Origin of the sequence: Trichocoleus sp. FACHB-262, assembly GCF_014696035.1 — a bacterium.
In the GTDB taxonomy this organism is placed as follows: Bacteria; Cyanobacteriota; Cyanobacteriia; order FACHB-46; family FACHB-46; genus Trichocoleus.
In genome coordinates, this window is the sequence record NZ_JACJPK010000108.1 from 227,107 (window position 1) to 340,412 (window position 113,306).

The 113,306-nt window shown below is 49.1% G+C and carries 84 protein-coding genes (1 of these 84 running past the window's edge); 34 read left to right on the forward strand and 50 right to left on the reverse strand.

Features of this window, described 5'->3' with window-relative positions:
* The 5 genes from H6F68_RS29205 to H6F68_RS26680 all read right to left on the reverse strand — a co-directional run.
* Positions 1-757 carry the 5' portion of a lipopolysaccharide assembly protein LapB gene (locus H6F68_RS29205; RefSeq protein ID WP_242065667.1) on the reverse strand. Its footprint begins 143 nt before the window's first position, so the window shows 757 of its 900 coding nt (coding positions 1-757); the start codon lies at positions 755-757; its stop codon lies off the left edge, out of view.
* A 27-nt stretch (positions 758-784) separates the two neighbouring features.
* Positions 785-1,690 (reverse strand): hypothetical protein, encoded by a 906-nt coding sequence (locus H6F68_RS26665; RefSeq protein ID WP_190563717.1) that lies wholly within the window; start codon positions 1,688-1,690, stop codon positions 785-787.
* Between the two features lie 262 nt (positions 1,691-1,952).
* A complete protein-coding gene (gene atpC, locus H6F68_RS26670) occupies positions 1,953-2,366 on the reverse strand; it encodes an ATP synthase F1 subunit epsilon (protein WP_190563719.1) in 414 nt (137 codons plus the stop codon).
* Between the two features lie 105 nt (positions 2,367-2,471).
* Positions 2,472-3,929 carry a F0F1 ATP synthase subunit beta gene (gene atpD, locus H6F68_RS26675; protein ID WP_190563721.1) on the reverse strand — a complete coding sequence of 486 codons (1,458 nt, stop codon included), beginning with the start codon at positions 3,927-3,929 and terminating at the stop codon, positions 2,472-2,474.
* Positions 3,930-4,266: 337 nt separating this feature from the next.
* Positions 4,267-5,229, reverse strand: coding sequence for a hypothetical protein (locus H6F68_RS26680; RefSeq protein ID WP_206755567.1), 963 nt, complete (start codon positions 5,227-5,229; stop codon positions 4,267-4,269).
* 790 nt (positions 5,230-6,019) lie between these two features.
* Here H6F68_RS26680 and groES point away from each other — a divergent pair.
* Both groES and groL read left to right on the forward strand, forming a co-directional pair.
* Positions 6,020-6,331, forward strand: coding sequence for a co-chaperone GroES (gene groES / locus H6F68_RS26685; RefSeq protein ID WP_190436980.1), 312 nt, complete (start codon positions 6,020-6,022; stop codon positions 6,329-6,331).
* Positions 6,332-6,473: 142 nt separating this feature from the next.
* Positions 6,474-8,111 (forward strand): chaperonin GroEL, encoded by a 1,638-nt coding sequence (groL, locus tag H6F68_RS26690; protein WP_190563725.1) that lies wholly within the window; start codon positions 6,474-6,476, stop codon positions 8,109-8,111.
* Between the two features lie 897 nt (positions 8,112-9,008).
* Here the strand turns inward: groL and H6F68_RS26695 are convergent.
* Both H6F68_RS26695 and H6F68_RS26700 read right to left on the reverse strand, forming a co-directional pair.
* Positions 9,009-9,395 (reverse strand): hypothetical protein, encoded by a 387-nt coding sequence (locus H6F68_RS26695; RefSeq protein WP_190563727.1) that lies wholly within the window; start codon positions 9,393-9,395, stop codon positions 9,009-9,011.
* Positions 9,396-10,144: 749 nt separating this feature from the next.
* On the reverse strand, positions 10,145-10,318 hold the full coding sequence (locus H6F68_RS26700) for a PCP reductase family protein (RefSeq protein ID WP_190563729.1): 174 nt from the start codon (positions 10,316-10,318) through the stop codon (positions 10,145-10,147).
* Between the two features lie 811 nt (positions 10,319-11,129).
* On the opposite strand from H6F68_RS26700, the gene H6F68_RS26705 reads away from it, so the two are divergent.
* Both H6F68_RS26705 and H6F68_RS26710 read left to right on the forward strand, forming a co-directional pair.
* Entirely contained in the window at positions 11,130-12,854 is a 1,725-nt protein-coding gene (locus tag H6F68_RS26705; protein ID WP_190563731.1) for a cellulase family glycosylhydrolase, read from the forward strand.
* A 142-nt stretch (positions 12,855-12,996) separates the two neighbouring features.
* Positions 12,997-13,302, forward strand: a complete 306-nt coding sequence (locus tag H6F68_RS26710; protein ID WP_190563733.1) for a hypothetical protein — start codon at positions 12,997-12,999, stop codon at positions 13,300-13,302.
* A gap of 21 nt (positions 13,303-13,323) precedes the next feature.
* Here H6F68_RS26710 and H6F68_RS26715 read toward each other — a convergent pair whose 3' ends face one another.
* Positions 13,324-13,944 carry a hypothetical protein gene (locus tag H6F68_RS26715; RefSeq protein WP_190563735.1) on the reverse strand — a complete coding sequence of 207 codons (621 nt, stop codon included), beginning with the start codon at positions 13,942-13,944 and terminating at the stop codon, positions 13,324-13,326.
* Positions 13,945-14,201: 257 nt separating this feature from the next.
* Entirely contained in the window at positions 14,202-15,884 is a 1,683-nt protein-coding gene (ilvD, locus tag H6F68_RS26720; protein ID WP_190563737.1) for a dihydroxy-acid dehydratase, read from the reverse strand.
* Positions 15,885-16,172: 288 nt separating this feature from the next.
* Here ilvD and H6F68_RS26725 point away from each other — a divergent pair, with 288 nt between their 5' ends.
* Entirely contained in the window at positions 16,173-17,015 is an 843-nt protein-coding gene (locus H6F68_RS26725) for a pentapeptide repeat-containing protein (protein WP_242065668.1), read from the forward strand.
* A gap of 31 nt (positions 17,016-17,046) precedes the next feature.
* Here H6F68_RS26725 and H6F68_RS26730 read toward each other — a convergent pair whose 3' ends face one another.
* Both H6F68_RS26730 and H6F68_RS26735 read right to left on the reverse strand, forming a co-directional pair.
* The gene (locus H6F68_RS26730; RefSeq protein WP_190563738.1) at positions 17,047-17,376 is read right to left on the reverse strand and encodes a DUF3140 domain-containing protein; all 330 of its coding nucleotides are present in this window, start codon (positions 17,374-17,376) and stop codon (positions 17,047-17,049) included.
* 2 nt (positions 17,377-17,378) lie between these two features.
* Positions 17,379-17,594, reverse strand: coding sequence for a DUF2945 domain-containing protein (locus H6F68_RS26735; protein ID WP_190563740.1), 216 nt, complete (start codon positions 17,592-17,594; stop codon positions 17,379-17,381).
* Positions 17,595-18,198: 604 nt separating this feature from the next.
* Between H6F68_RS26735 and H6F68_RS26740 the strand changes: the two genes are divergently transcribed.
* From H6F68_RS26740 to H6F68_RS26750, 3 genes are all read left to right on the forward strand, one after another.
* A complete protein-coding gene (locus H6F68_RS26740) occupies positions 18,199-19,008 on the forward strand; it encodes a pentapeptide repeat-containing protein (protein WP_190563742.1) in 810 nt (269 codons plus the stop codon).
* 190 nt (positions 19,009-19,198) lie between these two features.
* Positions 19,199-20,008 carry an SIMPL domain-containing protein gene (locus H6F68_RS26745; RefSeq protein WP_190433039.1) on the forward strand — a complete coding sequence of 270 codons (810 nt, stop codon included), beginning with the start codon at positions 19,199-19,201 and terminating at the stop codon, positions 20,006-20,008.
* A gap of 182 nt (positions 20,009-20,190) precedes the next feature.
* Positions 20,191-21,180 carry a pentapeptide repeat-containing protein gene (locus tag H6F68_RS26750; RefSeq protein ID WP_190563744.1) on the forward strand — a complete coding sequence of 330 codons (990 nt, stop codon included), beginning with the start codon at positions 20,191-20,193 and terminating at the stop codon, positions 21,178-21,180.
* 92 nt (positions 21,181-21,272) lie between these two features.
* Here H6F68_RS26750 and H6F68_RS26755 read toward each other — a convergent pair whose 3' ends face one another.
* The 8 genes from H6F68_RS26755 to H6F68_RS26790 all read right to left on the reverse strand — a co-directional run bounded on the left by H6F68_RS26755 (position 21,273) and on the right by H6F68_RS26790 (position 37,590).
* Complete coding sequence (locus tag H6F68_RS26755) at positions 21,273-21,845, reverse strand: hypothetical protein (protein WP_190563746.1); 573 nt, start codon at positions 21,843-21,845, stop codon at positions 21,273-21,275.
* Between the two features lie 195 nt (positions 21,846-22,040).
* Complete coding sequence (locus tag H6F68_RS26760) at positions 22,041-22,301, reverse strand: hypothetical protein (protein WP_242065669.1); 261 nt, start codon at positions 22,299-22,301, stop codon at positions 22,041-22,043.
* Positions 22,302-22,437: 136 nt separating this feature from the next.
* Positions 22,438-24,543, reverse strand: a complete 2,106-nt coding sequence (locus H6F68_RS26765; RefSeq protein WP_190563748.1) for a prolyl oligopeptidase family protein — start codon at positions 24,541-24,543, stop codon at positions 22,438-22,440.
* Between the two features lie 132 nt (positions 24,544-24,675).
* Positions 24,676-31,890 (reverse strand): response regulator, encoded by a 7,215-nt coding sequence (locus H6F68_RS26770; protein ID WP_190563750.1) that lies wholly within the window; start codon positions 31,888-31,890, stop codon positions 24,676-24,678.
* Positions 31,891-32,178: 288 nt separating this feature from the next.
* On the reverse strand, positions 32,179-35,136 hold the full coding sequence (locus H6F68_RS26775) for a methyl-accepting chemotaxis protein (protein WP_190563752.1): 2,958 nt from the start codon (positions 35,134-35,136) through the stop codon (positions 32,179-32,181).
* Positions 35,137-35,261: 125 nt separating this feature from the next.
* Positions 35,262-35,792, reverse strand: coding sequence for a chemotaxis protein CheW (locus H6F68_RS26780; protein ID WP_190433052.1), 531 nt, complete (start codon positions 35,790-35,792; stop codon positions 35,262-35,264).
* Positions 35,793-35,802: 10 nt separating this feature from the next.
* Positions 35,803-36,168 (reverse strand): response regulator transcription factor, encoded by a 366-nt coding sequence (locus H6F68_RS26785; RefSeq protein WP_190433054.1) that lies wholly within the window; start codon positions 36,166-36,168, stop codon positions 35,803-35,805.
* A 144-nt stretch (positions 36,169-36,312) separates the two neighbouring features.
* Complete coding sequence (locus H6F68_RS26790; RefSeq protein ID WP_190563754.1) at positions 36,313-37,590, reverse strand: response regulator; 1,278 nt, start codon at positions 37,588-37,590, stop codon at positions 36,313-36,315.
* A gap of 1,001 nt (positions 37,591-38,591) precedes the next feature.
* Between H6F68_RS26790 and hmpF the strand changes: the two genes are divergently transcribed.
* Entirely contained in the window at positions 38,592-40,346 is a 1,755-nt protein-coding gene (gene hmpF / locus H6F68_RS26795; RefSeq protein WP_190563756.1) for a pilus motility taxis protein HmpF, read from the forward strand.
* A 39-nt stretch (positions 40,347-40,385) separates the two neighbouring features.
* Here the strand turns inward: hmpF and tilS are convergent, their stop codons facing one another.
* From tilS to H6F68_RS26810, 3 genes are all read right to left on the reverse strand, one after another.
* On the reverse strand, positions 40,386-41,369 hold the full coding sequence (gene tilS, locus H6F68_RS26800) for a tRNA lysidine(34) synthetase TilS (protein WP_190563758.1): 984 nt from the start codon (positions 41,367-41,369) through the stop codon (positions 40,386-40,388).
* Between the two features lie 87 nt (positions 41,370-41,456).
* Positions 41,457-42,488: a c-type cytochrome biogenesis protein CcsB gene (gene ccsB / locus H6F68_RS26805; protein WP_190551354.1), complete on the reverse strand. Its 1,032-nt coding sequence runs from the start codon at positions 42,486-42,488 to the stop codon at positions 41,457-41,459.
* A gap of 99 nt (positions 42,489-42,587) precedes the next feature.
* Entirely contained in the window at positions 42,588-44,354 is a 1,767-nt protein-coding gene (locus H6F68_RS26810) for a DUF3352 domain-containing protein (RefSeq protein ID WP_190563760.1), read from the reverse strand.
* 425 nt (positions 44,355-44,779) lie between these two features.
* Here H6F68_RS26810 and H6F68_RS26815 point away from each other — a divergent pair, with 425 nt between their 5' ends.
* Positions 44,780-45,589, forward strand: a complete 810-nt coding sequence (locus tag H6F68_RS26815; protein ID WP_190563762.1) for a dCTP deaminase domain-containing protein — start codon at positions 44,780-44,782, stop codon at positions 45,587-45,589.
* A gap of 67 nt (positions 45,590-45,656) precedes the next feature.
* A complete protein-coding gene (gene dut / locus H6F68_RS26820; RefSeq protein WP_199300374.1) occupies positions 45,657-46,094 on the forward strand; it encodes a dUTP diphosphatase in 438 nt (145 codons plus the stop codon).
* Positions 46,095-46,155: 61 nt separating this feature from the next.
* On the opposite strand, the gene cofH is transcribed toward dut, so the two are convergent.
* Complete coding sequence (gene cofH / locus H6F68_RS26825) at positions 46,156-47,310, reverse strand: 7,8-didemethyl-8-hydroxy-5-deazariboflavin synthase subunit CofH (RefSeq protein WP_190563764.1); 1,155 nt, start codon at positions 47,308-47,310, stop codon at positions 46,156-46,158.
* 171 nt (positions 47,311-47,481) lie between these two features.
* Between cofH and H6F68_RS26830 the strand changes: the two genes are divergently transcribed.
* The gene (locus H6F68_RS26830; RefSeq protein WP_190563766.1) at positions 47,482-49,128 is read left to right on the forward strand and encodes a DUF3352 domain-containing protein; all 1,647 of its coding nucleotides are present in this window, start codon (positions 47,482-47,484) and stop codon (positions 49,126-49,128) included.
* Here H6F68_RS26830 and H6F68_RS26835 read toward each other — a convergent pair whose 3' ends face one another.
* The 3 genes from H6F68_RS26835 to H6F68_RS26845 form a co-directional block, all read right to left on the reverse strand.
* Complete coding sequence (locus H6F68_RS26835; protein WP_190563769.1) at positions 49,129-50,235, reverse strand: 1-acyl-sn-glycerol-3-phosphate acyltransferase; 1,107 nt, start codon at positions 50,233-50,235, stop codon at positions 49,129-49,131.
* Positions 50,232-50,456 (reverse strand): hypothetical protein, encoded by a 225-nt coding sequence (locus tag H6F68_RS26840; RefSeq protein WP_190433079.1) that lies wholly within the window; start codon positions 50,454-50,456, stop codon positions 50,232-50,234. Before H6F68_RS26840 ends, H6F68_RS26835 begins: the two co-directional genes overlap by 4 nt.
* A gap of 99 nt (positions 50,457-50,555) precedes the next feature.
* Complete coding sequence (locus H6F68_RS26845; protein ID WP_190563771.1) at positions 50,556-52,607, reverse strand: elongation factor G; 2,052 nt, start codon at positions 52,605-52,607, stop codon at positions 50,556-50,558.
* Positions 52,608-53,207: 600 nt separating this feature from the next.
* Between H6F68_RS26845 and H6F68_RS26850 the strand changes: the two genes are divergently transcribed.
* Positions 53,208-54,869, forward strand: coding sequence for a hypothetical protein (locus H6F68_RS26850; RefSeq protein WP_190563773.1), 1,662 nt, complete (start codon positions 53,208-53,210; stop codon positions 54,867-54,869).
* Positions 54,866-55,792 (forward strand): tetratricopeptide repeat protein, encoded by a 927-nt coding sequence (locus tag H6F68_RS26855; protein WP_190563775.1) that lies wholly within the window; start codon positions 54,866-54,868, stop codon positions 55,790-55,792. The genes H6F68_RS26850 and H6F68_RS26855 overlap by 4 nt, the downstream gene beginning before the upstream one ends.
* 25 nt (positions 55,793-55,817) lie before the next feature.
* On the opposite strand, the gene H6F68_RS26860 is transcribed toward H6F68_RS26855, so the two are convergent.
* The 3 genes from H6F68_RS26860 to H6F68_RS26870 form a co-directional block, all read right to left on the reverse strand.
* Positions 55,818-56,189 (reverse strand): hypothetical protein, encoded by a 372-nt coding sequence (locus H6F68_RS26860; RefSeq protein WP_190433085.1) that lies wholly within the window; start codon positions 56,187-56,189, stop codon positions 55,818-55,820.
* Between the two features lie 64 nt (positions 56,190-56,253).
* On the reverse strand, positions 56,254-58,032 hold the full coding sequence (locus tag H6F68_RS26865) for an ABC1 kinase family protein (protein WP_399315245.1): 1,779 nt from the start codon (positions 58,030-58,032) through the stop codon (positions 56,254-56,256).
* Between the two features lie 464 nt (positions 58,033-58,496).
* The gene (locus H6F68_RS26870) at positions 58,497-59,669 is read right to left on the reverse strand and encodes an aminotransferase class I/II-fold pyridoxal phosphate-dependent enzyme (RefSeq protein WP_190563777.1); all 1,173 of its coding nucleotides are present in this window, start codon (positions 59,667-59,669) and stop codon (positions 58,497-58,499) included.
* Positions 59,670-59,826: 157 nt separating this feature from the next.
* Here H6F68_RS26870 and H6F68_RS26875 point away from each other — a divergent pair, with 157 nt between their 5' ends.
* From H6F68_RS26875 to H6F68_RS26885, 3 genes are all read left to right on the forward strand, one after another.
* On the forward strand, positions 59,827-60,606 hold the full coding sequence (locus H6F68_RS26875; RefSeq protein WP_190563779.1) for an ABC transporter permease: 780 nt from the start codon (positions 59,827-59,829) through the stop codon (positions 60,604-60,606).
* A gap of 393 nt (positions 60,607-60,999) precedes the next feature.
* Positions 61,000-62,928 carry a DUF4209 domain-containing protein gene (locus tag H6F68_RS26880; RefSeq protein WP_190563781.1) on the forward strand — a complete coding sequence of 643 codons (1,929 nt, stop codon included), beginning with the start codon at positions 61,000-61,002 and terminating at the stop codon, positions 62,926-62,928.
* Positions 62,925-63,347 carry a type II toxin-antitoxin system VapC family toxin gene (locus H6F68_RS26885; protein ID WP_190563783.1) on the forward strand — a complete coding sequence of 141 codons (423 nt, stop codon included), beginning with the start codon at positions 62,925-62,927 and terminating at the stop codon, positions 63,345-63,347. The genes H6F68_RS26880 and H6F68_RS26885 overlap by 4 nt, the downstream gene beginning before the upstream one ends.
* Before the next feature lie 62 nt (positions 63,348-63,409).
* Here the strand turns inward: H6F68_RS26885 and H6F68_RS26890 are convergent, their stop codons facing one another.
* Positions 63,410-65,245 carry a hypothetical protein gene (locus H6F68_RS26890; RefSeq protein WP_190563785.1) on the reverse strand — a complete coding sequence of 612 codons (1,836 nt, stop codon included), beginning with the start codon at positions 65,243-65,245 and terminating at the stop codon, positions 63,410-63,412.
* Between the two features lie 171 nt (positions 65,246-65,416).
* Here H6F68_RS26890 and H6F68_RS26895 point away from each other — a divergent pair, with 171 nt between their 5' ends.
* Positions 65,417-66,163, forward strand: a complete 747-nt coding sequence (locus tag H6F68_RS26895; RefSeq protein WP_190563787.1) for a response regulator transcription factor — start codon at positions 65,417-65,419, stop codon at positions 66,161-66,163.
* 2 nt (positions 66,164-66,165) lie between these two features.
* On the opposite strand, the gene H6F68_RS26900 is transcribed toward H6F68_RS26895, so the two are convergent.
* Positions 66,166-66,882, reverse strand: a complete 717-nt coding sequence (locus tag H6F68_RS26900; protein ID WP_190563788.1) for a pirin family protein — start codon at positions 66,880-66,882, stop codon at positions 66,166-66,168.
* A gap of 328 nt (positions 66,883-67,210) precedes the next feature.
* On the opposite strand from H6F68_RS26900, the gene H6F68_RS26905 reads away from it, so the two are divergent.
* Positions 67,211-68,302 (forward strand): HAMP domain-containing sensor histidine kinase, encoded by a 1,092-nt coding sequence (locus H6F68_RS26905; RefSeq protein WP_313930258.1) that lies wholly within the window; start codon positions 67,211-67,213, stop codon positions 68,300-68,302.
* Between the two features lie 248 nt (positions 68,303-68,550).
* On the opposite strand, the gene H6F68_RS26910 is transcribed toward H6F68_RS26905, so the two are convergent.
* Positions 68,551-69,627: a glucokinase gene (locus H6F68_RS26910; RefSeq protein WP_190433096.1), complete on the reverse strand. Its 1,077-nt coding sequence runs from the start codon at positions 69,625-69,627 to the stop codon at positions 68,551-68,553.
* Positions 69,628-69,798: 171 nt separating this feature from the next.
* Between H6F68_RS26910 and pdxH the strand changes: the two genes are divergently transcribed.
* Positions 69,799-70,443: a pyridoxamine 5'-phosphate oxidase gene (gene pdxH, locus H6F68_RS26915; protein ID WP_190563790.1), complete on the forward strand. Its 645-nt coding sequence runs from the start codon at positions 69,799-69,801 to the stop codon at positions 70,441-70,443.
* 33 nt (positions 70,444-70,476) lie between these two features.
* Positions 70,477-71,517, forward strand: a complete 1,041-nt coding sequence (locus tag H6F68_RS26920; protein ID WP_190563792.1) for a hypothetical protein — start codon at positions 70,477-70,479, stop codon at positions 71,515-71,517.
* A gap of 46 nt (positions 71,518-71,563) precedes the next feature.
* On the opposite strand, the gene larE is transcribed toward H6F68_RS26920, so the two are convergent.
* A complete protein-coding gene (gene larE, locus H6F68_RS26925) occupies positions 71,564-72,382 on the reverse strand; it encodes an ATP-dependent sacrificial sulfur transferase LarE (RefSeq protein WP_190563794.1) in 819 nt (272 codons plus the stop codon).
* Between the two features lie 104 nt (positions 72,383-72,486).
* On the reverse strand, positions 72,487-74,748 hold the full coding sequence (locus tag H6F68_RS26930) for an ATP-binding protein (protein WP_206755568.1): 2,262 nt from the start codon (positions 74,746-74,748) through the stop codon (positions 72,487-72,489).
* A 623-nt stretch (positions 74,749-75,371) separates the two neighbouring features.
* Here H6F68_RS26930 and rfbC point away from each other — a divergent pair.
* From rfbC to H6F68_RS26960, 6 genes are read left to right on the forward strand one after another with little or no spacing between them, the layout of a single operon-like run.
* A complete protein-coding gene (rfbC, locus tag H6F68_RS26935; RefSeq protein WP_190563798.1) occupies positions 75,372-75,920 on the forward strand; it encodes a dTDP-4-dehydrorhamnose 3,5-epimerase in 549 nt (182 codons plus the stop codon).
* On the forward strand, positions 75,917-76,825 hold the full coding sequence (rfbD, locus tag H6F68_RS26940) for a dTDP-4-dehydrorhamnose reductase (protein WP_190563800.1): 909 nt from the start codon (positions 75,917-75,919) through the stop codon (positions 76,823-76,825). Before rfbC ends, rfbD begins: the two co-directional genes overlap by 4 nt.
* On the forward strand, positions 76,797-77,870 hold the full coding sequence (locus tag H6F68_RS26945; protein WP_190551308.1) for a glucose-1-phosphate thymidylyltransferase: 1,074 nt from the start codon (positions 76,797-76,799) through the stop codon (positions 77,868-77,870). The genes rfbD and H6F68_RS26945 overlap by 29 nt, the downstream gene beginning before the upstream one ends.
* A gap of 10 nt (positions 77,871-77,880) precedes the next feature.
* Entirely contained in the window at positions 77,881-78,882 is a 1,002-nt protein-coding gene (locus H6F68_RS26950) for a glycosyltransferase (RefSeq protein ID WP_190563802.1), read from the forward strand.
* Between the two features lie 22 nt (positions 78,883-78,904).
* On the forward strand, positions 78,905-79,846 hold the full coding sequence (locus H6F68_RS26955; RefSeq protein ID WP_190563805.1) for a glycosyltransferase family 2 protein: 942 nt from the start codon (positions 78,905-78,907) through the stop codon (positions 79,844-79,846).
* Positions 79,830-80,903, forward strand: coding sequence for a glycosyltransferase family 1 protein (locus H6F68_RS26960; protein WP_190563807.1), 1,074 nt, complete (start codon positions 79,830-79,832; stop codon positions 80,901-80,903). The genes H6F68_RS26955 and H6F68_RS26960 overlap by 17 nt, the downstream gene beginning before the upstream one ends.
* A gap of 38 nt (positions 80,904-80,941) precedes the next feature.
* Here the strand turns inward: H6F68_RS26960 and H6F68_RS26965 are convergent, their stop codons facing one another.
* The gene (locus tag H6F68_RS26965) at positions 80,942-81,310 is read right to left on the reverse strand and encodes an EamA family transporter (RefSeq protein WP_190563809.1); all 369 of its coding nucleotides are present in this window, start codon (positions 81,308-81,310) and stop codon (positions 80,942-80,944) included.
* Between the two features lie 103 nt (positions 81,311-81,413).
* On the opposite strand from H6F68_RS26965, the gene H6F68_RS26970 reads away from it, so the two are divergent.
* Positions 81,414-82,118 (forward strand): Mo-dependent nitrogenase C-terminal domain-containing protein, encoded by a 705-nt coding sequence (locus H6F68_RS26970; protein WP_190433126.1) that lies wholly within the window; start codon positions 81,414-81,416, stop codon positions 82,116-82,118.
* Positions 82,119-82,140: 22 nt separating this feature from the next.
* Here the strand turns inward: H6F68_RS26970 and H6F68_RS26975 are convergent, their stop codons facing one another.
* A complete protein-coding gene (locus H6F68_RS26975; protein ID WP_190563811.1) occupies positions 82,141-83,307 on the reverse strand; it encodes a metallophosphoesterase in 1,167 nt (388 codons plus the stop codon).
* Positions 83,308-83,439: 132 nt separating this feature from the next.
* Between H6F68_RS26975 and H6F68_RS26980 the strand changes: the two genes are divergently transcribed.
* Positions 83,440-84,597 (forward strand): hypothetical protein, encoded by a 1,158-nt coding sequence (locus tag H6F68_RS26980; protein ID WP_190563813.1) that lies wholly within the window; start codon positions 83,440-83,442, stop codon positions 84,595-84,597.
* Positions 84,598-84,626: 29 nt separating this feature from the next.
* Here the strand turns inward: H6F68_RS26980 and H6F68_RS26985 are convergent, their stop codons facing one another.
* Together H6F68_RS26985 and H6F68_RS26990 are read right to left on the reverse strand one after the other, a co-directional pair.
* Positions 84,627-85,316 (reverse strand): N-acetylmannosamine-6-phosphate 2-epimerase, encoded by a 690-nt coding sequence (locus H6F68_RS26985; protein ID WP_190563815.1) that lies wholly within the window; start codon positions 85,314-85,316, stop codon positions 84,627-84,629.
* Between the two features lie 57 nt (positions 85,317-85,373).
* Positions 85,374-87,776, reverse strand: a complete 2,403-nt coding sequence (locus H6F68_RS26990; protein ID WP_190563817.1) for a GAF domain-containing hybrid sensor histidine kinase/response regulator — start codon at positions 87,774-87,776, stop codon at positions 85,374-85,376.
* 318 nt (positions 87,777-88,094) lie between these two features.
* On the opposite strand from H6F68_RS26990, the gene cobN reads away from it, so the two are divergent.
* Positions 88,095-92,015, forward strand: a complete 3,921-nt coding sequence (gene cobN, locus H6F68_RS26995; RefSeq protein ID WP_190563819.1) for a cobaltochelatase subunit CobN — start codon at positions 88,095-88,097, stop codon at positions 92,013-92,015.
* A gap of 34 nt (positions 92,016-92,049) precedes the next feature.
* On the opposite strand, the gene H6F68_RS27000 is transcribed toward cobN, so the two are convergent.
* The 4 genes from H6F68_RS27000 to H6F68_RS27015 form a co-directional block, all read right to left on the reverse strand.
* Entirely contained in the window at positions 92,050-93,879 is a 1,830-nt protein-coding gene (locus tag H6F68_RS27000) for a sensor histidine kinase (protein ID WP_190563822.1), read from the reverse strand.
* Positions 93,876-94,844 (reverse strand): phosphate/phosphite/phosphonate ABC transporter substrate-binding protein, encoded by a 969-nt coding sequence (locus H6F68_RS27005; RefSeq protein WP_190563824.1) that lies wholly within the window; start codon positions 94,842-94,844, stop codon positions 93,876-93,878. The genes H6F68_RS27000 and H6F68_RS27005 overlap by 4 nt, the downstream gene beginning before the upstream one ends.
* Positions 94,845-94,930: 86 nt before the next feature.
* Positions 94,931-97,702, reverse strand: coding sequence for a transporter substrate-binding protein (locus tag H6F68_RS27010; protein WP_199300378.1), 2,772 nt, complete (start codon positions 97,700-97,702; stop codon positions 94,931-94,933).
* A gap of 17 nt (positions 97,703-97,719) precedes the next feature.
* Positions 97,720-98,565 carry an ABC transporter ATP-binding protein gene (locus H6F68_RS27015; RefSeq protein WP_199300380.1) on the reverse strand — a complete coding sequence of 282 codons (846 nt, stop codon included), beginning with the start codon at positions 98,563-98,565 and terminating at the stop codon, positions 97,720-97,722.
* A gap of 213 nt (positions 98,566-98,778) precedes the next feature.
* On the opposite strand from H6F68_RS27015, the gene H6F68_RS27020 reads away from it, so the two are divergent.
* Positions 98,779-99,627, forward strand: coding sequence for an ABC transporter permease (locus tag H6F68_RS27020; protein ID WP_190563826.1), 849 nt, complete (start codon positions 98,779-98,781; stop codon positions 99,625-99,627).
* A 63-nt stretch (positions 99,628-99,690) separates the two neighbouring features.
* Here the strand turns inward: H6F68_RS27020 and H6F68_RS27025 are convergent, their stop codons facing one another.
* Positions 99,691-100,641, reverse strand: a complete 951-nt coding sequence (locus H6F68_RS27025; protein ID WP_190563828.1) for an ABC transporter substrate-binding protein — start codon at positions 100,639-100,641, stop codon at positions 99,691-99,693.
* A 208-nt stretch (positions 100,642-100,849) separates the two neighbouring features.
* Here H6F68_RS27025 and H6F68_RS27030 point away from each other — a divergent pair, with 208 nt between their 5' ends.
* Both H6F68_RS27030 and H6F68_RS27035 read left to right on the forward strand, forming a co-directional pair.
* A complete protein-coding gene (locus H6F68_RS27030) occupies positions 100,850-102,007 on the forward strand; it encodes an acetamidase/formamidase family protein (protein WP_199300382.1) in 1,158 nt (385 codons plus the stop codon).
* Between the two features lie 140 nt (positions 102,008-102,147).
* A complete protein-coding gene (locus H6F68_RS27035) occupies positions 102,148-102,534 on the forward strand; it encodes a RidA family protein (protein ID WP_190563830.1) in 387 nt (128 codons plus the stop codon).
* On the opposite strand, the gene H6F68_RS27040 is transcribed toward H6F68_RS27035, so the two are convergent.
* On the reverse strand, positions 102,531-104,039 hold the full coding sequence (locus H6F68_RS27040; protein WP_190563832.1) for an ATP-binding protein: 1,509 nt from the start codon (positions 104,037-104,039) through the stop codon (positions 102,531-102,533). The genes H6F68_RS27035 and H6F68_RS27040 overlap by 4 nt on opposite strands.
* Positions 104,040-104,505: 466 nt before the next feature.
* Here H6F68_RS27040 and H6F68_RS27045 point away from each other — a divergent pair, with 466 nt between their 5' ends.
* On the forward strand, positions 104,506-104,883 hold the full coding sequence (locus H6F68_RS27045) for a helix-turn-helix transcriptional regulator (RefSeq protein WP_190433152.1): 378 nt from the start codon (positions 104,506-104,508) through the stop codon (positions 104,881-104,883).
* Between the two features lie 22 nt (positions 104,884-104,905).
* Here H6F68_RS27045 and H6F68_RS27050 read toward each other — a convergent pair whose 3' ends face one another.
* The 6 genes from H6F68_RS27050 to dnaK all read right to left on the reverse strand — a co-directional run bounded on the left by H6F68_RS27050 (position 104,906) and on the right by dnaK (position 112,981).
* Positions 104,906-105,547, reverse strand: coding sequence for a GerMN domain-containing protein (locus H6F68_RS27050; protein ID WP_190563834.1), 642 nt, complete (start codon positions 105,545-105,547; stop codon positions 104,906-104,908).
* Between the two features lie 131 nt (positions 105,548-105,678).
* A complete protein-coding gene (locus H6F68_RS27055) occupies positions 105,679-106,485 on the reverse strand; it encodes a DUF2993 domain-containing protein (RefSeq protein ID WP_190563836.1) in 807 nt (268 codons plus the stop codon).
* A 120-nt stretch (positions 106,486-106,605) separates the two neighbouring features.
* The gene (gene proS / locus H6F68_RS27060; protein ID WP_190563838.1) at positions 106,606-108,684 is read right to left on the reverse strand and encodes a proline--tRNA ligase; all 2,079 of its coding nucleotides are present in this window, start codon (positions 108,682-108,684) and stop codon (positions 106,606-106,608) included.
* 42 nt (positions 108,685-108,726) lie between these two features.
* Positions 108,727-109,653, reverse strand: coding sequence for a hypothetical protein (locus H6F68_RS27065; protein ID WP_190563840.1), 927 nt, complete (start codon positions 109,651-109,653; stop codon positions 108,727-108,729).
* Positions 109,654-109,849: 196 nt separating this feature from the next.
* Positions 109,850-110,737, reverse strand: coding sequence for a hypothetical protein (locus H6F68_RS27070; protein ID WP_190563842.1), 888 nt, complete (start codon positions 110,735-110,737; stop codon positions 109,850-109,852).
* A 321-nt stretch (positions 110,738-111,058) separates the two neighbouring features.
* Positions 111,059-112,981 carry a molecular chaperone DnaK gene (gene dnaK, locus H6F68_RS27075; protein ID WP_190433173.1) on the reverse strand — a complete coding sequence of 641 codons (1,923 nt, stop codon included), beginning with the start codon at positions 112,979-112,981 and terminating at the stop codon, positions 111,059-111,061.
* Positions 112,982-113,306: the final 325 nt, after the last annotated feature.

The window sequence follows — 113,306 nt, forward strand, 5'->3', positions numbered from 1 at the left end:
CAATTTGAGCAGTAACGTTAAGTGCCTGAGTGAATTGTTTCGACTCAGCGTATTCACGGGCAATCATCAGTAATAATCGATTGCGGTAAGTAAGGCTAGAAACCGTTTCTACATTTGTGTGGTCAGCCTCCTCTTCCATTGATTCTGCTGTCTGGACTGCCCAATCGAGAGTCAGCGTTGCTTGTTTTGCCCATTCTATCTGACCTGATTTAACTGCTACTGCAAGGATGTTATAGATTAGGTCAGCATCAAACGGGTTAATCATTTGAGCTGTTTGAAGTGCCTTGGCATATTGCTCGATCAATATGTATTGCTCGGTAATTCTGAATAGTGCGTCTTCTCGATGCCCTTGCTCAAGGCTGTTAGCAAGCTGAAGTGCTGATTCAAATTTTCCTGCTTCTGCATAGAAGGCTGCGATATGTGGCATTAGCCTTCCATAGTTAAAATTAGATCTGACAACAACATCGGTAAAATCAGGAGACGGCAAATTGATTTCGCCATCTCGTACCATTTGAGCAACTTGGAGTGCTTGATCTACCCGTTTTATCTTTAAGAAGCCACTGAAAATTTCAAAAACTACAGAATATGCTTCAGAGCGGTCATCAAGTTTCGAATTGAGACCTGCTTTTAGACTTAATAGAGCTTCGTCAAGAAGTTTGGTTGCCTCTACATCTCTCTTGAGCGAGCCGTAAATGTTTGCGATCCCAGCTAGTACCTCAGCGCGTTTAATCGGGGCTGAAATTTGTCGTGCAGGCATAGATATCTGCTCAAAAGCCCGGAAAACCTATTCGGTAATTTCTATGTTTTGTCCAGTAAGTTTTGCTTCCTCACATAGATCGAGAATTGGTTTCAACTCTTCTGAGCTGAGAGTATTTCCAAGGACCCATCCTAGATTATTAGAACGAAGTAACTCTGATTCTACAAAACAGTGATAAAGAGTACTTCGAGCTTTGTCTCCTGGAGATTGATTGTTCAAAGAATTATCTTCTTTTGTTGGCTCAATCTTTGAGGCCAAGCTTTGAAACTTAGTTGCCTGTTCAGCCTCTCCTTGCTCCTTGTAGTAATCAGCTAAAGCAAGCCATATTCTTCTAGCTTCGTCAAATTCCTTGGTTCTGAAGTAAAAATCAGCTAATTTGCGCTGAATTGCAATATTTAACTTGATCCATTCTGTGTCAGTTCTGACGAGGCCATATGGCGCATTAGTCTGAATATCATCAAGATATTGATCGCCGAAACCAGTTGCAATTTGAAAGGCTGTATCATACTGGCCTGTCTGAGCATGGTTTAGAAATGCTACTCCGATCCAAGCTGTTGGTTTACTCCAGCTAGAACTAGATGGTTCTGGCCCACAATATTCAATTGCCTTCAAAATGCTTAGAGCTTGAGTGAAAATGTCTGAGCTTTTAACCTTTTCTCCCACGAAAGCATATTGACCTGCAACACTGGCTAAAAGTCTAAGTTTGTGACAAGGTTCTACCAATGATTGATTGAGTGATAAAGGTTCTTTTAATAGCTGAATAGCCTGATTTTTCTGCCCGATATTGGCATAATCTCCAGCAAGAGAACTTAATAATTCAGCTTCAGTGAGAGCTGGCCCAACCTCTTCTTGTGCAAGTGCGATCGCAATTGGATGAATTAAGTTCAGTAATGGAGCTAGTACAAGCGAGGATAAAATAAGCCGAAGTCTCATCTCAAATGCCCCTACTGAATCTTAATTAATTTTTTTGAGCCTTTATGAATCCAAGCTTTAGGTAGAAATTCTCTAATAAAAACTTGAAAATACCTTCAGAAAAGCCTGGTTCGGCAACAGTCTAGCAGCGCAACATAGAAGGAATTTTGTGATTTTATGCGCCTTTGGTGAAGCTCTTATCAAGATTAGTAAGTTGCATATAAAAAACTCCCTCTAGCGCAAGACCAAAGGGAGTTAAGACTGAAAAGTAATTAAGGCTCGATTAAAGCTGCACCACACCACCTGCGGCTTGCAGACGGGCTCGGGCCCGCTTGAGAGATTGGGTAGCTTGAATTTGTTCTTGACGGGTACCGTTTTGTACTTGGTTGACGCGAGCTTCTGCTTCCGAGTAGGCAGCGCGAGCTTTGTCCAAGTCGATCGCTTCACCGCGTTCTGCACCATTCACCAAAATGGTGACTTCATCGGCTTCGATCTCTGCGAAACCACCCATCAGGGCGATCGCGACCCAATCCTTATCAGGACGGACGCGCATCACGCCAGTTTCCAGGGCGGTGAGTAGGGGAGCATGGCCGCTCAGGATGCCCAATTGCCCAGTGGTGCTAGGCAAAACAACTTCCTCAGCCGTAGAATCCCAAACAGTTTTGTCTGGGGCAATTACACGTACAGTTAATGTCATAGGTTTCTCCAGGGCTAGGGAATAAGAGTGGGGGACTCAAGGCCAAAGAAGCAAAATTTGGATTCGTAGCTCCTCACCTCGCGTCCCTTACCTCTCATCTCGTTGCTATTTGCCGTCTGCCTTCATTTTTTCGGCTTTGGCGATCGCTTCGTTGATGTCTCCTACCAGGTAGAAGGCTTGCTCAGGAAGCGCATCCAACTCGCCACCCAGAATCATCTGGAAGCCTTTGATCGTATTCTTGATCGAGACATACTTACCAGGAGAACCCGTAAACACTTCTGCGACGAAGAAGGGCTGAGACAAGAAACGCTCAATCTTACGAGCCCGCGCTACGATCACCCGGTCGTCTTCAGACAATTCATCCAAACCCAGAATGGCGATAATGTCTTGCAGTTCCTTGTAGCGCTGTAGCGTCGATTGGACTGCGCGAGCGGTGTTGTAGTGCTCATCTCCAACAATGCTGGGTTGAAGCATGGTGGAGGTAGAGTCGAGAGGATCTACCGCAGGGTAAATACCTTTGGAAGCGAGACCCCGTGAAAGTACGGTGGTTCCATCCAAGTGAGCGAAGGTGGTTGCAGGTGCTGGGTCGGTCAAGTCGTCCGCAGGCACGTAAACCGCTTGGATCGAAGTGATCGAACCTTCGGTGGTAGAGGTAATCCGCTCTTGCAGGTCACCTACGTCAGTACCGAGCGTGGGCTGGTATCCTACCGCAGAGGGCATCCGACCCAACAGCGCTGATACTTCAGAACCCGCTTGAACGAAACGGAAAATATTGTCGATGAACAGCAATACGTCTTGCTTGTTGACATCGCGGAAGTACTCAGCCATCGTCAGAGCAGTCAGACCAACCCGCATTCTGGCTCCGGGTGGTTCGTTCATCTGACCATACACAAGAGCAATCTTAGAATCGTTGAGGTTGTCCTTCTTGATAACCCCGGATTCCATCATTTCGTTGTAGAGGTCGTTCCCTTCACGGGTGCGCTCGCCTACACCACCAAATACGGAGACTCCCCCGTGCTGGGTAGCGATGTTGTTGATCAATTCCATCATGATGACGGTCTTACCTACACCAGCACCACCAAATAGACCAATCTTGCCACCCCGACGGTAGGGGGTCAGCAGGTCGATCACTTTGATCCCAGTTTCAAATACGGAAGGTGTTGTCTCCAGGTCGGTTAACTTGGGAGCGGCACGGTGGATGGGGAAAGTTTCTTGAGTATCAACTGGGCCTTTGTTGTCGATGGGCTCACCCAGCACGTTAAAAATTCGGCCTAGGGTAGGAGCACCGACGGGCACGCTGATGGGAGCGCCTGTGTCAACGGCTTCCATTCCACGCACCAAGCCATCGGTGGAACTCATGGCGACGGCACGAACTTGGTTGTCGCCTAGAAGCTGCTGCACTTCGCAAGTAATAGCAACGTCTTGTCCCGCTGCATTTTTACCTTCGATCTTTAAAGCGTTATAGATCCTCGGCATCTTACCGTTAGGAAATCTAACGTCTAAAACGGGACCGATGACTTGGGAAACGTAACCAACATTTGTCTTTTCTGCCGTGGTGACCATGCTCGCGCCTATGTTGTGAACAGCTATTTCGAGTACTTAAGGACAGTCTTAAAAGTCGCCATCCTCCAGCTTATCACTGAAGGGGAATCGTAAATCTTTTTGAAGTTGGACTCAGTTTCACACTTCTATAGCCGTCCTAAATGCTTCATAAGTTTATCGGATTGTGAGAGGCACACTCTTCACAAACCAAGTGGGATTGCTATATCAAAATTGAAGTTGTAAACGCGATCGCTCTGCAATGGTCAGGATCAAATTCTGATCGAGAGCGGGATGGAGTTACAGAAGCGATTGTTTGGTAACAGTGGTTAGCAACAGGGTTCAATAACGAGGATTAAGTTTAGGGTTGGCGATCGCGCTTTCGCCCTCTTAGCCAAGCTCCAATTCCCAATACCCCTAATCCCAGCAGACTGCCAACAGAACTGGATTCAGGAATTACAGTTGGGTTGGTCGTTGGAAAGAGGTTGCCGTAAATTTGCACATTGATATCTGATGACTTATTCCAGCCACCCCGCCCTGATAAACCACTAGCGCCATAAGTTCCTGGTAGACCCAGGTTATTAGAGTTCCAGGTGCCAACATAATCTGGCGTACCCTGCTTAATCCGCAGTAGCCGATAGAAATCATCTGCTCCTGCTGAGGGGGAGCCACTTAAAGCAGCATTAGATGCATGAAGGACAGGAAAGACATTCCAAGTGTCTAGGCTAGTAAAGCCATTGCCATCGACAAAGAACTGGTACAGTTGGCCTCCCTCAATCGCCCAATTGAGACCCGTAAAATCTATTTGCCAAATCTTACGGTATAGCTGAACTGGTTCTGCCCAATAGTTTCCACCATCCACATAGGTGACTTGAGAAATCTTAATCTGGGGGTCAGAACCATTGGTTGGTCCACTGTGGACTGCGCTCAATCCAGCTGCTCCTGAGTCTACCTGACCACCCCATAAGGTGAAGTTCTGCCAGAAGTTATTAGGAATCGTTGCTGCTGTATTCGCAACTCCAATCACTGCCCACACTCGCAAGGTGTCAACCAAATACTTTTGTCCTGCGATGCCAAACGAAAAGTCGTCGCCCAAGGGGTAAGAGTAGCCAGAGCCTATGCGATCGGCAAATCCCCAAGTAATATTGCTACGGTCTGGATCAAAGGCAGGATGATTGGGAGCTGTATTATTGATGTTTTCGTTGGGTAGTCCCCGGTCGAATAGTAAAGTTGCCTGAGCATCAGAACCAAAGCCCGTTGCTAGCGCTAGTGCTAAGAATAGAGATTGAAGGGCTGTACCTGTAGAGATCCCCATAAAATTCATGGTTCTCGAAAATGCATGATGGGGTTGGAAGTGGCCCAACCGAACTCTTTCCGCGACTGGGTAAAGCTGGCTAGGAAAGCTATAACTAACTGTGGCTAAACCAACTAACTGTAGATCAACTGAATCTGCTTAGGTTGCGATCGCAAGTACAAACTCTAAACCGAACTTCCAATGTTAAGTTGGCATGTCCTGATTTAAGAGCCCTAGTGTCCCTACGTAGAATTATCCAAAAAAATACATTCCAACTCTGATTGTAAAGGGTGAATGAATTTAAGCTTAGGTTGGATAAAAAGCTTTGGTAACTAAGGCTACAAGGCTGAAACCTGATTTTTGATCATTCAGACCTATACGAATATTCAGGACTGGAGTTCTAAATCAGCCAGTAAAAACACGGTATGTAGGGTTTGATACAAAATTTAATTTTGCCCGTCTTTAGTCAAGAGCAAGATAAGACGCTAAAAGCAGCACGATCGCTTTGGCTGCATCGGCCCGAAACGAGTAACACACAGCGATAGTAGCGATCGCCTATCGGTAAGACTGTAACCAGCAACAAATTTTAAGTTCGGGAACCCGTACAGCCGAATCAGTTGCAATCGTATCTGACCTTGGGTAGATTAGCACTCAGGGATGGAGAGTGCTAACGCCTCAATCCCCCGGATTCAGATCGACCTATGACTGTGGACAAAAGCTTATTGCTGCAGCATGGGTTACGACATTTCAGGTTTGGCTTGACTAGACTGGGCCTGCCGAAATTGAACTGGATCTAAACCTGTAGTGTGGAGAATTTTTTATGGCAGCTGTATCTCTGAGCGTTTCTACCGTTAAGCCTTTGGGCGATCGCGTATTTGTTAAAGTCAGCGCGGCTGAAGAAAAAACCGCAGGTGGCATCCTTCTGCCTGACAACGCTAAGGAGAAGCCTCAGGTTGGAGAAGTTGTCCAAGTAGGTCCTGGCAAGCGTAACGACGATGGTGCTCGTCAGGAACTCGAAGTACAAATTGGTGACAAAGTACTGTACTCCAAGTATGCAGGGACCGACATCAAATTGGGTACCGAAGAGTACGTATTGCTCTCTGAGAAAGATATTCTCGCGATTGTTTCATAGTTTAGAAATCATTAGCCATTAACTGCTGAAGGTTGAACAAAGCTGCACCCCAAGGCTGGCACGAGTTAATTGCTAATTGCTAAACACCAAAGCTTTCAAGATTCCATCTAATTCGTTGTCCTCATTACTGAACTTAAATCCTATGGCTAAGCGCATCATTTACAACGAAAACGCTCGTCGTGCTCTAGAAAAAGGCATGGACATCCTGGCTGAAGCAGTTGCTGTCACCTTGGGTCCCAAAGGCCGCAACGTAGTTCTAGAGAAGAAGTTTGGCGCACCCCAAATCGTCAACGATGGTGTCACGATCGCCAAAGAAATCGAACTCGAAGACCACGTTGAGAACACTGGCGTCTCCTTGATTCGTCAAGCTGCTTCCAAGACTAACGACGCGGCGGGTGACGGCACCACCACTGCAACCGTGTTGGCTCACGCCATCGTTAAAGAAGGTCTGCGTAACGTGGCTGCGGGTTCCAATGCGATTTCCCTCAAGCGCGGTATCGACAAAGGTACAGGCTTCTTGGTGGACAGAATTAGAGAGCACGCTCGCCCTGTTGAAGATTCCAAGGCGATCGCTCAAGTCGGTGCCATCTCTGCGGGTAACGACGATGAAGTTGGTCAAATGATAGCCAACGCGATGGACAAGGTGGGCAAAGAAGGTGTGATTTCCCTAGAAGAAGGGAAGTCCATGACCACCGAACTAGAAATCACCGAAGGGATGCGCTTTGACAAAGGCTATATCTCTCCCTACTTCGCCACCGACACCGAGCGGATGGAAGCAGTTCTAGATGAGCCTTTCATCTTGATCACCGACAAGAAAATTGCTTTGGTGCAAGATTTGGTGCCCGTACTAGAGCAAGTTGCTCGTGCTGGTCGCCCCTTGGTCATCATTGCAGAAGACATTGAGAAAGAAGCGCTCGCAACTTTGGTTGTGAACCGTCTACGTGGTGTTCTAAATGTTGCGGCTGTTAAAGCTCCTGGCTTTGGCGATCGCCGTAAAGCAATGCTCGAAGACATCGCTGTTCTAACTGGTGGTCAATTGATTACCGAAGATGCAGGTCTGAAACTAGATAGCACCAAGCTAGATAGCCTAGGTCGCGCTCGTCGCATCACCTTGACCAAAGACACCACCACCATCGTGGCTGAAGGCAACGAAGCTCAAGTCAAAGCTCGTGTTGAGCAAATCCGCCGTCAAATGGAAGAAACCGATTCTTCTTACGACAAAGAGAAGCTACAAGAGCGCTTGGCTAAATTGGCAGGTGGCGTTGCAGTCATCAAAGTCGGCGCAGCAACCGAAACCGAAATGAAGGATCGTAAGCTCCGCTTGGAAGACGCGATCAACGCAACCAAGGCTGCGGTTGAAGAAGGCATCGTTCCTGGTGGTGGCACCACCTTGGCTCACCTCTCTCCTCAATTGGAAGAGTGGGCAAACGGCAACCTCAAGGGTGAAGAACTCACAGGTGCTTTGATTGTGGCTCGCGCCCTAGCTGCTCCCCTAAAGCGGATTGCTGAGAACGCAGGCCAAAACGGTGCGGTCATTGCTGAGCGCGTCAAAGAGAAGGACTTCAACGTTGGCTTCAACGCAGCGACCAACGAATTCGTTGACATGTTTGAAGCTGGTATCGTTGACCCTGCGAAGGTTACCCGCTCTGCTCTGCAAAACGCAGCTTCCATCGCTGGCATGGTGCTAACCACTGAGTGCATTGTGGTTGACAAACCTGAGCCTAAGGATGGCGCTCCTGCTGGTGCTGGTGCTGGCATGGGCGGCGACTTCGACTACTAAGTCTTTCGCCAATCATTTAAGTCAATTAGTCCCAAGGGTAGGAGTTGGTCATGTACCGCTCCTACTTTTTCTTTTGCGGTTTTTTAGCAACCAAAGTGATCGCGATCGCCCATGTCGAAATTAGGCTGCTAGTTACCCATATAAGGCTCACCGGACAAGAGGAAGACTAGGAACATACTTATCCAGGCTAGAGCCACCAAATAGATTAGAAGCGCTAAAGAATTTAGTAACAGCTTCAATACGCTCTGCCACATCTCTCGCTTTTGCCTCACCGCTGTGATGACCTTCAGCACTCCTGTAATGATTAGTGGAAGAGTCGCGATCGCCGCTAAAAGCAAGCCACAGAGAAGAGCGAGGGTTGAGAAGAAGGGTATTTTATAGAACGCAGCAGACGCCAACATCATTAAACTAGCCACAACCAGCAAACTGGCACAAGCAAGTTCCCCGATCAGGCATTTTTTATTCAATTTTGCTTGCCTCTGACCCCTAAGAGCGCCTTTGGCAATTAATACCCCATGCAATCCTGGCGATCCTATTAGTATTCCTACAAGGAAGATATTGCTTTTAGCTGCGATCGCAGCTAAAAGCAAACCACAGAGAAAACCGAGGGCTGGGAGGAACGGTCTTAGCTTGGACACAAAAGACCTCAGCATCATTAAACTAGCCAAAACAAGCAAACTAACACAGCCAAGCGCTACATTCAGGCTTTGTCTACCCGTTTTGGTTTGTCTGTGAGACCTAGATCTAATCCACCCCATCTAACTGCTACGTCAACCCTACTCAGAATTCCTCAAATTACTATTCATATTTGAAACAGAGAGTGATTGTTTGTACTAATCAAAGGGATGATTGTTACTAGACCATCCCTTCAAACGCCACAGCAATACCTACTACTTATTAGTAAGACGATGGGATGTTCTGAGTCATATCTTTTTCAGGTAGGTGTCCTTCTCGCTTATCTATATCTGTTATCAGCTTTATTTTGCTTTTTTCGACTTCTAGGTTAATCATTAATCGACCACTAGTCATTTGCATCGCTGTAATACAGAAAAGTGTAGAAACCCACAGTATGCAGATAGCAGTTATGGACTGCCAATCAAATAGTCCAAGCTTAGAACTTTGACCAATCTCTTTCTTTTGGGCCAGTTGTAGTTCTCTATCAGTTGACAATGCTTGCTTTGAAAGTAAATGTTTGGGCTCTAAAGTGGGGGCGATCGCCTCAGGATTCTTCTCGGGCTTTTTCGATGCAAGACTATTAGCTGCTACCTCTAGAATCTGAGCCATAAACTTGTTCATTTTCAACTCCACAATTGAACAAGTTCTTCGCAGCCTGTATAACGGCTAACCTGTCAACATTTTTCTGTGAAATATAAACGAAAGATCAGCATTCAGGTTATTCATTATCGAAAACATTTGAAATTGAACACCTTTTGATATGCACATATAAAGGTCAAAATTCAAAGTCTCGCTATACTTGAGTGTATAGATACCTAAATCCAGGCATACAACCAAATACTGCGATCGCTTCAGGGCAATGGACTTTGAAGAAAACTTTCTCATGGTGTTTAGTGCACACAGCCAGAGACCTTATCTTCGATAAGGTCTCTGGCTGTGTAGATTGATAGAGATTGAAGACTTAAATTCTTAGTAATATCTAATAGCGATCGCCTCAGGATTCTTCTCGGGCTTTTTCGATGCAAGACTATTAGCGGCCACCTCTAGAATCTGAGCCATAAACTTGTTCATTTTCAACTCCACAATTGAGCAAGCTCACTCTGCCTGTATAACGGCTAACCTGTCAACATTTTTCCGTGACATACAAACAAAAGATTGCATTCAGCTCAAAAGAAGCTTTAGATTACGGGCCAAGAAATATACAAAGCTGACACTATTTCCCTCACTAATAAGCTTTGTAGACAGTGCGGCAGTTAATGCGTTTTATTAGCTTTTATCAGCTCTTCATATAAAGCCGATGAATTTATTGACAGCATTTATCCAGAAATTGATCGCCCCACAGGTAGCAGGGCAGTTACTTAATTGGAACCAAATTTTTGTTTGGCTTGCTCGTAGACTTCGACCGTGATTTGGTTGATGCCTGCCTCTTGAGCAAACTTCTCGATTTTTTTGCGGGCAGCTGGACGAACAAAGAAAGGAATCTCTTTGAGACGGGCTTCTGCGTCGGCGGTCCACTGAATTGCATCACTCATCGTCTGTATCTCCCATCGGCTCATTGATTTGGGCTTTGCGCCATTTTTAGAGCGTAGACTTGCCTGGAACAGATGGCAAGAAAAAATCCAGACTTAAATTATTTTTATACCGTGAAGTTACCGAGCTCAGCCGACAGAGTGAAAAGGCCGCTAGCTTTAGGCTTGAAGCACCCTAGTATAAAAAATTACAACTCATTATTCTTGGTTTGCGGTTCTATTTTTAATTGGCTAAGTAATTTTAGGGATGACATAGCTTCATCAAAAATTTAGATTTGTGTCGTTAGTGTGAAGTTGACTCCAAAAAGTGTGAAATCAGTCAGAATAGTGCTGAATTACCAGGGTGCTGAAGCTATATCCGTTATCTTGAAAGCCGTTGCGCTAGAACAACGGCCTTCCTTCCCTCAGTTGTGTGCGCTCTGAAGTAATGATCACCTCTGATCACACGAATTCTGTTACCAATAACGTCTACTCGTTCGCGCCGAACGATTGCAGATAATCCGAGTCCAGTCGTAAGGTTAAGCGCTAATTGATGATGTTCGATTGTTGATGGAATTTTTGGTTTAAGTTTTTCTCATTCAAATTAAGGCGATCGCCCCAACTCAACTTAGCTGTACCAGCTATACCAGTCTTCCTTTCTGCATTTTGTGGAAACACTGTTTCCGCTGGCTTTAGTCTTGGCATTGTTCTCTATCCAGTTAAATAAATATCCCTCTGAGCCCTGCTCAGACAGTCACTTGGGCTGACAACATTCACACTGCTTTGGAATTCAACTTTGCCTAACTCCACGCGACATCGTAGAGGAGGCAATCAGATGGCACGTCAAACGACACTGCAACAGCAATCTGCTCAAAGCCAGTTTGTGGCTCAGCGTTCTCGCACCGCTCGCTTTTGGCGGTCCTTTTATCGAGGAGCCTTTGTACTTTCGGTCCTTGGTTTCACCTTACAACCGGGTGCAATGCAAGTTGCCGATGCAGCCACCAATGCTCAACTGCCGCTATCTACGAAAGGATCTCGGATTGTGGATGCTAGCGGTCAGCCAGTCCTGTTACGAGGAATCAACTGGTTTGGCATCGAAACTGAAACCCATGCACCACACGGTTTGTGGGTGCGAGATTACAAAGAAATGCTGGCTCAAATCAAAAGCCAGGGTTATAACCTAATTCGCCTACCTTACTCGGTGCAATCGTTGCGATCGAGCACTGTGCAAGGGGTTGATTTCAGCATCGGCAGCAATCGCGAGCTGCAAGGCAAAACTCCCCTGCAAATTATGGATTTGGTGATTCAAGAAGCCAATCGTCAAGGACTGCTAGTGCTACTCGACAGTCATCGACTCAACGATCAGCAAATCCCTGAACTTTGGTATGGGGATGGCTTTACCGAAGCGGACTGGATCGACACTTGGAAAATGCTGGCCACCCGCTACAAGAACCAGTCGAACGTGATTGGTGCTGACCTGAAAAACGAACCGCATGGTCGGGCCAGCTGGGGCACAAATGACCCTGCAACTGATTGGCGACTAGCGGCAGAACGAGCGGGTAAAGCGATTCAGGCGATCGCACCCCATTGGTTAATTGTGGTAGAGGGTGTCGAGAAAAACGTGGCAGGACAACAACTTGCCAACCATTGGTGGGGCGCTAACTTAGAAGGCGTGAAGAACAACCCAGTACGTTTACCTGTAGCCAACAAGCTAGTTTATTCTCCGCACGAGTATGGTCCTGGTGTTTTCAACCAAGCCTGGTTCTCTGATCCAACTTTCCCCAACAACCTGCCAACCCGTTGGGAAACTGGATTCCACTACATTGCCACTCAAGGGATTGCGCCCATCTTGGTTGGGGAGTTTGGCGGGCGACAAGTCGATAGCACCTCTAAAGAGGGGATTTGGCAACGCAAATTTGTTGAGTTTATTAACCAGAAAAATCTCAGCTTTACCTACTGGAGCTGGAACCCCAACAGTGGTGATACGGGTGGCATTCTGCAAGATGATTGGCGCACCGTTAACAGCGCTAAACAACAACTTTTAGGTTCGTTGCTCTCACTAGCCACTGGTGTGGTTGGTTCTACCACCAATCAGATTGGCAGTACGACTCCCAGTCCTACGCCCAGTCCCAGTCCTACCCCTAGTCCGACTCCTGTACCCAGCCCCAGTCCGAGTCCAACCCCCAGCCCTAGCCCAACTCCTGCTCCCAGTCCAAGTCCATCTCCTACGCCAACGCCTACTCCCACACCTACAACTTCCACTGCACTAAAAGCAGAAGCGATTATGCAATCCGATTGGGCTTCTGGCTTTTGTACCAATCTGCGTGTGACCAACTCTGGCACAACGAATAGTAGCTCTAACTGGCAAGTCACCTTCCAGATGAATCAAGCCGCGATCGCTAATAGCTGGAATGGCAATTTGGTGAAGCAAAGCACAGGTTATGTTGCCACCGCTCCAGATTGGGCCAGAGTCATTGCGCCAAACCAAACCCTAGAGATGGGTTTCTGCGCCAACAAACTCGGCACCGACTATAAACCCACTCAAGTGACGGTGAAATAACCAGCGATCGCAATTTGTGCTTCCACTTTCTCTAGCCAGTAATTGAGTTGCTACGTGCAACATTGTGAGGGCGAATTCCCATTCGCCCCTACCTGCACCTTCATTTGGATTCATTATGCAGAAATTATTTGTTCGGTTGGCTATGGCTGCAATTGCTTTACTAGTCACTGCTCCAGCGATCGCTCAAGTAGACACGCCTCGTCCAGCAACCACGACCAATCCCAGCTCGGATACTCCCGTTTGCTACATGGAAACCGACAGCAACCAACTAATCAACTTAGAAAACTTGTGTGGGCAGCGATCGCCCCAACCTACGGTGACTGCTTTTAACTGCAACAGCACCGCCCGTGGCAACTACATCAACAGTAACTCCGGAGGTGGCTCAGTCTACGTCCCAGCAGATGTTCGCAAAGGGGAGGCTTACGAACGGCAGAGCCAATGTGGCTAGTTGAAGCGATCGCTAAAAGCCTTAACTGTTGGGCGTGGCAGAGTCCGACGTCACGATTGCTTTGACTTCTTGCAACAGCGCATCCTGCTCCTGCTTGAGAGCTTCTAGCCGATGCACAATTTCCGTCAGTCTTTGCTGCTTCGATTCAGCTTCTTGCTTTGGACCCGGAGCCAGAGCTGCCTGAAATGACTTGGTGCTAAAACCAAACAACCATTGGCTGAGTTGCCAGGGCGATCGCAGTAAAGCTAATCCTGCCCGTTGAATTAACTGGGCGATCGCACTGAACAATCCTTGTAACAGTACTAACAACACCAGCAGCAACCCAACCGAGATCAAAGGATGCTGAATCAGCCAAGCCCAAAACTGATGTCCCGCCATCCACTGTTGTATTGCCCCACCCAAGGCATTTTGCATCGCGTCAGTCATACCACTACTCAAGCTCCCAGTTTGCTGCACTGTGCCTTCTAGTGAGCTTTTGGCTTGTTCAACTGCATAAGTGATAGACATTTGTGCTTGTTGAGCTGTAGCACTCACAGCATCTGCCGCTCTAACTCTAGCCTGCTCAGCATGCGTCAGAACCTGGTTCGTTGTAGCCCGCAAAGTATTGGAAATAGGATTGAGACCATCAACTTTGATCGTCATCACTCTATTTAGATACGACTGAATAAGACGCCTTACCCTGCCAAGCTACCAACCCAGACCATAACCTGGGGACCTATGAACCAAATTCTTAGAAAACCGACACAGATAGATACAGTTTGTTCATTGGGCCGATATCAACTCTCGAACTCAAAGCCCATCAAAAACTTTTGGAGGGAGCCTGAGGGACGCAACCGTCCCTCAGCGGGGGTTTGGGGGCAAGCGCCCCCAAGCATTTACTGTTGTTATGCAGCAACAGACTACAAACTCAGGTCAGTCACCGCACCCACACTACTCGAAGCCACCAACTTCGCATACTTCGCCAAAACCCCCTTCGTATATCGAGGCGGACGAGGTTGCCAATTTGCCCGACGCTGCGCCAACTCCTCATCCGACACATTTAGTTGCAACAGCCGCCCATCTGCATCAATGGTAATGGTGTCACCTTCTTGAACCAGCGCGATCGCACCTCCTACAGCTGCCTCAGGTGCAACGTGACCCACAACCATCCCGTAAGTGCCACCGGAGAAGCGACCATCTGTGATCAGACCCACGGAATCTCCTAAGCCTGCACCAATAATCGCTGAGGTAGGAGCTAACATTTCTCGCATCCCAGGACCACCCTTTGGACCCTCGTAGCGGATGACAATCACATCTCCTGCTTGGATTTGCTTCGCCAGAATCGCCTTCAAACAATCTTCTTCCGACTCAAACACCCGTGCAGGGCCAGTGATGCGACGGTTCTTCACCCCAGTTAGCTTCGCGACAGAACCTTCCGTTGCCAAGTTGCCTTTGAGGATACCCAAGTGCCCTTGAGGATACATGGGATTGTCCCAGGGACGAATCACATCTTGGTCAACGCGAGGTTCAGCCGGGATTTCAGCCAGGACTTCAGCCAAAGTTTGCCCAGTCACAGTCAGCGCATCCCCATGTAGCAGGCCATGTTCCAGCAGCATCTTCATCACTTGAGGGATACCGCCCGCCTGGTGCAAATCGGTGGCGACATAGCGACCAGATGGCTTAAGGTCACACAAGACAGGTACACGGCCCCGGATAGTTTCAAAGTCGTCAATCGTAAGTTCAACGCCGATGGCATGGGCGATCGCGAGTAAGTGCAGCACCGCGTTAGTAGAGCCACCCACAGCCATGATTACCGAGATCGCATTCTCAAAGGCTTTGCGAGTCAGGATTTGCTGAGGCAGAATTTGCTTGCGAACGGCATCGACCAAAACAAAAGCTGACTTTTCAGCACTTTCCGCTTTTTCCGCATCTTCAGCCGCCATCGTAGAAGAGTAGATCAAGCTCATGCCCATCGCTTCGATCGCAGAAGACATGGTGTTAGCGGTATACATACCGCCGCAGGAACCCGCACCAGGGCAAGCTTTACGTTCTACTTCCAATAGCTCGTCTTGGCTGATCTTGCCAGCACTATATTCGCCTACTGCTTCAAAGGCGCTAACCACGGTTAAGTCTTTACCATTGTGATGCCCTGGCTTAATCGTGCCGCCATACACAAAAACAGCCGGAATATTCATCCGGGCGATCGCAATCATGGCTCCGGGCATGTTTTTGTCGCAGCCACCCACGGCCAACACGCCATCCATGCTTTGGCCCATGCAGGCCGTCTCAATCGAGTCAGCGATCACTTCGCGGGAAACCAGGGAGTACTTCATCCCTTCGGTTCCCATCGAAATGCCGTCACTAATAGTAATGGTGCCAAACATTTGAGGCATTGCCCCAGCCATTTTCACCCCGGTTTCTGCCCGCTTTGCCAAATCGTTTAGGCCCATATTGCACGGGGTAATCGTGCTATAACCGTTAGCGACCCCTACAATGGGTTTGGTAAAGTCATCATCGCCAAATCCAACTGCCCGAAGCATGGCACGATTAGGCGATCGCTGGACACCTTGAGTTACGACTTGGCTTCTAACGTTGTCAGGCATTCTTCTTTCCTGTAAAAGCTGTGAGGATTAGGTTCATTGCTTTCTCTGATTTTGTCAGAATGCAAGACTATTGGTGATGTTGTTTATCCTCACAGTAATGACTAAATCGCTGGCCTGATTTTTCTCTGACCCTTTTCAGAAAAGATTAATTGCCATCGTCATCAGTGGCGAAATAAGTAGCGATCGCCTCGTCCGCTCAGAAAATTAAACTCTTAAGAATTAAAAGGAATGATGCACCTTGTATCCATTAAGGCACTCTAAAGCTAGTGACAGCAAAAGCGGACTAAGATGACCTGGGTGCCTATGGATTTACTCAAGCGGTATGCAGCAGGCGAGCGAGATTTTCGCAGTGCCAATTTAGCAGGTGCAGATTTAGTCAAAGCCGATCTAAGTGAGGCGAATCTGCGAGGGGCTAATTTGAGCGGTGCCAAGCTGCTGGGTGCTTCCTTAATTGGCACAAATCTGAGAGAAGCCAATCTTCGCAATGCGAATTTACAAGCAAACTTGCAAGAAGCAAATCTCACAGGCGCTGACCTCACGGGTGTGGATTTACGAGAAGCTAAGTTGCAGACTGCCAATCTGCGGGGGGCCAACCTCACTAACGCGATTTGTGTGGCGGCTGATTTCAGTGAGGCGAGTTTGAGTGAAGCGAACTTACGCGGCGCTGATCTAAGTCGAGCCAAATTGGCAGAGGCAGCTTTGAATCGGGCCAACTTAACTGATGCGATTCTCAACGGAGCGATGTTAGAAGCGGCCAATCTCACCAACGCCATTTTGCAAGGGGCCGCCTTAGAGCTAGCTAACCTCACCAACGCCATTATGAATGGAGCCATTTTAGAATTGGCTAACCTGCAAGGAGCACACCTCAGCCGTGCCCGCTTAAGCGGAGCCACCTTGATCAAGGCAAACTTGTCAGGAGCAAATCTGAGAGGCGCGAATTTGAGTTGGACTACCTTACGAGGGGCCAACTTGAGTCGCGCCAATCTTTACCGAGCCAACCTGAGTTGGGCCAACCTCAGCGAAGGTAATTTGCAAGAAGCGATTTTGATCGATGCCAAACTCAATCAGGTGAATTTCCGTAACACTAGCTTAGTCGGAGCCATCATGCCTAACGGTAGAACCTATGAGTAGGGTTTGGCCAACTCGACCTAAGCGATCGCCCCTACTTAAGTGGATCGTGGCCCCAGTTCATTAGGGAGTAACGCCAGCGAGTCTGCTCAATATCCCCAGATGGGTGTTGAGCTAAGTGGCGGTGGACATAGCTGATCACTCGCTTCATTTGGGACAAATCACCTTCGTCGTAGTCTGCTTGGGATTTGCTGAGCAGCTCAACGATGTGTTTACCAGATTGATGACCGATGGATTCATGTCCTGATTCTTTCTGACCTACCCCTTTAGACTCTTCGGTTTGAAGCCAAGTGTTGAGTTCGCGAGCCGTCATATTGACACTTTGCTTAAACTCCTCAACCACTGATTTAGCATCTGTAGTCATTCTTAGTCCTCCACTTTTTTGAGGGCTTCGGGTTTGTGAGCCGCTTGTTTGCCAGTTTTGTCACTTTCAACTAAATACTCAGGATGCTCTTGAGAAGCTGCAACATGATGCCCTTTGATTTCAGTTGGAGCAGTAAGCTTTTGCTTGACCTCACCTTGGGTTGTCCCCTGAGAGGTCTTCCACTCCACTGAATCGCCCTGCTTAAATTGTTCTGTCATTGCAGTTACCTCGTTTAATCAGTTGCTGAGTTAAGTGATTTTTTAGCTGTAGTTTGGTTTCTTCCGAGAAACTAACTAGCTTTTTAACTATTTGTTAAGCTATGTAAATATAGCCATAAATAACTCTGTCGAAATATGGATCAAGCACCAGTCTGTCAGTTGCGTCTTAAGTAGGACGTCACTTCAGCGATCGCCTAACCAAGCTCCAAGGAACCTTCAGATCCGGTACCTAGCTTGATTAAGAGATCTCAGTAGCAAGGATTATGCCAACTTCATGAATTTAGAGTAGACTCATCTCATTTCAAGCCAAATATTGTTAGTAAAAGTGTGATCCCTGCCTAGTTGGAAAATAGTGTGTAACCACGAACTCAGAAGGTAGGATCAATTAATTTCATCACTATTAAGACGCATAAAAGTTTGTCAGGCTCTACTGATTAGAAGGGCAGCCTAGTGTAAATAGCTGCTATATCAGCAAGCAGCGATCGCTAGCTAAACCGGGACCTGGCTGGAGTTAGGCACTGACCTAAGGCTGGTTTGAGCAAAAACTCATGGATGAGTGTACCTAGCTGACTTGCTTACTTACAGAATTGCGAGAGGAAATCCTATGGATGCCGCTGAACTGCTGAAACGTTATGCAGCAGGGGAAAGAAATTTTCAAGATGTCAACTTGATGCGTGCATCTTTGAGCGAGGTTAACCTTTGCGGGATAGATTTGACAGGAGCGAACTTATTCGAAGCTAACTTGAGTGGTGCCAACTTGGGAGGGGCGAATTTGAGTCAAGCCAACTTAACGAATGCGACTCTGATTGGTGCCAACCTGATTCGGGTCAACTTTCGCGAAGCCAGCTTGAAGGGAGCGCAGTCGGGTGAAGCCAACTTTCGAGGTGCCATTCTGCAAAATACCAATTTGAGTGAAGCCAATATGGGCGGCGCTAGCTTAATTGAGGCAGATTTGCATGAAGCGAATCTTAGCCGCACCAAGCTAGTAGAAGCAGCACTCAACGGCTCCAACCTGAGTAATACCAACATGACTCATGTCAACCTCAGTCGTGCCTGCTTAGACCGTGCCAATCTCGCTCATAGTATTTTGACCGGTGCTATTTTAGATGCGGCAAAACTTAGTGAAGTGAATTTGAGCAAAGCAGATCTGACTGGAGCGAATCTGCGAGTGGCCCAGCTGAAGCAGGCAAACCTCAGAAATGCCAACTTGAGCTGGGCTACTCTCCGGGGTGCCAATTTGACTAACGTGAACTTGTATCGCGCCAACCTCAGCTGGACAAACTTAACTGAAGCGACCTTAACAGATGCCATGTTGATGGATGCCAACCTGAGACGGGCAACGTTAATTGACACAGACCTAAAAAACGCTAATTTGAGTGGAGCCGTGATGCCTGATGGCACGATTCACAACTAGATAAAGCTTTGTGCTAATAGGCGTTAATTCAGTGTAGCTAAGTCAATTTACCTAACTGAACAGTAGTATTTTGGGTGTTTCTTAGAGCGGAAAGGTTATAACAGTGGAGGTCGCTTGCTGGCAGCGTAGAAGTCATCGTGAGCTAGCAAACGGTTAGAAGTGAAACGCTTGAAGCAGGAGTCTTGCCCCCATGAAAGGGATCGCGATCGCAGCACTTTTTTCGTCAGCGTTCCTCTTACCTCCGCCCCAGGTGAAGGCCATTGAGCTGAAAGCTTTACCGCAACTTGCAGTTTCTACCTCCATTGCTCAGGTTGCCTATCCTGCCACTCCTTTGGTGAATGCTCCACGCAACATTACAGTGTTGGGGCAAGGACAGGTAACGGCTCCAGCAGATATAGCTCGGCTGGAGATTCAAGTAATCACTCGTAATCCGTTTGGTGCAGATGCAGGAGCGCCAAATCAGTTGGCAGTGGGTAATCGACCGCTACAACCTGCGGTTCTACAACCCGTAGTCACAGCGCTACAAGCCATTGGTGTTCCAGCCGAGGCCGTCACAGTGCAAGTAACTTCTAGCGAAAGCGCTGACGTAATTGTTTTGCTCGAAAAGCCAACTCGTCCCCGGGTCCAAGAAGTGGTTTTAACCGCGAACAATGCAGCCCAGAAAACCAATCGTCTTGCCGTTCAAAGCATTGGGGCGGAGTATGCGGTCAAAAACTGTAAGCCTTTAGAAAATGCTTCCCGGCGAGCCGCTTTAAGCGATGCCCAAGAGCGTCTGCGAGCTTTAGCAACAGCGGTGCGAGTTCGGCTCGGAGCCGTTTTGCAAATTACAGAATTGCCTGTCCTAGGATCGCCCTCTGCTTTTTCTAAATGCGGTTCTAAGGTGGGGGGGCCTGCCAATCCTCTCAGTCCTCCCAGTACAGGTGCGCCTCCCTACGATCCTGCGGCCTCTACAGAGGTAAGAGTTTTAAGCCAGATCAGCATCACTTACACAATTGAGTGATTTTAGGCACTAGCCTTGGTAGATAGCTTTGCTCAAAATTTGTTCAAACTCAGGTGAGCTGGGACTCAATGATGTTGAAGCTGTATAACGGTTTGTGTCAATAGATACATTCGTTTTGAACTTGTTTTTGGTTTGGGCAGTTTAAACTTATTACCCGCCTAGAGCGATCGCGAGGCCATAGTATGAATGCGGATGAATTACTGAAACGTTATGCAGCAGGGGAAAGAGACTTTAGTGGCCTCAATCTGATTGGAGTAAACCTGGAAAGAGCAAATCTGGCAGGTGCTAACTTTACAGGTGCCTCGTTTGCGTCTGCCAACTTGAGTCGGGCTTCCTTGACGGGTGCAAACTTAGATGGGGCATTTTTCTATTCAGCAGATTTGAGTTTCGCCAAACTGGGGTACACCCGATTAACGAATGCAGACTTAACCAAAGCCAATCTCAAGGGGGCGTTTCTGGTTAAAGCAGACTTAACAGGCGCTAAAGTGAGCGGAGCAATCCTGGCAGCAGTTAACTTACGAGCCGCTAACTTACAAGAAGTAAACCTCTGTGGAGCCGATTTGCGAAATATCAATCTTCGCTCCACTAATCTCAGCAAGGCGAATCTTAGCTGGGCTAACTTGACCGGGGCACGGCTGAGTGGCGCTTCTCTCAATGGTGCGTTACTAAATGGCGTCAAACTCAGTGCTGCCTTTTTGAATGGTGTGGATTTGAATGGGATTGACTTAGATGGCGTGAATTTAAGTGCTGCCAAGCTAGGCGGAGCCAATCTGAATGGAGCCACCCTCACAGCTGCAAACTTGAGTGCAACCCAATTACGAGTTGCGAGTTTGATTCGAGTGAACTTACATGCCGCTAATTTGAGCGAAGCCGATTTACGCCGAGCCAACTTAAGCGAAGCAACTCTGAGTAAAGCAGACCTCAGTGCTGCGGATTTGACTGAAGCAGACTTAACGGGCGCAAACCTGAATGCAGCGAATCTCTGCGAAGCCAACTTAACCGCAGCTAGTTTTTACCGCGCTTACCTCTGGGGGGCTAAGCTGATGCAAGCAAACCTGTGGCAAACTAACCTGGCAGAAGCGAGCCTCCGAGGAGCAGATATCGCTGATACCAACGAAGATGAGGCAATTCTAGTGGGAGCCACCATGCCCGATGGCAGCTTGTACCGCTAATTCTTTGACTAAACTTTTCTGAATGGAACGATCGCTTCCTGATCTTCTTGAGCCTTCTGCGTTTACTTGAGAGGCGATCGCTGCTAGAAACTTTAGCGGCCTTGAGCCGTGAGACTAGCTTGGCTACAAATAGTAGACCAGCGGGTGACATTCGCTTCCGCCCCGATCAACCCTTGTAATCGACTGCGATAAGCTAGCAGTTCAGCTCGCTTTAATGAATTGGCTGGCAACAAAGGGGTTAAATTATCGATCACCGCCACTGCACATTGCCAATCTTGCCCTGCGGTTGCTTGTTGTAACGTCTGACCCAAGGCATCTGCGCGCTTTTGCCGCGCCACGTTAGCAGCCCTAATTAACTCGTTGCGTCGTACAAACCCTCTAACGTTACGTAGAGCTTTCGTGGCATAAGGATCGCCAGGACGGATTCTGAGCGCAGCTTGAAAACTCGATTGGGCGGTTTGGTAATCTCGCTGTTTATTCGCAGCGTACCCTAGTCGCATGTAACGACGATAACTGGCAGCCTTAGCCCTTTGTTCTTTAGCTCTTTGTTGCTGTTGCGCCTGTTGAGCCGCGGCTGTGGGGGCAGCAATAGCAGGCGTAAGTTCAAAAACTGAACTCGTCAGAGTGAGAGGAATGCAGGCAAGGGCAGCTAGAAATCGTTTCATAAATTGTCTCGCGCTTGGGTGAGCGATCGCATCCAACTATAGCAGGCACAACCGTTCTGGAGCGCAAATTTGGAGCGTAACGGTTGATCACAAGCTACTTGAGTCGCGATCCGCTATGACGTTACCAAACGATGACGTAATTAAACTCAAAAAGTTCCGGAAACTCAAATTTTTTGCTGTAAGATTTTGCCTAAATTAAGGCATAACTGCCCAAGCGTAAGTGAGCACACTCAGCAAACTCACCCCCATAATCATCTCTCTTTGCTGATGCCACAAATGGCGCATATTTGCGATTGTGAAGTCGATCGCGGCCCGTCGCTCTTGCCCCAACTCACTCATCAGCTCGGCCACCCTAGCATCTACTTCGGGCAGTGACACTTCTCCCCGTTGGTAAGCCGCTTGTAGCTCGTTTAACTTGCGCCAATAGTCTTGAGTGGCTGCTAGTAAATTAGGCATGATAAAGGCACTCTCATTAAAATATTTAACTTTTGTAAACATGTTAACGAGGGTGCCTATGGGGTGAGTTCTGTAAATAGGAAGAACCGCGATCGCACGTTAGAGAGAGCTTGTCACTCTTCCTCAAGATGAAACTTCAACCTTCAGCGGCGATCGAAATGTTAAGGATCTGCACTAAGAAAGCCCAGCGATCGCTCACTTCCTCAATTACTTTGGCCGTGGGTTTGCCTGCACCATGCCCTGCTTTAGTCTCAATCCGAATCAAGACGGGAGCGGCCCCTTGGTGGGCGGCTTGAAGCGCTGCGGCAAACTTAAAGCTATGGGCAGGCACCACGCGGTCGTCATGGTCCGCCGTGGTAATCAGAGTGGCAGGATAAGCAGTCCCTGGCTTCAGGTTGTGCAGCGGTGAGTAGCCGTAAAGCGCCTTAAACTCCTCTGACTCTTCCGGAGAACCATAGTCCGAAGTCCAAGCCCAGCCAATGGTGAACTTGTGGAACCGCAACATATCCATCACGCCAACTGCGGGTAGCGCTGCGGCGAATAAATCTGGGCGTTGAGTCATGCAAGCGCCCACCAACAAGCCACCATTACTGCCACCCCCGATCGCTAACTTGCTAGGAGCGGTGTATTGGTTAGCAATCAGCCACTCGGCTGCGGCAATAAAGTCATCAAACACATTTTGCTTGTTGAGCTTTGTCCCTGCCTGATGCCACTCCTCCCCATACTCACCGCCACCGCGCAGATTCGGCATGGCATACACACCGCCGAGTTCCATCCACACCAAGTTGCTAACTGAGAAGCTAGGTGTCAGCGACACGTTAAAGCCACCATAGCCATAGAGGTATGTGGGATTGTTGCCGTCTAGCTGCAAGCCTTTTTTATAAGTAATAAACATGGGCACTTGAGTCCCATCTTTACTGGCGTAAAAAACCTGTTTGGTTTCGTAATCGTCAGGGTTAAAAGCGACAGTTGGCTGCCGAAAAACGCTGCTTTCCCCACTCACCATGTCGTAGCGATAGATGGTCGGCGGAGTAGTAAAACTTGTGAAGCTGTAAAACGTTTCTGTATCCTCTCGTCGTCCGCCAAAGCCCCCGGCTGAGCCAATTCCGGGGAGTACTACTTCTCGAACAAAGGCACCCTCTAAGTCAAAAATTTTGATTTGGCTGCGGGCGTCTTTGAGGTAGGAAGCTACAAACTGATGATTGAGTAGGCCCACACCTTCTAGGGTTTCAGCGGCTTGGGGAATCAGTTCCCGCCAATTTTCTGGGTCTGGAGCCTGAATATCGATCGCGATTACGCGACCCCGTGGTGCCTCTAAATCAGTCTGAAACCAAAAGGTTGAACCTTCATTATCAATAAAGCTATAGCTAGCTTCAAACTCAGAAATCAGTTCGACCACAGCGGCATTAGGGTCCGACAAATCCTTATAGAACACCAGATTCTTCGGATCGGTGCCGCGCCAAACCGAGATGATTAAATAACGGCCATCTTCGGTGACACCGCCATTAAAACCCCATTCTGGTTGATCAGATCGTTGATAAACCAGCACGTCCTCCGCTTGGGGGGTACCTAAACGATGGTAGTAAAGTTTCTGGAAATAGTTGATGGCTTCTAGCTTGGTTGCTTCGTTGGGTTCGTCGTAGCGACTGTAGAAAAAACCTTGGTTGTCATGGGTCCAGGCAGCTCCAGAGAATTTAATCCACTCCAGGCGATCGCTCAAGTCTTGTCCCGTTTCAATATCTCGAACTTGCCATGCCTGCCAATCTGACCCAGATGTGGAGAGACCATAAGCCATGAGCCTAGCGTCTTCACTAATCACCAGCCCAGAAAGAGCCACTGTGCCGTCTTCGGATAGCTTGTTGGGGTCCAGCAAAACTTTAGGTTCAGCATCAAGCGAGGTCAGCGTATAGAGGACGCTCTGGTTTTGCAGACCATCATTCTTAAAGTAGAAATAGCGCTCCGGGACGCCATACTTTTGGGCATCACCACCCCGAAAGGGAATGCCATATTTTTCATAGTCCCAGAGCTGGGTTAAGCGTTGCTGTAGACGATCGCGAACCGCAATTTGATTGAGAAACTGAAAAGTGACTTGGTTTTGGGCTTCTACCCATGCCTGAGTTTCCTCGGAATCCGGGTCTTCTAACCAGCGGTAAGGGTCAGGGACTTCAACGCCGTGATAGACATCAACTTGAGACCCTTGGGGGGTGGGAGGATAAACGAAGGGTTCGTTGGAGTGGGGCATGGTGGCAAGTCAGAGAAGAATAGGGGCAAAAAATATTTTCCGTGAGACTGAAAAGGAGGGAACCCGTCAAAAGCGTGATTCCCTCCTTGAAATGGCGCGATCGCTCCTAGGTCTGAGTAAGTGAGCTAGAGCTTACGCATGGCTCCCACTACCTGCAATCAAGACTTCACCTTTTAGCATTCGCTGAGCCGCATCTAGTAAAGCTTCTTCTAGGTAAGGTTTGGTGAAGTAGCCCTTGGCACCGAGCTGGACAGCCATCTGTCTGTGGCGATCGGCACCCCGCGAGGTCAGCATCGCGATCGGGATGTGGTTGAGGGTGGAGTCTTTCTGAATGCGAGATAGCAGCTCTAGGCCGTCCATTCTAGGCATTTCAATGTCGCAGAACACCATATCGCAGGGCAGACCAGAGCGCAGTTTTTCCCAAGCTTCTTGACCGTCACGCGCTTGTTCAACTCGGTAGCCCACTTTGTTGAACGTCATGGACAACAGCTCACGCACTGTAATCGAGTCATCCACAATCAGAACCGTCGGGTCAGTTTTGGCAACGGCTTCCGCTACAGGAGGTTCAGCGTTTTGATCCCACAGCGTCGTGCTAGCTTCTCGGCGAATCCGACCCATAGACAGGTCGATCAGCTCTAAAACATCCGCGATCGGCATAATCCGACCATCCCCTAGAACTGTTGCACCAGCAACCCCGATTGGTTTAGGGACAGGGCCTTCAAGTTGCTTAATTACAATTTCTTGCTCGCCCAAGACCTGATCGACCTGCAAAGCAATGAAGTTGCCAGCACTACGAAGCACCACAATGGAGACGATGTCATCTTCTTGGTTACCGCCGTAGACGCTACCACGACCGAGATAACGGTTGTACTTGAGAATGTCAGATAACGGTCGGAAGGGTAGCAGCAAATCGCGCCACAGAATACAAGGCTGCCCATCAGGATTAGCTTGAATCCGCTCCTTAGGCACATCTAGCATGTCTTCTACCCCATCCATCGGGAAGGCAATGCGAGCCCGATTACTGATGCAGCAGAGAGCTTTGGAAATGCTCAGGGTAAGGGGAAGGCGAATAGTAAACGTCGTTCCCTTCGCGACGGCAGAGTCAGTAGTGATGGCACCACGAATCTCACCTAAGCTAGTGCGGACAACGTCCATGCCGACTCCACGGCCTGCATAGTCAGTGACTTGATCCTTGGTCGTGAAACCGGGATGGAAGAGCAAGTCATAAACGTCCAAGCGAGAGAGAGTCCTGGCTTCTGCGGGCGTAACCAGACGTTTCTCGATCGCCTTTGTTTTCACTCGATCTGGGTCAACTCCTGCCCCATCATCCGAAACGGAAATCACTGTTTGGTTCCCCTGGTGGAAGGCCCGGATCGTAATACGACCAATAGAGGGCTTGCCTGCCGCTTGCCGTACATCTGGCGTTTCAATTCCGTGGGCGATCGCGTTATTGACCAAGTGAGTCATGGGGTCATAAAGCTGCTCCAAAATCATCTTGTCGATTAAGGTTTCTCGACCTTCGACATGCAGCTCAGCCTGCTTGCCACACTTGAGGGCAATATCTCGCACTGCTCGCGGCAAGCGATCGGCAATTTGGGCGAAGGGGACCATTCGGGAGCGAGTCAGACCTTCTTGCAGTTGAGTCGTCACCTGCCGGAACATCCGGGTGACCTGATCGGTTTCATCCACGATGAATTCGATGTCAGAAGCAGACTCTCGAACTCGGACAATCAACTCAATCATCTCTTGAGACAAGGTATGGAACCCAGTAAAGCGGTCCATCTCTAGGGCATCGAAGCTAGCTCCCGTGGAGTGGCTGTTCTGGGCATCACCATTGCTACCATGTACTGGAGCATGATGACTTTGGCGGCTGGCTAAGAGTGAGCTTTCCAGCAGCGATCGCTCGTACAGGTCACGCATCCGCTGCCCAACATCGCTGAGTTGCTGCACTTGATAAAGCAAATTATCTAGGAACTGCCGCAACCGTTCTTGGTCTTGCTCCAAGCTATTCCGATTGACCACTAGTTCCCCAACCAAGTTGCTGAGGTTATCTAAGTGCTTAACCGGAACCCGCATCGTTTGCTCCGCAAAACCTGCTCCGCCTCGACGCCCTGGCCGACGGTTAGCCTGAGGAGCAGCACCGCGGCTAGTTTTGACGGTTGGAGGACCACCCAAGGTTTTGTCAGCATCCTCTAGAAGCTTCTCTAAATCATCGAATTCACCGTCAAAAGCTCCAGCACCACTGGCAGTAGCACTAAACGCAGACGCTCCTAGCCCATTAACAGAACCAAAAGATTCCTCGTCCAGCAACGCTTCCAATCCTGAAAAGTCCGCGTCGTCTTTGTCTACCTCTGAGATGGAGGGTGGCGCAGCAAAATCATCCTCGCTCAGTAAAGCTTCGAGGTCATCAAAGTTATCGAGAGAATCAGCGGGCGCTGTATCATGCTCAAAGTTACCGTCAAAGCTATCTTCCTCACTAGCGATCGCTAGGAAGTCATCTAAATCAGACCCACCAACATCGGCAGTATCGGCGCTAGCTTGAGCTTGACCCAAATCTAACCCATGGGAAAAATTATCCGTTGAATCTAGAGCAAATAAATCAAAGTCATTGAGATCTGCTGCTTCGGAATCTTCTAGGCCAAAGCTGGTATCCGTTACGTCCGCAGCTTCTGGAACTGCATCTGTTCCTAAATCAAACAGATCGAGATCAACCTCATCAAAGTCAAAGCTTGATTCTGTGGTCAGGTTTGGTGCTGATTCAGTGCTAGTAGTGACGTCGTCTTCCAAGCCGAGTTCTGCATCAACCTCTGTAAAGGCATCTCCAAACTCAGTCGTTTCGGCAACAGGTAAGCCAGAGAGGTCTAGCGCATCAAAGCCGAATTCATCAGTTGATTCAGTGGTGGGGGAGTCAGCAAAAAGATCGACCGCTTCCTCCTCTGCTGTATCGACGCTTTCCGTTTGGAAGAAGGCCCCAAACTCATCGCTGTTATCAGAGGCTAGGTCAGGAGCTACCTCAGAAGTGATAGCTGCATCAGCCTCATCTGCATCAAAGCCTTCAAGCCAACTTTCGGAATCTATGCTCTCAGAAATGCTGGCTTCGCTGAGGCTATCTGATGTTTGTTCGTCAAACAGATCCACTTCATTGAGGCTATCTGACTCTTCTTCGTCAAACAAACTTGCTTCACTGAGGTTATCGGAGGTTTCTTCGCCATCAAATAAGCCTCCTAACGCTAATTCGTCGCCAAAATCTAGTTCGCTCTCAGCACCTAGAGATGGTTCTACAGGCGCTAGAGACTCGGTTAGATCAAGCTCAGAATCATCCAGTAAGCTATCGAATCCTAACTCGCTTTCGTCCAGGCTAGTTTCAGGAGTGTCTAAGTCAAAGGCGAAATCAGCCTCTGAAGATTCATCAAGCTCAACATTGGATAAAGCGTCAAGTTGAGTGTGATTGCTTTCAGAATCTAGGTTAAGAGCTAGTTCGTCGTCAAAATTCAACTCATCAGAAGTGTCTGCCACTGACTCAAAACTAAAGTCTTCAGTCGGTTCTGGGGCTTCAGCAGGCAAGCTATCTAACGAGAAATCATCAAAGCTACCCAAGTCGAGAGCGATCGCCTCTGCCTCTGCCTCAGGCTCTGAAGGCTCATCAAACAAGTCTCCTAGATCTGCTGCTGGAGTGAGTTCGTCGCCAAAGTCCAACTCATCCGAAGTGTCAACCGCTGACTCAAAACTAAAGTCTTCAAAGGCAGATGTTTCCTCAGTAGGCAAGCTATCTAGTAGCAATTCATTTGATGGATCATTCAGCCCCCCAAAGTCTGAGTTGGCATCTCTCGCCTCTAGAGACTCACTCATGAAGTCTTCTAAATCACCTAAATCAGCATTGGATTCTACTGTTTCCGGTGACAAGTCCTCATCAAAAAGCGAGGGTTCTGCCACTGTGGTTTCAGAAACTTCATTCAAGCTTGCGGCAGGCTCTGGCATCCAAGATTCATCAGCCTCATCAGCTCCCATGAGGTCAAAGTCGAGCTCATCTGAGCTGGCGTTTAATTCGTCTGCATCAGTGGTGAGATCAGCAAAATTAGCTTCTACCGAAAAGTCAGCTAGTGGATCGTCAGCGGAGCCACTTAAGTCAGCCGTTTCTTCTAGGTTTAGCGCTGCCAAATCGTTTTCGCTTGGTACGGCTTCAGGCCACAGGTCTGTAGCTTCAGAGCTGGCTAACTCAAAATCAAATTCTTCAGGAGTGACACCGAATTCGCTGGATTCGGTGAGGAGATCGGCTAGCTCGGCATTATCTGCAAAAGATTCCACCAACCCAAGATCATCAACGCTTTCGGTAGCTGCAATTGGTGTAGCGAGTGATAGCTCCTCTAGATCAACCCCAGATGACAAATTGTCTCCCCAGAGGTCGTTAGTTTCATCACTGCTCAGGTCAAAGCCCAGATCGTCACTGCGATCGCTCAGCTCAGACTCAGCCAATAAGTCTGCAAACTCGGCATCATCAGTAGGTTCTTCTAGGAGTAACGATTCGTCAAGCTCAGTGTTGAGACCAGTGTCTGCTACCACCTCATTGAGGTCTGTCTGATCGAAAGCTTCTGAGCTCCACAGGTCTAGGGATTCATCTGCACCAAGAGCTAGGTTTAGCTCGTCGCTTGTCTCGCGATCGCTAACCTCAGTCAACGACCAGTCAGATGAGGCGGCACTGTCAGTCAGTTCTTCTAGCAGAAGCTCTTCATCAGCATCTGGAGCGAGAGTGAATGTCGCTTCAGAATTCTCAGTTTCTAAATCAAAATCAAGACTTTCTAACTGCTCAGCGATCGCAAAGGGATCTTCTCCGTCAGCTCTCGTTGCTTCAGGAGTCGTTATTAGAGCCTCATCTAAATCTAAAGCGTCTAAGTTCCAACTCGCTTCAGGCTCAGAATCGCCACCTGTCAGCCCTTGTTCCTCCCAAGGATCGGCGATCGCAGCCACAGGCTCCTCGGAAGCCAGGTCTAGTACTGGTGCGTCCGCATCAACATCAGGTTCATCTCCCTCGTTAGAGGAAGTGGCGAACAAATCATCTAAATCGGCTTCTGCTGACGTTTCCAAGGAAAAATCTAGGCTCTCTGGCTCAGCCGCTAAGTCTGCCTCTGCCAGTGATAGATCGAGTGGAGTGTCATCTACCTCGTTCATGGGAGCGTCTAACCAAGAAGTCCCAGGCTCGGCTGAGTCGGTTGTCTCCTCTGACCAGAGGTCGTCTGACACATTGTCTGTATCATCGCTGGCTACGAACAGGTCAGCTGCATCTAGAGAGGAAGGTTCCTCGGCGACACCAAATAAATCAGTCAGATCTGCCTCATCTTCAGCTAGAATCCCTGGTTCTAAATCGCTAGGAGATTCCTCACCAAATAGTCCAATAGATTCTGAACCCTCTAAAGCGGCCTCTAGCTCTGCATCAGGCTCAAAGGTTGGCTCAGCGCTGAAGAAATCAGGTTCGCTATCACCCAGTCCCTCAAGAGAGGTTTCTGGGGCAGGCTCATTGAAGAAATCAGTGAAATCATCTGAAACAGCTGCGTTAGTCAGCTCCTCAGAAGAAGTTTTTAGAGAGAGTAGCTCGCTTTCATCAGACTCAGCAAATAAGTCAGGGAACTCTCCCAAATCGTCTGAAGGAACCTCAACGACAATCTCATCAGCAACAACTTCAAATTCGGATAACTCAAAGCTTGACTCAGATATTTCAAAGGCTAAGTTGTCTGCTGAGGTATCTATAGAGTCCTCTACTGCTTCTACACCGAGACTATTGAAAGCAGCATCGTCTGATTCAAGATCTCCGAAAAAGTCTAGATCAGGTTGCTCTTCAGCTTGGTCTTCAAAGGTGATCGCTGCCGCAGAATCCAGTGAGGCATCAGTGAAATCTTCTAAGCCTTGGAAATCTAAAGATTCATCATTGAGCAAGTCATCACTGCCAAACAAGCTAGCGAGGTCATCTCCTCCCCTGGCCTTAGAACTGGAATTCCCAGAGCTCTCTGCATCAAAGAGTAAATCTGAGAAATCATCTGAGTTGACATCACTTTCTAGAGAACCATCTGCTGACTCAGCAGTCTCTCTGATAATTTCTTCTTCCTGCCAAGTCACGCCTAAATCAAGAACTTCCCCTTCAAACAGATCGGCCAAGCTGTTTAGCTCCGCCATTCCTACCTCAGGGCCATTGCGATCGCCTGTAGCCTGCTCAGCCGTAACCAAGTCTGCGTTGAGGTCGGAGGATAAATCTAAACCGAGGTCTGCGTCGTTGGTGACTGCATCTGGTTCTAGGGCAGGGCTACTAAACCAATCCTCAAGCCCATCTGACGGACTACCTTCAGTGAGGTCCACAGCAAAAATGTCATCGGAAGTAGGCTCTTCTGCCGTTTCAAATAAATCGAAGGCTTCAGTCAGAGACTCTTCCGGCTGATTAGTGAGTTCAAAGAGATCTCCATCCAGAAGGTCATCAAATGTAGGTTCTGTTGCAGCTTCGGCGGCGGAAATAGGCACTAGAACGGTCAGAGCGTCCCCAGCTAAAATTGTCGCTGCTTGGTTAGCTAGAACCAACTCCTGTGCTTTTTTGATTTCTTTAATGACAATGGGAGCTAGAGTGCGGTAGGCATTATCAGGGCAGGCGATTGCTTGACGAGACACCTCAAGCAAGTTGCACCAATTTGGCAAATCGAATGGTTCACCTAGTTGTCCTAAGCTACGGCAAAGATCTTGCAGTTGTTTTCGATTCTCTGAGCTTTCCGACTGCTTGAACAACTGCAACATTTCGCGTAAGCGGGTTGGCACATCGCTTTGAAAAAGCAATAGCAACGCACTTTCTTCTTGATGCAGAGGAGCTGCTGCAACTGGGATTGGGGTGGCCTCAACCACAACAGGGATAAAGCTAGACCCTTCTTCGGCTGGAATTACACCACCCGCTTGAGTGATCAGTCCTTCCAAGTGATTGGTGAGCTCGGTAAAAATCGGCTCAATGCCTGACATGATACCGTTTGCAATATCTTCGGTCAGACCAAAAGGTCCTTGAAGTTGCTCTAGGAGTTCGTGCAGAGTATCGAACACCCTAAGAAATAAAGATTCTAATTTTTGATCAACTTTGATGGGGCACTCTTTTAAGAGTTTGAAGCAATCCTCGAGACGGTGCGAAACCTGCTGAATGCTATTGATTCCTAGCATGGCTGCCCCGCCTTTGACAGAGTGAGCCGCTCGGAAGACTTCATTCACCATTTCCGAGTCTTCGATTGTGCTTTGCAGATTCAGCAAACCTTGCTCAATGGTGTTGAGGTGGTCTTTGGCCTCCTCAATGAAGTAACCCATGATCCGCTGCTGTTGTTCTGACTGCATAGCAGTGCCCCGTTCCTTTGGAAAACGTTATTTCTTCTAAATGCTTGCTATCGAAGCGTAGCCTGAGGCCAAAGAGCACCCAAAACTATAGCGTTTGGGTTGTGTTTGACAGAATTTGAAGGCAGGGAGCCGCTCTAGGGCTATGCCATCAGCATCAATTAGCTTGTTTCCTGCGCTCAGATGGGCTTCTACCTAAGATTGTTTTAATGTACCCGATCCTTTTAAAATCGACATCAAAACAAATTAACTTCGAGTTATTCCGCGACATCCAAGCGTTAAAAGTTGCCTTTACTGCCGCTCCCCAGCCTCTACACGGAACCGTTCTACAGAAGTCAAGAGGTCGCGCGCAACTCCTACTAAGTTTTGTAGAGAACCCGAAACTCTTTGAGCTTCCTGAGAGGTTTCTTGTGCCGTTAATTCAACCGACTGCATTACCTGAGCGACCGCTCTCGAAGTTTCAGTCTGCTCTACCGTATCGGCAGTAATGGAACGGACAAGGGCATCAATGCGGTTAGACACTTGAATGATGTCTTCGAGCGATCGCTTCGCTTGTTCTGCTAAGCGAGTTCCCTCAATTACCTGTTGAGTTCCTTCTTCCATTGCTGTCATTACGGAGCCTGTCTCGCTCTGAATTTGTAGCACGATCTGCTCAATTTCCTTCGAAGCTTTCGCGGCCCTGTCTGCGAGCTGTCGGACTTCATCAGCCACAATGGCAAAACCACGTCCAGCTTCACCCGCCCTCGCTGCCTCAATACTAGCGTTAAGTGCCAGGAGGTTGGTACGAGAAGCAATTTGGGAAATCAACGCCACAATTTTTGAAATTTCTTGTGACGACTCGGCCAGCCGCTTCACCTTTCGGGTGGTTTCTGCCACTGTTTCGCGGATCTTGAGAATACCGGAAACCGTGCTTTCTACTGCCTCACCTCCTTTGAGCGCTGTCGCAGAGGCTGAACGAGCCACCTCTTCTGCTTGGCGGGCACTTTCAGCTACCCGTTGAATGGAATCAGTCATGACCTGGACAGAATTGAGGGTGACCGCTAGCTCTTCTGCTTGCCGCAAAGCGTCAGACGATAAGCTGCGAGCGAACATTTCACTGTCGGAAGCGCCTTTGTTTACCTGTCGGGCTGCCAACTTCACCTGCTGTACAATCTCGCGCAGGTTTTGAATCGTTAAGTTAAACGAATCGGCAACTGCTCCCAGTACGTCAGCGGTGACTTCTGCCTGAACTGTCAAGTCACCCCGCGCCGCCCCTTCCACGTCATCTAGGAGGCGAATTACTTGGCGTTGTAGATCTTCTTTGGCTTGCTCTTGCTCTTCCGCCTTCCGTTGCGCCTCACTTGTAGTCGTGAGGATCACCCGTGCCATTTGGTTAAAGCCAGCGGCTAATTGACCAAACTCATCTTCTGAATAGACCGAAGCCCGAGCATCTAAATTCCCTTGAGAGACCGCTTGAAATTGAGCTTGCAAGTTATCAGTTGCTCGCTGAATTTGATTGGCGGTTTTGCGACCCATAAAGTAAGCGACACCACCGCTAGTGACACCAGCCACAACAGCCATGATTAGACCCGTTTGCCTCAAGCTAGCGATGACTTCAGGTCGCTTTTGCTCTACGGCACCCCGCGCTGCGACCCAACTAACCGTTGCCACTGCTAAAGCCGAAATTACTCCCACTGCACCCGCTGTGATTAAGTGCTTGGTTTTAAGCGAGGCATTGTCTAAGAACGACAACATTCCCTGCTCGGAGGTGACGGTAGGCTCTACGTTGAGGCTGTCACTTTGGGTGAAGATGGGGACTTGCTCAGAGTTGCCAGCAATCCCAAATACTTCATCGTCTCGAATAATGGAGCGATCGCCGCTATCGCTGAAATCAACTTCTCCCATATTGGAAAAGCTCAGTCCTGCGCCTGCCTCTGGGGCAGCGCTCTCGTGGCCGCGACGGCTATTTAAGCCGGAAACTGTACCACCCATGCCTCCAAAAGCAGCTGAGCCGACCGAAGGACTAGTGAAACCCGCAGAGCTTTCAGAGATATCAAAGTCAGGTAGGTTGCCTAGATCATCAAATTCATCGAACTCATCTAGAAAGTCGATGCTGCTCTGGCGTCCACCTGCTTCACTAGAGGAGCCTCCGGTCACAGGAGATTCTGGATCTGAGAAGGCGTCGTCAAAGGTGCTAACGTTGTTGTCTTGGGCGTCAAAGCCGTTCCAGTTGGAAGATGAGACGAAAGTTTGCTCATCTTGCTCGTAGTTGCTGGAGTTATAACCGGTTGAATCTAAGTCTGCGTAGCCAAAATTATCAGCATTAAAGTCATCTAGCTCCTCATCAGCCATGAAGAGAGTTTCGTCTTCTCTTAAGGGAAGATTAGAGCTGTATGAACTATTGGCAGAAATGTTGCCGCCAGGGAAAGAGTCTAAAGCCGATGGGCGATCGCTAGGGAGGCTTTCCTCCTCAGCCGCATACAACTGAGCGTCTGGACTCAGATCATCTTCTGGAAAATCTAGGGGTTGAAAGACATCGTCAAACTGATCGAGCGATGCATCAAACTCACTCTGCCCCAAACTAGAGTCGTGGCCAAAGGGCGAAAACTCCTGGGAAGTTCCAGATTGAGACTGTGGATGAGTTCCTGGATCTTGAGCATCTAGATATTCGTCGAAGGCAAATGGATCGGCAGTATTGTCTAAAGGCTCAGAACTTGCATAAGAACTGTTAGCAAATGGATCGGAGAAAGGTGTTGCTGTCGCAGGCGTGTCAACAGGCTCATCAAAAGCCATGGGCATTTCTGTCAAACCCAAGCCAGAGTCAAAATCGTCGAAACTTTCTAACTCAGCATTGTTAAAGTCAAAGGCGGGTTCTTCCTGGGCATGCCAGCTTTCTGCGGCTCCATAGTCAGAGCCACCTGAAAAATTATCTAGCTCTTGAACATTAGGAGAGCCATCATCCAAATTAGCTGCTGAAGCGGCTCCTGCATCCGCATCAGATTCGTTAGTGTAAGCCAATCCACTATTCGCGTAGTCAATAAATTCAGGATCAGAGGTCAAGCCCAGCACCCGTTGATATTGCTCGCGCGCCACATCATACTGCTGGAGTCCGTAGCAGTAAATATGACCCTTTAGAAGATGGACACTGGGGTCATCAGGAAAGTCTTGAGCCAGGCGATCGACAATCGCCGCTGCCTCTTCATAACTGCCCTGATAATATGCCTTCTGGGCTTGTTGATAGTCTTGCGCGTACTCAGTGCTGGATGCCATTTGCCTCCTCCTGCCATTGCACGTATCCCATTTGCTCGAAGCTCACCCTACTTGTGTGGATTGGTTTGCAGCGGGTGATTGAACCACCTTGCTCAACCCTAAATCTAACTAATTCATGAGCTGACTCATGCTGCCCACCGCGCTGATCGAAGAATTGCAATTTGATCGAGTAGTCGGAGCAACTTGTCGTCTTTATTGTCCGTCATCCATTCGCCCCGCAAAAACGGAGCCATACTATCCGGAACATTCGCTGGCATCTGTACCTCATCAATGTCTAGCCAATCCATGCCCACAATTCGATCAACTGCTAACCCTAACATGGTGTCTTGATCTTCGACTGCAATGACAGGAATCTCTGGTCTATCTGTATTGAGAGGATTAGCATCGCCTAGAAATTGGCCTAAATCAGCCACCCAAATAACGCGCCCACGTACATTCAGCGTACCCAAAAGCAAAGGGGAAACGTTCGGGATGGGAGTGATCCGATCCGGCGAAGGTGAAATAACTTCCCGAATTCCTGTAGCAGGTAGAGCAAACTCGTTGCCTGAAGATACATAGAATCTTAGGTGCAACTCACCTTCAGGACTTTCTAATTCCTGAAATTCTGGAGCTTGGTCTTGGCCTCTACCTGTTAAAAAATCTGGGTTCCCAACCATTCACGCCTACCTATCCTCGTAGCAGCTGTTTGACTGTTCCAACTAACTCTGTGGGTTGAAAGGGCTTAGCAATATAAGCATCTGCACCTTGTTTCATGCCCCAGTAGCGATCGAACTCCTCACCTTTGGAAGAGCACATCACTACAGGCACATTTTGGGTTTTGGGATCTGCTTTCAAACGACGACAAACCTCATACCCGTTCATGCGAGGCATCACAATATCCAAGACCACTAAGTCAGGGCAATGTGCTTGGATGCGCTCTAACGCCTCTACCCCATCGCTAGCTACAGTAACAGTTAGGCCACTTCCTTTGAGAAGGTCTGTGATCATCTCCCGTTGCGTGACACTATCTTCCACAACTAGAACTGTACTCATAACCACCCTACCTGCTAACTGCAAAGGTTAACGGGAAAGATCGACCGCGTACACTCTTAAACTTAATCTTTAGATTTGTGTTATTCACCTTAATCCTTGATTTTTAGAATAATCACTAATTAATCACTAAAATACCCTCAATGCTTAACTAAAAGGCGCTGAGGAAGCAGAAGCTGGATCGCCAAGGTCAATTTCTAACTCATCTTCTAGCGCATCAGCAAGCAGCCTGTCTGGCTTGGGGCGATCGGGGTCGCCTGAGCCAGCATACTTTTCCACTAGCATGAGTAACTCGTTTTCACCGAATGGTTTGGTCAGGTAGTCAGTCGCCCCGACCATACGAGCCTTGACCCGATCAATAAATCCGTCTTTCCCAGTCAACATCACAATAGGAGTTTGCCGGAAAGCCGTTGATTTGCGTAGCATGGCACAAATTTCGTAACCATCCAACTCCGGCATAGCAATATCACAAAGAATTAGATCTGGCTTGAGTTGAAATACTAAGCTCAGTGCTTTAAGAGGATTCCCAATGGATGTAACTTCATAACCATGTTGGCTTAACATGTACTCCACAGTTTTACGAATGCTTGCCCCATCGTCGATACAAACCACTCTGGGAGTTCGAACCATCTGTAGGGAAAACGGCTGCTTGCTAGCAATTGTTTCTTTGGAGGTGGGATATAGCAGTTGTACTAGCCCCTGCTGCACGTAGGGGTAAATAGCTCTGGCAACAGTGAGAATATCCCGGTTGAGATAACGGGCCATCTGTCGGACTGAGGTTTTGCCATCTGCCCAGCGGTGCAGGCTGTTGAAGGCGTTTTCCGGTAGAGCCTCTTGTAGCTGCTTGGCGTCAGCAATGATCGGACATTGATCAGGTGATTGAATGTGAGGGTGAAACTGTTTCCACTCTTGGACTTGCTTCATGATCTTGGCCACCAACGGATTAATCTCCAGAGTGGTGAGTTGAGGAGACAAAGCGGAGCCAATTTCGAAAATAAATGAACCTTGATGGAGACTCAGTAAGTCGAAAAGTGTTTCATGCACCATGCTCTGAATGATGCTACGTCCCTGAGCAGGTGTTAAAACATGATTTTCTAGCAGTGCCCACAAGTAGCCATATTCAGGGGCGTTGATCGCAGCGACCGAGGGGACGGTGACGTTATCGAGTGCGGCTTCTACTTTGTAGCGGCGGAGATAGTCACGCAGGCGAACTAAACTGTCATCCCCTTCTGCGGCATAGACAATTTGGCCATTGAGAAAAAAGACAAACCAAGACTGGGTAGATAGCGATCGCCCGAGACGATCACTGCTGATCAGGCTTGGCAGAGAACCATAGGCTTCAACACAAAGCTCACCTGTTCTTTGACCTAGCTCAATCAGTTGTAGAATGCTGCGGATGTCTATCTCGTTTAACTTGCCTTGCATGATGCAGCTATGATGCTCTCCAAAGAACAGCTTCGACGCTTGTCAAGTGGAACCCTGACTCAAATCGCTTCAAACTTCTTGCTTACCGCAGGTGTTCCTACACAAAATAATAACGATCAGTAAGAAATTAAACTTGTGTTAAAACTTTTACAAACCTCCTACGAGTTTTCTTTTATGGCAGGCCGTTACTGGTAGAACTGAACGTCGAGCGATTTTCCTCGTTCGTAACATTAAAGATTTGCTTATCAATAAATCAAAAGAAGTTTTTTGATGGTACTTAGAAATGCCTTGGAAGTTACTGCTTCGACATCACTACTAAAAATGATGCTAAATTGTGGTGATGGGATGAGTCCACTGAAGTATATATTTCAGTTTAGTTTAAGACTTCAGCAGGTCTACTGGCATCTTCAATTCTTGGCCTGAAGCCAGAATCGGAACTGTGGATTCTAAATTTGTTGCTTTTACGACAAAAATTTGATTATTCAGATCCAATAGTTTTTTCTCACCGTAACGTGGGTTGTAGGGGTTAGTATGATGGCGCTAGGCTTTTACTTCGAGTGAATAGCTCTACTGCTTCATCTCTAATGGAGCTTTATATAGCGCTACTCACTGTAAGAGTCCTTAGTAAAGTCAATGTACATTGACTTCAGGTGGCAGCAAGTTGAGAGGCAAAACAGTCTAAGGCTACGATGACGCTAAGACCGCTGCGTTTTCGGGTTGCAAAAGTGGTTAAGGATATGCCCCTCCCCAGAGACTGCTTGCAGCGAGCAACAGGTAAAAACCAATAAACTAGAGATGGTAGGAGCAGTAGACTCATCATGAACCTCTCATATTTATGTAGGTGGATTCAGTAGCGTTCCCAGCAAGAACCCCAGTGTTAAAGAATATTGCTCAACCAATGTTCTCTTCTTAAACTGGGTTTAGCAGGGCGAATGAAACTGCTGGCAGAAGGCTTATCTGACACAAGGAACTGGGCATCGACACGGAAGAGGACGATTGGCGTGCTGTATCTAGCAGAAGTACAAAAAAAGACCGGATTCATTGGTAGTGGTAAGGCAGAGCTAAAGTTGCTGGCTTGTCAGCGCTCTGAGCAGAGTTGGGCTGCTGTCCCTGGGGAAGAAGTTATTCCTTCAGATGAGGCGAATAGCTTTAACGCAGGAGCCTTGGTACTAGCTGACTTGACTGCGAATAAGCAGGTGCAGCGGCTACAGGAAGCCTCCCGCCAGCTAGTGACTATTCTGCAAAATTTCTCTCGACTGCAAGAAAAGTTTAAGACCCAGGAAGAAGAAATTGAGCAGTGGAAGCAGTCTCTGACTTATCAAAGCCAAGAGCTTAATCGCCGTGAAATGGAAATGGAAGCACGGCGGGAGCAGCTTCAGCAAATAGAAGAAGATTTTGAGCAGCTAGAGCAGCAGCGCCAAGAAATTGAGCGATCGCGAGAAGAAGCCAACCGACTCCGGGAAGAATTAGAGCGCCGCAACCAGGAACTGGAAGGAGCTTGGGCTCACCTACATGGTGAAATGCGACGCTTAGAGGAACGCCAATCCGAGATTCAGCAATCGGCGGTTCTAGATGATGAACAAGCCGGTAAAATTCAGGAGCTATTGAACCGCTTGTCTGGTTCAGTGGCTCCGACTGAATCGGCTCGCGAGCAACTGAATTTGGCCGTTGAAATCATCAATGGCCAGCAAAACATTCTGACCGAGCATTGGCAGCGACTAGAGCAACAACGGGCCAGCGCTCAACAGCTACAACAAGAAGTCGATCGCCAAGCCCAAGATCTACAAACTCGCTGGAGCGAGTGGCAACAAGCCCAGACTTCTTTGGAGCAGGCCAAAGCTGAGTTGAAAGCACAGCAAAACGCTCTAAACCTCAAGCAAGACTATGCCCAGACGCTAGGTCTGCGGCTGCAAAACCAGGAAGAGCTCCATCAGCAACTGTATCGGCTATCGGAAACTTCTGACAAAGTTAAGATTAGCCCTAAAGTTGACGTTGAAGCGCTAGAAACGATGCCGCTGGGCGAGCTTCAAGGAGTCCTTCAAGATCTTCAGCGCGACTGGGAAAAAATCCTCCGTTTCGTTAATGACCAGGAAGAAGAGTTAGGTTTTCAGCAGCAGACGATTGAAGAGGTGCAAGCTCAAATTCAGCAGGCCAGCGAGTATGACCGTCTCCGGCTAGAGACCGAGCTAGCGGATGAGCAAGACCGTTATCAAATGCTGAACGAAACCTTGGTGGGACAACGACGCAACCTCAAGGAACGGGAAGAAATTCTGGCGCAACACCAAGCTGTTTTACTGCGACGAGAAGGCAAATCAGAAGCGGTGAAACAGGAGAGTGAAATTGACCTAGCACCTGCCTTAATTCAGATTGAAAACATTAAGCAGCAGCAAGCGGAAGAACTGCAAAAGCTGGAAAACCAGATTGAACAAATGCGGGGTGCGATTCAACAAGCCCAAAGCATGGTCGATCATCAATCTAATGAGCAGACCCAGAAACAAAATGAGCTGAAGCAGCTAGAGCAAAACCTGCAAACTCAGCGAGCTAACTTGGCAGAACTGTCGGGTAAGGTCAGCCTCTATCAAGAGATGATGCAACCTGTGCAAGATCATGTAGATGGAGTACGGCAAAAGCTGGAAGCGATCGCGGGTGTACTGAATCAAGTCCAAGAAGCCAGCGACTATCAACTGCAAGCGATCGCCGAAATGCGACAAGTGCTAGTCGGCTTGATGAATACGCCAGAGTTGGCAGCTCCTTAGTCAGCCCAGTTTAGATGAGTGGGGGTGAATGAAGTAGGGCTAGAGCTGTTTTAGCCAAATCCATTCACCCTCCACTACCGCGATCGCCCCTCCCGGAAATGGGTCCGTTTGCGATCGGTTGGGGGCTGTAATCAGGTTGGTCACCTTTTCAATTTGTTCAAAATTAAGCGCCTTGGTCAGGGCTGCTTGGAGAAACTGCCGAACTACTCGTCTTTGCAGCGCGAGAGGAGCAGACCCTAGCACCAATCGATTCAAACCTCTTTGAGAGGGGTGTTGGGCTTGCTGGCGTAGCGCGATCGCAGCTTGCTCCAAATATTGCACATCTGCCTGGAGCAACTCGGTCGCTTGTGCCAAAGCTTTTTCTGCTTGCGGATTAAAGTGCTGCTGTAAGTAAGGCAGTAATTCTTGCCGAATCCGATTGCGGGCATACTTCAAGTCTTGATTGGTCGAGTCTTCCCAAACGGGTAAGTTAAACACTTGGCAGAATTGAGCAGTTTCTGGCCTCGTCAAATTTAGTAGAGGCCGCACCAGGTTAATTTTTGGGCTTAAGGCTCGCTGCCAAGTTAGAGCTTGCAACCCGTCGGCTCCACTGCCCCGCATCAAGTTGTAGAGCAACGTTTCAGCGCGATCGCTGGCGGTGTGACCTGTCACCAAGCATGAGTAATCATAGGCTTGAGCCATCTCGGTGAGTGCTTGGTAGCGCCAGGTTCTTGCGGCTGCTTCGCTAGGTAAGGCTTGAGTGGTTGTGCGTTGATAAAATTCGACTTGCCAAGTCTGGGCTAACTGTTGCACATGCGCTGTATTCGCCGCTGAGTCAGCTCGCCAACGGTGGTCGCAATGGGCGATCGCGACCTGCCAATTCCACTTGGGCTGCAAGTCTAAAAGTAATTTTGCTAGGCAGAGCGAATCTTGCCCGCCAGAGACGGCAATTAATAACCGCCGTTGTCGGGGTAGTAACTGCCGCGATCGCAGAGTTTGATGAACTTTGGCATGTATAGGTGTCCAAGTAGAAGGAGCACTCATAGACCCTAGTACGGCTAAATCATGTCAAAAAATAAGCAGCCAGCTCTTCAACTGAGAACTGACTGCAACTGCAAAATAACTTGCGGTTTAGAAGAACCAGCCGTAGCTGTGAAGTCCTTTACCCAGCAGGTTAACTCCTAGATAGCAGATCCAGACGACCACAAAACCGCTAGCTGCCAAAATTGCTGGACGCCGACCTTGCCAACCTTTAGTGATCCGAGCATGGAGATAAGCTGCGAAAACCAACCAGGTAATCAAGGCCCAGGTTTCTTTCGGGTCCCAGCTCCAGTAGGAACCCCAAGCTTCATTGGCCCAAACTGCACCCGCGATAATGCCGATGGTGAGCAGAGGGAAGCCCAAACCAATAATCCGATAGCTGATGTTGTCTAAGGTTGAGGCCAAACTGAGGCGTTGAGGCGAAAGGAGTTCGCTAGTAGCTGTTTCAGCACCAACCGCATTCAGGACTGCGGTGCCGCCACTACCGTTGCTGTCAGCAGCATAAGCTAACGCGGGTTCAGTGCTCACCTCTGAGTTCACAGCTTCTCCCGCCCGACGTAAGCGATAGGCTCCTTCGCGGAAGCCACCTGTGCCAACCGAACTGCCGTGTAACTCAATTTTTTGGCCTCTTGTGGCAATCAAAAAGGCGATCGCCAGCAGCGCCCCCACCATCAAAGTGGCGTAGCTGAGCATCATGACACTGACATGCATCATCAGCCAGTTAGACTTGAGGGCAGGTACCAATGGCGCGGAAGCCTGCATTTCGTCTGGTAGGGTTAAGGCAGCAAAAGCAGTAATCCCCATCGTCACAGGAGCGGTGATAGTCCCCACCCAGCGGCTACGGCTCATGTTCTCCGCGATCAGGTGGATGGTGGTCAGACCCCAAACTAGGAAAAACAAAGATTCATAGAGATTACTGATGGGAAAATAACCCGCTTCTAGCCACCGAGCCGCTAGAAGGGCTGCTGTGCAGAGGTTAGCGATCGCCATCCCAGTAGTGCCTAATGCTGGCAAGAGCGGAATCTTGGGAAACGCTGCCCCGATCCAGTAGATCAGCATGGTGACAAATAAAACGGCAAACGAGACATTGTCTAACTTGCCTTGAAGTTCAACCAAATCCATCGACGCTCTCCCAACAGTTTTGCAGACTGGATGCTAATAAGGCTGATCCTATCCTATCGACTCCTGGGTCTTGTCGGTAGCCTACCTATCAAGCGGCTCCTAAGGAGATGGCGTGGGAGAAACGTCTGGAGAAGGCGTAGGCGATGTGGTGGGACTAGGAGTTTCGTTAGTACTGGTCGAAGGGCTGGGTAATGGGCCTGGCTTGTTACCTTGACGCAAACGCACAAACACGTCGTAGCGAGTGGTGCGCTCGTCACTAATTGCCCCTGTGACTCCGATCGCCTGAATCGCTTTTGCCCAAACCTGACTGCTAGGAGCCAGCCGAATCAAAGCTAGGTTGCTGCTAAGCGTGCGATCGACATCAATAAAGAAGTGCCCATTATTTGGTTTTAGCTCTGCGGGTACGGTGGACTGGAATAATTCACTGGTGGCTAAAGGAGTTGCGGGCTTGGGGATAATGCTGGTAGCAACAGGCGCACCCACCGTCAAAAAGGCAACATTACTATCTAACCAACCATGACTGGCGATCGCGCCTCCAAGTGCGGGTGACCACGTAATCGTGGATTGATTGCCAACTTTGACTTCATTGACTTTGAAGTTGTACCGCTTCGCCATCACCTCATCGAGTTGCTTAAAAGCTTTGTCGGCGGCTCGGCGATCGCTCGCTTGCACCATAAACATCAAGCCAGCGGGTAAATCTGTCGGCGCTTTCTGCGGATTAGAAATTAAAGCCAGGGAAAACTCCCCATCCATCCACTTCAGCAAATCTTTGTCTAGGTCCAAACCTGTCTGAGTTTGCAGCCCCTCTCGTAGAACTTGGGGATTGGTCAGGTTAGGAGAAGTCGCGGTGTTGGCTCCCTGAATGTACTGCTCCCAAAGCTGCTTGAGATTGCCACCCGAAGCCATGACCAAAGTTTCCGCAGGCAAGCGGTTAGTCATATTCTTGGCCGCATTGGCAACCGTGTACTTTTTCTTGCTGTCTGGCTTCAACCAAGCAACACTCTGAACCTGAATGCCCTGCGGCTGCAAACTAAAGGCAGCAGTCAAGCCTTGAATTTGCTGGCTGAGGCTTTCTGGTGCAACCGGAACGGCTGAACTGGCGGAGGCTACTGCTGCTGCTGCTGGCACATTGACATATAGGTTGGCAAAGGCTTGATTGGTGCCAATCTTGTTGAAGGCGGCGGTATATCCAGGAGCGTTGAGGAGAGAAGCACCACCTTTATAAGTGTCGATCGCTTGATCGGTGATCTTGGGATCGGTCGTAACCACCAAGAAGCGTCCGTCCAGAACAGTAGCGGAGTAATTTTGGGTTGGCGCTCCCTGGGTTTCTCGGATCTGAAATCCCTTGTACTCCCGCTGCGTCCACTGAGTCCCTGCTCCAGTTTTGGGCTGAGAGAGTGCTTGCTGCGCTTGACCCGGATTGGTGATGGGTAGAACCAATACTACCGATTGCTGGCCTCCCGGAGTGGGAGCCGGCAGGGTAGGGGAGGGGCTAGCGGGTGTAGCTGTTTGAGAAGGTAGGAAGGCGAAAGTTGCTTGTCTGCCAACCCAGGGTTGGATATCTTTTTGGTAGTTGTAGCCGTTGGCAGTCAGCAGGCGATCGCGCCACTGAGCTAAGTTTTGGTCTACTAAGGCTTGGGTTTCTGGGGTGCCAAATTGTCTGAGGGTTTGCCATTGCCCTGGATCAGTCGAGACCGAAACTGCCATGAGAGCGGTTTGCGGAATGATGTTGGCTCCCACGGGTAGCTCGCCTGAGCCAGTGTTTCTCTGAGTAATAAACCAGTAGGTCGCCGCTCCCCCTGCAATCAGTAAGCCTGCTGCTCCTAGCGTTAGTGGTAGAGCAACCTTATTTTTCTTCTCGATCATGACCCCAAGCTCTCTTAGCCAGACAGAATACGCAACGCCGTTGACACTCTAGCAAAGTATTATCGGCCTGTGGCTTGCTATATCCGGATAGCTTTCCATCAGAAGTCGATCGGTTATTGCCTAGCCTTGCAAAGTTCTCTAGTGAAAGTGGGAAGATTCCAGCTATCTATTCAATTTGAGGTGTTATGCAGAAAGTTTCTATCTAATCACTCTTACAAGCATGCAATACAGAAATCTTCAGTCTATTAATAGTTATGCTGCTCAGCCCTCAGTTAAGACAATAGCCTGAAGCGTACCTCTTGGCTGTTTCAAAATAGGAATACGTGAAGTTGCTGACGGGACGTTGCCTATGAGTAGAGAGGGTACCGATCTAAACTAGTGAATGCTATTTTGATGGATAGTGTCACGTAGCACTTGAATAGCATATGTCAACACTGAGCAATGTAGATATTGAGAAAGAGATTGGAAACAATATTTATATATATCCATTTTCAAAGAATAAACTTAGAGGAGCTAGCTACAATCTTACCGCTAGTAAATTGGCATGGAGCTTGCAAACCAAAAAAAGTGTATATGACGCTCAAACTAATAAGTTGATAATCCCTAAACGATCAACAGTTCTTATAGAAACCAATGAGGCTATTTGGGTATCATTTAAAATAGCTGGAACCTACCATTCTAAAGTTGCTTTGGTTTCAAAAGGGCTATCTCATATCGGTACAACACTAGACCCAGAATACGTTGGCTCTTCTTTGATTGCTGTTCATAATCATAGCGATCAAGATGTGCCGCTCACTCCTGAAGAGGATACTTTTGTAACTCTGGTATTCCAATATGTGAGGACTGAAGCGTCTGTTAAGCCCGGAAATGATCCAGGTCGCCCAGATGTATTACGAGGTTACGATTTAAGTCCAGAGGAGGAAGCATGGTTAGATCAGGATTTTAGGAAAATTCCTGACAGATTAAAAAACAAATTGAAAGGGAGTCAAGATTTTCAAGAGGTTTTAGAGAAGCGCACTGCCTTTAGAGTAAGGCTAAGGTCTGGAGCAGTTTATATAGTTTTAGTTTCACTATTTGTTTTAAATCTCATCGCTTATGGATATTTGTCCTCGCGGAAAGAAAAAATTGCCAACCAGATTTGGTACGATCCTGCAATGAATGCTCTTTTCGGTTCCATGTTTGCTTTGCCTACTGCGCTTTTAACTAAATTACTTGCTGATATCGGAAAAAACTAACGGCAGAATCTCTTTTTATAGGTAGGAAAACAAAGAACTCCAACAGACGAGAAAGGTATAGGATCAAATGCAAAAAATAAAAGTCAAGGTCTTAAGACTAGTTGATTCTGCTAAGTTACCTAAATATGAGCATAATGATGATTCGGGCTTAGATTTGTTTGCAATTGAAGAGCGAGAAATTTCCTCTGGAGAAACTGTCCTTATAAGAACAGGTATTTCCATAGAACTACCACAGGGAACAGAAGCACAAATTCGACCTAGAAGTGGTTTTGCGCTTAAACATTCCATTACAGTACTCAATACTCCAGGAACTATTGATGCTGGTTATAGAGGAGAGATTGGAGTGATCCTTATTAATCACAGCAAGCTACCATTCAAAGTACTTGAAGGTATGAAAATTGCTCAGATGGTTATTGCACCAGTAATACGAGCTGAGATTGAGGAAGTCAAAAATTTATCAGAGACTCGTAGAGGAGAAGGCGGGTTTGGCTCGACTGGAGTTTAGTAAAAGTCTGAGTCCTGTTTTAGTGATGACAGCATAACCACCCTGTTGGAGAGCGAACGGTTTAAGAAGTCACTAGAGTTGGAGTGGCGATCGCGTTGTACAGCGTATCTCGCTGCTGATAGGGTCGGCCTAGAGAGCTAATCGCAGCTTGTAACGTATCAACTTCCATACAAGTGCCACCTTGCGCCCCCGCCATTGAGGTGATGTGCTCTTCCATCAAGGTGCCACCAATGTCGTTGCAGCCCCAAGTTAAAGCTTCTGTTGCCCCTGCTAAGCCGAGCTTGACCCAACTGGGTTGATGGTTAGGAATCCAGCGACCTAAGTAGATGCGAGCCACTGCCATCAGCAACAGAGCATCGGCTAGAATCGGTTGATCGCGGCCAACACGACGACGTAATGGTTTCGGGGCTTCCTGCCCCACAAATGGCAACAGAATAAACTCAGTAATGCCGCGATCGCCTCGGTCTTGAGCAGATTGCTGGAGCGATCGCAGCAGCTCCAGATGCTTGATCTGTTGCTCTGGCGTTTCGATGTGCCCGGAGAGCATGGTGCTCGTGGTAGGCATGCCTAAGCGGTGAGCAGTCGCCACGATTTCCAGCCAGGTGGCACTGTCAGTCTTCTCTGGGCAGAGAATGCGACGTACTTCATCGTCTAGCACTTCTGCGGCGGTTCCTGGCATGGAGTCAACGCCTGCTGCTTGTAGGGCAGCAATCACTTCGGAATAGCTTAAATTATCTTCCCGCGCGATGAACTGCACCTCCTGAGGTGAGAAAGCATGGAGATGCAGGTGGGGAAATTGGTGAGTAATCGTTTCTACAACTTGGCAATAGTAGGCTAGGGAACTGCCATTAAGTTTGGCTTCTAGATTCAGCCCGCCTTGCATACAAATTTCGGTGGCACCCCGTTGCACTGCATCTGTAGCTTTTTCGAGAACTTTGGCGTTATCCAGCCAATAAGCACCCTCATCTCCTGCATCCCGACGAAAGGCGCAAAAGCTACAGTGCTGCTCGCAGATATTCGTGAAGTTGATATTGCGGTTGATGACGTAAGTAACGGTATTGCCTGCTTGCTGCTGGCGCAATTGGTCTGCCGCTTCTCGAATGGCAGCGATCGCGGCGGGTTCGGTTTGTTGCAGCAGCGTCACCCCTGCCTCTGGAGAAATGTCGTCACCCGCTAAGGCGCGGTGCAAAATCGCGTCAACTCTGTTGTTAGCCACAAGAAATTCTTAAAGAAGGATTCAATCTTTGATCCATTGTGGCAGGGAACACTGGAATCAAGCCGAAGAATTGTGTTTCCTCTATCAAGCCCAGCGCTCATCCCGTCTTAGGTTTAGCCCCGTTTCACATTAGAGCTTAAAATTCCACGCTACTAGGAGAACTTGGTTCCCATGTCTGCTTTCAAAAAAGTATTATTGCCTGTTGCTGCGATCGCGGTTGTCGTTGGGGGTGCTGCTTACTGGTTCATGAAAGGCGGCCCCATTGATTCATCCAGTCCCGCTGCGAGTGCGGAAGTGGTGCCTGATGAAGCGCTGATGGCTACTTTCATTGCGAGTGATGCCAAAGGTTGGGACCAACTGCAACAGTTTGGCACCCCAGAGGCTCAGAAGTTTGTCGGTCAAGGAGTGCAAAGCTTCCAGGCTTCATTGCTCAAAGGCAGCCAACTCAACTATGACAAAGACCTGAAGCCTTGGGTCGGCAATGTCATGGTGGCCGTGCTACCGAGTGCGTCTGAAGGCACCCAGCAGTCGGACACTCTGCTGGTCGTGGGTATTAAAGACAAAGTTCGAGCTTTAGCCTTTGCCAATCAAGCCAAGTCCCAGCCCGGAGTTCAAACCCAAGAGAGTGATTACAAAGGCATCAAGATCTCAGCCACCACGCAAAAGGATCAGCCCAACAGCACGATTTACAGCGCCGTGCTCAGCGATCGCCTGGTGCTTGCTCACAAAAAAGCCACGGTAGAACAAGCAGTCGATACGTTCAAAGGTGCGCCTTCCTTTGCCGATAAATCCGGGGCGGCTCGACTGATGGCAACGGGCGTAGATGTAGAAAATCCGATCGCGCAGATTTATCTACCCAACTACGGCACTTCGGTCAAACAACTGATCGCCAACAGCCCGCAAGCGTCCCAAATCCCGCCACAAAGCATGCAGCAGCTAGACCAGGTGGAATCCTTGGTCGTGGGTGTGGGCGTAGATGATTCTGGGCTGCGGGTGAAAGCCAAGGCGAAAGCGAAACCCCAAGCCACCGCCATGCAGTACAAACCCGTTCCGGGCAAAGTAGTCGCTGCCTTTCCGACAGACACGATCGCCTTAGTGACTGGGCAAGGGCTGAAAGCCGCCTGGACGACGATGGTAGAGCAGTCGCAAAACGTGCCCCAGAGCCAGATAGTGGTTGACACTGTGAGGCAACAGCTACAGGCTGTCAATCTGGATGCTGATAAAGAGGTGTTTGGCTGGATGGATGGGGAATTTGGCCTAGGGGCGATCGCGCTCAATCAAGGGGTTTTGTCCTCGGTTGGGTTTGGCGGCGTGTTAGTCCTAGAAACCAGCGATCGCGCGACTGCTGAGGCTACTTTGACCAAACTAGATGCGATCGCCCAAAAGAATTTTATGCGCGTGGCACAACGCAATGTGGATGGCAAAACTATTACTGAATGGAAATTGCCACAACAGGAAAGCGTTTTGGGGCACGGTTGGCTAAATCAAAATTCTCTCTTTATCGCAGTGGGTAGCCCCCTCATCGATGGCATGACCGCCCCAGCCAAGCAGCCTCTAGATCAAAGCGCTGCCTTCAAAATGGTGACAAGTTCTTTGGCTAAGCCGAATGCAGGCTACTTTTATCTCGATATGGACAAAATCATGGCCGTGATGAATACCAGCCTGTTAAAAACTCAAACCAGCAGCATCACACCCGAAACAACTGCCATGCTGAACTCTATTCGTGGCCTTGGCATCACTGTAACGCAACCAGACAAAACCACCGCTCAGGTCGAGATGCTGTTAGCTCTCAAACCCAAAGCGGTGAGCCTGAAGTAGTTATTTGCTTTCCGCGTTACTACGTAACTGGTTGAGTTGGTCTTGAAGTTGCGATCGCAAAGCTTGGGCTTGTTGGTAAGCGTGCGATCGCTTGGGCTGATCTGGTGCTGTAACTCCTGCTTCCTGCCAAGGTTGGTAGAGCGGTTGCACCGTGTACTTGAGCCGCGATCGCATCGCCCACACGCCCATTGAGGGAAAGAGCACAAACGCTACCATCAGCAACGAAATGGGAAACAGCGGTAGTTTGATCCAACGAGCTAAGGTTTTGAAGTTCCAGGCCCAGGGGTGCAACGATTCATTGCCGATGCAAGTCACGGGCAGAATGGGGACTTGATGGCGATCGCTGACTTGAATAAAACTAGGGTCAAACGTAGTCAACTGATAGCGCTGCCGCCACCCCTTAATCAAGCCGCGCCAGCCTTCTGGGGCATAAAGTACTACCGTTTTTGTCTCTGCATTAGCTACGGCTACTTCAAAACTTTGACGCTCCGCCCTTACCCCACCTAAGACTTGAGGCCAACTCGGAGGGAGCCACCAATTCAACCAAGGATGATCAAAGAAAATAGTATGAGCTAGTGGCTGGATCACCCAGTTTCGTTCCTGCTTGAGTAACCAACCTAAACTGATAAAATCCCAGGGAAAAGCCATACCTGCGTGATTCATCACCACGACCACTGGGCCTGTGGCAGGCAAATGCTCTAACTGGTGCAACTCTGCCCGGAAATAGTGTTGCACAATTGGACGCAGGATTTCATCTTGAAATGCTTGTTGATAAGCAGGGTTAACCTCGCCTCCTTCAGATCGGGGTGCCCGACCACCGAGTCGCAACCAGCGGATCAAAGAGGCTAGGTAAAAGCCTCCCGGAATCAGAAACAGCATGTAATCCAGCCAATTCCAGCCTTCAGGATCGTCATGGTAATGCTGCCAGTGGCGATTAAACAAAATCAGCCAGCCCGGTGGATACCAGAGGCAAAACCAGTCAAACCAACTAAAACGATAAGCAGAAGGCGACTTAAGCGCAGGTGAACAATGCTGCTCCGTAGAATTGGGGCACGAATCGTAGGGAGAGTCGCTGGCATCGTTGTAGGCCGTATGATCCCAGTTCATGTTGTGTACAGAGAGCAATTCGGGAATCTGCCTACTTGGTTCGCTTCAACGATCGCATTGCGGCATTCCATCAAACTGGCTCCAGTGCGTCGGGACAGTTCTTGTAGGTTAATGCCGGGATGACTCGCTTGGGGTGCTTCTAAATACAGTTCATAGGCCACCTCTAGCACTTTAGAATTCAGTTGTAGTGGCCGAATAGTGGTTTCTAATAAGCTAAACATAGTGACATACCAGATAGCCGTATTGTCTGATATGCCACTCTCTGCTTAGCTTTAGCGTCTACCAGAAGGCCAATCTATAGCGCTTGGTAGGGCAGAAACTTAATGCCGATTGTTACCGTTGCCGTTGCTGCTGTTGGAAGCTAATACCTTCTCAGCTAGCTTTTCTGGAACTTCTTGCAGGTGATGCGCTTCCCAATGGAAGTAACCCACACCCATCGTTAGCGATCGCAACTCCACAATTAGGTCGTGCATTTCCGCCTGGGGCAAGTGAGCAGCAACCTCATCCCAGCCATGCCAACCGTCTTTGGCGGCATAACCCAAGATCTGGCCCCGTCGCCCGCTCACCAACTTCAGCACTTTGGAGGTGAAGTCAGTGGGTATAGAAATCGCGATCGCCAGAATCGGCTCTAGCAACGTGGGTTCACACTGATTCATACCTTCCTGCATGGCAATCCGCGCTGCTTGCTTAAAGGCTTGCTCCGAGCTATCAACGTTGTGGTAGGAACCATTGGTAAGAGTCACCGCGACGTCCACCACCGGGAAACCCAGCGGTCCATGTACCAAGAACTCCCGCACGCCTGTTTCCACACCCGGAATGTATTGCCGTGGCACCACACCACCCACGATCGTTTCCTTAAAGTTGAAACCTTCTCCCCGTGGCAGCGGTTTGATGTCTAGGTGAACATCTCCAAATTGCCCATGCCCTCCGGTTTGGTGCTTGTAGCGCCCATGAGAAGAGGTGGGTTTGCGAATCGTTTCCTTGTAGGGTACTTGGGGCAGATGCGTGCTCATGGGCAAGTTATACTTCCGCCGCAGGCGATCGAGCGCCACCTGCAAGTGAATGTCGCCTTGCCCCCACAGAATAACTTCGTGGGTATCTCCGTGTTGCTCCCAAGCCAGAGAGGGGTCTTCTTCTAATAGCTTGGTTAGGGCACCGCTGAGCTTCACTTCATCGTTACGTTTCTCAGGTGTGATGGCGAGCGCAAACACAGGAGCCATGTGTTCGGCTTTCGGCAGTTCAGCCGTAGGTTGGGAATCAACCGTGGTCAGCGTATCCCCGGTCTTCACACCTTCCAAGCGGCTAATGGCAATAATTTCGCCTGCCTGAACCGTGGTCATGCTGTGGGTTTGTTGCCCCATTAGGCGATACAAACCGCCTACTCGCACGCCGTTTAGCGTCATGCCATCGCTAATTGTGCCTTGCCAAACCCGCACGAGAGAGAGCTTGCCGCCTTGGGGAGTGTAGTAGGTTTTCAGCACTTGAGCCAAGGGAGCCGTAGCGCTGAGAACCGTGCCTCGATGCTCTGCCGTGGTCTCGGCATCGGGGGCCTCTCGCAGCAGCGCTTCTAATAGTGGCCTGACGCCATAATCTTGCTCAGCCACGCCAACGAAGACAGGCACAATCAAATCGGCACCCAGATCCATTTTCAGATCTTGCAGAATTTCTTCTTCGGAGGGATTAATTTCTTCCAGCAGTTCTTCCAACAAATGATCATCAAAGTCTGCCAGCACTTCTAGCATTTCCGCTCGGGCAGCCTGCTCTTCGCTCCGAAGTGCTTCTGGGAGTGGCACGGGGTCAGCAGGTGCACCCGGATGGTAGTGATAAGCTTGCTCGCTCACCAGATCGATAAAGCCCACAATCTCTTCGCCTTGGGCGATCGGGTATTGGTGTGGCACCAGAGGCCGACTAGAAACCGACTTCAGAGCCTGGAGCACGTCCATGTAGTGAGAGGTGGCGCGGTCCATTTTGTTGATAAAGACGAGATGGGGAATTTCCCAGTCATCCAAAAACTTAAATAAGGGAGCGAGGGTGAGGACGCGATCGCTCACTGCTTCACAAACCACGATCGCAGCATCGACACCAATCAAAGCGTTGTAGGTTTCTTGAGCAAATTCAACTGAACCAGGACAATCTACAAACGTAAAACGAACGCCGCCATATTCAGTACTGGCGGCGTTTATTTCCACACTCATTTGGCGATCGCGGGCTTCAGCGGCACTGTCCCCCACGGTATTACGGTCTTGCACCCGACCTTTACGATTAATTGCCCCTGTAACCGATAAAAGACTTTCGAGAAGCGTGGTTTTTCCACTCAGATAAGGACCAACAATGGCTACGTTTCGCGAACCCACCTCTACTTTGTTGTTCATAGGTCGCTCTCCTTATTTAATTATGTGAAAAAGTAAAGCGGCAATTGAGATGACTGCTCAGCTTTCAACACAGAAATCTTAACTGCTTCAAAGATTAGATTAACGCGCTTGGGATTGCAAATAGAGGTTTGTTAGTAAAATTTTATGTAACAGTCATCTTGATGAGTCTTTACAGTTCTCAAGCTATTAATTCACAACTCTATGACTTGGTTTAATCTGTAGGTTGCTAGCAATTCGGTATGAATAGAATTGGGTGAATTTTAATAGCTTGTCTATAAAAAACTCGAATTTCGCTAAAAAGATGAGTTAGCTGCCGTATCTTCTCATCTGGCGATCGCGGCTGAATGGGATAGAGAAAATTCATGGTAGACAGCTATTTTGACTGCGCAGATGGTTGGAGCAAGGCAGAGTTAAGCCTTTGATTTGACTAAGTGCAATAACAGCTATAGATTTGAACATTGCTTTAATTTTCTTCGAATTGTTGCATAGCCCTGCTGAAACTGCATGCCTCTTCCTCCACTTCAATCCAAAACCCTAGTTGCAACTACCAAACTTAACTGGAAGCTTCTAAATAGTAAAAAATTTTGGTTGATTTTAAGCTTGGCGGCAACAGTTTATTTCGGTTTGATTTCATTGGCCGATTCGCTGAGCCAGCCCTATCTGATTCAAGATGATGCTCGTTTGCATGTAGTTTGGTTAGAACGATTTTCTAATCCAAATTTATTTCCGAATGATTTGATTGCTAATTATCTAGAATCTATTGCTCCTATAGGCTATAAAAGTTTTTATTGGGCGATGAACCAACTAGGAGCCGAGCCTTTAGTTATAGCTAAGTTTCTACCTTTATTTTTGGGGCTAATTGCTAGTGTCTATGGCTTTGGTACAGCTCTGCAATTATTTCCAGTTCCTATCAGTGCTTTTCTATCCACACTCATTCTTAATCAGTCCTGGTGGCTTAATGACGATTTAATTTCTGCCACTTCCCGTTCCTTTTTATATCCAATTTTCTTGGCATTCTTGTATTACTTGCTAAAGCGATCGCTCGTTCCCTGCCTGCTCGCGATCGCGCTGCAAGCCCTGTTTTATCCCCAAATGGCCTTACTCCAAATTGCCATTCTTACGGTACGGCTGTGGCGCTGGCACAAAGGCCAATTGCGTTGGGTAGGCGATCGCCAAACTTGGATCTTGTGGAGCTTGAGCTTAGTCATCGCTCTCTTCGCCTTGTGGCCTTTTGCCCAGCAAGCTGCCGAATTTGGCCCCATTGTTACAGCGGCTCAGGCTAAACTCATGCCAGAGTACGGTGTAGATGGTCGTGCCCAGTTCTTCATCCCAAATTTGTTCACCTTTTGGTTTGTGGGGGATAGCGGCATCCGGTTGCCGTTGCATCCACCTGTCATTTGGGCTGGAGCGTTCCTGCCATTATTACTGCGCTATCCGTCGGCGTTAGTTCGCCAAGTTTCCAGCCAAATTAAGCTACTGGTTCAAGTGCTCATCGCCTCAGTGGGACTGTTTGGCTTGGCACACGTGGTTTTCTTGAAGTTGCACTTTCCCGGTCGCTATATGGAGTACAGCCTCCGGATAGTCATGGCTTTAGCCGCAGGAATTACCTTAGTGCTACTTGCAGAAACAGGTCTACGCTGGCTGGTTCAGATGCGACGAAGCCGAACAGCTTTGAACCTGTGGCAGCGGGGTTGTTTAGGGTTGGTGGCAATCTTGGCGATCGCTTCTCTTGTGGTTCCAGCCGTACCCAGTATTTTTTTGAGCACTCACTTGCAAGTTAAAGGTCGGGTGCCTGAGATATATGAGTTCTTGGCTCAACAGCCCAAAGATACGCTGATTGCTTCTTTAGCGGAAGAAGCTAGTAATCTGCCTGCTTTCGCCAAACGCTCTATTTTAGTGGCCCGAGAATTTGCTTTTCCTTACCACTTGGGTTACTACAGCCAAATTCGCCAACGAGCAATCGATTTGGTGCAAGCCCATTACAGCCCTGAGCTTCAGGACGTGCAGCGCTTCATTGCGAAGTATGGGGTTGATTTTTTCTTAATTGAGCAGGATGCTTTTACACCAGCATACTTAATGCCAGGACCAAGGTGGCAGCGTTGGCTGCATCAATACCAACCTGTTGCATCAGAGGCGATCGCTCGTTTACAACAAGGACAAACGCCTGCCTTAGCTCAATTCATGGATCAATGTTCCGTTCTTCAAACCAAGCAGTTTACAGTGCTAACAGCAGCATGTTTGATGGGAGTTCAGCCTGGATGAAAAACCACAATCAATTTGTCTATAAGTTGGGTTGGCTGGGTGTGGCTGTGCTGATCCAGCTAGGATTACTGCACAGCAATTGGAATGGGCAGATGAGGGCATCATTAGTCGCTCAAGCTCAATCTACCCAAACAGCCGAGGAAGTCATGCAGCAAGGGTTGCGAGCAATTCAGCAAGGTAGGCTAGAACCCGCGATCGCAGCCTTTCAGCAAGCGGCTCAGCTCAACCCTAGCTTGGCAGCAGCTCACTACAACTTGGGGTTGGCACTCCGACAAAAAGGTGAGTTGCAACCTGCTGCTAATGCGTTTTATCAAGCGGCTCAAGTAGACCCCAAATTTGCTCTGGCTTATGCCAATTTAGGCGCAGCGTTGTTGGAAGGTAACAATTTACAGCAAGCCAAGGAATATTTGCAGCGATCGCTAGAAATCGATCCCAAACTCGGCTTGGCTCATTACAACTTGGGCTTGGTGCTGGAACAGCAAGGGGCTCTAGACCAGGCGATCGCCACCTTCAAGCGGGCACAACAGCTTAGCCCAACCGCTCCCGAACCTGCCTATCATCTTGGGGTAGTTTACATGCAGCAGGGCAAGATGTCTGAGGCGATCGCGGTTCTGCGTGAGGCGATTAGAATCAGCCCTAAGTATCCAGAAGCGCATTACAACTTAGGGTCTGTTTTGCTGAAGCAAGGGCAGCTATCAGAAGCTTTAGTGGCTTTTCGCCAAGCGGCAGAGGCTAATTCTAACTACGCCAATGCCTACTATGGTGCGGGGTTAGTGTTTCTGCGGCAAGGGCAATACAAAGATGCCCAACAGGTCTTGCAGTACGCCAAAGACCTGTACAGCGCTCAAAACAATACTGCCTGGGCCGCAAATGCTGAAAAGCAACTGCAACAGGCTCAGGCAGGTAGTGCGTCAGCACCTTGAAATAGAGATTAAGGCTGAGGCAGAGTTAGTTGAATGAATCTAGATCCAGCGCTTGTGAGCCACCCTGTTCTAGCTGGATCAAAATCTTGCCCAACTGCGACCAAACTAGCCAACTCGTGAAAATTGATAAGGGAAGAGAGAGGGCGTAGGACAATTTGGTGCTAAAACCAAAAATTTCCATCCCAGAACCTAGAAAGAGACAGGCACCTGCGGTAATTCCCAAGAAAGGCACAAACAGCTGCATGCCTTGCAAAGCGGCTAGGGTGCGAGTGGAGCGATTCTTGGCCCAATCTTGCACCGCTTGCTTTAGAGTTGCTTCAAACGCGACCCCAGAAGTAATGCTGATCAGGAGGCCAGCAACCAGTAAGAAGTAGGGCGGGTCAGGGAAAGTAAACACAGAAAACTCCTAATATGCAGTTGCTGACGCTCAATTGTATCAATCTATGGATATTCCTCAATTTTTAGTGATTTTGAGGAGTCTGCCAACTAGCAAAGGGAATCGTGGGTAGTAGCGCCGCCGCTCCTTGCATGGAGGCTCCAGCTAATGCTCCCCAAGCCGCACTAAAAAGGCGGGCAGGCTTGAGTTCGTCTTTAATCAAGTTCCAGAGCCGCTGAACTTCCTCGGTGTGCAGGCGATCGTCCTCAATCAGAGCGAGAATGAGCTGTTGGCGTAGGAAGTTGGCTTCTGGCGACAGCAAATATTGCAGACCGAGTTGAGCCGTCGGTAGTAAATCAAAGTTAGTATCAGAGCGGGCGATCGCGATTAGATCTTCCAGTCGCTGCCACTGAAATCTACCATCCTTGAACAGCACATCAATTAGCCTACGCCGCAGCTCAGGTGATTCTCCCTTCAACAACCGCTGAGCCACATAGGGATAAGCAACATCCACAATTTTGAAGCCAGCATTGAGGCTCAGCGCCAATCCTTCTTGTGTCACCAACGAACGAATAATCAGAGCAAACTTGGCAGGCACCCGGAACGGATAGTCGTACATCAGTTCCGAGAATTTGTCCGTGATAGTTTTGAAGTTGAAGTCGGCTACGCTTTCGCCCATGATATCGCCCAACACACTTTCTAGCGCTGGGACAATCGGCCAGATATTGGTGTTGGGAGCGAGAAAACCGAGTTTAACAAAGTCTGCGGCTAGCTCCACGTAATCTTTATTGATCAGATGCACCACCGCGTCCACCAAGGTTTCTTTGTTGGTTTCGCTTAATTGGTCCATCATGCCGAAGTCAATGTATGCCATGCGACCATCGGGCATGGCAAACAAGTTGCCAGGGTGCGGGTCGGCGTGGAAGAAGCCAAACTCTAGAAGCTGACGTAAACCAGAGGTCACGCCAATGCGGATTAAGGTATCTGTATCTAAACCTGCGGCTTTAATGCTTTCCGTGTCAGTGAGCTTAAAGCCGTGAATCCACTCCAGCGTCAAGACATGGGTATTGCTGTAGCTCCAATAGATACTGGGGACTTTTACCGTGGGGTCGTCACGGAAGTTATCAGCAAACTTCTCGGCGTTGTAACCTTCGTGCAAATAGTCAATTTCCTCAAACAGCTTGGTACCGAACTCATCCACGATTAAGGTGAGGTCGTGCCCTAAATTGAGAGGGAGCCAAGGGCCGAGCCAAGCGGCACCCCAGCGCATTAAGTACAGATCTAGTGTCAGCGTAGGCAGCAAATTGGGCCGCTGCACTTTGACCGCAACTTCTTCTCCGCTGTAAAGGCGTGCCCGATATACCTGACCTAAGCTGGCAGCCGCGATCGGTTCTGGTGAAATCTGAGCGTAGATCTCGTCAACTGCGTAACCTAGCTCTTCCTGGATAATGCCAAAGGCGATCGTGGTTGGGAAGGGTGGTAACTGGTCTTGTAGCTTCACCAGTTCTTCTAAAAAGTCTTTCCGCACTAAGTCGGGTCTAGTAGAAAGCGCTTGCCCTACTTTGATGAAGGTGGGACCCAAGCGAGTTAGCAGAATCCGGAGTTGAGCAGCCCGCTTAAATTTATTGGCTTCGGTGCGGTGCTGCCAATCATCGAACTTCAAGCCCAGGACAAACCAGGCAAAAGACCAAAGAATATTAAGAGCACGCCAGATAGCTTGGAGAGGGCGATAGCGGTAGTGACGGGCGATCGCCTGAGCATCATACTTGCGAGTGGAGAGCGGTTTTTCGCGGTGAGCCCGCCAGCCAAGGTCGGTGGAACGCGGTTGTGTTTCTGCTGTAGAAACCAGTTGATGCTGACTCACGCCTCTTTACGCCTCTTTTGTGCGGGATTTAACGTCTCAAAAGCCTGACAGTCGCCGCAACATCTACATCTTGAGCTGTCACTCGGCCTGCCCAGTACCTACTGATCTTCGACTGAAATCGACGGGTAACCACCTAAGCTGCGATTAGGTCAGACCCCTGAATCTTCTTATCTTTTTATTAACTATAGTATAGGAAACTACAAACAACTGGGATACGACCGCGGGTAGCGTTAAGTTTTGTGTCGCAGATCACTGCAATTAGCGTGAACCTCTGAGTAGTAAAAGTTCAGCAACCTCGAGATTACAAGCAGTAGACAACCCAAACTCTGACTAGTCAAAGCCTAAAGATTGTAAATATTGCTGTAGTTTCGTATTAAATCGCTGACAGCAGGGGTTTTAGTAGATGGCAAGGCGCTCGGCACCAGCACAAGCAGACTTAAGGCTTTCGCTTGTAGTCTTCCCGATTAACTTTGACTCTTAACAGCAGTTACCAAGCAGTCTTTCAAGCTGTAAATCACTTGGTCTTGCTCTTCAGCCGAAAGCTCAGGAAACATCGGCAGTGACAAAACTTCGTGGCACATTTGCTCGGAGACAGGCAGTTGCCCTGGCTGATAGCCTAAATCTCGATACACTGATTGCAGATGCAACGGTAAAGGGTAGTAAACAATCGAGCCAACGCCACGGCTTTGTAGTTCTTGCCGCACCCAATCTCGTAACGTTTCAGGCTCGTTGCTTAGGTGACTAGGCGCATCCGGCGAATTCACTAGGCGAATTGTGTATTGATTCCACACCGATCGCCCCCCACTAATTTCTTGCGGCGGAACGATGTGCGGAATACGGCTAAGTAATTGTTGGTAGCGCTCAGCAATCTGCTGCCGTTGTTGGTTCCAGGTATCCAAAAACCGCAGTTTAATTTGCAGCACTACGGCTTGTACCGCATCCAGGCGACTATTCATCCCGATGGCCTCGTGATAGTAGCGCGTTCGACTACCATGCTCTTTCAACATCCGAATATTGGCTGCGATCGCTGGATCATTGGTAGTGATTGCGCCCCCATCTCCAGCTGCGCCTAAATTCTTGGTGGGGTAGAAGCTAAAGCAACCAATGTGGCCGATACTGCCAACCTTCTGGCCTGTCCATTCGGCTCCGGTGGCTTGGGCACAGTCTTCAATTACGGCTAGGTTGTGGGCTTCCGCGATCGCCATCAGTCGAGTCATATCCACAGGCTGACCAAACAGATGCACTGGAATAATGGCGCGGGTTTTCTCAGTAATCGCCGCTTCAATCAAATTGAGATCGAGATTGAACGTATTCGCATCAATATCGACAAAAACAGGGGTAGCTCCCACCGCACTGATCACTTCTACGGTCGCGAAAAAGGTAAAGGGAGGCGCAATTACTTCGTCTCCAGGGCCAATCTCTAAGGCCCGCAGCGCTAAGAAGAGGGCATCAGTCCCAGAGTTGCAGCCAATACATTCCGAGGTGCCTGTGTAGGCGGCAAACTGCTGCTCAAAGTTTGAAACGGCGGGACCACCAATGTAACCACCAGAACCCAAAACCTGGAGAACGGCTGCATTTACTTCTTCGCTGATGGTTTCAAATTGCCGCGTCAGGTTGAGCAGAGGGACTTTATTCACTCGTTTACACCACAAGTCTTGCTAGGTTAATAAAATCAAACTTTGTTAAAAAATGGAATCCGCCATTCCTCGGCTTTACCAGTTTCTAGAATAAAGCTGCCCTCAGATTGTTTCAGCTCTGGCAAAATCAGAAAAACACGTTGGCAGGTCACAGCTTGTGGATACGTTGATAAAGTTAGACACCCTGGATCTGGCTTGGGCCTTGGGAATGATGGCGATCGCGATCGGCTTATCGGCTTGGCAACGAGTTGGTTTGGAGTGGAATCTGACCGTGGCGACAGGCCGAACGGTGATTCAACTGGTCATGGTTGGGTATCTGCTAGAGCTAGTTTTTGCTGTAGACAATCCTTGGGTGGTGTTAGGCATTATTGCGGGCATGCTGACCATTGCCACCATTGTGGCTCGTAACCGCATCAGCAAGAAGATTCCGCAATTGCTGCCGCTGCTCTGGGGTTCAATCTTTGTTGCCGCCACTTTGACCTTGAGCTATACCAACCTGCTGGTGATTCGCCCTGACACTTGGTACTCGCCTCAATATTTGGTGCCCCTAGCAGGGATTGTCTTGGGAAACGCCATGAATGGAGCGGCGATCGCAGGAGAACGCTTAGCCAGCACCATTAGTAACAGTCGCCTAGAAATTGAAACTTATTTAAGCTTAGGAGCAACCCCAGAGCAAGCAGTGGCCCAGTACCGCCGAGATGCGATCAAAGCAGGCATGATTCCCACTATTAACTCGATGATGGCAGTTGGGTTAGTTACCCTACCAGGCATGATTACGGGGCAGTTGCTCAGCGGTGTCAGTCCTTTAGATGCTGCTAGTTACCAAATGCTAATTATGTTTATGCTGGCGTTTACGACGTTGGTGACAACAATTTTGGTGACCAGAGGTCTCTGTCGTGTGTTTTTTAATCAAACCGCTCAATTAACTTTGTATTGAGTTGCAATTTAGCCCTGATAAGGGGTAGTCCAAAACTTGATAATTTCTCAGCCACACAAAATTTGTTCTCTCTGCTTTACAGGCAGGCTTTTCAGTAGCACTGATTTTTTCAAAAGTTTTTCAAAACGCTGATAAGGGCGATCGCCTTTTTTTATCGATAGTGGGCCGTTGACCTTATCAACCTAAGGCTGTAAAAGCTTGCAACAGCCTGATTTACACGACTTGGAAGATTATTTGGGAACCCCTATGGAATAGGAACTTTGGAGCCTCTACCTCGCACCAGTTCCTATGGAATTATTGGTTTGCAGAGCTGTGTTGATGTGCTAACCTTCCAAGTCCTATGATTTAATCTAGATTTGGCATAGTAGGCATATAGGGAAGTAGCTTTAGACTATGCCATTACCAAATTCGCCTCCGACTAAAGATGATTTCATCAACTCTCACTGGCAGGATGTGATTAACAGTTGTGAGAGAAAGGATTGTCTTATCTACAACGCAGCCTTTTGGAAAAAGGCTCAAGAGGCAAAAGAGGTGGATCAGGTTAGAGAGCAAGCTGTCTTTGAAATTTTGGCAGCCGTGACGGGCGCTGCAATTAAACCAGGGTCAACCGAAGAATTTTTTGCCGAAATTTTCCACAATCTCACAGACGAGCATTTAGATTTTCTTGCCGAAATTGCTTCTGAGATATCAGATCCTGAGCTTCAGGCACGAGTTGCAGATATTCTCTGGGTCAGACGGCGGAACTATCAAATGGCTCAGTTAGCAGTTACTGCCTACTTGCAATCTGCTACAGAACTAGAAGATCCAGATCATTGGACTTTGTGTTTTGACAGAATTGAACGGGCACTTCGACTAGCACGCAAAATTAAGTATCAACCTGAAACAGTTGTCGCCCATATAGAAGCAGTCCTCGATCGCTACAAAGGAGAAGATTCATCATGGCTATCAGCAAAGCTCATGAGGCTTTTACAAGAATATAAACTCGGTGAGCCGAAAAAATATGCTGCTCTCGCTGAAAAAGCTGCAACCCTAGCAGAATCAGCTCATGATTGGCGCAGGGCAAGAACTCATTGGGACATTAAGGCCAAATGGCATTTAATTTCAAAAGATAGAGCAAATGAACTTGCTGCTTCGATGCTTGCTGCGGAAACATACGTTAAGGAATCTGAAGATGCTCTCCACAGAATACCACCAAGCTATTTAGCAGCAGCACATTTTATGCAGAAAGCTGTTGAAGCTTTTAGAAGCATTCGAGGTACTAACCAAGAAACTAGAAGTGCAAAAAGTAGATCCGAAGAAACTCATAAGCTTCTCATACATTATCAAGAGAAGTCCCGAAAAGAGTTGCTTACCAGTTCTCATGAAACTGATATTAGCGATTTGGTAGAACAAGCCAGAAACCGTATCAAAGGAAAAGAATTTCAAGATGCTCTTTTTGCTTTGTCTCTGTTAGGCTCCCCAACCAATGTTTCTCAACTGCGACAACAGATAAAAACACAAGCTCATGAGTTTGTTGCATCTCACCTCTTTCCTGTCGTGATGATGAACGACATGGGTAAAATCATAGCTCGTCAACCTGGATCAGTCCTTGCTAGTGATCCTGATGAGGCGGAAGCAGCAACTCGTTATGAGATGAATCGAAACGCAATTTACTACCAGACTTTGCATGCTCAAGCATATATCGAACCTGCTATAGGTCAAATCAACTTAGAGCATAGTGTAAGAATCAACGATTTACTCCAAGTTGTATCGAATAATCCTTTTGTGCCAACAGGACGAGAGTATTTATTTGCAAAAGGACTCTATGCAGGATTAATTGGAGACTTTTTTACATCCACTCACATTCTTATTCCCCAAATTGAGAATTCAGTTCGATATTTATTGTGGCGAAGGGGCGCAATAACTTCTGGGCTTGATGATAGCGGTATTCAAAACGAGCACAATTTGAACTCTACCCTTTACCGCCCTGAAGCAGCTTCTATTTTTGATGAGAATACGCTATTTGATCTCAGGTGCTTATTAGTCGAGCATTCAGGTAGCAATCTGAGAAATCGTATGGCTCATGGGTTGATCAATGATGGTGAGTTCTTAAGCCCTCTTATGGCCTACTTATGGTGGCTCACACTACGACTATGCTGTTTGCCAATCCTGGTACACCAGCAGAAGGTTGAACAGTCTGACCCCTGGGTCAAATTCGCTGGAATGTTCAAAGACGATCCTCTCTTTGATGAGTTTGTAGAAGATATGGCTACTTACCGACGTGAGCTAGATGCTGAAGTTGGTGCTCAGGAGGATGCTCCAGAGGGGAATCAGCCAGCGTGAGCCGTTATATTTTGGATACCGATCACGTTACTCTCTTCCAACACAATTATCCCAGCATTGCTCAGCGTGCTAGAGCTGTTGGCGGCTCCAACATCTTTGTCACAACCATCACCCTAGAAGAACAGTTGCGAGGAAGGCTTGCTGGTATTAGCAGAGTCGCTACACAGCCTAAGCGGTTAGCAGTTGCTTATGAAAATCTCCGAAGAACTCTGCTTTACTTTTGCAGCGTGAATTTGCTGGATTTTGATGATGCAGCATGCAGTTGCTATCAGAGTCTGCTTCAACAAAGGATTCGGATAGGTACGCAAGATTTAAGAATTGCTGCGATCGCTCTAGCTAATCAAATAACTCTCGTAACACGTAACCACCAAGACTTCGGCAAAGTTCCTAATTTATGCCTTGAAGACTGGACTATTTAAGAGACAGGTATTGTTGCTGCATTGAAACAGTCAGTCGTAGAAGCAGTGCGATCGCTCCCAAACTATTGGGCTAGAGAAGGCACATAGCGTCCCAGCAAAGAGCCGTTTTCGTCGTAGAGTTCGATGGCGATGTTGGCGTTTTCGCTGATGGCTTCTAGAGCGGCTTCCAAAGTTTGAATGTGATCGCGAACGTCTACTTGGGTGCCAATGTCACCATTCGCTTCAGCGGTGATCGCGGTTCGGACTAGCTTTCTGACATGGTCAGGATTTAACTGAACTCTGATTAGGGCGAGACTCACAGCGAAGTCGCATACCCTGGGAGAGCCAGCACAAGTACGGCGGAGGTCAGCGCGAGCGCCTTCTAAAATATTTGCCAAACTCAGCTTATTCTCGGCTTCGGTCAGCGAGTTGCCATAGGAACTAATTAATGGCTGAGCTTGGTTGTAAAACAGGCTGTCTGTAGGAACCTGCTTAGCCGCAGCTAGGGCATCTCGCCAGTTAGCAACTGCTTGGGACCATTGGTTTTGCTGCTCAAAACTTTGGGCTTGACGGGCTAAGTTCACGGCTTGGCGATAAGCATTGACAGACAACTGCTCCTTCGTTTTGCGATCGCGGGCTGCTAGAATCTTTGGCTGATACTCACCGAGCAACTGCTGAGCTTCTTGATAGGCCATCGTGCCGCGTGGAACTTGCCGCAAGGTGTTGGTAGACATGCGCCAAGTCGCATCCGCTAGCTGCCAACTCGCTAAGGATTGAGCAATTCCCTGGCGAGCCTCCGCCACCTGAGCGGTAGACTTAGCCTTCGCTAAAGTTGCGTTAGCTTGTTGCTCCAGTTTGGCTCGCTTATTGGTCATGACGAGGTTAGCGCGGTATTCCGTCAGCTTCTTCTGCGCGACGGGGTAAGCAGTACTGGTTTTGGGGACTGCCTCTAATTGTGTAATTGCTCCTCGCCAAAGCTTTTGAATCTCAGTCCAGTCTGCTAGGGGATGCGGGGGGTTCTGGCTCTTTTGCGCGGCGGCGATCGCTTGGTTTTGCGCAGCTACTACTTGAGCGATCGCTTGCTCCTGTGCTTGATAAGTGTTTAGCAAAGTTTGGGCTTCCCCATGATGACCTGACCAGGCAGGAATGGGCGCTAGAGCTTGGGTTGCTGTCTCTAATTTTTGTTGAGCCGTTAAAATTTCTTGCCCAGACTTTGTGGTTCGCAGAATTTTTGCTGACTCCTGGCTGAGTTGCTGCGCGGTGGCGATCGCGGGACAACCGCCAATCACGCAGGGCCGCGTCAGGGCATAAATGACTCCTGCCAAGGCAAACAGCCCCACCCCTGCTCCAGCTACCAGCAAAGGTAACCTAGTGCGTTGGTCTGACTTACTGGGCTTGCGGGTGGGAACTAACTCATCACTAGGCTCAGTCAGAGGTTGAATGGCAGAACCAAAAGGGTTATCCTCTGCATCGTTCAAGTCTGGTGGGTCGGCAATCTCGGTATCCAGCAGCGCATTGGTAGACTCAAAGTTGTGGCTGGTATTAGCTGAGTTGTTCGGTGATGTACCAACATCGCCCTCTAGAAGATCGGCAGGTGTGGTAGGCTCCAGCGTTAGGGAATGGCTAGCGTAAGGTTGTTTCTGTCCAGCGACTCGCAAATACAACCGGACAGTGTGGTTAAACTCGGAATCAGAAAAATCGGGTTGTAGAGACTCTAAGGTTTGCTCTAAAAGCGTGAAAACTGACTGAGGAGTGGGTGGGTTAATACCAGGAGAGTGTTGGCCTAAAATCATGAGTACGCCTTGCTTTAGCGCACACTGAATCTGAATCGTAACTGGCTGGGCCAACTCGGATTGCAAATGTTGCTGTAACTGCCGTGCCAGCACCTGCAAACTATCCTGATGCACTGCGGTTTCCATAGGGCAGTCCCACTCCACCTGATTAGTTTAGAAAGATAAATACAACTTCCAGATTGCCCAATACAGAAGTTGCGATCGCGACCGTATCAATACAATCTACATCCTGCTTGTGGGTGATTTCGGTCGAATTTAATCGTCATTTGTAGAAAATGGGGAAAAGTGGCAAAGCCAATGGAAATCTTAATCGTCGAGGATGAAGCTGAAATTGCCCAGCTCATTCAACTGTATTTAGAGAAGGAAGGCTTTTCGTGCCGCATTTGTCGGGATGGCATCACGGCGCTGCAAGTGTTTCCAGAACAAAAGCCAGATTTAGTCATCCTAGATCTGATGATTCCTGGCTTGGATGGCTTAGAGGTTTGCGCCCGCATTCGGCAACGTCCCGGCGCGAAAGATCCCTATATTTTGATGCTGACGGCCAAGGGTGAAGAAATCGATCGCATCATTGGCTTATCTACTGGGGCGGATGACTACCTGGTGAAGCCTTTTAGCCCACGAGAGTTGGTAGCGCGGGTGCGGGCGCTGTTGAGACGGACGCTCCGACAAGGCGGCCAAGCTCAAACTTACCGCACCCAGCATTTCCTGATTGATATTGAACAGCGCACCGCTTCCCGCTTTATGGATGGCGTTACAGAAGGCGCTATAGGGGGGGCTATAGGGAGCGATCGCGCAGAAGCATTGGATCTAACTACCCTAGAGTTTGAGCTATTGGCTACATTTATGAGTTACCCAGGACGAGCCTGGAACCGCACCCAACTGATCGACAAACTCTGGGGCAGTAACTTTTTTGGCGATGAACGGGTGGTAGATACCCACGTAGCGCGACTCCGCAAAAAAATTGAGCCCGACCCCGCAAATCCCACGTTCATCAAAACGGTGATCGGGGTGGGCTACAAATTTGAGGATCAAGCACAAGCTTGAAGTTACGCTAGGTCAAACAGCAAGAGTTCTGCACCTGTATCGCTACTGAGGTCTAACTGCTCGCCAGCCGCGATCGCGACACCATCCCCTTCGCGGAGAGTTTGATCGCCCCAAACCACCATACCTTTTGCGACTTGCAGCCAGCCGTAGCGTTCTGGTTGGAGGGTGTAGGAGAGGCGATCGCCTGCAGCCAAGATGGACACGTACAGGTCAACGTTCTGGTGAATCGTGACGGCTCCATTACGGCCATCTTTAGCACCAATCAAGCGCCATTGACCTTGCTTTTCCTCTAGAGGAAAGTCCCGCTGCTCGTATCGGGGCTTCAACCCTTGCTCATCTGGCAGAATCCAGATTTGTAAAAAGTGAGCAGGTTCGGTGCTGGAAGAATTGAACTCGCTGTGAGTAATGCCTGTGCCTGCACTCATCACCTGAGCTTCTCCGGGCTTAATGATGGCACCGTTGCCTAAGCTATCCTTGTGCTCCAAGGCTCCTTCAATCACATAGGTCAGGATTTCCATATCCCGATGGCTATGCATGGGAAACCCTGCGCCCGGTGCTACACGATCGTCATTGATTACTCGTAACGCCCGGAACCCCATCCGACCGGGATCGTAGAAGTTGCCAAAGGAAAAAGTGTGGTAGCTGTCGAGCCAGCCGATTTTAGTGCGACCACGGGCATTGCGATCATGAATTAGGTTACTCACTGTCCCTTGGGTCATGGCTTAAACCTCGTAATAAAGGCGATCGCTGAAAACACTCCTGGTGTGTTGCGTCAGGGAGGTGTTTCTCAGCTGAAATCTTGCTTTCATCCAAATGAAATTGGTTATTTCTTGGATGTCTTCTTACTCTAAACTAGCTAGCATCAATATGGGAAGTACCTACTTGAAAGTGCAATACTATCCAAAAAGATACTAAACAAAACAACTGAGTTTGAAGTTAGCCTAGAACTAGCGTAGCGAGCTAAAGCTGAGGCAATAGGTTAAGAGATAGCACTAGTTAAATAGCACTGGCGATCGCGAACGATTAGATTCAGGACATCGAGCATTCGTGGCTAAAATTGGGCTGCAAGGACGACTATTTCTATCCCATGTGATTGTCATGGTAGTAGGGCTGAGTACCCTGATCACAGTGGGCAAGTTTTACTCACCTCGCTTATTTGTGCTGCATTTAGCCAAGTTAGAAGGAAGTGGCTTCAAGTTAGGTTATGTGCGCTACCAACTGATCAAAGGTTTCGAGTATGCCTGGGGACGTGGGGCACTTTGGTCAGTCGTGGTCGGCGGGTCTACTGCGGGAGGGCTGAGCTATTTAGTGGCGCGGCGCATTGTCAAGCCCCTGACTCAAATGGAAGCCATCACCCAGAAATTCGCTTCTGGCAACCTCAGTGAGCGCATGCCCGCCAACGACATTCGTGAGTTGCATCGGTTGGCGGCAAGTTTCAATCGCATGGCAGCGGATCTGCAAGGAGTAGAGCAGCGGCGGCGGGAGCTAGTGGGCGATCTGACTCATGAGCTGCGCACTCCCCTAACTGTAGTGGAAGGGTATCTAGAAGGTTTGGCAGATGGCACGATCGAACCTTCTGTTGATATCTATCAACGCTTGGCGAAGGAAACCAGACGCTTACGACGTTTGGTGAATGACCTGCAAGAACTCTCCCAAGCTGAAGCAGGTTATCTGCCCATTCATACCCAAAAGTTGGAACTGCTGCCTTTGTTGACGTCACTGATTCAAAAGTTTTCTGACCAACTGCTGGAAGAAGGGCCAGAGTTACGTCTAGACTGTCCAGCCGCGCTTCCTCTGGCATTGGCTGATCCAGAACGAGTAGAACAGATTTTGATCAATCTATTAGGAAATGCGCTGCAATATACCGAGCAGGGTTCAATTACAGTGCAGGCTTGGAGTGAAGCAGGAAAAGTGTGGGTTGCAGTGGTAGATACGGGTGTAGGCATTGCTCCTGCCGATCTACCCCATGTCTTTGAGCGCTTCTGGCGGTCTGATCCATCGCGCGATCGCAGTTCTGGTGGCACCGGAATTGGTTTATCCATTTCCCGTCGCTTGGTAGAGTTGCAAGGGGGCCAAATTGAAGTGAAGAGCCAGGTAGGGCAGGGTAGTACCTTTAAATTTTCCTTGCCCCTAGCTTGAATAATCCACTCCTTGAGGTGAGCCACATCCGATGACAAAACTTTGTGATGTTGTAGTCACGAAGATGCCAAACAGAATCGCTAAAGTCAGGCGGTTGGCACAATGGTAATCCCTATGTCTCCCCTCTCATTAGCGATCCTTCTGGTGAGCTTTACCCTGACTTTAGGTGTGGTTGCGATTAGTTATCTTTTTCCTCCCAGTCGCTTTCCTGACTAATACTGCTACTGCCAGTAATCGCAATCAGAGAGTTAACCCTCTAATCGGGCAGCACAGAGGGCAGCTCCAATTAAGCCAACCTGAGGATTTAAGACAATATGTACTGGGACTCGCTCTAGCAGCGGGCTAATTCTGCCCTTTTGGCCGAATGCTCGGATAAACAGACCAGTCTGCATTAATGGCAAAATTTTGCTGGCAATGCCACCCGCCACATAAAGGCCACCGTAGGGTAGGAGTTTCAGTGCTAAGTTACCTGCTTCAACCCCATAAGCTTCCACAAAGATTTGCATCGCTTGCTCACAGAGCCGATCTGTCTCTTCTAAAGCAGCAGTGGCGATCGCGGCGGCTGGGTCTACGGTTTTTTCGCTCCGCCCCGCTTCATGCTCCCAAGTTCTCACGATCTGCCCCACTGGAGACTCAGCAATCGGTTGAGCGCTGCCTGTGAGTTGGCGATCGCGCAAAAACTGATAAATAGCGGTAATACCTTGCCCAGAAACTACACGCTCTACAGAAATCCGTTGAATGTTGTTGCGATCCAACAAGTACTTCAGCAGTTGGAACTCTAGCTCGGAGCGAGGCGAAAAATCGGCATGACCGCCTTCGGAACCAAACACTTCATAGCCGTTGTTGCAAGGAATCAGAAATCCTTCTCCTAAGCCAGTTCCCGCCCCAATCACCCCGATGGGAGCGCTCGGGTCTGGTTTGCCTGCTTGCAAGGTGAGCAAGTCTTCGGGATTCAAGCCTACAACTCCATACCCTACCGCCACAAAATCATTGATTAGCCGTACATGCTTAAGGGCTAGCTCTGCTTCTAGCCGCTTACCATCGAGAGACCAACCCAAATTTGTCAAAATGGAGGTGTTGTTGACCACAGGCCCAGCGATCGCAAAGCAAGCTTCTTGGGGCGCGGGAGCATAGCCTACTTTTTCTGCGGCTTCCTTATAGAACTGCTGCACCATCGGCACTAAGTCAGGAAAGTGCTGACTAGAGTAGCGGGCTTCGTAGAGTGTTTTAAGATTAATTTTGGCTTGAGGTGATGTCGTTTGGGCTTCTACTAACCGCAGGATAGTTTTAGTACCGCCAATATCTCCCGCTAATAGTAACGTCATAGCTTTTATGTACTCCCTCTCAACGCTAACTCAGGCAAGAAGCTGCCTAGGATGCAACTCCAATGGTAAGTGTAAGGCGTGGTTCCCATTTACAACTCCATGAATGGTCATAGATTCCATTCGCCTAGCTAATAATTTGATCCCTAACCATTGCTCGATATATAACCGTCCATGAACAGTTCGATCGCTGATCTGCGTAAAGACTACGCCCTACAAGCCCTCACGGAAGCAGAAACCCATCCTGATCCGTTTCAGCAATTTCAAATTTGGTTTGATCAAGCGATCGCCGCCCAACTCCACGAACCGAATGCGATGACCTTGGCGACCGCAACCAAAACAGGCATGCCCTCGGCCCGCATTGTCTTGCTCAAAGGCTTTGACCCGCGAGGCTTTGTGCTCTATACCAACTACAACAGCCGCAAGGGCCAAGAGCTAGGCGAAAATCCCCAGGCAGTCTTGGTGTTTTGGTGGGCCGAGCTAGAGCGGCAAGTCCGCATCGAAGGTCGTGTAGAAAAAGTCGCAGACTCAGAAGCCGATGCTTATTTCCAGAGTCGTCCCCGTGGTAGCCGTTTAGGTGCTTGGACCTCGAATCAGAGCGAGGTAATCAGCGATCGCGAAGTGTTAGAACAACGGTTGCAAGCATTAACCGAGCAATATCAAGACCAAGAAATTCCCCGCCCTCCTCACTGGGGAGGCTATCGCGTGGTGCCATCGGCGATCGAATTTTGGCAAGGTCGACCCAGTCGTCTCCACGATCGCTTGCATTATCGCCAAGGCGAAGCTGGCCAATGGTTGATTGAGCGCTTAGCACCTTGAGTTGTCACAGCATTGCGGCGGCAGGAGTGCTCCATGCAGCCTTATGAGCTAGACCTCTGGTTCACTCCAGAATGTCAGCAGCATTACATGACGCTGTTGTCTGGACGCATTGGCCTAACTCGGCGTCGAGCCGAATGTTTCGTGCGGTTGTGGGCCTACTTGTCTCTGAAGCAGCAACAAGCTGTGACTCAACTGCCTCCTCTCCCCATCTCGCGATTACAGCCATTAGCAGAGCCAGTCGCTTGTAGCCATCGAGAAGCGGCACAACTCTTCTACACAGGTAGAGATCAAGGAAGCGATCGCGCAGCGGGAATGATGCTAGACAAACTCGTTGCCCTAGGGTTGATTGACAAACAATTTGACGGCAACCGCGTCTCTATTCGCATTCGGGCGGTGCCAGAACTGCTCGAGTCGCCTCACTTGTCTCCCTTCCCCAGCGTGCAACCAGACGCATTTAATCCCCGCACCGATGCTATTCCAATCGCGAGTTTGCTAACTCACACCTATGGTTGGCTGGTCAAAGATGCCGCGATCGCTCAGCCCAAAATCATTAAAACCCTGAGAGCTTGGGCACAACAATATCCGACTGGAATGCGAGTCTTGCGGCGCTGCGATAACCTTCAGCCCGTCGGCATGTCGATTTTATTTCCGGTTGCCAGTGAGTCAGAAGCTAATTTCTTCAGGCCACCCGCCAAGAGCTTTTACTTAACTTCCAAGGCCAAAAGCGACCCGTTCCAGATCGCATCTCTAGGGGATCTGAATTGTACAACTGTGTTTGAGCGGTTTTGGATTGTTGATGGTGAATATCTGCGCCGCGATTATCTTTGCCAGTTTTTAGAAGATGCGCAAGCCACTCTAACGCAGATGAAACAGGATTTTCCTAACCTGTGCGATCTTTACATTGTGGTGGTACATCCGATTCATCTTTCATCCTTGGCCACTACCTTAGGCTTTCAAAAAACGGGGCAAGAGGCTTCCCTCTCGGCTTACTGGATGTATCAATCAATCAATCGCTTCTTGGAGTTGGACATGAAGCAAGCCTTAGCAGATCTGCAACTTGAAGCTACACGGTAAGCTCAATATTTCTCAGATGCCCTGTAGGCAAAACTTCTGGGCCTGCCTATTTGCTGTTAGCGATCTGAAGCACCTGATTGAGCTTACCGCTGCGGAAACCTTCTAAATCAAGGGTGACGTAGAGAAAGCCGTAACTTTGGAAGGCTGTTACAACAGTGGGAAGATCGGTCGTTAAAACAAATTCTTTGATTTGCTCTGGGGGTAACTCGATCCGGGCTGTGTCGCCTTCAGATCGCACCCGGAGATTTTGGAGTCCTAAGTCACGCAAGTAACGCTCTGCTCGTCCGACTCTTTGTAGTTTGGCTACCGTAATTTCTTCACCGTAGGGAAAACGTGAACTGAGGCAAGGTTGGGCGGGTTTGTTCCACCAAGGTAAACCCAAAGATTTAGCCAGCTCTCGTACTTCCAGCTTGGAAATGCCCACCTCGGCCAAGGGCGATCGCGCTCCCCGTTCTTTGGCCGCTTGGATGCCCGGACGGTAGTCTCGTAAATCGTCTGCATTCACCCCATCGACCACGTAAGGGTAGCCCCGCTCTAGCGCCAGTGGTTTTAAGGTGTCGTGCAGTTCACTCTTGCAGAAGTAGCAGCGGTTGACGGGATTTGAAGCGTAGTTAGGGTTGTCCATCTCATGAGTGTTAACCACCTCATGGGCAATGCCAATCTCAGCCGCTTGAATCCGAGCATCCTCCAGATCTTCTGGCATCAAGGAGGGAGACTCGGCTGTGACTGCGAGGGCGCGATCGCCCAAGACATCGTAAGCGACTTTAGCGACCAGGGTGCTGTCAATGCCGCCTGAGTAGGCAATCAGAGCCCGCTCCATTTCGGCCAATAAGGTTCTCAATTGCTCAAGTTTTTGTAGCGGCATGGTCTGGCAATCCCCAAGCAATGATAGTCACTTAACTTTTGGCATCTTTTGGCATCAAGCGCCTCACCTAGGGTAGCGAATTTCAACTGAATTTTTAATCTGGCTCAAGCTTGCTGCGGCAACCGATGATGGGGTTCAACTCCACCACTGTATTTCGCTACCATTTGCGCCAATGCACTCAAGTCAATTGGTTTGGTGAGGTAGTCGGTGAAGCCTGCTTCCAAGCAAACTTCGCGATCGCCTGTCATTGCCATTGCAGTTTGAGCAATAATTGGCAGTTGTTGGTACGCCTGATAAGACCGCAACTCGCGGGTTAGACACAGGCCATCAATCTCAGGCAGATGGATGTCCATCAACATCAGAGCAGGTAATGAAATGGCTAACGCTTGCCACATTTCGGTCGCATTTTTGACCCAGGTGACTTCATACCCCAGCTTGCTTAGGTAAGCAATCAGCAGCTTGGCATTGGGGACATGATCTTCGATCAGCAGAATGTGGTAGGGCCGAGTGTGCGTACTCAGTGCTCTGGGGCGGCTCGAAACTCGCATGCCTGTAGCAGTCTCTTCCGGAGTTGCTGCTATCACTGATTCTGTGCTGTGGCGTAGAGCAGCTTGAGCCGAGGGACTTGCTGCTTGCATGGCAGTCCGCTTCAGTCGCGATCGCTGAGCCGTAGGAGTAGCTGAGCTAGTCGGGCTGGAAATGTCCGGGGTGGTTCTCGGCTTGGCTGAACTCTGGTTAGACCGAGGGTTAGATCGAGGGCTTGAGTGAGGGACAGTAATTTCAGTCTCAACTTGATACTTGGCAGCACTCTCAGCGACGGCAGAAGTAGAGCTGACTGCGGGGCTGGCTGCTGTAGAGATTGCGGGCAAAGCTTCTGTGCATTCCCGGATAGGCTGAGTGTTGAGCTGCGGCGTTAATGGCAACTTGACAGTAAAACGCGAACCCCGATTGAGTTCTGACTCGACTTCTACCCAGCCGCCATGTAGTTCAGCTAGCTTCTGGGTTAAAGCTAAGCCTAAACCTGTGCCTTCGTCTCGGCTCACCACGGCATTGGCAATCTGTGAATAAGGCCGAAACAACTGTTGTTGCTGTTCGTAAGAAATCCCGGTTCCGGTATCCCAAACAGTGAAGTCCAGAAAAATCCCCGCTAACCGGACTTGCAAACCTACAGTGCCTTTGGTTGTGAACTTCAAAGCGTTGGATAGCAGGTTGAATAACATTTGCTTCAACCGCAACGGGTCAGAAACAAACGTTGTCACATTTGGATCGAGGTCAAGGCGCAACTCTAAGCCTTTGTCGCTGGCTTTTTCCTTGACTAATTTCAGAACGCTGCGACAAATCTCTTCAACTTTAGTCGTTTCGCATTGCAAATCGAGTTGATTCGCTTCAATTTTGGACAAATCCAAAATGTCATTAATTAAGGCTAATAAATGCTGACCACTCGTCAAAATAATGTTGAGATATTCTCGATGGCGGAGGCTACTGGGGTTGAAGCCTTGCTCTCGTAACAAATGAGTAAAACCCAGAATGGAGCTGAGGGGAGTCCGAATTTCGTGACTCGTATTGGCTAAAAACTCACTTTTGAGTTGATTGGAGCGCTCTAGCTCCCGGTTGCGAGCTTCTAGGTTTTGGCACTGCGGACAAGTGGCATTCAGTTGTCGAGCTTGCTGAACTGCGATCGCACATTGATGGATCAGTCGTTCAATTAAATGGGTTCTTAAGGGTCCCTGCCAAGCTTGCAAGGTGGACAGTTTGGTTTCGCCAACCGCATCACAAACAACATCAGAAGCAATCAGCCAACCCAAAGCTTTGCCATCCAAATTCAGAATTGGCCAAGCAATCGGATCGCTTTGGTCATGCAGTGTTTGTAAATCGGTCAAGGGCAACAATTCACCCAAACTAAATTTGAACGGCTTGCTAGTGGCGATCGCGATGGGTGGCACGGAATTGCTGGAACGCTGCAATTGCTGAGGCGCTACATGACCGATGCGAAAAGCCAGTATTGCTTCTGAAGTGGCTGGAGTTGTCGCTAAGGGAGGATTGGGTGTCTGGTAAGGTAGGGCGATCGCAACGATTCCGCTGCCTAGAGTGCTTCTCAGCTCGTTGACAATAATTTGGAAAATTTCTGCTTCTGGCTGTAGCGCAGTGGCGAGTTCCGGTTGATGTTTGTGGTTCAGGAGTTGGTTGGCTAGGTGATCGCTGAGTTGATTGCAAAAGCGCTCGACCCACAGCTCAGCTTCCAATTGCTGAATTCGAGACGAAGCTGCTCGCTGCGGTGCTCCGTGCGTCTGCAACTCTGGCAGAGATGTCTCTGACGACTCCTCAGCCTGCCAACTTGAATGTCGATGTGTATTTAGCCTGTCCACTAAATTTCGGTCTCTTTTAATTCAATAGCTCGGATATTTGACCAGCCGCAGAAAACAGGGAACACACTACTACTGCTTTGATGGAGCTAGTCATCAGCTCAGTAGTTTTAAGCTGTCATAACTCAGTCGCTATCCTAAAAACGCAGACCTTAGAGCACCTTCGCTTTGCGCAAGTTTACGCAAACACTTCAGGCTAAGATTGACTCCACAAAATCTGTCATTATCTAAAGTTGAGGTTGGCAGTTTTGTCTTACTTACAGTTCTGTCTTAGCTTAAAGCTGACTAACTGGTCCTCACTGAAAAAATTAATTTAGTTAAAACTAGGTTGCATGCTTTCGCTTAATTCTAACGTTACATGCGTGAACGTACTGAAAACAAAAATTGTTGCTTTGTAAATTTTAGATAAATTTCATAAAGTTCATGCGATCGCTCACCTCACTCTCAGGATTGTGAATAGAGATTACAGAAAATTTTTGCCATCTATTGCTCTGAGCCAGTGCTTTGAACCAGTGCTTTGAACCAGTACTTTGAGCCAGCCCCAACAATGATATTCTGGGAACGCAACTGGCCAAATGTCGCCCTAATAGCCGCTAAGCGCTGAGCAATCTGTGTGAGAAGTGACCATGAATATTGTGCCAACTGAGATTCCAGATGTCTTACTGATTGAACCTCGGATTTTCCGAGACGATCGCGGCTTCTTTTTTGAAAGCTTTAACCAAAAATTATTTGACGATAAGACTGGAACTCCTGTCTCTTTTGTCCAAGACAACCATTCTCGCTCCCAAAAGAATGTGCTTCGAGGGTTGCATTACCAAATTCAGCAACCGCAAGGGAAATTAGTCCGAGTGGTGGTAGGGGCGGTGTTTGATGTGGCCGTTGATATTCGCCGCAGTTCCGCCACTTTTGGGCAATGGGTAGGGCGCTTGCTCAGTGCCGAAAATCAGCAGCAGTTGTGGATACCTGCGGGTTTTGCTCACGGATTTTTTGTGATTTCAGAGGTCGCAGAAGTTCTGTACAAAACGACAGATTACTACGCTCCCGGTGGAGAGCGCTGCATTTTGTGGAATGATCCAGAATTAGCGATCGCTTGGCCATTGGCCGGAGAGACCCCGATTCTGTCAGCAAAAGATCAAGCAGGACACCTTTTCAAAGCGGCAGAGATGTTTCCATGAAACGGATTTTAGTCACTGGAGCAGACGGCCAAGTGGGGCAAGAGCTAAGAACTTGTCTCACCTCTCTCGGAGAAGTCACCAGCTTAGGGCGAGCCGCACTAGATCTAGCCCAGCCTGAGCAAATTTGGCAGGTGATGGATCAGATTCAACCAGAAATTGTGGTGAATGCTGCGGCTTACACAGCGGTAGACAAAGCGGAAGCGGAATTAGAGCAAGCGATCGCGATTAATGCCACAGCAACTCAAGTTTTAGCGGCAGCCGCCCAGCGTTGGGGATCTTTTTTGATCCATATCTCAACCGATTATGTATTTGATGGCACGCAAAGCCACCCTTACTTAGAAACAGATGCTACCCATCCCTTGGGTGCCTATGGCAAATCAAAATTGATGGGAGAAACCGCGATCGCGCTCAGCACTTCCAACTACGCCATTCTCAGAACCGCTTGGGTTTATGGCAGCTATGGCAAAGGTAATTTTGTCAAAACCATGCTGCGTCTAGGAGCTGAGCGTGAAGAAATTCGCGTGGTAGCCGATCAAATTGGTAGTCCCACTTGGGCCAAGGATTTAGCTCAGGCGATCGCTCAGTTCATTCCTCACGCAAATCCCAAAAATGCAGGCATCTACCACTACACCAATAGCGGCGTAGCCAGTTGGTACGACTTTGCTGTTGCCATTTTTGAAGAAGCCAAACTATTAGGCTTGCCGCTCAAAGTGCAGCGAGTAGTCCCGATTACAACGGCTGAATATCCTACGCCCGCTCAGCGTCCAGCCTACTCAGTCCTCTCTTGTGCAAAAATAGCGGGAGTCCTGGGAACTTATCCCCCCCACTGGCGACAAGGACTCAGGCACATGCTAGCCGAACTTTATGCTCAAACCCATGAAAGCGCTAATTCTCTCCGGCGGTAAAGGGACACGTCTGCGACCGCTGACCTATACAGGAGCGAAGCAACTAGTGCCCGTCGCCAATAAACCAATTCTTTGGTATGGCATTGAAGGGATTGTAGCGGCTGGCATCACTGATATTGGCATCATTATTAGCCCCGAAACGGGTGCAGAAGTAAAAGCCAAAACGGGAGAAGGCGATCGCTTCGGGGCCAAAATTACTTATATTCTGCAAGAACAACCCGCAGGTTTAGCTCATGCTGTGAAAGTGGCTCAACCTTTCTTGGGAGATTCGCCCTTCATTATGTATTTGGGCGACAACTTGATCCAAGATGGGCTGGAGCAATTCTTAGATAAATTCACTCAGCAAGACCTCGATGCCTTGATTCTGCTGCGCTCGGTAAAGAACCCCAGTGCCTTTGGGGTGGCAGAGGTGGCGGAGGATGGACGGATTGTGCGCTTGATTGAAAAGCCACAGCAACCTCCCTCGGATTTGGCTTTGGTGGGGGTTTATTTCTTCTCCCCCGTGATTCACCACGCGATCGCCAATATCCAACCATCTACACGTGGCGAATTAGAAATTACCGACGCGATTCAATACTTAATCGATCAACAACGCCAAGTCCAGGCGACTCAACTACTAGGTTGGTGGTTGGACACCGGCAAGAAAGATGATTTGCTCGCTGCCAATCAAATCATTCTCGACAGTTATGTAAATCCCCAAATCGCGGGCGAAATTGATGCCCAGTCACAGGTTAGCGGCAGGGTCGCGATTGGCGAAGGCTCGCAACTGATTAACTGTACTGTGCGCGGCCCTGTGATTATCGGCCAAAACTGTCACTTAGAAAATTGCTTTATTGGTCCTTATAGCAGCATTGCTGACAAGGTCACCCTGATTGACACTGATATTGACCACAGCGTGATCTTGCAAGGCGCTAGAGTCGTTAATATTCATCAGCGGATTGTGGACAGCGTGATTGGTCGAAATGCCTCCCTGACAGTGCATCCCCGCCGACCCAAAGCCTTGAGATTTATGGTGGGGGATGACTGCCAAATTGAACTGGCCTAGGGATACCAGCATGTCAGGCCCAGAAAAAATTGCTATTGTTCTCGCTACTTACAACCCGAACCCAGCCTATTTTCGCCAGCAAATTCAATCGATTCAAAGCCAAACTTGGCAAAACTGGGTTTGCCACATTGTCGATGATCGCTCGCAAGCTGAGTCGCAGCAGCTAATTCGAGACACCGTAGGCAACGACGATCGCTTTATCTGTCACTTCCATGCCCAAAATCTCAATTCCTATCACAACTTTGAGCGGGGTTTGCAGTCTGTAGCTGCCGACTCCACAGTGACCGCGATCGCTTTTGCCGACCAAGATGATATCTGGCAAGACCATAAGCTGAGCCTGTTGCTAGAAACTCTACGAGCTGAGCAAGCGCTGTTGGTGCATTCCGACTTAGAACTGATTGATGGAAGCGATCGCACCTTGCACGCTTCAGCTTGGGAGTTCGAGAGCCGCCACCCGGAAAAACTCACAGCCGAGCTATTGCTTCTACGAAACACTGTGACAGGCTGTTCGGTACTATTTTGTGCGACGTTGTTGCCCTCAGTGCTGCCGTTTCCACCTCAAGTAGAGGTGAATTGGTATCACGATGTTTGGGTGGCGATCGTAGCAGCGCAGTTAGGGAAAGTTGCTCATGTGCGGCAGCCTTTAGTTAGGTATAGAATTCACGGTTCTAATACTATTGGAGTGGTTAGAGATGCCGGGAAGCTCTACCGAGAATTGCTTGTTTGGCTCAGTAAAAAATGTCGAATTACGGGTAAAAGTTATCTGATTCATCGAAACTTGAGTCATGCTTTCTATCTACGCTTTCAGCAATCTACCAATCCTGAATGGCGAGATCCGTTTAGCGATCGCCGATTAGACTTTGGTTTAGGCATTCTTCGCTTAGGTTGGCAAAGTTGGCAAGCAGGATATGGCTCTGAGGGAATTGCTTTAAGGATTTGGGCTTTAAAGCTATTATTCGACTTGCAGAAACTACGCCAAAGGCTGACGCCAAAATTATTCAAGATTGGTTAGCGTTGATGATATTTTCTAACTAATGCAACCAGATAAACAAAATATTTTAGTTTCAATTATTTTAGTTAATTACAACGGTGTAGGAGTTATTCTAGACTGCCTCGATTCGATTGAGAAATTCATTCATTCGGTTACTTATGAAGTTATTGTAGTAGACAATGACTCCACCGATGGCAGCCCAAAATTAGTTGCGCAAAAATTTCCTCATGTGCAGGTCATTCAATCATCTAAAAATTTAGGTTTCGGGGCAGGAAATAATTTAGGTGCTCAAGCGGCCAAAGGAAATTTCTTATTTCTACTGAATACTGATACTGTCCTGATCAGTGATCCGCTACCGCACTTGTTAATCTTGATGCAAACTCACTTGGATGTGGGACTGATTGGGCCACAACTTCTGAACCCAGATGGTACTTTGCAGCTTTCAGTAGTTCCTGCGATCGGATTGCGAGGGGAGTACCAAGCGCAACAACAGTTGAAAAAATATCAAAATGCTAACAATCAGGCAGCAATCAGCCAACAATTTCAGGTAATTCAAGAAGTTGAGATTGTAATTGGAGCAGCAATTTTTATCAGACGAGAATTGTTTGATAGCTTGGGCGGATTTGATGAAAGCTTCTTTATGTACTTTGAAGAATCAGATCTGTGCCAGCGATCGCGAAACCAAGGCTGGAAAATTCTCTATACTCCTCAAACCGCACTGATTCACTTGAAAGGGCAATCTGTGAATCAGCGAGCTGATGCAATGGCAATTGAGTATCGCAAGAGTCAACTTTATTACTATCAAAAACATTGCTCTTTGGTGGAGCAAATTCTAGTAAGACTCTACCTTTTGATTAAATTTCTGAGTCTTTTTCTGAAAACCTTAAATCCCACTTTTGGCAAGATTATTCTATTGTTATTCAACTTTAAGCAATATCCTTTAAGCTTTAAACCCAGATCAAGTATCAATGTCACTTCTCGTTAATTTAGCCTTTTTGCCAGAAAGACCGACAGGTTGGGCAACCTATAGTCTCAATTTACTGAAGGCGCTGCCTCTACCAGACATTAAAGCGGTTAGTCCAACACCTTGGACAGAAAATATAAAGACGTATCCAGCTCCGATCGGCTTAACAACCGAGTTTGGAGCCAAAGGGCATCTCAAACGATTACTTTGGACTCAATTCTATTTGCCGAGAGTTTATCAGGAGCTTGGTTCTAAATTATTATTTTCTCCAGTTCCAGAGTCACCTATCTCAAAAAACTGTAAGGCGATCGTCACAATTCATGATTTGATTCCTCTGCACTTTCCACAGTGGTTTTCTTCGGCTCAAAAGCTGTATTGCCGCTACTACATCCCTGCTGTTTTGCGACAGGCAGAACAAATTATTTGTAACTCGCAGGTAACTGCTCAAGATGTCGTTAGTTTTTTTGGTATTTCAGCTAAAAAAGTAATAGCAATTCCGTTGGCTTATGACGCCAGTAACTTTTACGATTTGCACTTACCCGAAAAAAATTATTTCCTCTATTTAGGCCGTCACAATCCACACAAGAACCCACAGCGTTTGATAGCAGCTTTTGCGGCTTTGCCAAACTGCTCTGACTATGAACTGTGGCTGGCAGGACCTACCGATCCGCGCTACACTCCCGTCCTGCAAACCCAAATTGCCGAGTTAAATCTCCAACAGCAAGTGAAGTTTCTCGATTACGTGCCCTATGCTGAATTGCCCAGATTGCTGAATCAAGCGATCGCCTTAGTGTTTCCGAGCCTCTGGGAAGGATTTGGCTTACCTGTGTTGGAGGCGATGGCTTGTGGAACTCCAGTGATTACGTCAGATTTGGCTTCTTTGCCAGAAGTGGCGGGTGATGCGGCTGTTTTGGTGAATCCCTATCGGGTGGCCGAATTAACCCAGGCCATGCAAGCGATCGCGACGGATACGAGTTTGCGATCGCAGTTGCGCGAGCGAGGATTAGCGAGAGCCACACAGTTTAGCTGGGCGAAAACTGGACAGGCTACCGCAGAGATTTTGCAGCCATATCTCTAAGCTCTCCGCCAAGTAGAATGGGCAAGCGCCCAACCAGTTTATTTTTGCCAAGCGACCAAAACTACACCACTGACAATTAAACTCAGTCCAATGACTCGACTGATAGGGATGGTTTCACGAAATAAAAAGTAGCCTAGCATCACCGCAAAGACGTAACTCAAGGCCACCGAAGGTGCGGCAATACTCAGCTTGACGCGAGTCAAGAGCAAAATATAGGCGATCGCGCCAAAGGCATAGCAGGTCAGACCCGCCAGCAACTCAGGAGTGAACAGAATGCTAAGGATGTGCCCTAACACATTGTCTACATTCACCTTGCCGAGTTTGAGTGCCCCTGCTTTGAGAAAGAACTGCCCCGCTACACTAGCGACAATTGACATTAACAACAAACTAAATTCTTGCAGGGTCACAGAACTGCCTCACAGGGAATTGCCAGTTTAGTTTACAGGTAGCTCAGCCAAGACTAGAGCTAAAATCGGTTCAAAATCGCAACTTGAAACTCAGTAGAATTTTATGTCTGATCTGGCGCAATCCCCTCCAACTAGCGACCAAATTTCTGCCTGGTTGAGAGGGCTCCTCGCGATCGCTTGGGCTGATGGTAACTTTGACCGGGAAGAGCAAGAGCTAATCACTAGCCTGACCCAGCAAGAATTGGCTCCCTCAAGCAGCTTAGAAGCCACAACAACAATCACACCGAGGGAACTGGCTGCCAGTTTGGGCCAAAGCAATGAAATTGCCCAACACTTCCTCCGCACGGCTGTGATGGTAGCGATCGCAGATGGTACCTATTCGGCTCAAGAAGACGCTCAGTTAGAGCAGTTTTGCCAAGCTCTAGGGCAAAGTTTAGAAGTGCTGGAAGCCTTGCGCCACACCCTCTATCATCCATCAGATACAACCTCGACCAGCCAAAACCTAGCTTCCGCTCCAGTCGCTCCGCTCAACCTGACAGAAGCGGAAAAAGCCGATTTGCTGCATCCGGTGCGGGAATGGCTCGATGAACTAGACGTTCAAGATCCTCAGGTAGCTCGCTTCCTTTGTAAGCTGATTCCTGCTCAATGTCCCTTCGAGCGTGATATTCAACTATTTGGTCGTAAGGTCGTGCATATTCCTCCCCTGTGCAAGCTAAATCCGCTCTACGAGCAGTTGGTAGGTCTGCGGTTTCGGGCGCTCTCTTACCTTGCCGATAAATGTGGTGAGGATGTAACGCCCTATTGCTAGCGGGCTATTGGGTTGGTAGGGTTTAGATCAGCGATCGCTCCTCTGGGGTCATGTCTGCTTCCTGCACATCTCGGCGGAGTACCCAACCATTGGGACCCACAATGATTCTGGGTAGGTCTTGATGCTTTACCAGTTGCAGCGTGGTCATGTCGTAGGTGGTGTAAGTCGTCGAAGCTGAACCTAGCTTGACATCCACAATGGTTAAGGTCTTCTGTGGAGGGCGATCGCTGTTGAGCAAGCGTCTAGGCCCAGCCCCGATCGCCCCTGCATGTAGCAGTTCTAGCTTGCCGCGATGTCCCGGAAAGTAGGCGTGGTGGTGGCCGCTGATGTAAGTATGGACTCGGTACTTTTCTAGCAGCGATCGCAACTTGTCCGGTTGATCGAGAATTTCACCCAGGCGATCGCGCCTCACAGCTACGGCATAGAGGGGCAAGTGACCAATGGCAATGCGTAACTTGGCCTTTTGAGCCGCAGGACTGGCTAAGCTTTTTTCCACCCAAGCGAGTTGATCCGCCCGAATGGCCGCGCTAGAGGCATCCCAAACTAAATAGAAAATGCCATTTTGCTGGAACGTGTAGTAGAAGGGGAATTTACCGCGATCGACAAACTGCAAACCCGGATTGTGCTTTGGGTTATTCCAATGGGCGGCAGCTAGATTGCGATCGCGCTGAAATAAGAAGTTGCCACTGGAGGACAAAGCGGCAGAAGCGTCGTGGTTGCCAACAGTGAAGCCGTAGGGCAGTTTGGCTTTGCGGAGCGGTGCCCCAATGTGGCGATCGAATGCGGCCCACATCGCTTGCACTTCCCCATCAGACAACGATTGGGATTGGCCTGCCACCATGTCGCCCCCACATAGCACCAAATCCGGTTGCCAAGCGGGAATTAGGGCGATCGCCTTGTCTACTTCTGCCTCATAGTCCGTGGAACCGTATTGGCTATTTAAGTCGCTAATCACCGCAATCCGCACATCGCCTCTGGGTGGAGCAAACATCCCTTGAGGTGCGATCGCTTTGCCGACGTTGGCATTGGCAGGTTGGGTGGGAGTTGCTGATTTGGGTGGCGGTGATTGGCTAGGAGCGGGCGATCGCTGAATGGCTGACTCTGCAAAGGTTCTTTGCATTAGCACCGCTACACCAAAACCTCCTGTTAAACCGCTTAAAACCAGAAATTGACGACGATTCAGGCTCATAGTTCAGTGGCGGTGAAGGGCAAGAGTGTCGAGAGAATATCGGTTGCTAGGGAGGAAATGATAGGCTTTGTGGTAACACCCGTAAGAATCTACCGCGTTTCCTGCGGTTTGCGTAGCCTAGAGGGAGATTCCATGCCAGAGGAGCAGCCGAAGCAACCATCATCATCTGTCCCCCCAACTCCCAACCGCCCAGCCTCCACGGGTCAAGGTGGAACGAGCTTGCAACAAGTCACCCAGACGTTGCAGCAGAAATGGGAGCAGGTTCAGCCTGGGTTGAAGGCGCAAAGTGCTAAAGTGCTGCGCCTCACTATCCGGAGCTTGGAAACAGCAGCCGAAAAACTGGAGACGGATACTCCACAATCTCCGTCTAGGGCAGCTTCAACTCAGGAAACTTCATCAACCCCCACTCAACCTACGGGCCAGTCTGCTCAACTTAGTTTCTCGGCCCTACTGAAGCGATCGCGCCCCTTCTTAGCCAAGCTCCAAACATGGGCGACGGCAGCACTGGAAAAAATCCAGCCTCAACTGGCACGTCTGCAAGCTTGGTGGACTAAGACTCTGCCCCAAATTCGTAACCGCTTACCAGCTTCTCTAAACGAAAAACTGTCCGATCGAGCTTTAACCAACCTGGCGATCGCTGGGGTCGTGTTTCTGGTCCTAACAACGAATTCAGTCCTCTCTCCTCCCAAATCTAGGGCACCAGAAGTCGCCAAAGTGCCGATCTCACAGCGAGTCCCCCCAGCGGAACTTACAGCACCTCCAGAACTCAGCGCTCCGGAAGCAGAAATTCCGGTGGCAATCGCTCCGCCTGAAGAAACAGCCGTGCCTCTGCCTGAGCCAATTGTGGTCGAGCCAGAAATACCTACGATCGCTGATGCTCCAGAAGTACCTGCGGATCTTGTAGCTCCTGAACCTCCAGAGCCCGTTGAGGTGACGCCCCCAGCACCGATCGAGCCTCCTGCCCCTGTCTTGTCCCCGCAAGAGCAAATCCTCGCCTCGATTCAAGCGAAGGTGGCAGAAGTGACAAATCAATATGCTGAGAATTTGGTGCAGTCGGTGCAAACGAACTTGGTTGGCAATCGCCTGACTGTAAAGCTGAGCGATCGCTGGTACAACCTGCAAAACTCTCAGCAAGATCAGTTAGCCAGTGGAGTGCTAGCCAAGGCCAAAACCTTAGATTTCACCAAGCTAGAAATAACCGATGCTGAAGGCAAACTGCTAGCCCGTACACCTGTAGTCGGTTCAGGCATGGTGATTTTGCAACGGGGTAATCTAGCGACTGCCTCTTAATTAACCTAAAAGTCTAACAACGCAACTTGTTAAGGAAACACGGCTCGGTAGGCTTGAACTTGTAGATCAATGCCTGTGATCGCTGTACCTACGACGACTGCATAGGCTCCTAGATCTAAGGCTTGGCGGGCCATTGTAGGTGAAGCGATACCACCCTCACAAATGACAGGAATCTTCAACTGTTGAACCATTTGAGTGAGCAAGTCGAAACCGGGGGGAGATTGCTGTTGGGTGGCGGTAGTGTAGCCGTAGAGCGTGGTTCCTACTACGTCTGCTCCTGCTGCAACTGCGGCGATCGCGGCCTCTAAGGTATCGACATCGGCCATCACGAGTTTGCCGAGTTCTTGCTGTATCCGAGCGATCAAGTCAGTGATTGTCTCACTACCGGGGCGATCGCGCAAAGTCGCATCAATCGCGATGATGTCGGCTCCTGCCTCAGCGATCGCGGCAGCATGGTGAAATTGCGGCGTGATGTAAATGTCAAACCCAGGAATTTGTTGTTTCCAAAGGCCAATAATTGGAGCCTGAAGGCGTTGGCGTGCAGCTGCTACATGCTGGGGGGTATCAATCCGGACGCCGACTGCTCCTTGGTTGATAGCTGCTTGAGCGATCGCCGCAATGACGTTGGGGTCATGTAGGGGCGAGTCTACCGGAGCTTGGCAAGACACGATTAACCCATGACGCAAAGATGGAATCACATCGCTAGAAATAGCAGACATCGCCTCGACTGAGCCTGTGACTTTGTAACGTGATAAATGTAGCGTGATAAATGACTTTTAGGGAGAAAACGCTGCTTCCAGAGCGGCTGGCGTAATCGATTCCATCAGGGCTGCTACCTTGTATAGCAATTGCTCCGGTTCAATCGGTTTCTTTAAACAATCGTCTGCGCCTGCTTCTAAATAGTGAGAATCGGTTTTGTCAGGACAGTGATTAGTTAAGACTAAAATTTTGAGCGCTTGAGTGGCGGGTGAAGTGCGTAAATAGTGCATCACTTCATAGCCATCCATCCCCGGCAGTTGCATGTCAGCGACCACCACAACTGGATGCAAAATTTCAATTTGCTTCACCGCCGTTGATCCATCCACGAGCCAAACTACCTGGTAGCCTGCTGCGGTGAGCAGGTCGCAGATCAGCATGGCGCTCTCCTCATGGTTTTCGATCAAGACAATGCGGCCTTGCAAATTCCCTTGACTGGAATGCGTGGTGGGGACATCTGTAGCGGCAGATGGCTGTTGAGCGGGAAGATGTACTGTGAACACCGAACCCATGCCGACTGTCGAATCAACATCGATCCAGCCGCCATGAAGTTCTACGAGCTGCTTGGTTAAAGCTAGCCCTAACCCGGTGCCCTCATACTTGCGTTGGTAAGAGGTATCAAGCTGCTGAAACTTTTGAAACAGTAAGGGACGTTGGTGCTCTGGAATGCCAATACCTGTGTCTTCCACCTGAAGCACGGCTGTTTCGGCTTCGAGCCAAGCTCGCAGTGTGACTTGGCCGCCTTCTGGTGTGAACTTGATGGCGTTGCTGAGCAGGTTAAGCAGCACTTGCTTCAGTCGCCGTTGGTCAGCCGTAAAGCGATCGCCTGCCGCCGGAATCCTGACTTCGCTAATCAGTGCAATGTGGTTAGACTCGGCTTTTTCTTGTAGCGTTTGCAAGCTTTGATTGACTAAATTGGTGAGAGAAAACTCGCTCAGATTTAAGGTGGCTTTCCCGGCTTCTACTTGGGACAAATCCAGAATGTCATTGATTAAAGCCAGCAGGTGCTCGCCGCTATCGTGGATCGTTTGTAAATAATGGCGTTGGCGATCGCTCAAGTGCCCAAAGGACCAGCGTAACAAAGTCGCTGACATGCCAATGACACAGGTGAGTGGGGTGCGCAGCTCATGACTCATGGTAGCCACGAATTCGTTTCTAACTTGACTGGCGGCCTGGGCTACAGCCAAAGCATCATGTAGCTCTTGAGTCCGTTCAATCACCCGCTCTTCTAAAGTTTCCTTCTGTTGTTGCACCTGGGCATAGAGCTGGGCTTGGTCAATGGCGATCGCTAAGTGCTCAGCAATCCGCTGCAAAAATGTTTTTTCACTTTCCTGCCACTCTCTAGGCGCAAAGCACTGATGCGCGATCAACAATCCCCATAGCTCACCCTGCACCACAATGGGGGCCACCAACTTTGCTTGAATCTGATGCCGACGCAACAATTTCAACAGGCAGGGCGAAATGATATAGGTCGCTTCCACATCACTCACCGCTAGAGTGTAGCCTTGGCAATATTTTTCCTGGCAATTGGGAATTCCTACAAAGCAGTTTTCCTCTTCCGCCACATGCAGCACAGAAGAAATTTCTGCCGCAGCGCGCGCTTCATAGGTAATGCACCCATAACCAGGCTGCAAGTGTTGCAGAGGCTCAGAGTCAAAGGGCGTTTGCGGGTTAGGCCTAACTGCTGCTAAATGAGCATCAAATTGATAAATAACCAAGCGATCGGCTTGCAGAAAGTGCCGGACTTGCTGCACTGCTGTTTCTAAAATGCTGGACAACTCCAAGCTTTGGCGTACTTGCGTAATCACCTGATTAAGTAAGCGCTCTTGCTCAACCTGCTGGCGCAGCGCTTCCTCCACAGGCTGGCAAACTGACACAGATGGGTAATCGTTATTTAGCCCTGGGTTGGCTGTCCCAGCGATCGCCAATCGTTCCACCAATTGCAACGTAAACTCACTTTGCAGCTTGGCATCATTGGGGCAAAGCTGCTGACAAAGCTGCCCTAAGGTATCAGGAACATCAGACTGGTGACTAAACAGGGGACGGAGTTGAAATAAAAACTCAGCGATCGCGGCTGGCTCAAAGGTTAAATTCACCTCGCAGGCAGCGGATTCAGTTGATGATTCGTAGTGCAACTCAGGCCCAGAATGAAGCCCAGGGTGCAGGCCAGGCTCCAACCCAGACTCAAGCCCAACCGATTTGGCAGACAGCAGCGCACTAAACGGCTCTGATACCACCACCACAAATTGTTCTACTTCTAGGCCTAGAGAACGGTTGGTGGCAGAGAGCACGGCTTCGGTCAGAACTGTAGCTGTAGCCTGAGGCGCGATCGCCAGAGCCGTCTGGTGCAGAAGGTCGCGTATTTGGTTAAAGGTAGCACCAGGCAAAGTCCGACATACTGCTGAGGCTGGGAAACTAGGCATTTTCGGGGTTGTTCACAAAAATTAGCTGCCTGACTCAGTCAAGCGAAACGCTGTAAGCTGGTACGATGCAGCATGGCTGAAACCGCACCCAAATAATTGAATACTCAGTAAATTGCTTGATTAATGCTTGACCGCTATAGAGCGTCAGGCTTTTGAGTTAGAAAATGCGCGTCTGACATGACGATCAGCTCCTAATCAGCATATCTTAATCAACTCCTCTCCAGATCCGTGGAGGAGCGGGAGTCCAGGGTCAGCCGTATTTGTCAGCAATATCTTAAAACCCAAATTTAGAAATCCAAGTTCAGAAACCCAGAAACTATGCATCGTTTAGCTGCTACGCCCGGCGGTTGGAATCCGCAAGTGGAAGGCGTGATTTTTATCGAGCAAACGCCCGCACCTGTTGTTTTTTTGACTGCGGCTGACACTGACATCCAGACAATGGCGCAAGCTCTACCGCAATTGCCCCCAGAGTTTCCAGCTATTCGTGTAGTGAACCTGTTGCAGCTACAGCAACAACTCACCATAGATACCTATGCTGAAGCGGTGTTGGAGTCTGCTCAGGTGATCGTCTTGCGCCTGTTGGGAGGTCGTGCTTATTGGTCCTACGGCTTTGAGGTGGTCAAAGATACGGTTCAGCGCACCAAGGCAACTCTGATTGTGTTGCCAGGAGACGATCGCCCTGACCCAGATTTGATCAGCCACTCAACAGTGCCTCTCACAGCAGTGAATCAATTCTGGCGGTACTTCACCGAAGGCGGTGTCACCAATTTGGTCAACGCCCTCAAGTTTGCAGTCAAAATTGGCCTCAATCTAGATTATGCTCCTGCACCGCCTGAAGCGATTCCCCAAATCGGCTTCTACCCCTGGCAGCCTTATTCTTACCCCTTCTCCCCTCCCCTTCATCCTGCCCTCCAACCTACGGCAACGCTTGCAGCGGCAACCTCTCACCCCTCACCTGCAAAAGTAGGCTTATTGTTCTACCGGGCTCATTACCTTGCAGGCAACACAGCTCCGATTGATGCCTTGTGCCAAGCTTTAGCTGAGCGGGGTCTAGAGCCTGTTCCTATCTTTGTGCCATCGCTACGCGACCCAGACTTGCAGACCGAGTTGTTGAAGTACTTCCAGACTCCGGATGCGGCTCCTATTCAGGTACTACTTAATGCCACGAGTTTCTCGCTGGCTAAGTTGGAAACCGAGACTCCCAATTTAGAGCTTTGGCAACAGTTGGATGTGCCCGTGATCCAGGTGATTTTGAGCGGCGGCACGGTGGAGCAGTGGGAAACCGAGTACCGGGGATTGTCGCCCCGAGACACAGCGATGAATGTGGCCTTGCCAGAAGTCGATGGCCGCATTATTAGTCGTGCTGTTTCGTTTAAAGCAGTCCAGATTCGCAACCCCGATCTAGAAACAGATGTGGTGGGCTATCAGCCTGTGCGCGATCGCATTGAGTTTGTGGCTGATCTAGCTGCCCATTGGGTTACGCTGCGGCAAACTCCACCCGCCCAGCGACGCATTGCTTTGATTCTCGCTAACTATCCCACCCGTAATGGCCGACTGGCGAATGGCGTGGGTTTAGACACCCCAACGAGCTGTGTGGAAATCCTCAAAGCATTGCAGCAAGCAGGCTATCACCTAGCAGATGTGCCCCAAAGCAGTGAGGAGCTGATTCAGCGTTTAACCGCTGGAGTCACCAATGACCCTGAAGGTTATGAATTACGCGCTGTGCATCAAAGCCTGGACTTAGCAGAGTACCAACAGTATTTTGCAGCTTTGCCTGCATCGGTCCAACAAGGGATGCGCGATCGCTGGGGAGAACCGAGAGTTGACGGCTTAGCGTCAGATCCAGAAAACCCAAGTGCCAATCCTGCTGCTTTCCCCGTTTCTGGGTTGCAGCTCGGCAATGTTTTTGTCGGCATTCAACCTGCACGGGGCTACGATTTAGACCCCGCCTTGAACTATCACGCTCCTGATTTAGAGCCGACTCACGGATATCTAGCGTTCTACTACTGGCTGCGGCAGCACTTGCAAGCTCAGGCGATCGTGCATGTCGGCAAACATGGCAACTTGGAGTGGCTACCGGGTAAGAGTCTCGCCTTGTCCCAGTCCTGCTATCCTGAAGTCGCCTTTGGCCCTTTACCGCACCTCTACCCGTTTATTGTGAATGATCCAGGGGAAGGAGCGCAGGCCAAGCGGCGATCGCAAGCTGTGATTCTCGATCACTTAACGCCCCCCATGACTCGGGCCGAACTTTATGGGCCACTGCAACAACTAGAACGGTTAATTGATGAGTATTACGAAGCCCAAAGCTTGGACCCCACTCGCTTACCTGTCATTCGCGATCGCATCACGAATTTAGTGTTGCAAGAAAAGCTCCATCAAGATTTAGGCATTGAGTTTAGCTCCACCTCAGCGCAGGCTCAATTGGCAGAATTTTTGACGCGAGCCGATGGCTATCTGTGTGAACTGAAGGAAGCTCAGATCAGAGATGGTTTGCACATTTTTGGGTGCTGTCCAGAAGGGCGGCAACTCAGAGATTTGATCGTGGCGATCGCGCGGCATCCTGGAACGGGTCGTATGGGTTTAACTCGCGCCTTAGCCCAAGATTGGGGCTTAGATCTTGATCCACTCATGGCTGATTTAGCCAGTCCGTTTGAGTTAGCACCAGAACTCCCCGCCGGAGACCATGCCCCTGTAGCTAGTCCCCTGTTGCCTGTACATCTCCAGCCGCAGTTGTCTGCCTGTCGGACTTTGGGCGATGTGGTGGAATTCTTGGAGCAAGAAGCTGCTTTGCTAGTGGAGCAGGTGATGGATGCCTCTAGCGATGCCTCTATAGATGCGTTTACCTCTAGCGATCGCTCTCTCCCACCCCAAACCCAAGCAGAGATCACCTGGATTCGCACAGTTCTGCTACCTAGGCTGCAACAAACCCCGCAAGAAATTTCTCATTTATTGCAAGGTCTGTCAGGCCGTTACATTCCCAGTGGACCATCAGGAGCCCCCACCCGTGGTCGTCCGGAAGTGCTACCGACGGGCCGCAATTTTTACTCGGTTGATATTCGTGCCATTCCCACCGAGAGCGCTTGGGATGTGGGGCGAAAGGCGGCAGAAGCGTTGATCGAGCGCTACACCCAGGAAAATGGTGAGTATCCCAAAACGCTGGGCTTGTCGATCTGGGGTACTTCCACCATGCGAACTGGAGGCGATGACATGGCAGAAGCGTTGGCCTTGCTGGGAGTCCAGCCGATTTGGGAAGGCCCTTCTCGCCGGATGGTGGATTTCGAGATTTTACCGCTGGCAATTCTGGGGCGACCGCGTGTGGATGTGACGTTGCGAGTGTCTGGATTTTTCCGCGATGCTTTTCCCAACTTGATCGATCTCTTCGATCAAGCTGTCACCGCTGTCGCTGCCTTGTCAGAACCAGCCGACCAAAACCCTTTAGCGGCTCAAGTCCAGAAGGAAACTCAACATTGGCAATCTGTGGGGCTGACGCCAGAACAGGCAGAACAGCGATCGCGTTATCGGGTCTTTGGTTCTAAACCGGGTGCCTATGGAGCGGGTTTGCAAGGCTTGATTGAAGCACAAAATTGGACGGATGATCAGGATCTAGCGCGGGCCTACATCAACTGGAGCAGTTATGCCTACACCCGCAACGGCACAGGTCGCGCTGCCCCCGAAGCCTTTGAGCAACGGCTACAACAAATGCAGATCGTCCTACACAACCAAGACAACCGCGAACACGACCTATTAGACTCGGATGATTATTACCAATTTCAAGGCGGCTTAACGGCGGCGGTGCGATCGCTAACTGGCAAGAATCCCCAAACTTATTTTGGCGACCATTCACTGCCCCAAAACCCTAAAATTCGCAAACTCCAAGAGGAAATTGCCCGTGTATACCGCTCGCGCGTGGTGAATCCCAAGTGGATCGAGGGAGTGATGCGGCATGGATATAAGGGAGCCTTTGAAATGGCCGCAACGATTGACTACTTATTTGCCTACGATGCCACTGCTCACTGCGTCGAGGACCACATGTATCAGGGAGTAGCCAATGCCTATGTTTTGGATGAGCAAGTCCAAGCTTTTATTCAAGCAAAAAATCCCTGGGCTTTACGGGATATGGCAGAGCGGTTGCTGGAAGCCCACCAGCGGGGATTGTGGCAACAAGTGCAACCGGAAACTCTCGATCAATTGCGAGCGATCGCCCATGAAGCAGAAGCGGTGATCGAGACTACCCTCTGATCTACGGATTCTTAGCCCGCAAGGTAGTTTTAGGTTAGTAACTGCCCTGCGAGCTTACTTCTGGTACGGGAAGTGCGGCTACGGCTGAGTGGGAAGTTTGGGCATAGGTTTGTTGTACCGGAATTTCAATCCAGAATTCAGTGCCGTGCTGGGGTTGGGACTCACAATGTAGGGTTCCTCTGTGTCGCTGCACCACAATCTGGTAGCTGATTGATAGTCCTAATCCTGTCCCCTGGCCCACGGGCTTAGTGGTAAAGAATGGATCGAATAGGCGCTGTTTGACTTCCTGGGTCATGCCAGGACCATTATCAGCGATGCGAATGGCGACCCGATCCGGTGACACGAGTTCTGTGCGAATGCGAATTTGGCTAGGATGACTTTGAAGCTTTACCGCCGATCGCGTCTGGTTGTAGCTGTCCAAAGCATCGATCGCATTGCTGAGAATATTCATGAAGACTTGGTTGAGTTGCCCCGTATAGCACTCGACTAGCGGCAAATCACCGTACTCTTTGACCACTGCAATGCCTGGATGTTCTGGCTTAGCTTTTAGCCGATTCTGCAAGATTAACAGCGTACTATCAATGCCTTCGTGAATATTGACGCGTTTCATGTCCGATTCATCGAGGCGAGAAAAGTTGCGGAGCGAAAGCACAATTTGGCGAATCCGTTGAGTGCCAACTTTCATCGAAGCCAGCATTTTAGGCAGATCAATTTGCAGAAAGTCTAGATCGATTGCGTCAGCATATTGCTGGACTTCCGCCGGAATTGAAGAAGAGTGCTGCTGGTAGCGATGAATGAGTTCTAATAAATCTTGCACATAGGTATGGGTGTACTCCAAATTGCCATGAATGAAGTTGACTGGGTTGTTGATTTCGTGCGCTACTCCCGCCACTAGTTGCCCCAAGCTGGACATTTTTTCAGTCTGGATCAGTTGGGATTGGGCTTGTTGGAGTTCTTCGATGGCTTGCTCTAGCTGTTGGGCGCGATCGCGTTCCCGTTCCTCCGATTGCCGTAGTGAGGCTTCGGCTTGCTTGCGATCGCTGATCTCACTTTCCAAACTTTCGTTGACCCGCACAAGTTCTGCCGTCCGCTCAGTCACCTTCTGTTCTAAGGAACGATAAAGCTCGGCTAACTGCGCCGCCATCTGATTAAACTCTTGCGCCAGTTTCTCAATTTCATCACCAGTGGAGATGTTTACCTGATGGTCTAAATTGCCAGCTCCGATTGTCGCCGCACCTAGTTGGAGCTGATGGATAGAACGAATGACGGGCAGCAAAATCAATAAAAATTGACCGACCAAGACCAAAACAATTAGCCCAATAATGGCATAGGTAAAAGCTTGGGCTCCTTGCTTAAACTGTTGTCCAGCTTGCTGAGCCAAAACATCCTGCTGTTGAGCCGTATCGGTTAATAGAGCCAAATAAAAGTCGATGTCTTTACCAAAAGAGTCTAAGGCTCGTAAATCTTGCTGAATTTGATTTCCCTTGGCGGGTGTGTTGGTCAGGGTTCCTGCCAAGCGCACTAAGAAACGATGTCGCCGTCGCACGACAGGGATTTCTGCGGCCTCTGGCATAATGCGCTCCAACTCTTCCAAGCTGATCAAAAAGTTAGACATCGCCTTTTGGTAATCGGCCATATCTGCCGCTGCTTGATCCGTCAGCAAAAAAGCCTTGAGCGCTAGTAGTTGTTCGCGTAAGGAAAGTTGCAGCTCTAAGGAAATGATCCGAGCTTGAATGGTTTTCTCCCGGCTCGCCTGGATCGACTGATCGGCTTGTTTAATCAGGAGGGTACTGCCGCTCATGAAGCTAGCCACCAACCCAGCCGCCACCAGCGATGAGCCAATAAACTTCTGCCAAATCTTCATTGTCTTGGACCAGAATTTGCCTCTAAGGCCTTTTGTAATTGTCGAATCGGCTCATAATCAGCATCCTCGACCAATGTATATCCCGCAGATTCAGCTCCTGTAACGTCTGCAAGGCCCTCAGGAGCATTAATTAGAGCTTTTTTAAGGCTAGAAACGATTTCCGGGGAAAGTTTCTTAGAGACAACAATCGGTGACATGGGGATGGGAGCGGATTCCCAAATGATCTGGTACTGGCTGGGGTCAAGCTTGCCAGATTTTTGCCGCTTTAGCAAAGAGGGTCTGCTGTCGGCGATCGCGTCTACCACGCCTGCTTCCAAATCCGCCTGCGCTTTGTCATGGTTGCCAGAGTATTTGACGGTGGCAAAGTCTTGGTCTGGACGCAGACCTATTTTCTGGAAGTGAGCCATTGGCACCAAGTAACCAGAGGTGGAGGATCGGCTGACGAAGGCAAACCGCTTGCCTTTAAGATCGCTCAAGCTATCAATTCCAGCAGCTTTCCTAGCAATGATGACGCTGGTATAAGAAGGACGACCTGTACTTTTTTCAATCGGAGCGACGATCGGCTCAACTTGAGGGTTTTGCTGTTGGGCCAGCACATAGGTTAAAGGCCCCAAATAGGCAACTTCTACCTTTTCCTGCACTAGCAGCTCAACCGCTTGCTCATAGCTCGGAGTAACTTGAAAGTAAATGGGATATCCCAGCGACTTTTCTAGATACTCTGCGAGAGATTCCAGTTGTTTTTCTTGTTCTTTAGGACTCAGAGCTGGAATTACCGCCACATCAATGACGTTGAACTCTTTGACTTCCCGATTGCTGGTTGTCGGTGGATTGGATGCTGACGGAGTAGGGCGATCGCCAGATTGAGACCCGCAACTCACACTGAGCAGCATCAGGAACAGTGCCAGGCTATAGCGAACCCAGGTGCGGCAGCTAAAACGAGTGAGAAAAGACAATGTAGCTGGCATGAGGTGGGGAGTTGGTTAATGTCTACGGTTTATTTTTATTCAACGGGCATCTCGTGCTTTGAGCTTGCCTACAACTATTCAGGAGACTACTCAGGCACAGAGGCGGCTTCAGCTTCATTAACGAGGAATGGAGCACTTTGGCTAATGGGGATTTCGATCCAAAACTCTGCTCCTGTCCCCGGTTGGGTGTTGCACCAAAGGGTTCCTCGATGTTTCTCCACAATGATTTGGTAGCTGATAGAGAGCCCCAAGCCTGTTCCCTGACCAACGGGTTTGGTAGTAAAAAATGGATCAAACAAGCGCTGAACCACAAAAGCAGTCATACCAGGGCCATTGTCTTGAATCCGCACAGTAACTCGCTCTGGATGTAAGACTTCAGTGCGGATTGTAATAGTGGGTGCAGGCTCTGCCAGACCAGATGCGATCGCTGCCTCACTTTGACTATCCAAGGCATCAATGGCATTGCTCAAGATGTTCATGAAGACCTGATTCAACTGTCCGGCGTAGCACTCTACTTGGGGTAAGTCGCCATATTGCTTAATCACCTCGATCCCTTGAGAGCCTGGTCGGACTTTGAAGCGGTTTTGCAGGATGAGTAAAGTGCTATCAATTCCTTCATGGATGTTGACAGGTTTCATCTCTGATTCGTCTAGCCGAGAGAAGTTGCGGAGCGATAGAACAATTTGACGGATGCGATCGGCTCCGACTCTCATAGAGCTCAGCATCTTCGGCAGGTCTGCAACTAAAAACTCAAAATCGTTGGTTTGGCGATGTTGCTGAATTTCCAATGCTGGCTCAGGATAATGCTGCTGATATAGATCAATGAGTTTTAGCAAATCCTGCGTGTATTCGTTGGCATAACTCAGGTTGCCGTAGATAAAATTCACGGGGTTATTGATCTCATGGGCAATCCCTGCGACCAACTGGCCCAAACTCGACATTTTCTCAGTCTGAATTAACTGGGTTTGGGTGGTTCGCAGTTCTGCTAAGGCTTGGGTGAGCTGTTGAGCTTGGGCTTGAGCCGCAGCAGCGGTGGCTCGACTCTGAGCGTAAAGCTCGGCTTGATCGATCGCGATCGCTAACTGGTCGGCGACATCTTGCAATAACTCCACTTCATCCGTACTCCAAGACCGAGAGCCGCTGTAATGCTCACAAACAATGGCTCCGATTTGTCCAGAATTGGTATAGATGGCGATCGCTAGCAAAGAAACTAGACCTAAATCCGTTAAAGCTTCTCGGCTCCTAGTGTCTAATTGAGGAGCCGTGGCAATGTTGTCAATCCACAGCGGGCTCAGCTTCAGCAAGATTTCCCCTAGCACTTCCACGGCGATCGTGGGGGGTGGCAAGGAGCGATGAGTCAGGTGAGGCGCAGAAACTTCATGGGCCAGTTTAAACCGAGCGGCTTCCTCGCTCTGGTTGTACCAAAGAAACTCACAGCGATCGATCTCGAAGAGATGGTGAATTTCCTGGACAGCAGTCCGGACAATGGTTTCTAGCTCTAGCGTGCTCCGGATTTGAATGGATAGGCGACGCTTCAGCAGTTCTTCTCGCTTGGTCAACTCTAGCAACTGATTTTTGGCTTGTTGCAGATGTTGATTGGTGTTCACCAGTTCGGCCATCGCCACTTCTAGTTCTCGCGACTTGCGCTCTAGCTGGCAGCTGTACTGGATCACCTGGGGCACTTCTGCTAGTAAGTCAAGGATTAAAGCTGAATCTCTCAAATCAGATTCATCTACACCAAACCAGGGTTGGGGTTTGATCGAGCGTTCTGAGACATATAGCGACTGAAATTGCCCCGTGGGCAAAATCTCGCCAATGCGGCAACTCTTCCAAACATGGTGATTCGGCTCAATCTGAATAAAACCACTAGGGGCAATCAAGGTTTGGCCATAGGCGGCACAGCGAACTGGGTGGGTTTCAAAGGATTCAGCGGTTTCAACAGCCTGTTTCCATAGATAAACCTGGCTGTAAGCGGCTTCGACGGGATCGCTGGTGACTCGCTCTGCTCCATACAGCGTTTTGAACCGTTGTACGAAAGCCTGGTTAGGCAGACTGTCGATGCTTTGGAAATAGCTCCAAGTAGCGTAGTGTCCTGCCATCGCTGCTGGAGTGATGCGTTGCAGTTCGTCTTCAGTCACGCTCACCGCCATGATGGGAATTTCTGCCGCAGAAATCCCCGCTGCATGGTACTGCTGGTAAAATTCCACATTGCCGTTGCCGTTTAAAGTACTAAAAACGACATCGGGTCTAGCTTGTTTGATTTGCTCAATCACGGAGCGATAATCTGTGGTTTCTAAAGCGGGATAGGCTTCGCCCACAGTCATGCCTCCCAGTTGCTTCAACCGCGCTTTGATAATTTTGTTCGCAACTCTGGGAAAGACATAATCCATCCCCAGGAGATAAAAGCGGCGATGTTGATGCTGAAACAACCAATTAACGGCTGGCTCCACTTGCTGGTTGGGGCAGGCTCCTGTGTAAAAAATGTATTTGGAACACTCCAAACCTTCATACTGCACGGGGTACCAGAGCAAGCGATCGAATTCTTCTAAGACAGGTAAGACCAACTTGCGGCCTGTGGAAGACCAACCGCCAAACAAGGTGACGACTTGCTCAATTTTTAGGAGCTTTCTAGCTTTTTGCTCAAAGACGTAAGGGTCAGAAGCGCTATCTTCCACTACAGGTACGATCGCTTGACCGAGGACTCCCCCGGCTTGGTTAATTTCAGCGATCGCCATTAAGGCAGCATCTTTCAGAGACGATTCGCTGATTGCTAGCGGCCCACTTAAAGAATGGAGGATTCCAACTCGGACGGTGCCATCTGGAGGATTCATCGTGCGCTGTGCTACCAAACTGCTCATAAACCTGACATGCTGAATTAGCCTGGCTCAAGGCGATCGCGCATGGTATGAACGACCTGTCGTTTAATTTGCAGAAATTCCGGGGTCAACTTCAGTTCCATATCCCGCTGCGTTGGCAAATCTATGCCAATTTCTGCCTTGATTTGCCCTGGATGGGCACTCATTACATAAATTCTCTGAGATAGAAAAATTGCTTCTTCTACGTCGTGGGTAATCATCAAAACTGTGACGTGAGTTTGCTCCCAAAGATTGAGCACGAACTGCTGCATCTGCTCTTTGGTTTGGGCGTCCAAAGCGCCAAACGGTTCATCCATTAGGAGAACGTCTGGTTCATTCGCTAAAGCCCGCGCGATCGCCACTCGTTGTTTCATCCCACCCGATAGCTGTTTAGGATAAGCTTTGGAAAATTGAGTTAGCCCAACTACGTCTAAATAATACGCTACCCGTTGCCTCCGTTCCGGTTTGGGTAAACGCTGCAACTTTAGCCCATAACCAATGTTTTGAGCGACGGTGAGCCAGGGAAATAGCGTGTAGCTTTGAAAGACTAAACCGCGATCGCGACCGGGGCCTTGCACTGCTACCCCATCCATCAACACTTGTCCAGACGTGGGTGGAACCAGCCCCGCCACAATATTCAGCAGGGTTGATTTACCGCAACCAGACTTGCCCACAATACAGACAAACTCATTGGGGCAAACGTGGAGGTTGATGTCTTGCAAGACTACCAGCGGCTGTCTCTGACTCTGAAAGGTTTTGCTGAGGTGGTGAACCGCTAGTTTGGGTTGACCCATTGAGGTGGCTATGCCATCAACCCTGAAAGCGGTTTCAAGACTGGAATTAGGAGGTCTAGTAGACGGTGCCATTGCGAATTGCCTCAGGGTGAGCATGAGTCCGACCGATGGTAGTGCCTCAGACCCTCTATCTTCAGCATGCCCTTGGGCAATCTAGGCGTAACGGATGTAACCGAAGGGCTGTTGACCTGAACTTTTAGCCCTGAACTTTTAGCCAAGGCAGGTAGGTAAGCGATCGCTGCCCTCAGATGACTAGTTTGGGCGTGCTAACTTGGGCAACATCCAATGAATTTTTACCAAAGTTTAACCAAAGTTATGACTAGAAAGCTATTTCAGGCTTGGTGTAGTCTCTGGAAAATTCGGGGTGAGATTTCTAAGCGTCTATATTTTTTGATGGTGCTTCTATCTATTTCAATACCTCTGTTAAGTTGGGCTTGCATCACTTACAGCGGCTGGGTAGATAGTCAGTTTTTGCCAAGCCCGACTACTGTGTTAGCTCGTGGCTATACTTCACTACAAAGTGGAGAATTAATTGCAGATTTAATGGCTAGTTTGTCAAGAGTAGTTTGGGGCTTCTTGGCTTCAGCTATTCTTAGCATTCCTTTGGGGTTAATAATTGGTGCCTTCAAGAGTATGCAAGGGCTTCTGGAACCAATTTTGGGGTTGCTTCGGTATATGCCGACCGCTGCTTTCATCCCTTTAATTATTTTATGGATTGGCATTGATGAGCCAGCCAAAATTGCCATTATCTTTCTGGGCACCTTTTTCTATAACGTCTTGATGATTGCTGATGCCGTCAAGTTTATTCCAAGTGATTTAATTAAGGTTAGCTATACCTTGGGAGCAAAAGAAAAAGACATCTTCTTCGATGTGATTTTTCCAGCTACGCTACCTCATATTATTGATACTCTCAGAATTAATATCGCGACGGCCTGGAATTTTGTTGTGATTGCCGAGTTGATTGCAGCCAGCTCCGGTTTAGGTTATCGGATTTTAATGGCTCAAAGAGCTTATCAAACCGATGCCATTTTTGTGGGGATTATTGTGATTGGTTTGGTAGGCTTACTAATAGATTTTAGCTTCAAGTTACTCTTTAACTTAGTTGTACCTTGGGCGACTGATAAAAATCATTAAAAGCCATTAGTTGGATGAGTGCGATCGCATCAAGTACTCACCAAACTTGCTGATTGAGTTAGCTCAAAGTGACTTCACTAGAGAATCATCATATATTTTATTAACATCCACTACAACGGGAGTTAGGTTCATATCCTTGGCAGTTTTGGCTGCGAACTTCAGGCTGTCAAAGACGTTTCTAGGATGTTGAGGGTTAAAGACAATGTTCTTGTTATCTTCAATGCCAAATAACTTAACTCCCCCCACTTGTTGCGCGGCTTCTTCCGGAGTAACGTTGAGCCGCTTGGCTACAATAGCGATCGCTTTTTCATCTTTTTGCTGAACCAGCTTTACCGCTTTATCGATCGCTTTCATGTAGGCTAAAATTTCAGATTTCTTGGTTTGAATCACCTTTTCCTTGGCGATCAAACCATCAGGAACAATATTGCTGTCTTTGCTAGTAAACAGAATCTTGCCGCCGCCTTGCTTCGCTGCTTTGACCATCCAAGGATCATAAGTTACGGCAACATCAACTTTTTTGGCAGCAAATGAAGCAGCAGCATTAGCGGCTGAAGTATCAATAATCTTGATATCTTTCTCTGTTAACCCGCCTTTTTCTAAATAGCGTCGTAGTAGTAACACTTCAAACAAAAGATTTTCCCGAGCTACGGTTTTACCCTTTAAATCAGAGGGTTGACTAATGTCACGACCAATAATGCCGTCAGAGCCATCTGAATAGTCAAAGAGCATTAATAGTTTGATGGAAGTGTCGCGCTGAGCCAACGGCACTAAGTCAGGAACTCCCGTCAAAGCTAGATCAACTTTGTTGGCTAATAAAGCAGTATTAGGGTCACTTTGGGTGGGGAAGAAAACCTCCTTAACTTCAATGCCCTCTGCTTTAAACAGATTCAAATCTGTCGCGACATATTGGGCAGCAAATCCTGGCCAAGGGGGAACCCCAACAATCAAAGGCTGATTAGCAACAGAATTGGTTTGAGGTTGAGAGCTACAAGCAATGGGTAAACACAAGGCCAATGAAAATAAAAAGAATAGAAAGCCTGTTCGATAGCGATTAAGCATACTTCTGAACATACTCAATTCCTGGTAAGTACCTGAACTTAGTTAAGCATCACCCTACTTCCGGACTGTATGATCCTTAAGCATTTGTGGCTGGCTGGTTTGCTCTAAGTTTATCTAAGCTATTGTTTAACTGATTCAGTGCTTGTCCCTGTGGGGTGGATCAATGACAGAACATCCGCATGACTCTGATCAAGACTCATCTGCCTATGCAATGGAATTCTGTCGAGATCCGGAAGTCGCCAAACTGGATATCTTGGCGATCGCTGAGACTGTGCGAGATGCGGGAAACCTGCATGTCCTTAAAGCCACGCCTAACACCTGTTTCTGGGGCTTTTTTGATCAGTCTTTGCCCCCAGTCCTCACGATTAACTCCGGGGACATTGTTTATGTGGAAGCCTTGACTCATCAAGCGGGAGGAGCACCCGATTTGATGATGGACCAAGGGGTGCGGGATGTCTACGAACAAGTCAGCGATCGCGGTCCAGGCTTACACATCATGACAGGTCCGATCGCGGTGAAGGATGCTGAGCCAGGAGACACACTAGTCGTCAGAATTTTGAAGACCACGCCGCGTCTGCCTTATGGAGCTAACATTGCCGCTCATTGGGGCTACCTCTACAACAGCTTCCGCAAAGAGCGCATTACTGTTTACAAACTAGATACTGCATCGGGATTGGCCCAACCTGCCTTTGCTTACGACTTCAAAGAGCGCCCATTGTATAACCAACCGGGATTGATAGTGCCGCCTGAAGCCACCCACCGCGAGCCGATCAAAACCCATGTTGCTATTCCTCTACGACCTCACTTCGGCATTATGGGGGTAGCTCCTCCGCAAAAGGGTCGCGTCAATAGCGTCCCCCCTGGACCTTTTGGTGGCAACATCGATAACTGGCGCATGGGAGCAGGAGCTACGGTTTACTATCCCGTGTTTACGCCCGGAGCCAACTTCTTTGTTGGGGACCCTCACATGGGGCAAGGAGATGGCGAAATTTCAGGCACCGCGATCGAAGCATCAATGAATGCTTGGCTGCAAATCTCGCTCTTGAAAGACTTTCCCATCGGCAGCCCTCTCCTGGAAACTCAATCCCACTGGATTACCCACGGCTTTCACGATGATCTCAACCAAGCGGTGCTTCAGTGCGCCGATCAAATGCTGGACTTCCTACAAACCAAGCGTAAGATGAGTGCTGACGAAGCTTATGCCCTCATGTCAGTTGCAGTAGACTTCGGGATTACTCAAGTAGTGAATCAGCGACGAGGCTGTCACGCTGCACTTCCTAAACAGTTATTTTTACCAACACCTGATCTACCTGAAGTTTAAGTTAGAGGCTCACGCTGCATAGAAACTCGAAGCATTTTCTAAATTGTTTTTTAGAACACACTTTGGGGAACGCTGAGAGGCGAAGAAGGCGGTAAAACGTCGAAAAAACGCAAAAAACTTGTCGAAATTGGAGTTTCCCTGTGCTCGAATATATCACTTTGCCCAATACGCTACCTCCTGTTGCTCCTTACTCTCATGCAGTTCGAGCAGGTGACTTTCTATTTATCACAGGTCAATTATCTGAAGACCCTGAAACTGGAGAGATTGTGCGAGGTCCGATCGCGGAGCAAACTAAGCAAGTCATGGAGAATCTAAAATTAGTTTTGCAGCATGCTGGTACGGGTCTAGACAAAGTGGTGATGAGTCGGATTTTTATTACTGATTTTCGTGAATATCAAACTGTCAATGAAATTTATTCTGCCTACTTTCCAGCTAATCGCTTACCGAGCCGAACCACAGTCGGAGTAATTGGATTGGCAGGGTTAGGTGATGTAGAAATTGATTTAATTGTTTATTGCGGTGATTAGGTAGCGATGGCTGGTTGGAGCGGTAGCTTGAGGCAAAATTCTGCTCCTCGGCCTGATTGTGAGACACACCAAAGTGCCCCTTGATGAGTTTCTGTCACAATCTGCTGGCTGAGAGCAAGCCCGATTCCAGTTCCTTTTCCCATCGGTTTAGTGGTAACAAAAGGTTCAAAGAGTCGAGCTTTTACTTCATCGCTGATCCCAGGACCGTTATCAGCAATCGAAACAGTGATTGTGCTTGTATCTTCTGCTTTAGTGCGAATGGTAATTCTGGGAAGTAGGCAAGAATTGTCGGTGCAATTCTGAGTACTGCGATCGCTACTTCTCAAAGCATCAATAGCATTACTCAAAAGATGCATAAAAACTTGATTAATTTGACCTGGATGGCATTCAATCAAGGGTAAATCGCTGTACTCTTTGATGATTTGAATCCCTGGAAAGCCACCCGCTGGTTTCAGGCGATGCTGCAAGAGTAACAATGTGTTGTCGAGGCTCTGATGAATATTGGCTTGTCGCATGCAGGCATCATCGGGTCGAGAAAAGCTGCGTAAAGATAAAATAATGGCTTGGATTCGCTTAACCCCAACCGCCAGTGAAGTTAAAACCTTGGGAAGATCCTGAACTAAGAATTCGAGGTCAGCCAGTTTGATTTGTTGTTGAATCTCTAGCTCAGGTTGCGGGTGGTACTTTTGGTAGAGTGCTAATAGATTGAGTAAATTGTGGCTGTACTCCCTCACATGCCCCAAATTTCCATAGATGAAGTTGACAGGATTGTTAATTTCTTGAACAATACCTGTCACTAATTGACCCAGGCTAGACATTTTCTCAGTTTGAATCAGTTGCGCCTGGGTTTGTTTCAGCTCAACTAACATCGTTTCCAGTTGCTGCGCTTGTTGTTGTGCCGCTGCCGTCGCTGCCTCGCGCTGCTGAAACAGTTCTGCGTGACTTAAATCAATAGCTAGTTGTTCGGCTTCGCTCTCTGATTGATATTGGCTCACGACTGCATCTAAGGTTTCTAGGAACCTGGTAGAAGCAGCGCTCAGAATCGCTTGCAAATGGGGATTTTCTAAAGTTAGTTCTGCGGCTGGAGCCGTCGCGATCGCTCGCACCTGATAAATGTAGTCGCGGACTTGTTGGTCCAGATTCAACGGCGGCTCAAAATACATCGCTTGCAGAGCCGGAGACAAACGCCCTGGCAGTTTCAGGCTGGCATCTCCTTTTAGCAACCCTTGATGAGACTGCTCCATCAACGCGATCGCCGATAGTAAGACAGACTGCAACCGGGTCCGCTCAGCTTCATCACGACTGCAAACTAGTTGCAAAGCGAACAAAGCTGTCCGTTGAGAGAGCATCCGCTGGCGACCGCTTACATTCACCACTGCTGCATTAATCTCTCGGCTGGTATTAAGCTGCTCTAAATCGAAACTGTTGCCAAAACTGAACACAGACAATAACTCCAAATGAAGTAACTTGTGAGAAACATCACGATTCACAGATGCATTGTTCATGACCTTTCTGCACTCAATTACCTCTGTGAAACGATGGGCCTAGGCTAAACAGTTTGAGCACCCTAATTCCACCGAAAAGGTGATTAAACCAATGGTAAAAACTTACTACTTGTTACCTCTGTGACCTAATGGTGAGCTTTTTGGTCCTACCTTAGAGATGACAGGCAGAGAAGAGATAAATGTGTTTTTGAATACTAAAACTATGAACTGAATAATCCGACAATATCGTGTCTTTTTATACTTGATTGCACTAACTTTGTGATCAAACTAAGAATTCTGGTGGCTATGGCGGTCATCCGGATGAATTTAATACTGAAGTAGAAAAATTTGCAAGATTGCTGAGCTTGAGGTTCAACAAATCCTCACAAAAGTAGCGGTGAATAAACAGCTTTGTTGATCCCTCTATTGTCAAGTTGGTTTTGACTGCTAATATGTGGGGATCAGTTCCCTTTGTGGTCAGATTGGCATGAAGTTAATGCAGCCCGTACCGCAAGAAGTGATGCAGCAAATTGCTGAGTACTTCAGTATCTTGAGTGAGCCAATGCGTCTACGAATCTTGAACTTGTTGCGCGATGGTGAGAAATGCGTACAAGATTTGGTCGAGGCTACGGAAACTAGTCAAGCTAATGTTTCTAAGCACCTAAAGGTGATGCTGCAAGCAGGAATCTTGAGCCGACGGACTGAGGGAACTTCGGCCTACTACAGCATCGAAGATGACCTGATTTTTGAGCTTTGTAACTTAGTTTGCGATCGCCTCGCCACCCGGATTGAGCAACAAGCTCACTACTTCCGCACCTTTGGTCTAGCTGAGCAGTCCATCAGCGTCAGCACTCCCGAACATTAGGCCAAAACACGAAATCAGAGCACTAGAGTGGAAAGTCTCTGGCAAAGCTTTGGCGAGTAAAGGGTTGATCCAGGAGTAAGCCTTCACCCCCTAGTGTTTCTAGCAGTTCGCCATTCACGGAGAGCCAAACCTTAGCATCGGGCTGGAGACTGGTAGCGGTGTAAAGGACTTGCGCCACTCGACCCGTCATGGAGGCGCTGCCGCCCCCTTGAGTAAACTCCTCTGAAAAGTCAATATGAATACCGTCTGGCTCCACGGTTAGGCTGCGAAGTTTCGTGCCTTGAGGCAGGGTCGTGGCGATCGCGGTATCTTTCCCCTTAGGGCCAGTCAATAATTCAGCAAAGGCAGCTTTCAGAGCGGCTTCTGGCTGCAAGTCAGTCTGTAAAGCTGTCTGATTGGGTACAGTTTCTAGTCCTTTACCTGTGTCTTGAAGCCAATAGGGTCGGGCTACCTCTTCCTGAGCAGGCTGAGCGGCTTGAGTTTGCGGCGGTTTGGTAGTGGAAAAATCTGTAGAGTTGGTGGCATTGGGAACCCGACTGGCGAAGTCCGGTTGAGAGGATTGCCAAGCCAGCCAAGCGGCTCCTCCCCCTGCCGCCATAATCAAGGCTGACAAGCCCGCAATTAGACCGACAGAAACTGGACGGGTCCGAGATTGGTCTTCCATAGGAAGCTCCTGTTGAAAGGTTAGTAGTGTGGTAAATGCACTACCAGAGCCGATGACGGTAACAACCCACCAAAGTTATATGGTGAAGTCCGAGTGACTACAAAAGCATACCCAAGTTTTTCGCCCAATCTCTAGTTTGATGGGGTGGCAGGAGAAGCTGGAGGTGTTTCAGCGCGGACAAAAGCGACAATATCGATCTGTTGCTCTGGCACTACCTTTAATTGTAGGACTCGTGCCGTTACTGCTGGCCCAGCTAATTGGTCAAGGTCAAACCGCTCCGTGACTCCCCTAGCGATCGGGTCGAGGATTTCCTGGGGCACTGCTTCCCCGTTCACACTAATGCGCGGCTCTACTAATTGCAATCGCTTCCCAGCCACAACTGCTAGACCCGACTCGACGGTAATCTGCAAGCGATCGCTTTGTCCTTGCTCTTGCAGCTCTGCCTTGGCCCGAATCCGGTTATTGGGCAGCAACTCCACTTGCGGGTTGAGAAAGTCGTAGCGTTGTACTTGCTGAGCTTCCGAGTCCTCTAAGGCGCTAGCCCCCAAATCCCGCAAGCGCTTGGTCACTGTCGGGGAACTGAGGGCGCGATTAATATCTGCTTGGGTTAAAACCAGATGTACCCCTGCTTGCAACGGGCGATCGAGCTTCAGACCTTTACCCCCGCCGCGAGGGTTGATGTCAATCGGATCGGTTTCAACGTCTAATGCCGCAATCCGGAATTCTGGCAGGGGAAACAATCCTCGACCGGCAATCCTCACCTTTTCTGCCTTGCCTTGCACAACTTGGTAACTCGGTGCGTTATCAACTCGCACCTGCAACTGTTCCACCGACTTAAATTGCGATCGCACGGCATTTTCAGCCACGCGATCGAGCACTAAGCCTGCGGGTGAAACCAGAGCAATCAGGCTCGACAGAAAAATGGTGAGGAATTCCATAACCAAGTCCGGAGTTGAGGAGGTGCGACCGACCTAACCCCCAGCCCCTTCCCTACTAGGGAAGGAGAGCCAGAGTCAAAGCCCCTCTCCGCGTCGGGGAGGGGTTGGGGAGGGGTCTTGCTAGGAGCAGGCGGCGTTTACCCATTGCTGGAGAGTAGACACCACTTCGGTGAGTGGGAGTTCCTGAACTGATTTGGTTGCCCGTTGCACCACTTCCACCTTGCCGTCTTTGAGTGACTTGCCTGTGACGATGCGGTAAGGAATGCCAATCAAGTCAGCATCTTTGAATTTGACCCCAGCCCGCTCATTCCGGTCATCCAGCAAGGTGTCGATTCCTGCCTGGTTTAGCTCGGAGTAAAGCGTTTCAGCCGCTTTGACTTGCTCGGCATCATTCACGTTAGGAATGACCACGATCGCTTGGTAAGGGGCGATCGCCACAGGCCAAATAATGCCATCTTTGTCGTAGGATTGCTCCACCGCCGCTTGGGCCACACGAGAAACGCCGACGCCATAGCACCCCATAATTAACGGTGCTTCTTCACCTTGCTCGTTGGTGTAAGTGGCTCCCATCGCCTTAGAGTACTTGGTGCCGAGTTGGAAGATATGACCCGCCTCAATGCCACGAGCGCTTTGCAGCGTTTGGCTAGGGTCATGCACCGCGCGATCGCCGAGTTTGGCTTTCCGCAAATCAACTACAAGTTTCGGCAACTGGAACTGGTCGCCCCAATTGGCCCCCACCACGTGATAACCCGACTCATTGGCTCCAGTGACAAAGTTCTTGAGGTCAACTGCTGTTTGGTCTACTAACTGCTTAAACTCCAAGATTGTTTTCTTTTGTTGCAAAAGCGACCGTAGTTGAGAAATTTGAGTTTTTAATCCTCCTTCTTCAGAGAAAGCATCATTTTCCTCAGAGGTTAATTCTTTTTTGGCACTCAACTCTTTAAGGTACGCTTCAACAGCTTTATTGATCTCGTCTAAGGCGTGGCTAGGGTCTGTAAGATTTGCTGTTGAAGGTATGTGCTTCCAGACTTTGTTCGCTTGACCTATAGCTTTCAGTGAGAAAACTCCCTTTAAATCTTCAGAGGATTCAAGTTTTACTTGATCTGAAAAGTACTTACTCCAATCTATTTGAGGTGCTATGTAACCAACAGGTAAAGGCTCTAACCCTGAAGTGACTCGCACTTTGGTCTCCAAAGGCTGTAAGGAGACAATTGTTACGTCACCTTTCAATCTTGAAAGCTCATTTTGTAGCTTGACCTCGTTTACTTCTTGATCGCCACGGATGGAAACTAGAACGATCCATCTGAATTCAAGAAAAACGCCCTTCTGCCGATATCGAACGTCGTACAAAACGTTCTTGACAATTTGGGTGGGGGAGCACTTGAGAAACTGGCAGAGCTTTTCAATCGTGTCAGTACCCGGAGTTTCGCGCTTCTCGTAGGTTGGGAAAGCCGAGGGTTCAGCATCCACAGGCAGCGACACTGCTTTCTCCACATTGGCGGCGTACTTGCCATCCTCGGTGTAGAGCACTTCGTCTTCGCCCGCTTCCGCCAGAATCATAAATTCCTGGGAGCCAGAACCCCCAATTGCGCCAGAGTCTGCTTCTACCGCGCGAAACGCCAACCCACAGCGCCGGAACATATTGCTATAAGCCTGGTGCATAGCCTGATAGGTTTCTTTCAGGCTGTCTTCTGTGGCGTGGAAAGAGTAGCCATCTTTCATGATGAACTCGCGTCCGCGCATCAAGCCAAAGCGAGGGCGAATTTCATCGCGGAACTTGGTCTGAATTTGATAGAGGTGAGTGGGCAACTGCCGGTAGGAGCGAATCATCTCCCGTGCGACTGTGGTGATCACCTCTTCGTGGGTAGGGCCGAGTCCCATTTCCCGCTCTTGGCGATCGACCAAAGAGAACATGATGCCTTCGGCTTTGGTGTAGGTATCCCAACGCCCTGACTCTTGCCACAACTCCGCAGGCTGCAATTGCGGCAGCAAGCATTCCTGCGCTCCCGTAGCATTCATTTCTTCTCGCACAATTTGGGAGACTTTTTGCAATACCCGCCACATCAGCGGCAAATAGGCATAGATCCCGCTACCAATCCGCCGGATATATCCTGCCCGCAACAACAATTTATGACTGGGGATTTCCGCTTCCGCTGGATCTTCCCGCAGTGTGACAAAGAGCATTTGAGACAGGCGCATAGGTTCCCCTTTCAGACCGGAGATTATTATCTCATTAACCGCTCAGACGTAGCTGCCCTCTAAGCAAAAGCGATAACAAACGGCGATCGCAGAATCAGCAGTACCATTCATCGGGCAGGTATGAGTGGCACAAATGCCACAGTTGGCTTGGGTAGGCAAAATCAACTCAGTGGCAGGATAAAGGCTAATCCCTTGTGTAATAAAAGCTTGCGCTTCCAACTCAGCGATCGTGTTGCAAATCAAGATTGCTTGAGTGATGCCTAGCGCCGTTCTATCCGCATTGATTTGGCGGAGCGTTTGGCTAAAACTTTCGCTGTCCTCACGGACTATAACCAACACCTTCTGCGGCAAGCTTTGAAAACCTACAGGCTTGGTTTCAGAGAAATAATCTTTGTATTGCAAGGAGACGGTGCCGTCTGGGTAGCGCAGCGTGCGGATATAGCGCAGAAACGGGATGGAGAACTGCCCTGTTGCATCTAAGGCGTACCACCAAGACTTATGCGAGGCTTCGTAGGACAGGTGCAAAATTTCCTGTGCTTGCTGAGGCCCAAATCCGACTTTTGTTAAAAGCGCGATCGCCTGAGCTAGAGAAACGTTGTGAGCTAGCGTCAGGGTTTCCGACTCGCATTTGGAGTGTTTGCTCTGGCTCGTTTTGGTCTGGTGGCGATAGGGACTATGGCACGATTCAGCTTCCCTTGAAGGCGTTGCAGGGGGAGAATCTGCCAAGACACATTTCACCGCCTCAAAGTGAACCACCGCATCCGCAGTTTGTTGATCCTGCAAGGGAATCCCGATTTCTGCGTTGACTTCGCCAATTTCGTGGGGTTGCGCGATCGCAGGCAAACAGTTCGTCAGCAGCGATTTCAGAACTTGTGGATCAGCGATCGCCAAGGCAATCTGGATTTGGTCATGGAGCGGTGTGGCGGGTAGATGCTCAGATACAGGATAGAACAGAGGGTGATTTGGCATGGAGAAAAACCCAACTCTGCGATCGCTGACAAGCCTGAGCGCTTTCCCCTCAGAATCAACCTGTCGTAGTTAAACCTCTAAGTATCTTTAACTCCAAACTAGAAGTTCGCTTTTCCCTGGATTGTCTTAAGAAATTGTGTCAGGGTCAGTCAGGGCGATCGCCAGCCAATCCTTCCTTGAAAACCCTTTCTTGAAATCAGTACTTGAGCCGCAATGACCAGCAACCCAACGCTCCTAGGAGCAGCAAACTCATGACCGAAGTCGGCTCAGGAATAGAATTAGGGTCAGTGCTACCTGGGGGAGGGAGAACTGGTGGTTCGGATGGAGTACCGGGACCAGAATCCGGATTGGTGGACCTGGTTTCAAAGAATGCGAGTCCTGAGACGCGAGTAAAGCCCGTATTCCCAACCAAAGTCGCTGCCGCAGTTTGCGGATTTAAGGTATACAGGGCGTTATTCACGGCAGCGTAGAGGGTGCCACTAGGAGCAAAGGTTAAGCCTGCTACAAAAGAACTGTCTAAGCCTGGATCACCAATGAAGGTGCTGGCTCCTGTAGTGGGGTCAATTGTATATAAATCTACTTGGTTTTGGCTGAGGCCAAAGAGCACGCCAGTGGGGTCAAAGGCCAAACCATCTAGGCTGGGAGTCAAGCTGTCGCGGGGCGTAATTTGAGTAGAGCTAAGTCCCGCAAGATTAAAGCTAAACAACGTTCCAGTGGGTCCAAAGCTGCTGGTCAAGAAACCAGTGCCATCTTTGCGAAAGGCTAACTCTCCTTCCCCATCTTCTTTAATGCCAACATCAAAAGTGTTGAGAGTCTTGGCGGTTAAAGGATCGAGTTGCAGAATCGTACCGCTCACTTGATCGTAGGTGTAGAGATTGTTGCCGTGGGTGGCTAAACCAAAAGGAGAGGCTCCTAAAGCTAATTGGCTAACCAGAGTCCCTTTACCCGAATCGGGGTCAATTTGAATTAGCTCGGAATTTAGGGTGGTGCCGTAGAGAGTTAAGCTTTGGATTGGAGCTGCCATCGCTAAGGCGATCGCTGTTGTGCCGATCGCACCTATTAGTAATTGATTTGGCCAATTCATTGCATTTCTGCCTCCAGCTACCCTGTAATGGGATGCTCACCGTAACTGACTGTCGGCTGGCTGAAGCGTTTCCAGCTCAACTCTTTTAACAGTGATGACAATGAGCGATCGCCCTCTTTAATTAACGCTGTTTCCGCAAAATTTGCCAGTAGCAGTCAACACAAGCGCAGCTTAATAGTGCGCCAAGCAGACCGTCAAACGGGGCGCTAAATAAAAAGGTCTGATAGAGCAGGAGCGAGAGAAACCTCTCATGCTACCTGAAACTATCAGACCCTAGGTTGTACAGATCTAGCGATTCGTTAAAGTTGACGAATCAACTGCTTATTTGGTTTCCGAGAACTCAGCGTCGATCACGTCATCGTCACCACCACCAGTTGGGCCGCCAGTCGGGCCAGCATCAGGACCAGGTGCTCCAGTTGCACCATCAGGAGCTGCGCCGCCACCCGCTTGCTGGTAGATGTTGCTACCAATGCTGTAGAGAGCTTGTTGCAATTCGGTCGTGAGTGACTTCATGCGATCGTAGTCTTCCTGGCTGGAAGCTTCCTTCAGGTCTTTGATCAAACCTTCAACCTTGGTCTTGTCGCCCGCAGGAACTTTGTCACCTAGCTCACCCATTTGCTTCTCAGCTTGGTAAGCCAAGGAGTCAGCTTGGTTCTTGAGGTCAATCCTCTCACGCCGCTCTTGGTCAGCTGCTGCGTTTTGCTCAGCTTCGCGAACCATGCGCTCCACATCGTCCTTGGGCAGAGTGGAAGCCCCAGTGATGCTGATCGACTGTTCTTTGCCAGTTCCTTTATCTTTGGCACGAACATTCAAGATACCGTTGGCATCAATGTCGAAGGTGACTTCGATTTGAGGCACGCCACGAGGAGCCGCAGGAATACCATCTAGACGGAACACACCCAAGTCTTTGTTGTCGTTGGCCATTTCCCGCTCACCTTGCAGGACATGGATTTCGACGTTGGTTTGACCATCTACCGCAGTTGAGAAGACTTCGGACTTCTTGGTAGGAATGGTGGTGTTGCGAGGAATAATCTTGGTCATCACACCGCCCAAGGTTTCCACACCTAGAGACAGCGGGGTTACGTCGAGGAGCAAGATGTCCTTGACTTCACCTGCAAGTACACCTGCTTGAATGGCTGCACCAACCGCTACGACTTCATCAGGGTTAACGGTCTGGTTGGGGTCTTTGCCCAGCACGCGCTTCACAATTTCTTGTACCGCCGGAATCCGGGTAGAACCACCTACGAGTACCACTTCGTCGATCGCGCTCTTGTCGAGTTTGGAGTCACGAAGAGCAGCTTCAACGGGGATACGGCAGCGATCGATCAAGTCTGCACACAGTTCTTCAAACTTGGCGCGAGTTAAGGTTGTGTCAAGGTGCTTCGGACCGTCTTGAGTCGCGGTGATGAAGGGCAGGTTGATTTCCGCTTGAGTAACACTAGACAGCTCAATTTTGGCTTTCTCAGCAGCTTCAGTCAGGCGCTGGAGAGCTTGCTTGTCTTTGCGGAGGTCGATGCCTTCAGCGCTACGGAATTGATCAGCGAGCCAATCTACGATCTTCTTGTCGAAATCGTCACCACCCAGGTGAGTGTCACCAGAGGTCGCTAATACTTCAAAGACACCATCGCCCACTTCTAGGATGGAAACGTCGAAGGTACCACCACCCAAGTCAAAGACGAGAACGGTTTCGTTGCTCTTGCGATCGAGACCGTAAGCCAAGGAAGCAGCCGTCGGCTCGTTGATGATCCGTAGCACTTCCACCCCAGCGATTTTGCCAGCATCTTTGGTAGCTTGGCGCTGGGAGTCGTTGAAGTAAGCAGGAACGGTGATGACTGCTTGAGTTACTGTGTCACCTAAGTACTTGCTAGCGTCTTCGATCAACTTCCGCAGAACTTGGGCAGAAATTTCTTCAGGCGCAAATTGCTTGCCCTGAGCGGGGGAGTCGATTTTGACGTTGCCGTTGCCGTTGAGGACTTTGTAGGAAACTTCGGTGAGTTCGTTTGATACTTCGTCAAAGCGACGACCGATGAACCGCTTCACTGAGTAGAAGGTGTTTTCGGGGTTCATCACCGCTTGGCGCTTAGCGATTTGACCCACGAGGCGATCGCCATTCTTTGCAAAGGCGACAACCGACGGGGTGGTGCGGAAGCCTTCTGCATTTGCAATCACAGTAGGCTTGCCACCCTCCATCACCGCAACACACGAGTTTGTCGTGCCTAAATCAATACCAACAACTTTTGCCATAAAATTCTCCGGCTCTATTCAATTCAATACAAAAGACTTAGCGATTTCAGAGGCCAAGTTTGGTTAGAGGTGGGGCAGGGTGAGACCTGAACTGGAGTTTTGTCGGCAGCTAAGCTACTGTGTGACGCCAGACCAGACTAACCGCACTAATCTCTATACTGCTTGTCCTTGGCCTTTCTCTTGAAGGGGTATTTACCGAACCTGGATGGTCGGTTCTGGAGAGATGGCTTCGTTTCTGCCCCTTTTTAGGAAGAGAATCCGAGCCTTGGGGGCACTCGCCCCCAAACCCCCGCTGAGGGACGGCTGCGTCCCCCCGACCCCCCCC

Coding starts and splice junctions, on each gene's coding strand:
- H6F68_RS27045 (WP_190433152.1), top strand. CDS start 104,506: ATGAAGTTAATGCAGCCCGTACCGCAAGAAGTGATGCAGCAAATTGCT.
- H6F68_RS26705 (WP_190563731.1), top strand. CDS start 11,130: ATGGCACGTCAAACGACACTGCAACAGCAATCTGCTCAAAGCCAGTTT.
- H6F68_RS26910 (WP_190433096.1), bottom strand. CDS start 69,627: ATGACGTTACTATTAGCGGGAGATATTGGCGGTACTAAAACTATCCTG.
- H6F68_RS26830 (WP_190563766.1), top strand. CDS start 47,482: ATGTCTGCTTTCAAAAAAGTATTATTGCCTGTTGCTGCGATCGCGGTT.
- H6F68_RS27030 (WP_199300382.1), top strand. CDS start 100,850: ATGACAGAACATCCGCATGACTCTGATCAAGACTCATCTGCCTATGCA.
- proS (WP_190563838.1), bottom strand. CDS start 108,684: ATGCGCCTGTCTCAAATGCTCTTTGTCACACTGCGGGAAGATCCAGCG.
- rfbC (WP_190563798.1), top strand. CDS start 75,372: ATGAATATTGTGCCAACTGAGATTCCAGATGTCTTACTGATTGAACCT.
- dnaK (WP_190433173.1), bottom strand. CDS start 112,981: ATGGCAAAAGTTGTTGGTATTGATTTAGGCACGACAAACTCGTGTGTT.
- atpD (WP_190563721.1), bottom strand. CDS start 3,929: ATGGTCACCACGGCAGAAAAGACAAATGTTGGTTACGTTTCCCAAGTC.
- H6F68_RS26750 (WP_190563744.1), top strand. CDS start 20,191: ATGAATGCGGATGAATTACTGAAACGTTATGCAGCAGGGGAAAGAGAC.
- larE (WP_190563794.1), bottom strand. CDS start 72,382: ATGCCGCTACAAAAACTTGAGCAATTGAGAACCTTATTGGCCGAAATG.
- tilS (WP_190563758.1), bottom strand. CDS start 41,369: ATGAGTGCTCCTTCTACTTGGACACCTATACATGCCAAAGTTCATCAA.
- H6F68_RS26920 (WP_190563792.1), top strand. CDS start 70,477: ATGCAGCCTTATGAGCTAGACCTCTGGTTCACTCCAGAATGTCAGCAG.
- H6F68_RS26945 (WP_190551308.1), top strand. CDS start 76,797: ATGAAAGCGCTAATTCTCTCCGGCGGTAAAGGGACACGTCTGCGACCG.
- atpC (WP_190563719.1), bottom strand. CDS start 2,366: ATGACATTAACTGTACGTGTAATTGCCCCAGACAAAACTGTTTGGGAT.
- H6F68_RS26835 (WP_190563769.1), bottom strand. CDS start 50,235: ATGAACTGGGATCATACGGCCTACAACGATGCCAGCGACTCTCCCTAC.
- rfbD (WP_190563800.1), top strand. CDS start 75,917: ATGAAACGGATTTTAGTCACTGGAGCAGACGGCCAAGTGGGGCAAGAG.
- H6F68_RS27015 (WP_199300380.1), bottom strand. CDS start 98,565: ATGGCACCGTCTACTAGACCTCCTAATTCCAGTCTTGAAACCGCTTTC.
- H6F68_RS27055 (WP_190563836.1), bottom strand. CDS start 106,485: ATGGAATTCCTCACCATTTTTCTGTCGAGCCTGATTGCTCTGGTTTCA.
- H6F68_RS26740 (WP_190563742.1), top strand. CDS start 18,199: ATGGATGCCGCTGAACTGCTGAAACGTTATGCAGCAGGGGAAAGAAAT.
- H6F68_RS27010 (WP_199300378.1), bottom strand. CDS start 97,702: ATGAGCAGTTTGGTAGCACAGCGCACGATGAATCCTCCAGATGGCACC.
- cobN (WP_190563819.1), top strand. CDS start 88,095: ATGCATCGTTTAGCTGCTACGCCCGGCGGTTGGAATCCGCAAGTGGAA.
- H6F68_RS27040 (WP_190563832.1), bottom strand. CDS start 104,039: ATGAACAATGCATCTGTGAATCGTGATGTTTCTCACAAGTTACTTCAT.
- H6F68_RS26780 (WP_190433052.1), bottom strand. CDS start 35,792: ATGGTTGGGAACCCAGATTTTTTAACAGGTAGAGGCCAAGACCAAGCT.
- H6F68_RS26960 (WP_190563807.1), top strand. CDS start 79,830: ATGTCACTTCTCGTTAATTTAGCCTTTTTGCCAGAAAGACCGACAGGT.
- H6F68_RS26815 (WP_190563762.1), top strand. CDS start 44,780: ATGTCAACACTGAGCAATGTAGATATTGAGAAAGAGATTGGAAACAAT.
- H6F68_RS26880 (WP_190563781.1), top strand. CDS start 61,000: ATGCCATTACCAAATTCGCCTCCGACTAAAGATGATTTCATCAACTCT.
- H6F68_RS26955 (WP_190563805.1), top strand. CDS start 78,905: ATGCAACCAGATAAACAAAATATTTTAGTTTCAATTATTTTAGTTAAT.
- H6F68_RS26950 (WP_190563802.1), top strand. CDS start 77,881: ATGTCAGGCCCAGAAAAAATTGCTATTGTTCTCGCTACTTACAACCCG.
- groES (WP_190436980.1), top strand. CDS start 6,020: ATGGCAGCTGTATCTCTGAGCGTTTCTACCGTTAAGCCTTTGGGCGAT.
- H6F68_RS26760 (WP_242065669.1), bottom strand. CDS start 22,301: ATGCCTAATTTACTAGCAGCCACTCAAGACTATTGGCGCAAGTTAAAC.
- ccsB (WP_190551354.1), bottom strand. CDS start 42,488: ATGGATTTGGTTGAACTTCAAGGCAAGTTAGACAATGTCTCGTTTGCC.
- H6F68_RS26975 (WP_190563811.1), bottom strand. CDS start 83,307: ATGAGCCTGAATCGTCGTCAATTTCTGGTTTTAAGCGGTTTAACAGGA.
- H6F68_RS26980 (WP_190563813.1), top strand. CDS start 83,440: ATGCCAGAGGAGCAGCCGAAGCAACCATCATCATCTGTCCCCCCAACT.
- H6F68_RS26890 (WP_190563785.1), bottom strand. CDS start 65,245: ATGGAAACCGCAGTGCATCAGGATAGTTTGCAGGTGCTGGCACGGCAG.
- groL (WP_190563725.1), top strand. CDS start 6,474: ATGGCTAAGCGCATCATTTACAACGAAAACGCTCGTCGTGCTCTAGAA.
- dut (WP_199300374.1), top strand. CDS start 45,657: ATGCAAAAAATAAAAGTCAAGGTCTTAAGACTAGTTGATTCTGCTAAG.
- H6F68_RS26990 (WP_190563817.1), bottom strand. CDS start 87,776: ATGCCTAGTTTCCCAGCCTCAGCAGTATGTCGGACTTTGCCTGGTGCT.
- H6F68_RS26770 (WP_190563750.1), bottom strand. CDS start 31,890: ATGCAGTCAGAACAACAGCAGCGGATCATGGGTTACTTCATTGAGGAG.
- H6F68_RS26665 (WP_190563717.1), bottom strand. CDS start 1,690: ATGAGACTTCGGCTTATTTTATCCTCGCTTGTACTAGCTCCATTACTG.
- H6F68_RS27020 (WP_190563826.1), top strand. CDS start 98,779: ATGAATTTTTACCAAAGTTTAACCAAAGTTATGACTAGAAAGCTATTT.
- H6F68_RS26895 (WP_190563787.1), top strand. CDS start 65,417: ATGGAAATCTTAATCGTCGAGGATGAAGCTGAAATTGCCCAGCTCATT.
- H6F68_RS26970 (WP_190433126.1), top strand. CDS start 81,414: ATGTCTGATCTGGCGCAATCCCCTCCAACTAGCGACCAAATTTCTGCC.
- H6F68_RS26775 (WP_190563752.1), bottom strand. CDS start 35,136: ATGGCATCCAGCACTGAGTACGCGCAAGACTATCAACAAGCCCAGAAG.
- H6F68_RS27005 (WP_190563824.1), bottom strand. CDS start 94,844: ATGCCAGCTACATTGTCTTTTCTCACTCGTTTTAGCTGCCGCACCTGG.
- H6F68_RS27065 (WP_190563840.1), bottom strand. CDS start 109,653: ATGCCAAATCACCCTCTGTTCTATCCTGTATCTGAGCATCTACCCGCC.
- H6F68_RS26695 (WP_190563727.1), bottom strand. CDS start 9,395: ATGGCTCAGATTCTAGAGGTAGCAGCTAATAGTCTTGCATCGAAAAAG.
- H6F68_RS26700 (WP_190563729.1), bottom strand. CDS start 10,318: ATGAGTGATGCAATTCAGTGGACCGCCGACGCAGAAGCCCGTCTCAAA.
- H6F68_RS26735 (WP_190563740.1), bottom strand. CDS start 17,594: ATGACAGAACAATTTAAGCAGGGCGATTCAGTGGAGTGGAAGACCTCT.
- H6F68_RS26730 (WP_190563738.1), bottom strand. CDS start 17,376: ATGACTACAGATGCTAAATCAGTGGTTGAGGAGTTTAAGCAAAGTGTC.
- H6F68_RS26785 (WP_190433054.1), bottom strand. CDS start 36,168: ATGAGTACAGTTCTAGTTGTGGAAGATAGTGTCACGCAACGGGAGATG.
- H6F68_RS26765 (WP_190563748.1), bottom strand. CDS start 24,543: ATGCCCCACTCCAACGAACCCTTCGTTTATCCTCCCACCCCCCAAGGG.
- H6F68_RS26810 (WP_190563760.1), bottom strand. CDS start 44,354: ATGATCGAGAAGAAAAATAAGGTTGCTCTACCACTAACGCTAGGAGCA.
- H6F68_RS26725 (WP_242065668.1), top strand. CDS start 16,173: ATGACCTGGGTGCCTATGGATTTACTCAAGCGGTATGCAGCAGGCGAG.
- H6F68_RS27050 (WP_190563834.1), bottom strand. CDS start 105,547: ATGGAAGACCAATCTCGGACCCGTCCAGTTTCTGTCGGTCTAATTGCG.
- H6F68_RS26845 (WP_190563771.1), bottom strand. CDS start 52,607: ATGAACAACAAAGTAGAGGTGGGTTCGCGAAACGTAGCCATTGTTGGT.
- H6F68_RS26855 (WP_190563775.1), top strand. CDS start 54,866: ATGAAAAACCACAATCAATTTGTCTATAAGTTGGGTTGGCTGGGTGTG.
- H6F68_RS27070 (WP_190563842.1), bottom strand. CDS start 110,737: ATGAATTGGCCAAATCAATTACTAATAGGTGCGATCGGCACAACAGCG.
- H6F68_RS26680 (WP_206755567.1), bottom strand. CDS start 5,229: ATGAATTTTATGGGGATCTCTACAGGTACAGCCCTTCAATCTCTATTC.
- ilvD (WP_190563737.1), bottom strand. CDS start 15,884: ATGCCTGACAACGTTAGAAGCCAAGTCGTAACTCAAGGTGTCCAGCGA.
- H6F68_RS26985 (WP_190563815.1), bottom strand. CDS start 85,316: ATGTCTGCTATTTCTAGCGATGTGATTCCATCTTTGCGTCATGGGTTA.
- H6F68_RS26710 (WP_190563733.1), top strand. CDS start 12,997: ATGGCTGCAATTGCTTTACTAGTCACTGCTCCAGCGATCGCTCAAGTA.
- pdxH (WP_190563790.1), top strand. CDS start 69,799: ATGAACAGTTCGATCGCTGATCTGCGTAAAGACTACGCCCTACAAGCC.
- H6F68_RS26745 (WP_190433039.1), top strand. CDS start 19,199: ATGAAAGGGATCGCGATCGCAGCACTTTTTTCGTCAGCGTTCCTCTTA.
- H6F68_RS26715 (WP_190563735.1), bottom strand. CDS start 13,944: ATGACGATCAAAGTTGATGGTCTCAATCCTATTTCCAATACTTTGCGG.
- H6F68_RS26755 (WP_190563746.1), bottom strand. CDS start 21,845: ATGAAACGATTTCTAGCTGCCCTTGCCTGCATTCCTCTCACTCTGACG.
- H6F68_RS27000 (WP_190563822.1), bottom strand. CDS start 93,879: ATGAAGATTTGGCAGAAGTTTATTGGCTCATCGCTGGTGGCGGCTGGG.
- H6F68_RS26840 (WP_190433079.1), bottom strand. CDS start 50,456: ATGTTTAGCTTATTAGAAACCACTATTCGGCCACTACAACTGAATTCT.
- H6F68_RS26790 (WP_190563754.1), bottom strand. CDS start 37,590: ATGCAAGGCAAGTTAAACGAGATAGACATCCGCAGCATTCTACAACTG.
- H6F68_RS26900 (WP_190563788.1), bottom strand. CDS start 66,882: ATGACCCAAGGGACAGTGAGTAACCTAATTCATGATCGCAATGCCCGT.